The sequence below is a fragment of the Planctomycetota bacterium genome (assembly GCA_035384565.1).
Lineage (GTDB): Bacteria > Planctomycetota > PUPC01 > DSUN01 > DSUN01 > DAOOIT01.
Map to the genome: position 1 here is coordinate 1 of DAOOIT010000003.1, position 107,135 is coordinate 107,135.

Annotated in this window: 68 protein-coding genes and 1 tRNA gene; 51 read left to right on the forward strand and 18 right to left on the reverse strand. The window is 68.8% G+C overall.

Features of this window, described 5'->3' with window-relative positions; translation table 11 throughout:
* Nucleotides 1-61 precede the first annotated feature (61 nt).
* From PLE19_01690 to PLE19_01720, 7 genes are all read left to right on the forward strand, one after another.
* A complete protein-coding gene (locus PLE19_01690; GenBank protein HPD13632.1) occupies nt 62-1,015 on the forward strand; it encodes a toll/interleukin-1 receptor domain-containing protein in 954 nt (317 codons plus the stop codon).
* Nucleotides 1,016-1,065: 50 nt separating this feature from the next.
* A complete protein-coding gene (locus tag PLE19_01695; GenBank protein ID HPD13633.1) occupies nt 1,066-1,485 on the forward strand; it encodes an HNH endonuclease in 420 nt (139 codons plus the stop codon).
* Nucleotides 1,486-1,507: 22 nt separating this feature from the next.
* Nucleotides 1,508-3,310: a DUF262 domain-containing protein gene (locus tag PLE19_01700; GenBank protein HPD13634.1), complete on the forward strand. Its 1,803-nt coding sequence runs from the start codon at nt 1,508-1,510 to the stop codon at nt 3,308-3,310.
* Nucleotides 3,311-3,321: 11 nt separating this feature from the next.
* Nucleotides 3,322-3,564 carry a hypothetical protein gene (locus PLE19_01705; GenBank protein ID HPD13635.1) on the forward strand — a complete coding sequence of 81 codons (243 nt, stop codon included), beginning with the start codon at nt 3,322-3,324 and terminating at the stop codon, nt 3,562-3,564.
* 373 nt (nt 3,565-3,937) lie between these two features.
* Nucleotides 3,938-7,504: a FlgD immunoglobulin-like domain containing protein gene (locus PLE19_01710; GenBank protein HPD13636.1), complete on the forward strand. Its 3,567-nt coding sequence runs from the start codon at nt 3,938-3,940 to the stop codon at nt 7,502-7,504.
* The gene (locus PLE19_01715; protein HPD13637.1) at nt 7,501-9,270 is read left to right on the forward strand and encodes a hypothetical protein; all 1,770 of its coding nucleotides are present in this window, start codon (nt 7,501-7,503) and stop codon (nt 9,268-9,270) included. The genes PLE19_01710 and PLE19_01715 overlap by 4 nt, the downstream gene beginning before the upstream one ends.
* A gap of 22 nt (nt 9,271-9,292) precedes the next feature.
* The gene (locus tag PLE19_01720; GenBank protein ID HPD13638.1) at nt 9,293-14,029 is read left to right on the forward strand and encodes an SUMF1/EgtB/PvdO family nonheme iron enzyme; all 4,737 of its coding nucleotides are present in this window, start codon (nt 9,293-9,295) and stop codon (nt 14,027-14,029) included.
* 420 nt (nt 14,030-14,449) lie between these two features.
* Here PLE19_01720 and PLE19_01725 read toward each other — a convergent pair whose 3' ends face one another.
* From PLE19_01725 to PLE19_01740, 4 genes are all read right to left on the reverse strand, one after another.
* On the reverse strand, nt 14,450-16,603 hold the full coding sequence (locus PLE19_01725) for a hypothetical protein (GenBank protein ID HPD13639.1): 2,154 nt from the start codon (nt 16,601-16,603) through the stop codon (nt 14,450-14,452).
* A gap of 12 nt (nt 16,604-16,615) precedes the next feature.
* A complete protein-coding gene (locus PLE19_01730) occupies nt 16,616-22,972 on the reverse strand; it encodes a hypothetical protein (protein ID HPD13640.1) in 6,357 nt (2,118 codons plus the stop codon).
* Nucleotides 22,973-23,112: 140 nt separating this feature from the next.
* Nucleotides 23,113-24,240, reverse strand: coding sequence for a serine/threonine-protein kinase (locus PLE19_01735; GenBank protein HPD13641.1), 1,128 nt, complete (start codon nt 24,238-24,240; stop codon nt 23,113-23,115).
* 116 nt (nt 24,241-24,356) lie between these two features.
* On the reverse strand, nt 24,357-26,333 hold the full coding sequence (locus PLE19_01740; protein ID HPD13642.1) for a right-handed parallel beta-helix repeat-containing protein: 1,977 nt from the start codon (nt 26,331-26,333) through the stop codon (nt 24,357-24,359).
* A gap of 80 nt (nt 26,334-26,413) precedes the next feature.
* Here PLE19_01740 and PLE19_01745 point away from each other — a divergent pair, with 80 nt between their 5' ends.
* Together PLE19_01745 and trxA are read left to right on the forward strand one after the other, a co-directional pair.
* The gene (locus PLE19_01745) at nt 26,414-27,424 is read left to right on the forward strand and encodes a uroporphyrinogen decarboxylase family protein (protein HPD13643.1); all 1,011 of its coding nucleotides are present in this window, start codon (nt 26,414-26,416) and stop codon (nt 27,422-27,424) included.
* Between the two features lie 277 nt (nt 27,425-27,701).
* Entirely contained in the window at nt 27,702-28,028 is a 327-nt protein-coding gene (gene trxA, locus PLE19_01750; GenBank protein ID HPD13644.1) for a thioredoxin, read from the forward strand.
* Here the strand turns inward: trxA and trpC are convergent, their stop codons facing one another.
* Complete coding sequence (gene trpC / locus PLE19_01755) at nt 28,029-28,829, reverse strand: indole-3-glycerol phosphate synthase TrpC (GenBank protein ID HPD13645.1); 801 nt, start codon at nt 28,827-28,829, stop codon at nt 28,029-28,031. It abuts the gene before it with no gap.
* 159 nt (nt 28,830-28,988) lie between these two features.
* On the opposite strand from trpC, the gene PLE19_01760 reads away from it, so the two are divergent.
* Together PLE19_01760 and PLE19_01765 are read left to right on the forward strand one after the other, a co-directional pair.
* A complete protein-coding gene (locus PLE19_01760) occupies nt 28,989-30,758 on the forward strand; it encodes a DUF3352 domain-containing protein (protein ID HPD13646.1) in 1,770 nt (589 codons plus the stop codon).
* A gap of 68 nt (nt 30,759-30,826) precedes the next feature.
* Nucleotides 30,827-30,914, forward strand: a tRNA-Leu gene (locus tag PLE19_01765).
* A gap of 46 nt (nt 30,915-30,960) precedes the next feature.
* Here PLE19_01765 and PLE19_01770 read toward each other — a convergent pair.
* Nucleotides 30,961-31,446 (reverse strand): S24 family peptidase, encoded by a 486-nt coding sequence (locus PLE19_01770; GenBank protein HPD13647.1) that lies wholly within the window; start codon nt 31,444-31,446, stop codon nt 30,961-30,963.
* Nucleotides 31,447-32,010: 564 nt separating this feature from the next.
* Between PLE19_01770 and PLE19_01775 the strand changes: the two genes are divergently transcribed.
* The 13 genes from PLE19_01775 to PLE19_01835 all read left to right on the forward strand — a co-directional run bounded on the left by PLE19_01775 (nt 32,011) and on the right by PLE19_01835 (nt 57,145).
* Nucleotides 32,011-37,041: a C25 family cysteine peptidase gene (locus tag PLE19_01775; protein ID HPD13648.1), complete on the forward strand. Its 5,031-nt coding sequence runs from the start codon at nt 32,011-32,013 to the stop codon at nt 37,039-37,041.
* 20 nt (nt 37,042-37,061) lie between these two features.
* Nucleotides 37,062-37,391 (forward strand): PqqD family protein, encoded by a 330-nt coding sequence (locus tag PLE19_01780; GenBank protein ID HPD13649.1) that lies wholly within the window; start codon nt 37,062-37,064, stop codon nt 37,389-37,391.
* Complete coding sequence (locus PLE19_01785; GenBank protein ID HPD13650.1) at nt 37,364-38,545, forward strand: radical SAM protein; 1,182 nt, start codon at nt 37,364-37,366, stop codon at nt 38,543-38,545. The genes PLE19_01780 and PLE19_01785 overlap by 28 nt, the downstream gene beginning before the upstream one ends.
* Nucleotides 38,546-38,678: 133 nt before the next feature.
* A complete protein-coding gene (locus tag PLE19_01790; GenBank protein ID HPD13651.1) occupies nt 38,679-39,581 on the forward strand; it encodes a hypothetical protein in 903 nt (300 codons plus the stop codon).
* A gap of 233 nt (nt 39,582-39,814) precedes the next feature.
* Nucleotides 39,815-45,292 carry an Ig-like domain-containing protein gene (locus PLE19_01795; GenBank protein HPD13652.1) on the forward strand — a complete coding sequence of 1,826 codons (5,478 nt, stop codon included), beginning with the start codon at nt 39,815-39,817 and terminating at the stop codon, nt 45,290-45,292.
* 508 nt (nt 45,293-45,800) lie between these two features.
* Nucleotides 45,801-46,997 carry a PEP-CTERM sorting domain-containing protein gene (locus PLE19_01800; protein ID HPD13653.1) on the forward strand — a complete coding sequence of 399 codons (1,197 nt, stop codon included), beginning with the start codon at nt 45,801-45,803 and terminating at the stop codon, nt 46,995-46,997.
* A gap of 39 nt (nt 46,998-47,036) precedes the next feature.
* Complete coding sequence (locus tag PLE19_01805; GenBank protein HPD13654.1) at nt 47,037-47,498, forward strand: hypothetical protein; 462 nt, start codon at nt 47,037-47,039, stop codon at nt 47,496-47,498.
* Between the two features lie 223 nt (nt 47,499-47,721).
* Complete coding sequence (locus PLE19_01810) at nt 47,722-49,194, forward strand: polysaccharide biosynthesis/export family protein (GenBank protein ID HPD13655.1); 1,473 nt, start codon at nt 47,722-47,724, stop codon at nt 49,192-49,194.
* A gap of 68 nt (nt 49,195-49,262) precedes the next feature.
* Nucleotides 49,263-51,509, forward strand: coding sequence for a polysaccharide biosynthesis tyrosine autokinase (locus PLE19_01815; protein HPD13656.1), 2,247 nt, complete (start codon nt 49,263-49,265; stop codon nt 51,507-51,509).
* Nucleotides 51,510-51,518: 9 nt separating this feature from the next.
* Nucleotides 51,519-52,361 carry a hypothetical protein gene (locus tag PLE19_01820; protein ID HPD13657.1) on the forward strand — a complete coding sequence of 281 codons (843 nt, stop codon included), beginning with the start codon at nt 51,519-51,521 and terminating at the stop codon, nt 52,359-52,361.
* Entirely contained in the window at nt 52,346-54,868 is a 2,523-nt protein-coding gene (locus PLE19_01825) for an O-antigen ligase family protein (GenBank protein HPD13658.1), read from the forward strand. The genes PLE19_01820 and PLE19_01825 overlap by 16 nt, the downstream gene beginning before the upstream one ends.
* Nucleotides 54,869-55,425: 557 nt before the next feature.
* A complete protein-coding gene (locus PLE19_01830) occupies nt 55,426-55,926 on the forward strand; it encodes a zinc ribbon domain-containing protein (protein HPD13659.1) in 501 nt (166 codons plus the stop codon).
* 58 nt (nt 55,927-55,984) lie between these two features.
* Nucleotides 55,985-57,145, forward strand: coding sequence for a nucleotidyltransferase family protein (locus PLE19_01835; protein HPD13660.1), 1,161 nt, complete (start codon nt 55,985-55,987; stop codon nt 57,143-57,145).
* Nucleotides 57,146-57,223: 78 nt separating this feature from the next.
* Here the strand turns inward: PLE19_01835 and PLE19_01840 are convergent, their stop codons facing one another.
* Complete coding sequence (locus PLE19_01840; GenBank protein ID HPD13661.1) at nt 57,224-60,118, reverse strand: hypothetical protein; 2,895 nt, start codon at nt 60,116-60,118, stop codon at nt 57,224-57,226.
* A 160-nt stretch (nt 60,119-60,278) separates the two neighbouring features.
* Here PLE19_01840 and PLE19_01845 point away from each other — a divergent pair, with 160 nt between their 5' ends.
* Together PLE19_01845 and PLE19_01850 are read left to right on the forward strand one after the other, a co-directional pair.
* The gene (locus PLE19_01845; protein HPD13662.1) at nt 60,279-62,102 is read left to right on the forward strand and encodes a VCBS repeat-containing protein; all 1,824 of its coding nucleotides are present in this window, start codon (nt 60,279-60,281) and stop codon (nt 62,100-62,102) included.
* 78 nt (nt 62,103-62,180) lie between these two features.
* Nucleotides 62,181-62,834, forward strand: coding sequence for a TRIC cation channel family protein (locus PLE19_01850; protein ID HPD13663.1), 654 nt, complete (start codon nt 62,181-62,183; stop codon nt 62,832-62,834).
* Between the two features lie 42 nt (nt 62,835-62,876).
* Here the strand turns inward: PLE19_01850 and PLE19_01855 are convergent, their stop codons facing one another.
* The 4 genes from PLE19_01855 to PLE19_01870 all read right to left on the reverse strand — a co-directional run bounded on the left by PLE19_01855 (nt 62,877) and on the right by PLE19_01870 (nt 71,459).
* On the reverse strand, nt 62,877-65,276 hold the full coding sequence (locus tag PLE19_01855) for a PPC domain-containing protein (GenBank protein HPD13664.1): 2,400 nt from the start codon (nt 65,274-65,276) through the stop codon (nt 62,877-62,879).
* Between the two features lie 3 nt (nt 65,277-65,279).
* On the reverse strand, nt 65,280-66,656 hold the full coding sequence (locus PLE19_01860; protein HPD13665.1) for a DUF1501 domain-containing protein: 1,377 nt from the start codon (nt 66,654-66,656) through the stop codon (nt 65,280-65,282).
* Between the two features lie 60 nt (nt 66,657-66,716).
* The gene (locus PLE19_01865) at nt 66,717-68,291 is read right to left on the reverse strand and encodes a DUF1553 domain-containing protein (protein HPD13666.1); all 1,575 of its coding nucleotides are present in this window, start codon (nt 68,289-68,291) and stop codon (nt 66,717-66,719) included.
* 129 nt (nt 68,292-68,420) lie between these two features.
* On the reverse strand, nt 68,421-71,459 hold the full coding sequence (locus PLE19_01870; GenBank protein ID HPD13667.1) for a hypothetical protein: 3,039 nt from the start codon (nt 71,457-71,459) through the stop codon (nt 68,421-68,423).
* A 361-nt stretch (nt 71,460-71,820) separates the two neighbouring features.
* On the opposite strand from PLE19_01870, the gene PLE19_01875 reads away from it, so the two are divergent.
* From PLE19_01875 to PLE19_01970, 20 genes are all read left to right on the forward strand, one after another.
* The gene (locus PLE19_01875) at nt 71,821-73,293 is read left to right on the forward strand and encodes an ATP-binding protein (protein ID HPD13668.1); all 1,473 of its coding nucleotides are present in this window, start codon (nt 71,821-71,823) and stop codon (nt 73,291-73,293) included.
* Complete coding sequence (locus PLE19_01880) at nt 73,286-74,692, forward strand: sigma-54 dependent transcriptional regulator (GenBank protein HPD13669.1); 1,407 nt, start codon at nt 73,286-73,288, stop codon at nt 74,690-74,692. The genes PLE19_01875 and PLE19_01880 overlap by 8 nt, the downstream gene beginning before the upstream one ends.
* Before the next feature lie 297 nt (nt 74,693-74,989).
* Nucleotides 74,990-75,346, forward strand: coding sequence for a hypothetical protein (locus tag PLE19_01885; GenBank protein ID HPD13670.1), 357 nt, complete (start codon nt 74,990-74,992; stop codon nt 75,344-75,346).
* Between the two features lie 8 nt (nt 75,347-75,354).
* On the forward strand, nt 75,355-76,914 hold the full coding sequence (locus tag PLE19_01890; protein ID HPD13671.1) for a (Fe-S)-binding protein: 1,560 nt from the start codon (nt 75,355-75,357) through the stop codon (nt 76,912-76,914).
* Nucleotides 76,911-77,261, forward strand: a complete 351-nt coding sequence (locus PLE19_01895) for a serine kinase (protein ID HPD13672.1) — start codon at nt 76,911-76,913, stop codon at nt 77,259-77,261. Before PLE19_01890 ends, PLE19_01895 begins: the two co-directional genes overlap by 4 nt.
* On the forward strand, nt 77,258-77,965 hold the full coding sequence (locus tag PLE19_01900) for a PHP domain-containing protein (GenBank protein HPD13673.1): 708 nt from the start codon (nt 77,258-77,260) through the stop codon (nt 77,963-77,965). The genes PLE19_01895 and PLE19_01900 overlap by 4 nt, the downstream gene beginning before the upstream one ends.
* Nucleotides 77,958-78,521, forward strand: a complete 564-nt coding sequence (locus tag PLE19_01905; GenBank protein HPD13674.1) for an ATP-binding protein — start codon at nt 77,958-77,960, stop codon at nt 78,519-78,521. The genes PLE19_01900 and PLE19_01905 overlap by 8 nt, the downstream gene beginning before the upstream one ends.
* Nucleotides 78,522-78,562: 41 nt before the next feature.
* Nucleotides 78,563-79,096 (forward strand): NAD(P)H-dependent oxidoreductase subunit E, encoded by a 534-nt coding sequence (locus PLE19_01910; protein ID HPD13675.1) that lies wholly within the window; start codon nt 78,563-78,565, stop codon nt 79,094-79,096.
* A gap of 3 nt (nt 79,097-79,099) precedes the next feature.
* Nucleotides 79,100-79,471, forward strand: coding sequence for a (2Fe-2S) ferredoxin domain-containing protein (locus PLE19_01915; protein ID HPD13676.1), 372 nt, complete (start codon nt 79,100-79,102; stop codon nt 79,469-79,471).
* A gap of 22 nt (nt 79,472-79,493) precedes the next feature.
* Nucleotides 79,494-82,538, forward strand: coding sequence for an NADH-ubiquinone oxidoreductase-F iron-sulfur binding region domain-containing protein (locus PLE19_01920; protein ID HPD13677.1), 3,045 nt, complete (start codon nt 79,494-79,496; stop codon nt 82,536-82,538).
* Between the two features lie 70 nt (nt 82,539-82,608).
* Nucleotides 82,609-84,381, forward strand: a complete 1,773-nt coding sequence (locus PLE19_01925) for an NADH-dependent [FeFe] hydrogenase, group A6 (protein ID HPD13678.1) — start codon at nt 82,609-82,611, stop codon at nt 84,379-84,381.
* Nucleotides 84,382-84,470: 89 nt separating this feature from the next.
* The gene (locus PLE19_01930; GenBank protein HPD13679.1) at nt 84,471-86,519 is read left to right on the forward strand and encodes a [Fe-Fe] hydrogenase large subunit C-terminal domain-containing protein; all 2,049 of its coding nucleotides are present in this window, start codon (nt 84,471-84,473) and stop codon (nt 86,517-86,519) included.
* Nucleotides 86,516-86,938 carry a response regulator gene (locus PLE19_01935; protein ID HPD13680.1) on the forward strand — a complete coding sequence of 141 codons (423 nt, stop codon included), beginning with the start codon at nt 86,516-86,518 and terminating at the stop codon, nt 86,936-86,938. Before PLE19_01930 ends, PLE19_01935 begins: the two co-directional genes overlap by 4 nt.
* The gene (locus PLE19_01940) at nt 86,935-88,422 is read left to right on the forward strand and encodes an ATP-binding protein (protein ID HPD13681.1); all 1,488 of its coding nucleotides are present in this window, start codon (nt 86,935-86,937) and stop codon (nt 88,420-88,422) included. The genes PLE19_01935 and PLE19_01940 overlap by 4 nt, the downstream gene beginning before the upstream one ends.
* A 13-nt stretch (nt 88,423-88,435) precedes the next feature.
* Nucleotides 88,436-89,494, forward strand: a complete 1,059-nt coding sequence (hydE, locus tag PLE19_01945) for a [FeFe] hydrogenase H-cluster radical SAM maturase HydE (protein ID HPD13682.1) — start codon at nt 88,436-88,438, stop codon at nt 89,492-89,494.
* A gap of 14 nt (nt 89,495-89,508) precedes the next feature.
* Entirely contained in the window at nt 89,509-90,969 is a 1,461-nt protein-coding gene (gene hydG / locus PLE19_01950; GenBank protein ID HPD13683.1) for a [FeFe] hydrogenase H-cluster radical SAM maturase HydG, read from the forward strand.
* Between the two features lie 3 nt (nt 90,970-90,972).
* On the forward strand, nt 90,973-92,388 hold the full coding sequence (locus PLE19_01955) for an aspartate ammonia-lyase (protein HPD13684.1): 1,416 nt from the start codon (nt 90,973-90,975) through the stop codon (nt 92,386-92,388).
* Between the two features lie 117 nt (nt 92,389-92,505).
* Entirely contained in the window at nt 92,506-93,792 is a 1,287-nt protein-coding gene (gene hydF / locus PLE19_01960) for a [FeFe] hydrogenase H-cluster maturation GTPase HydF (protein HPD13685.1), read from the forward strand.
* Between the two features lie 174 nt (nt 93,793-93,966).
* Nucleotides 93,967-95,217 (forward strand): hypothetical protein, encoded by a 1,251-nt coding sequence (locus PLE19_01965; GenBank protein ID HPD13686.1) that lies wholly within the window; start codon nt 93,967-93,969, stop codon nt 95,215-95,217.
* A 127-nt stretch (nt 95,218-95,344) separates the two neighbouring features.
* Nucleotides 95,345-95,962 (forward strand): trimeric intracellular cation channel family protein, encoded by a 618-nt coding sequence (locus tag PLE19_01970; protein HPD13687.1) that lies wholly within the window; start codon nt 95,345-95,347, stop codon nt 95,960-95,962.
* A 147-nt stretch (nt 95,963-96,109) separates the two neighbouring features.
* On the opposite strand, the gene PLE19_01975 is transcribed toward PLE19_01970, so the two are convergent.
* The 4 genes from PLE19_01975 to PLE19_01990 form a co-directional block, all read right to left on the reverse strand.
* Nucleotides 96,110-96,544 carry a biopolymer transporter ExbD gene (locus PLE19_01975; GenBank protein HPD13688.1) on the reverse strand — a complete coding sequence of 145 codons (435 nt, stop codon included), beginning with the start codon at nt 96,542-96,544 and terminating at the stop codon, nt 96,110-96,112.
* Between the two features lie 423 nt (nt 96,545-96,967).
* Complete coding sequence (gene asnS / locus PLE19_01980; protein HPD13689.1) at nt 96,968-98,374, reverse strand: asparagine--tRNA ligase; 1,407 nt, start codon at nt 98,372-98,374, stop codon at nt 96,968-96,970.
* A 60-nt stretch (nt 98,375-98,434) separates the two neighbouring features.
* The gene (locus PLE19_01985) at nt 98,435-99,499 is read right to left on the reverse strand and encodes a uroporphyrinogen decarboxylase family protein (protein HPD13690.1); all 1,065 of its coding nucleotides are present in this window, start codon (nt 99,497-99,499) and stop codon (nt 98,435-98,437) included.
* Nucleotides 99,500-99,592: 93 nt separating this feature from the next.
* The gene (locus PLE19_01990; protein ID HPD13691.1) at nt 99,593-99,901 is read right to left on the reverse strand and encodes an antibiotic biosynthesis monooxygenase; all 309 of its coding nucleotides are present in this window, start codon (nt 99,899-99,901) and stop codon (nt 99,593-99,595) included.
* A gap of 333 nt (nt 99,902-100,234) precedes the next feature.
* Here PLE19_01990 and PLE19_01995 point away from each other — a divergent pair, with 333 nt between their 5' ends.
* Nucleotides 100,235-101,470, forward strand: coding sequence for an NAD(P)/FAD-dependent oxidoreductase (locus tag PLE19_01995; protein ID HPD13692.1), 1,236 nt, complete (start codon nt 100,235-100,237; stop codon nt 101,468-101,470).
* Nucleotides 101,467-102,090: a DUF2238 domain-containing protein gene (locus PLE19_02000; protein HPD13693.1), complete on the forward strand. Its 624-nt coding sequence runs from the start codon at nt 101,467-101,469 to the stop codon at nt 102,088-102,090. The genes PLE19_01995 and PLE19_02000 overlap by 4 nt, the downstream gene beginning before the upstream one ends.
* Here PLE19_02000 and PLE19_02005 read toward each other — a convergent pair.
* From PLE19_02005 to PLE19_02015, 3 genes are read right to left on the reverse strand one after another with little or no spacing between them, the layout of a single operon-like run.
* Complete coding sequence (locus PLE19_02005) at nt 102,077-102,409, reverse strand: DMT family protein (GenBank protein ID HPD13694.1); 333 nt, start codon at nt 102,407-102,409, stop codon at nt 102,077-102,079. The two genes, PLE19_02000 and PLE19_02005, sit on opposite strands and share 14 nt — an antisense overlap.
* A gap of 18 nt (nt 102,410-102,427) precedes the next feature.
* Nucleotides 102,428-102,904, reverse strand: a complete 477-nt coding sequence (locus PLE19_02010) for a YaiI/YqxD family protein (GenBank protein HPD13695.1) — start codon at nt 102,902-102,904, stop codon at nt 102,428-102,430.
* A 12-nt stretch (nt 102,905-102,916) separates the two neighbouring features.
* The gene (locus tag PLE19_02015; GenBank protein ID HPD13696.1) at nt 102,917-103,324 is read right to left on the reverse strand and encodes a hypothetical protein; all 408 of its coding nucleotides are present in this window, start codon (nt 103,322-103,324) and stop codon (nt 102,917-102,919) included.
* 180 nt (nt 103,325-103,504) lie between these two features.
* On the opposite strand from PLE19_02015, the gene PLE19_02020 reads away from it, so the two are divergent.
* The 3 genes from PLE19_02020 to PLE19_02030 form a co-directional block, all read left to right on the forward strand.
* Complete coding sequence (locus PLE19_02020; GenBank protein HPD13697.1) at nt 103,505-105,229, forward strand: serine/threonine-protein kinase; 1,725 nt, start codon at nt 103,505-103,507, stop codon at nt 105,227-105,229.
* A 322-nt stretch (nt 105,230-105,551) separates the two neighbouring features.
* Entirely contained in the window at nt 105,552-106,466 is a 915-nt protein-coding gene (locus PLE19_02025; protein HPD13698.1) for a DUF58 domain-containing protein, read from the forward strand.
* Nucleotides 106,466-107,135 (forward strand): BatA domain-containing protein (locus PLE19_02030; GenBank protein ID HPD13699.1); only part of this gene is annotated, 670 nt, incomplete at its 3' end. The genes PLE19_02025 and PLE19_02030, both read left to right, overlap by 1 nt.

Genomic DNA, 107,135 nt, shown 5'->3' on the forward strand with positions numbered 1-107,135 from the left:
ATATCATCGCATGCCCACGTCCACTTGGGAAGATGCACTTGACCGGACGCTTACAGAATAGATGCCAACAGCATTCATCTCATATTCTTGGGACAGCGACGCTCACAAGGATTGGGTGCGCAATCTCGGCATTCGGCTTCGGAAAGATGGCGTCGATGTGACCCTTGACCAGTGGCACCTCGTGCCCGGAGATCAATTGCCCCAATTTATGGAGAAAGCAGTCCGTGAGAGCGACTATGTCTTGATCGTGTGCACCCGGCAATATCGTGACCGGTCGGACAATCGCGTTGGAGGAGTGGGATACGAGGGCGACATCATGTCCGCCGAGGTGTTCAATGACCGAAATCAACGGAAATTCATCCCGATCCTGAGGGAAGCCCCGTGGGCTAGCGCCGCCCCGTCGTGGCTCAAAGGGAAGTACTATGTCGATCTTTCTACGGACCCTCTTCCGGAAGCGCAGTATCAAGACCTTCTCAACACGATGCTTGAGACACGGCCACAGGCCCCTCCGGTCGGCAAGATTCAAGGGCATCCCTCTGCTGTAAAAAACTCCGCAGGGAAGCCGAGTCATGTACCACCGGCCCCGGGTGCTACCGCCTTTGAGCCGATAAAGATCACCGGTGTCGTCGTCGACGAGATTGGAATCCCAAGAGGCGATGGTTCTAGGGGCAGTGCGTTATACCGCGTGCCTTTCCGTTTTTCACGACGACCTCCAGCAGAGTGGGCCGAACTGTTTGTCCAGTGTTGGGATCATCCGTCTCGATTCACCACCATGCATCGCCCTGGCATCGTGACCGTTGAAGGCGATAAGGTCGTCCTCGACGGCACTACGGTCGAGGAGGTAAAACAGTACCACCGGGACACGCTGATCTTGGCCGCCAACGAGGCCAACCGCTTGTATGCGGAGCACCTGCAGCGTATCAGACAGCAACAGGAGCGGGAGACAAAGCGCATTGACGACCACAAGCGTTCGGCTGGAGACATTGCTGGGCAGATCGATTTCGGAGATGATTGAAGGCCGGACTATCGAGGAATCCAACCGCAATCGGCAGAGGAGGTAGAGCGATGGCGTGGACGGATGAACAACTTCGCCGCATATATGACCGGACGCAGGGGAAATGTCACATCTGCGGGAAGAAGCTGGCCTTGAAGAACTATGGCGTCCACGGCTCGCGTGGTTGTTGGTCTGTCGAACACTCGCATGCACGGGCACTGGGTGGCTCCGACCACGGGAACAATCTCTACCCTGCCTGCATCAGTTGCAACTCCAGTAAAGGCAGCGGCACCACGCGTTCGGCTCGTGCCCAGCACGGGCGCACACGGGCTCCTCTATCGAGAAAGGCAGAGCGGAAAGTGCGGGTGAAGAACGCTGTCGCAGGGGCTGGCATTGGGGCTGTCATCGGTGGTGTTTTGGGCGGCCCTCCCGGAGCCGTTGTAGGCGGTCTTTTTGGCGGTGCCGTTGGCCATGAGGCGGACCCCGAGTAGCTCATCGCAAGGAGGACAAGCCGTGGCGTTTCAGACACCGATTACGATAAAAGAGGCAGTCGAAAGTATTCACGCCAAGAAATTCCTACTCCCGGCGATCCAACGGGAGGTGGTCTGGGAGACGGATCAGATCGCTCGACTGTTCGACTCTCTCATGCGTGACTACCCCATCGGGTCGTTTCTCTTTTGGCATGTAGACAAGAAGAACGTGGGTGGCTACCAATTCTATGAGTTCGTGCGAGACTATCACGAGCGAAACAGCCGCCATAATCAGAAGGCCAACGTCAGCGGGGATGACGACATCACGGCTATATTGGACGGGCAGCAACGGTTGACCTCGCTGTACCTCGGGCTTAAGGGATCCTACGCTTACAAGGAGCCGCGAAAGCGGTGGGACAACCCCCAGGCGTTTCCTGTGCGACGACTTTTCTTGAATCTTCTCGGTCCCAAGAAGAACGGGGACGAGACCGACATGGTCTATGACTTCGCGTTCTTGACCGCCGACGAGGCGCAAGGCGAGTCCAACGGCACGTTTTGGTTCCGTGTGGGCGACATCCTCGATCTCAAGAAACAGTTCGAGGTGAATAACTACCTGATCGAGCACGGATTGATGCAACGACCAGAAGCCCAAGCGAAGTTCGCCAACGAGACGCTTTTTAAGCTGTGGTCGGTCGTTCACGAGGCGAGAGTTATCAATTACTTCCTGGAGAAGGACGAGAGCCTCGACAAGGTATTGAACATCTTCATCCGCGTCAACAGTGGCGGGACTATCTTGAGCTACTCGGACCTCCTTCTCTCGATTGCCACGGCGCAGTGGCGTCAGCGCGACGCCCGGGAGGAAATCACTTCCTTCGTGGACGAGTTGAACAACATGGGGGATGGTTTCAACCTCAACAAGGACTTGGTGCTCAAGAGCGCGCTGGTCTTGGCGGACTTCAACGACATCGCATTCAAGGTGGACAATTTCAACAAAAGCAACATGCTGAAGATTGAGAGGCAATGGGATGAGATTGCTGGTGCCCTACGCGGAGCCGTCCGGCTGATAGCGAGCTTTGGCTATAGTCGCGATACATTGACGGCTAACTATCCCATCATCCCCATCGCCTACTACCCGAAGGTGCGCGGGCTCCCGAAGAATTTCGACATATCCGGCAAGTACGCGGATGATCGGGAAGCAATCCGGCGGTGGTTGATCCTGTCGCTTGTGAAGAGAGTGTTCGGTGGCGCTTCCGACACTGTCTTGCGGCCAGTCCGGGATATCTTGCGCGATGCAAAAGACGGATTTCCGTTGCAGGGCATTCTCGCCAAGTTCAAGGGTACGAACAAATCCCTCGCATGCACCGAGGATGATGTTGAGAACCTCCTCCATTACGAGTATGGGCAGGGATACACGTTCTCGGTCCTGGCGCTCCTCTATCCGACTCTCGACTTTAGAAACCGATTCCACATCGACCACATACATCCACGCAGCCTGTTCACGAAGGTGAAACTGCGGCAGCGCAAGGTTGAGGACGCCGACATCGACTTCTGTTTGGAGAACGTCGATCTCCTGCCGAATCTGCAACTGCTCGAGGGCGTACCGAACCAGGAGAAGAGCGACACCGAGTTCGCGGAGTGGTTCAAGGCGAATCACAAGACGCCGGAGGCCAAAGCCGACTACATGAAGCGGCACTACATCCCAGACGTCGATCTGGTGCTGTCGAACTTCCGCCAATTCTTCGAAAAGCGAAAGGCAAAGCTCCGTCAGGCGTTGAGGTCCCTGCTGGGCGTGACTGGCGACCAACAGCGGGATGCATCCTCCAAGGATAATGTCAAAACAAACTGAATGGGACTATTATGAGAGCGAAGAGGCCACAACCTCTGATCAAGAACCGCAGCAAGAAACCTACAGACAAAGTCACGCCACCCCAGTTGATCCGCCATTACGAAAAGCTCTCGCCGAAGGAGACGGACGAGCTGGTCGGCGACATGGCTGACTTGGTGGTCGAGTGCTTTCTCAAGAAGCGCGCCAAGCCATCGACGACGGCGGACGGGAAGCAGGCTCATAAGCCCAATGAGCCTCCGCATGAGCCCGCATGAGTCTGCCCATGAGCCCGATGAGCCTGGACATGAGCCTCGTGAGCCTGACAGGCCTTGGCCGCGAGCCCAAGGACGGCATAATCATGCGGAACGTCGCACAAGGCGCTCTACGGTGACGATGAATGGCTCGGTTGGGCCGTCAAAGAGCGCCGTAATTGGCGTGATGAGTTGGGGGGACGGTTCAAACGAGTGCCAGTCGCCCCGACCATTCCTCACGAAGGCCCGTTCGGCCACGAAGCCGAACGGGCCTCTCTCTTCAACGGAAGAACCCCGCTTTCCTGCCGGGCCTCCCCGCGATACAATGGACGCTCCGTGGGACGGCCCGTACGAGCAGTCATCAGGGCGAGGGAGGGATTCCGGAGACCTGTTTCGCATGACACGCTCCCTCCTCCTGGCACTCGGCCTGTTGCTGGCTGCGCCCCGGCCCTCCGCGATGGGCGCCGCGACGGCCGGCTTCCCCACCGAAGACGACTTCGTCGTAGTGTCCGACCCCGCGTCGCCGCGCGTGGCCTATGCCCTCCAGCGCGAGAGGGGGCGCCTGACGGTGGTGGTCGAGGCGGCCGCAGACGGCGAGCCGACGGTAGCGCTGGGGCTCCACGGCGCGGCCACCCTCGTCCTGTCGGACAAGGATGCCGTCGTCAGGCGAAGCGACGGAGCCGTCCGCTTCACGTTCTCGGCGCCGGGCGACTGGTCGGCGTTGCGCCTGGGCCTCGCCGTGGCCTGGGCGGGCGGGCCGTTCGGCCAGCCCCGCCAGCGCGAGCGCTTCCGCCACACCGGCGGCGCGCCCCATGCCCCGCTCTCGACGAATCCGGCCGACTGGCTTCCCCTCGACCTCGCCGAGCACGAGGCCCTGGTGGCCGACCGCCGCAAGCGCATCGCGTTCGACTTCGAGCAGCCGATGGAGGGCAAGGCCACGATCGTCCTCGAGGACGCCGCCGGGCAGCGCGTCCGCAACCTGCTCGCCGGCCGGCCCCTGGCCAGAGGCCGCCACCGCATCCCCTGGGACGGCCTGGACGAGCAGGGCAACGTGGCCTCGGCGGGGACCTATCGCTGGCGGGCCATCAGCCACCCCGGCGTGCGGCCCGAATACCTCTTCTCCTTCTGCAACGACGGCAATCCCCCCTGGCGCACCGGCTCGGGCACCGACATGTGGGGGCCCGACCACAGCACCCTCACCGCGGCCGCGGCGGGCGACGAGTGGACCTTTCTCGGCGGCTCCTGCGCCGAGTCGGGCTACGCCATGGTCGCCGTGGACGCCGCGGGCGTGAAGCGCATGCACTACAACCAGGTGCACGGCACCGGGCTGTGGAAGATCGCGCTCGCCGCCGGCGGCCGCTTCCTCTACGCCGCCCACGACGGCTTTGCCTGGGGCCAGCACGTGGATCGCAAGAAGCCCGACTGGAAGGCGCCGATGAGCCTCACCCTCATGCGCTTCGACGTCAAGAGCGGCCAGGTCGTGCCGTTCCCCGGGAACCAGCGCTTTGCCGTGGTGAGCACGCTGGAGGTCGGGCCAGGCTCCGCGAACCCCAAGTGGGAGGGGGCGGCCCTCGGCGGCCTGGCCTTCCTCGATGGCAAGCTCTACGTGAGCAACCGAGCCAGCAACGCCGTCGTCGTGCTGGATGCCGAGACGGCGAAGAAGGTGGACGACATTCCCCTCGACGGCCCTGGCGCCTTGGCGGCCCACGCTGGGCGACTCCTCGCGGTCTCGAAGAACGCCATCGTCCGCGTTGACCCCGTTTCGAAGAAGGCCGAGCGCGTGGTCGCCGGCCTCGGGTCCCCCGAGGGCGTCGCGGCCGACGCCGCCGGCCGCGTCTACGTGAGCGACGGCCAGAGTCACACCGTGCGCGTCTTCGACGCCGGCGGCAGGGCTCTCCGCGAGATCGGGAAGCCCGGCGGTCCCTACGCCGGCCCGTACGACCCTGAGCGGATGGTCCACCCCCGCGGCCTCGCCGTCGCGCCCAACGGCTGGCTGTGGGTCACCGAGGAGCGCTGGAACCCCAAGCGTGCCGTGGCCTGGGACCTCGCGGCCGCCAAGGTGGCGAAGGAGAAGTTCGGCCCCACCGCCTACGGGGCCAGCGAGGCCGGGTTCGACGAGGCCGACCCCACCCGCTGGATCGGCCAGGGCGCCGCCTGGAAGCTCGATTTCGCGCGCAAGGGCGCAGCGCCCACCAGCATCCTCTTCACGCGTCCGGGGCACGTGGGCGGCTTCTTCAAGCAGGCCCAATACGCCTTCCACCGGCAGGACGGGCGAACGTTCGTCGTCGGCCTCGGCGGCGTGACCAGCATCTCGGAGCTTCGCCCCGACGGCACCTTGCGCGACCTGGCCTTCGTGGGCTCCACCCACCGCCTCTGCTTCGCCTGCGACTGGAATCCGCCCGCGGCCTTCGTCGAGGCGTTCGACGCCGCCTACCCCACCCGCAAGGGCAAGCACGCCGACAAAGGCCCCGGCGTGCTGTGGGTGGACTCCAACGGCGACGGCCTCTGCCAGGCCGACGAGTTCGACTTCTCGACCGAGAGCGACCACTTCGCCGGCGCCTACTGGGGCCACCGCCTGCACGACCTGACGATCCGCGTGCCGGCCACCGTCCGGGGCCGCCGCGTGCTCGTGACGCTCGAGCCCCAGGGCTTCCTGCCGAGCGGCGCCCCGAAGTACCCGAAACTCAACGCCGCCTGCGCCGCCGCGAAGCCCGTGGACCTCGGCGGCAATGAGATCGAGACCGCCGTGGACCGCTTCGGCCGCGTGGTGGCCAACAGCGACCCCGAGATGAAGTGCTTCGCGCCCGACGGCCGCACGCTCTGGGCCTACCCCAACCGCTGGACCAACGTGCACGGCTCGCACAACGCGCCCCTGCCCGAGACCGGCGTGATGCAGGGCGCCCTCTACTTCCTCGGCATGGCACGCTTCGACGACCAGGCCGACGTCTTCGTGATGAACGGCAACCACGGGCGCTTTTTCGCCCTCACCTCCGACGGCTTCTACCTCGACGAGATGTTCAAGGACGTGCGGATGGGCGCCGCCATTGACGCCTATCTCATCGGCGGCGAGTGCTTCGGCGGCTTCTTCGGCCGGGCCGCCCCCGACGGCACGTTCTACCTCCAGAGCGGCCACACCGACTACCGCCTCTTCCGCCTCCACGGCCTCGCCGAGGCGCGACGCAGCCAAGGCACGGTCACCGTCGCGCCCGAGCAGGCCATCGCCGCCGCCAACAACCAGGTGCGCACCGCCGCCAGCGCCGCCGCCGGCGTACGCGAGGCCGCCGGCCCGTTCCGCTCCACGCCCCCAACCATTGACGGCAACGACGGCGACTGGCCCCGCAGCCCGGCCGTCCGCTGGGACAAGTCGGGCAAGTTCCCCGTCACCGCGCGCATCGCCTGGGACGCGCGATGCCTCTACCTCTTCTATCACGTCCAGGACCCCTCGCCGTGGGTGAACGAGGGCAAGGACTGGACGGCTCTGTTCAAGACCGGCGACTCCGTGGACCTCCAGCTCGGCGCCGACCCGAAGGCCGATCCCACCCGCCGCGGCCCCGTGCCGGGCGACCTGCGGCTCCTCCTCGCCCCGTTCCAGGGCAAGCCCGTAGCCGTGCTCTACCGCCACCGCGCGCCCGGCGCCGCCGACCCCGTCACCTTCACCTCCCCCTGGCGCAGCGAGAAGGTGGACTCGGTGGCCCTCGTGGACGGGGCGAAGATCGCCGTGACGAAGGGGGCGGACGACTACCGCGTCGAGGCCGCCATCCCTCTCGCTGCGCTGGGGCTGAAGCCGCCCGGCGTGTTCCGGGCCGACTTCGGCGCCCTCTACGGCGACCCCAGCGGCGCCATCACCATGCTCCGCTCGTACTGGGCGAACCAGGCCACGGGCCTCGTGAACGACGTGCCCGGCGAAATCATGCTCCACCCCAACCTCTGGGGCACCCTGAAGCTGGAAGGAGCTCAGGAATGACGACACGCTGCTCCTGGCTCCTCGTGGCGGCCCTTGCCTCATCGTGCGGCGCCGCACAGCTCGTGTGCGAAGGCATCCTCGGCAACTCGGGCGAGCAGGGCGAGACCCTCGTCCGCTTCGCCACCGCGCGCCCCGCCCGCGGCATGGGCGTGGCGGTGGACCGCTTCGGCTCGCTGTGGGACCGCGCGGGCGCAGGCCGCCTCAACCGCTACGCGCCCGACGGCCGCCTGCTCGCCCACTACCGCATCCCAGACCACACCGGCAGCAACGACCAGATCGCCCTCGTGGGCGACACCGTGGTGCTCCTCCTCGGCGATCAGCTCTACGCCCTGCCGATCACCGCCGCGCCTGGCAGCGAGGCCGCGAGCCTGGGCCTCCAGGCCCAGTGCATCTCCTTCGGCGCACACCAGGGCCGCATCGCCGCCGCCACGAAAGCCGACATCCTGCTCGTGGACCCCGCGACCCGCGACGCGAGGAAACTCGCGGCCTTCCCCGGCGTGCAGGCCCTCGACTTCGCCCCCGACGGCGCTCTGCTCGTCATGGCCGACTGGCGGGTCCACAAGCTGGCGGACGGCAAGCCCGTCTCCGACGGCTGGCCGAAGGGCTCGCCCGGCGAGCGCATGCAGTGCCTCGACGGCGGCGTCTTCGGCCACGCCTGGCACGGCACCATCCGGCGCTTCACCGCCGACCTCGAGCCCGCGCCGGGAGTCGTCCTGGGCGGGGCCTCGGGCAGCTTCATCGGCCACCTCGACCAGAACTCCGAGCTGAGCAACGGCCGCGGCATGGCTCTGGTGCGCCCGGGGCTCTTCGCCGTGTCCGGCCTCGGCGGCATCCTGCACCTGATGGCCTGGGACGCCGAGCGGCAGCAGATGACGCTCGTGCGCCGCATCGGCGCCGTGCCCGCCTGCCGCGGCATCGGGCTCGACCGCGAGGGCAACGTGTGGTGGCACGCCGGCTCGTGGAAGTGGGCCGACCGCCCCGACACCCCGCTGCGCTTCGGCGTGAACGCGCCCGAGCACCCAGGCGTGGCCCAGGTGGCCATGCTCGACAGCGACTCGATGGTCGCCCCCGGCAACCTGTGGGGCAAGCCCGCCTTCTACTACGGCCCCCTCACCCGCGAGGTGCAGGGCCAGCGGGTGGAGCAAGGGTGCGGGCTCAAGAACGACCGCGTCGGCTGCGCCGTCTACAAGAGCAAGGGCGCTCTCACCCTGCTCGCCACCAACGAGGCAGGGGAGGGGCAGGCATTCGCCATCGGCGCCGACGGCCGCTACGAGCGCGACCTCGGCGCCGTGGCGCTCAAGGCGGCGGCGCCTGTGAAGGCGTGGACGAGTCTGGCCATGAAAGGCCCCGACACGCTGCTCGGCGCGGCCGACGGCCACGTGGTCGAGATGGCCCGCGACGGCAACGATTGGAAGGAGACCCGCCGCTGGCGAGCCGATTTCGGCCCCGCGGTCTGGATCGCCGCCGATTCGGGAAAACTGTGGGTGGCTGACCGCGACCGCCATCGCGTTGTGGTGCTCGACCTCGCCACCGAGAAGGCCCTCGCCTCCTTCGGCACGCCCGACAAGGCGGGGGCCGACCTCGCGTCGCTTGCCGGCCCCACGGTGATCGCCGCGCGCGGCGAGCGCGCCGTGGTCTACGATGCGGGCAATCAGCGCCTGGTCAAGCTCGCCCTGCCCCGCGCACAGTTGACCGGAAAGGCGCCGCACGCCATAATGGCGGTCGCGAGCGGAGCGTCGGACCACTGGCTTTTCCGCCGACCGTGAGGATGGAGACAAGGGAATCACGATGGCAATCACCTTGAGACGGGCCGCATGGCTCTGGGTCGTCGCCGGCTGCGTGTCTGCACACGCAGGCGAGGTCGTGATGCACACCGAGGTGTGGGACAATACGCCCGAGGCGTTCGAGCGGTTCGACCAGCGGATCCGCGACTATCGGGGCCGCAACCTCCTCGGGCGCAAGGGCGTGGCCGTCGTGCCCGACCGGGGAAACACCATCGGCGGCGTCCCGTGCCTCCACGACGGCGACGCCGGCGAGCGGGGCGGGGAGGGCCGGGCCAACGTGAACGGCTCGCCCTCCGTCGTCGCCTTCTACCTCGGCCAGCCGAAGCCGATCACGCAGGTGGGCGTCTTCAGCTTCAACGGCGACCGCCGGGCGAACCAGGACTTCGAGGTGCGCTTCGCCGACAACAGCGCGAACCCGGGCAAGCTGCCCCAGTTTCCCGAAGGGCCGCACCTCACGTCGGGCGACAAGATTCTCGGCCGCAACGGCGGCGGCTTCCACACCTGGTTCGTCGAGAAGGGCGGCGGCACACTCGTGCCCGGCAAGGCCGACTGGGTGGAGTTCCGCCTCTGGCGCACCTACAGCGTCGAGGCGGGCCAGCCCGCGAAGACCGACAGGCCGAATGGCTGGTCGGCCATCGTCGAGCTCGAGGTCTTCGGCGACGAGGGCGATGTGGTGACGCCTTCGAAGGAGGAACTCGACCGCCGCGCCGCCCTCAAGAAGGCGCCCAGACAGCCCGCCTACGAGAAGAAGGCCACCTGGCAGGAAACGATGATCGCCGCCCGCGAGGGCATCGTGCGCTGGGAGACCGAGCTGGACCTCCTCGTGGCCCCCGACGCGGGGGTGACGTTCGGCCCGTGGCACCTCATCGGCCCCTTCGCGGCCGGCAGCAAGGAGGCGCGGGAGACCGAGGGCGCCCGCAGGATTGACCTCGCCAAGGGCTGGCGGCAACTCCCCGAACTCAAGGACGGCGCGATGGCCGAACTGGCCAGGCCGCTGAACGCGAAGCCCGGCGAGATGATCTTCCTGTGCCGCACGGCCAGGATCGAACGCGTGCTCGACCGCCAGAACCCCTTCGCCATCGGCCTCGGCCTGGGCGCCGGCCGCGTGAGCCTGCTGCCCCATCGCCGCACCGTCGCGGCCCGCCGGCCCGACGAGCCCGCCGCGCCCAACCAGGTCACCTGGGCCTTGCAGGACGGGCAGGGCGACTACCAGGTGCTCGCCGCGCTGCCCGTGGCCGCCGACGGCACCGCCGCCTTCTGGTTCACGCCCCAGCCGCCGGGCACCCGGCCCGGCGCGGGCAGCGACAACCACCGCATCGGCCGCCGCGAGGCGCTCTACGAACAGCTCAAGAAGGACTTCCCCGACCCCGTGAGCGTCAAGCAAATCGCCTGGGAACAGGAAGACAGCATCTGGATCGCCTTCGAGCGGCGCGCGATGTCCAACTACCAGAAGTTCCTGAGCGATTGGGTGCCGGGGAATCCCCTCTTCCTCGTGCGGCAGTATACCGAGGCCGCCGACCTCCGACGCGCGAAGCTCGAGAAAGCGCTGCTCGCCGAACCCGATGCACTGAGGGCGAGCGTGGGGCGCTGGCTGGAGGCCGCCAGAGGCGCCGCGACGCCCAGCGACGTCGCCGCCGCCCGCGCCCGCTACTACGCCCTCGCCACCGTGCAGGAGGCCGTGGCCGAGGCCCACCGAGTCGAGTCCATGCGCCTCGCTGTCGAGGACCAGCGCGAGACCTTCGGCGAGCGCTACCCCAAGGCGGCCGAGTACCTGGCCCGCATCGCCGCGCTCGCGGGGCAAGCGGACGCTGCGCTCGCCGCCGCGCTGGCCGGAAGGGCCGACGCCCTGGCCGCCGTCCTGGGCGTCCGCGCCGAGGCCGACCAGGCGAGCAGCGAGATTCTGCTGGCGAATCCGCTGCTCGTGGGCATGGACAAACTGCTCCTCGTGCGCGGCGGCCCCGGCTTCACCTCCAACTGGAGCGGCCCCAACAGCCTGGGCAGCGAACTCGTCGTGCTCTCGCCCGTGCGGCCCGACGGCGAGGTGAAGGTGATCCACACCGCCCAGGGCAGCCTGAGCAATTTCGACCTCCGCTTCGACGCGGCGAAGATCCTCTACTCCAACGGCCGCCACCTCTTCGAGGTCAACGCCGACGGCACCGGCCTCCGCCAGATCACGAACCAGGCCGACCCCCACGTGTTCCACTACGACCCCTGCTACCTGCCCGACGGCAACATCCTATTCGTCTCCACCGCCTGCGAGCAGGCCGTGCCCTGCACCGGCCAGTGGTACGTCGGCAACATCCATCTGACGGACGCCGAGGGCAGGAACGAGCGGCGCATCACGTTCGACCAGGACCATAGCTGGAACCCCACCGTTCTCAACAACGGCCGCGTCGTCTACACCCGCTGGGAGTACACCGACACGCCGCACTACTTCAGCCGCCTGCTCTTCCACATGAACCCCGACGGCACCGAGCAGATGGAGTACTACGGCAGCAACTCGTATTGGCCCAACGCCATGTACTGGCCGCGGCCCATCCCGGGCCACCCGACCGCGATCGCCTGCATCGTCTCCGGCCACCACGGCGTGGGGCGGATGGGCGAGTTCCTGCTGCTCGACCCGGCCAAGGGCCGCCAGGAGGCCGACGGCGTGGTGCAACGCATCCCCGGCCGCGGGCAGCGGGTCGAGCCGATCATCGAGGACGGCCTGGTCAGCGAATCGTGGCCCCGCTTCGCCATGCCCTGCCCGCTCGCCGAGCCCGAGACCAACCTCGGGGCGGGCAAGTACTTCCTCGTCACCTGCAAGCTCACCCCCTGGTCGCCCTGGGGGCTGTACCTCGTGGACGTGTTCGACAACATGACCCCGCTGCTGATGGGCGGCTACTCGATGGCCACGCCGCTCCGCCCGCGGCCGCGGCCCCCCGTGATCCCGCCCAAGGTGGACCTCGCCAGCCGCGAGGGTGCAGTGTACATGGTGGACATCTATTCCGAAGGCAACCTCAAGGGCTATCCGCGCGGCTCCATCAAAGCGCTCCGCGTCGGCACCCACCACTACCGCTACGGCGACAACGGCGACACCTATGCCTCGTCGCACGACGGCGGGTGGGACGTCAAGCGCATCCTCGGCACCGCGCCCGTCTACCCCGACGGCTCGGCCCACTTCCTCGTGCCCGCGAACACGCCCATCTTCATCCAGCCGCTCGATGCGGAGGGCAAGGCCGTACAGACCATGCGAAGCTGGTTCACGGCCATGCCCGGCGAGACCCTCTCGTGCACCGGCTGCCACGAGCGGCAGAACACCGTGCCGCGCAACATCCTCACCGAGGGCGTCAAGCGCCGCCCCGTCGCCCTCACGCCCTGGCACGGCCCCGCCCGCGGCTTCAGCTTCGACCGCGAGGTGCAGCCCGTGCTCGACCGCCGCTGCGCCGGCTGCCACGACGAGAAGCACCGCCTCGACCTCCGCGCCAAACGCCTCCACAAGAACCCCGGCGACCGCTACAGCCCGGCCTACATCAACCTCGCCCGCTACGTGCGTCGCGCCGGCTACGAGGCCGACTACCATCTCGCCGCCCCCGCCGAATGGGAGGCCACCACCAGCCACCTCGTCCAGATGCTCAAGAAGGGCCACAACAACGTCCAGCTCACGCCCGACGAGTGGGAGCGCCTCTACGCCTGGATTGACTTCAACGTGCCCTATCCCGCCAACTGGCGCGAGAGCCACCGCCCGCCCACCGACGAACAGGTCGAGCGCCGCGCGAAATACAAGAAGCTCCATGCCAACCTCGACGATCAGGACGAGGCCCCGCTCCCCCTGCCCGAGGTCGTCGCCTTCGAGCCGCCGGCCCCCGAGCCGCCGCGGCCCGCCCCCGTGCAGCTCGACGGCTGGCCCCTCAAGCCCGAGGACGCCGCGCGCCTCCAGCGCGAGACGAAGCTCGACACGCTGGCCCTCGACCTCGGCAGCGGCGTGACCATGACGCTCGTGCCCGTGCCCGCGGGCAGGTTCGTCATGGGCGACGTGGCCGGCTTCCCCGACGAGTTTCCTGAGACGGTCGCCGTCATCGCCCAGCCCTTCTACATCGGCCAGTTCGAGGTCACCAACGAGCAGTACGCGCAGTTCGACCCCGCCCACGACAGCGCGTACATGGACGGCCGCGGCAAGGACCGCTTCACCCGCGGCTACCCCGTGAACGAGCCGAGGCAGCCCGTCATCCGCGTCACATGGCACCAGGCGATGGCCTTCTGCGACTGGCTCTCGCGCAGGACCGGCCAGCGGGTCACGCTGCCCACCGAGGCCCAGTGGGAGTGGGCCTGCCGCGCCGGCACGGCCACGCCCTGGAGCTTCGGCGCGAAGGCCAACAGCGTGGCCAACTTCGCCGACGCCTCCATCGCGGGCTGGAACTGGGGCCGCTGCGAGCCCGACTACTCCGACGGAGCGCGCTTCAGCGTGCCCGGCGGCCAGTTCAAGCCCAACGCCTGGGGCCTCTACGACATGCACGGGAATGTGGCGGAGTGGACGCTCAGCAGCTACCGGCCCTACCCCTACCACCCGGGCGACGGGCGCGACGACCCGCGGTCGGGCGAGCCCAAGGTCGTGCGCGGCGGCTCGTGGAACGATCTGCTGGCCTTCGGGCGCTCGGCCTCGCGGTGGGGCTATCCGCCGCACCAGCCGGTCTACAACGTCGGCTTCCGCGTGGTGGTCACCCCCGAGCGCAAGGTGGCCCTTCAGCCAGCGGCGCGGTGAGTCGCCCGCCACGATTCCAGCTCATCAGGGCTCAGCGATCCTGACGCGGCGGCCGTTGGGTCAGCGTGCGGCCGGGCTGCGGCGCCAGCGAGGGCCACCCCATAACCCTCTATGCCGCAATGGCTTACACTCTCCGCTCACTCGCCCTCCCATACTTGCTCATCCCGCGGGTGAGCAAGTATGGCCGGAGCCGCGAGAATCGCCGATTCTCGCCCATCTGCCCATACCTGCTCACTCCCCCCTCTCAGGGTTGAGCAAGTATGGGCGGGCGCGCCCGCCAGACCCCGAAGAGCCACGATTCCGAGTCAGAGCCCGCGAATCTGCCATAGGCGAGGCATCCCTGCCCCGCGAGATGGGAGGCAAGAGCCACGCGGGGCACAGAGGCCCCGCCCACACGGATTCAGAACCGCGGCGGGTCATTCAGGGCCGGAGCACCAGCTCCTTGTCGCCGTCGAGCGTCACTTTCTCCTCCTTGCCGCCGGCCCGGACGGTGTAGGCGGCGCAGGGGAGCTTGTCCCTGCCGTTCACGCGGTACTCGGGCAGCATGGCCTTGGCGAGGCCGGCGTCGTCGGTCCTGAGCTTCGCGGCCTCGCGGCCGTCCGAGTCGGACGTGACGACGGCCTCTGCGCCCTTGAGCGGCTGGCCCGCGGCGTCGGTGAGCTTCACGGTGAGGGTCCAGCCCACGAGATAGGTGGGCGTGCCGGTGCCGTCGAGGGCGACGCCGAAGGCGCAGTTCTCGAAGCGGTTCGAGTAGAACTCGGTGTCGTTGGCCGTGTACTTCCACCAGCCCATCTTGACGGGCTGGAAGTCGGCCGGGGCGTTGGGGGCCTTGGCGATCGTGTTGTTGTAGAAGCGGTGGAAGCGCGAGGGGCCGTAGCGCCCGCCGAGCCAGATGGCCGGCACGTTCGACGTGATGCGGTTGCTGAACCAGTCGGCCCCGCTCTTCACGCCGCTGATGAAGATGGCCGCTGTGGCCACGTTGCTCTTCGGGTCCGGGCAGTCCACCGTGATCTCGTTGTCGTAGATGTGGTTCGTGCCGCCGCCGCAACTGTAGTGGAAGCCGTAGGCGGCGGGGATGTAGCGGTCGAACTGCGGATAGGCCCGCGCCGTGACGTGGAGGGTGTTGTGGTGCACGCGGTTGTTGTAGCAGCCGTCGGGGCTGCCGGGGTCGCGGTCGTAGTCGCTCATGCGGATGGCGTTCTGGCTCCAGTCGGAGTAGCGGTATTCGCAGTTGGGCGGCGCGGTGGCGATCTGGAAGGAGTTGTGGTGCACCTCGTGGTTCTGGCCGCTGATGTAGATGCCCGAGCCCTGGATCGGCTCGAAGCGGTTGTTGAAGATGCGGTTGCCGCTGCGCCCGCAGGCGATGCTGTAGTGGTTCGTGACCGTTTGGTTGTTGACGAACAGGTTGTCGCGGACGACCGAGCCGGTGCCGGGATTCAGGCAGCCCTGGCCGCCGAGGAACTCATTGCCGGCGACCTCGGTGCTCGCGAACAGGTTCACGGCCACGGCGGTCTGGTTGTGGCGGTCAATGATGAACGGGGTGTCAATCTCGAAACGGCAGTCCCGCACCTCCGCCTTCGCGATGTCAGCCGCGTTGGTGTTGATGCCCGAGGCCACGACCTTGAGGTTCTCGAGCCTGACGAGGACGTCTTTGGCCGTGGACTGGATGGCCCACGAGCGGATGCCGACGGTGCCGCTCTGGATGACGCCGTTCCTGATGGTGACCGTGCCCGCGCCGTTGACGATGGGGATGCCGAGGGCCTTCTCCTTGCCGAACAGGCTGAAGAAGGCGGTCGCATCGCCGTCGAGGACGCACTTGTAGTAGGCCCAGGGGCGAATCTCCTGCACGATGCCCACGCCCACGTCGAGCGCGGGGCGGATGTCCACCTCGTCAATCAGGCAGTCGCCCTTCTCGGCCTTCACGCGGATGCGGTACTTGCCGGCCGGCTGGCCGAAGAGGAGGGCGAACACCACGCCGCCGCCCAGCTTCGGCGAGCGGGCCACCTCGGGGCAGGCGGGCCGCACGTTGTTGCCGAAGCGGAACTTGCAGTCCACGGGCCGCCCCTGCGCGTCGTCCACGTTGATCGTCACGGCCATCTCGCGGGTGGCCACGGCGCACAGGGCGTAGTAGGGGCGGTCGGCGACGGGCAGGGTGATGTAGGGCGAGAGGAGTTCCTGGCCCTCGGGCAACTCGCAGATGCTCTTGCCGATCATCGGTCGAACGTCGGCCGAGACCACTTTGGCCCCCGGCGCGCGCGCGAGGTCCCAGCCCTTGAGGCCCTCCTCAAAGCCGTAGTTCGGCACGTGCTCGTAGTTGCCCGCCGCGTAGGTGAGCGTGTGGCCGTTGAGGTCGAGCGTCACATCCTTGCCCAGGTAGATCGGCGTGCCCTCGCTGGCCACGTCGGCCATGAGCACATAGGTCTTGCCCGCCTCGGCGTAGCAACCGGGCTTGGTCACGGGCACCTCGCCAGCGGCCAGTTGGGTTCGGGGCGTGGTCGGGCGATAGCCGGCCAGGGCCGTCGCCTGCCCGAGGGCCGCCAGCAGGGCGCACGCGAACGGGGCATTCCGCATCACGGACTGTCACTCCTACCTCTTCGGCGGCGCGGCCTCACGGACCACGGCGCCGTCGGTTTCGCTCAATACGAGCAGGGAGAAGCGCTCCACGTTATCAATCTCGTTGGTGCTGAGCGAGGCGTAGTCGAACCGCCCGCGGAGGTCGGTGTAGCCGTCCTTGTAGAACTTCACCTGGCCGTCCTGCATGCGGGCGTAGATCTTCACGTAGACTTTGGGCAGGGGCTTGGCGCCCTGCTCGGTGGTGACCTTGACCTGGCCGTACGGCTCGATGACCTGGAGGGCCAGGGCGTTGGAGTAGTAGGCCTGCGCCTTGGTCATGCCGCCCGCGGTGATCTCGATCATGACGTTGCTGTTGTGGAACTTGGCGGGCAGGTCGAAGGTGAGCGTGGGCTTCGCGGGGTCGAGCTTCACCGTGGCCACCTCGTTCGGGCGGATGTAGGCGAACTGGCCGGTCTGGGCCTGCACGAAGGGGTTGCGCGAGAACAGCAGCTCGATGTCCATCAGGTAGTAGCGCACGAGGGCCTCGGAGAGGTTCTGGTAGTTGAGGGTGATCTTCCTGGCCTCGACCTTGAAGTCGAAGCTGCCCTCGGTGGCGGCGAGCGCGCCCTGCTGCTGGGCGTGGTCGTCCTTGTCCACCACCTTGGCGCCCTTGCCCTCGATCTCGTCGAGCTGGGCGATGACGTTGGCGAACGCCTGGCGCCAGCGGTCCACCGGGTGGTCGGCGTACTTGGCGGCGATGGCCCGGGCGGCCTTGGGCGCATCGCTGTAGAAATCCAGGTAGGCCGCGAAGTAGTCGTGCTGGAGCCTCGTGGCGAGCTTCGCGGCGTCCACGCGGCCGAAGAAGCCCAGCGCGTCCTCCACGCGGTCCTGGAGGAGCAGGTAGTAGGTCACGCTCATCAGGTCGTTGTCGTCGAGCGTGGGCCGATAGGTGAGCACGCGGAGCAGGCGCAGGTACTGCTCGTAGAAGCGGTCGTTGAGAATCTTGCGCGTGCGGCCGAGGCGGTGGGCCCGGGCGTTGACGAGCGGCCAGTACTCCATGTGCTGGTAGCTCTTGCGCACCACAGGGTCGAGGGTCACGAGTTTGCAGTCAATGTAGGCGCCGCAGCGGGCCAGGAAGTCGTCGCAATGCTGGAGGAACTCGCGGGCGGCGGCGGGGTCGTCGTGCTTGAGGCTGTAGGACCAGAGGGTGTGGTTGTACACGTGCCGCTGGGCGAGCACGGGCAGCAGGCGGGCGAAGAAGGCCGCGTCCTGAGCCCGCCAGGCGATGCGGTCCAGGTTCGTGCGGTCCAGGTTGTTCGCCTTCAGGTAGGCGAACACCTCGTCCTCGGTGCCGTTCTGGGAGATGTAGTCCCACGACGCCGTGTCTACCTTGCTGGGCTTCTCGACGACGTGGAGCGTGACGGGCTGGGCGAAGGCGATGAGCTTCTCGAGCCTGGCCACGTGCACGGGGTAGTGGGTGAAGTCGCCCGGGCCGGGGAAGTAGAAGTAGAACTCGACGGTCTGGGTGTTGAAGGGCTGGAGGTCCATATGGAAGCTGCGGGTGTAGAGGCCGTTGTTGACGGGGATGGCGCCGCGGGGCACCTGGATGAGGACGTCGAGTTTCTGGGGCGAGGAGGTGGGGTTGGTGATGACCACGTTGCAGCCGTAGACCACGTGGGTGAGGAACTCGTCGGTGACGTACTTGTCGAAGCGCTCGTTGCCCTCCATGCGGTAGCGGTCGCCGTGGCGGAAGAAGTTCTGGCTCACGAGGATGGGGGTCTTCTCGTCGGCGAGGGCGGCGTCCTTGATCTCCTTGTGGAACACGACCATGGGGCTGGCGGCCCCGAGGGTGAAGCGGGCGCCCTCGGCGGCCGGCTTGTGCGGGCCGGCCTCGAACGGCAGGTCGAGCACGGCCAGGGCCAGCATCATCTCGGTGAAGCTGCGGCTGGCCTCGGCCAGGTGGCGCGAGAGGAACGGCCCCTTGCCGTCGTGGGCCGCGTAGTCGTTCCAGAAGGCGTTCACGGTGACGAGGCCCGCGTTCTGGTTCTCGATGGGCAGGTGGTAGTAGTTGTTCTCCACCCACTCCCTGGTCTGCTCGAGCTTGCGGAAGAGCTGGCGGACGGACTTGCGTCTGGCGTCGTCGCGCGCGTGGAAGGCCACTTCCTTGTCGGCCTCGCGCTCGACGGCGAGGTCTGCAAGCTCGACGGCATCGGCCTTCTTCAACTGGTCGCGGAACCGGGCGGCGTCCTTGCCATCGGCTGGGACCTCCCCGGCGGCCCGGTCGGCGCCGGCAATGCCGGGCGCGGGCTTGGCGGCGGGCGCGGGCGGCGGGGCGGCCGCGGGCTCGGCCGCGGCGCGCGTGGCGCCCGGCTGGGCCTGGCCCAGCTCGGCCAGCTTCTCGGCTCTCTCCTCCTTGAGGGCCTTGGCGCTCTCGCGCGCCTTGAGCACGCCCAACTCGTCGCTGGTCTCGAGCGCGCGGCCGCGGAGCGCCGTCCTGAACAGGTGGTTCAGGCGCTCGAGGTCGGGCGGGAGGAGGTCGAGCAGGTCCTTCACGTGGCGGGCGGTGTGGGGCGCCTCGCCGGCCAGGCGCTGGGCCAGCAGGATGCGTTCGACCACGTTGAGGCGGCCGAACGCCCACGGCTTGAGGTAGCCCGACAGGTCGCTGCCGAGCAGCCAGTGGTCGAGGAAGGTCTTGTCGCGCTTGTTGGCCAGGTAGGGCAGGATGACGGACTTGAAGAACTCGGGGTCCTTCTTCGAGAGGAAGAAGCTCAGCTCGTGGCAGGCGTACTTCGAGTAGAGTTCGCGCTTCTCTTCGGGCTTGAGCTTGGGCCAGCGGGTGACGAAGCCGAACTCGACGAGGTTCGGGTCGTTGCTGAGCGTGACGTAGAGGGCGTAGGCCTTGGCGAGGGTGTCGTAGGGCTGGAAGTCGCTCGTTGTGATGTCAGCCACGGCGAATTGGCCGCCCTGTGGCACTACGGTGATCTGCTTCTGCTCAGTGAAGTGCTTCTTGGGGTCGAGCGCGTCGGCGAGGCGCAGGTCGTTGAACTTCATCGGCGCCTCAGGCAGCGAGAGCTCGCGGTAGACCGTGTTGAGCGGGTCCACGGCCACGATGTGGACCTGGTGGTGGGGGCCGAGATCAGCGCGTTGGATCGTCACGATGCCCTTCTCGTCGGGGCGCAGGTTGGCCAGCACGGCTGCGGGCGCGCTCAGGAAGTCGAGCGTCGGGCTCACGCCGGCGGCCGCCTGGCGCTTCGCCAGGCCGCGACCGCCTGCGGACCTGGCGCCGCCGCCGAATGCGGCACGGCGCAGGTGTTCTTCGCCCTCCAGGGCCTCCTGCTGCTCGGTCTCGGTGGTGCGGATGGCCCAGGGGTTGAGCAGCAGACTGGGCCGGGCGAGCATGTTTCCCGGGTACTTTTTCGCGAGCTTGCGCTCGAGGATGTAGCGGTACTCGTCGCCGATGTCGCGGCCCGTGACGTAGAGCGACTCGGCCACGCCCTGGGTGGCGCGCGAGGGCTCGGCCAGCGGCACGCTCAGGAGGCCGAAGGCGTCGTACTCGGGCAGGTAGCGGGTGGCGAACACATGCACGCGAGCGAACTTCGTGGCGTTCTCGAGGGTGACCTTCACGCTCTCGGCATCGGCGGCCACGGCGGCGATCTGGAGCGGCTTGGGGTTCACCACCTCGAGGTGGCGGCGGTCGCCGAGCACGTGGCCTTCGGCCACCGCGCCGGGGGCGAGGCGAACGAGGATGCGTTCGTTCGCGCCTTTGAGCAACAGGTCGTAGTCGCCCGCGGGGAGGTCCTGAAGCTGAAGGAACCCGCCCTTGAGCGAGAGGGCGGCGAAGCGGTCCTCGACAAAGGTGTCGCCGCGGCGCTCCAGCAGCGACAGATCGGCGCGCTGCGGCTGCGCGGCCCCGGCCGTGTAGGGCACAAGCAGCGGCTCGCCGGCGCGGCCGTGCAGGCTGTCGGGGTAGCTGCGCCGCTCGCGCGTGAGGGGGAACGTGCGGGCCACGCCTTCCGGCCCCTGCGCGCGCACCCACTCGATGTCGGGCAGCGCGCCCAGCGTCACGCGGCCCTTCGCGTCGCTCTGGAGCGACACGTTCACCACGTCGCGGAAGTGCTTGTGCTTCAGCGTGAAGTGCACCGGGCGGTCGGGCTTGGGCTCGCCCGTCTTGCCCAGCACGTCGAGCACCCACTGCCCGCCCACGCGGCCGAGGAGCAGTTGCTCGATCTTGTCGCTGCGGTCAATCTCGTTCAGGCTGAACGCCTGATTCACCGCCAGGTCCATCTTCTTGTTCTGGCTGAGGTTCTGGACCTTGGCCTTGAGGGTGAACTGGATGGCGGCAAGGTTGTCGGGCACGGTGAACTCGTAAGTGGACTCGCGGTCCTCGAAGAGCTTGAAGTCGGGCACCTCCTTGGTGGTGTTCACGCCGTCGCGGTCGGTGGAGGTGATGACGAGGGCCGTGTCTTCAAGCACCGAGAGGGTGACGGGGATGCCGTTGAGCGTGAGGGCGGGGCGCACGATGACGCCGGCCGTCTTGCGCTTGAGCAGGCTCTCGCGGTCCACGTAAATCCCGGCCGCGAGCTGGTAGTTTTCGGCCTGGTGCTGGAAGTGATCCAGGGTTGCGAAGGCGCCGTGGGTCAGGATGATGGGCTGGCGGCCTGGGGCATTGCTGAAGGGCACCGTGATCGTGCCGTCCTTGTCGGGCGTGTATCTTTGGCCGGCGAGCCACAGGGCGGCGTCGGGCAGCTTCTTGTTCGCCTCGTCGAGCACCGTGAAGACGTGGCCGGCGACGCCCGAGCGGACCAGGAAGCGCAGGCGGCCCTTCTGGATGAGGGCGCGGCTGCTCATGCCGTTGCCGATGAACTCGACCACGTAGACGCCGCGCGGCTTGAGCGAGGGGAAGTCGAAGTGGCGCTTCACGCGCCGCAGGGCCGGGTCTTCGTACGTGTAAGTGTTTTCCTCGTTTGCGACTAGGCCGTCGAGGCTCACGGCTGTGTCTACCTCGCGCCCGTTGTCGCGGTAGTAGTTGAACGCGTTGATCTCGAAGACCTTCACGATGAGCGTCTTGACATTCTTCACCGCCAGGTCGAGGCCCACTGCCTCGTCGGGCGCGAAGAGGGTCTTGTTCGTGAACGCGAAATCAATATCCACCCGATCCTTGAGCGCCTGGTACTTCTCGGGCGGAAGCATGGCGTACCACTGCTCCATGTCGCCCAGGCCGTTGACGATCTTGGTCTCCGCGAACAGCTCCTTCAGGTAGATGTCGCTAATGTAAGGCTCGTAAGGCTTTATGGTGTCCTCAGTCAGGAAGTAGTGAGCCAGGTAGCTGCGAACGAGAGGCTCGTCATCACCGATCGGTGGCAGCAGGGTCACGTTCCGGTAGTCCGCCCCGCAGTTGACTGGGTACTGGCGGCTCTCCGCGAGGTCCATGAACTTCTGGTTGATGTAACCTACGGGGCGTGGGAGCTTTATGTAGGCCATGAAGCGGTCTTTGTCGTAGACGCCCTTGGCCCGGTCGTGGACGAGGCGACTGTAGAGCACGTGGGCGATGAGCGAGTTGTGCACGGGGGCGAGCCTGCTCACGAAGGCCCACAGGCGGTCGAGGTAGGCTTCGCGAGCCTTCTCATCGCGCTCCCAGTCTGCGTCTGGACCTGGCCAAAGCTTTGGTATGTAGGCATTTACGAAGTTCTGTTGGTTCAGCAGGTCGGGCTTGAGCTTCAGGCACTCTTCGAGCTGCGTGAGGAGCAGGTTGCGATGGATGGGGTGCGAGCCGAAGCCGCCGCTGTTCTGGTGGTTCAGGTCGTCCACGACCAGTTTGGGCAGGCTGGCGTGGTCGGGCCGCTGGAGGCGGGCGAGCAGTAAGCGTCGCTGGTCGGGGTTCAGGTCTGTGGCGATCAGCCAGTCCAGGGCAACGTCCTCAAAGCCGTCCAGGCTGTTGGGGTGGCGTGCGAACGCGGCCTGGATGAGCGCAGCACGGTCGAGGACCTTGGGGTCCAGCCCGGTGGGCAACTGGGGCTTCTGGCCGAGGATCTCACGCTGGTGGTTGAACTGGATGCCCAACCGCTGGCGGATGAACTCGAGGGATGCCTTCGGGTCCTTCTCGTACTTCAGAAGCGCTTGCCGGTTCTCGACTTCCATCACGCGATCGGTGCGGCCGTGGCGCTGGACCCACATGGGCAGCATGGCATCCACATCGGCCAGCTTCCCCGTGTTCTGGGCCTGGATGCAGTGGTAGTAGTAGTAGTCCTCGGTTCCCGGGATAAGCTGTTTGAGGGGCACCGTGCGGTCTTTCGCCAGGGCGAAATCCTCAGGGAACCCCACCTCGCCCGAGAGGCCCGCGGAACTCAGCCAGATCAGGCACGCAGACACCCCCACAGCCAGACGCCTCATGGTGGGCTCCTTCAACAGGGGACAGACCAGCGCGGGGCGGCCAGCGCCCGGAGTCCGAGCGCGGCCGGCGCAAGTGCTCATAGCTCTTGGACGCACGCCGCGACGGGAAGTTCCGCGAGGCGCGGTCCTGCCACAACCCATCAGCATCCCCGCAGCAGAAGGAACGCGGCGAGTGCGCCGCCGAGCAGCAACATGGCCGCCAGAATGGCGGCCGCCGGGACTCGCCGCCGTGGGCCGCCCGCCGCGGCTCGAACGACCTCAGGGGGGGGCGGCGGTGGCGGCGGACGCCTCGGGGGCCTCGGAGGCCGCGGCGCCTCGACGCCTCCGCCCAGAGCCTCGAGCACCTCGCGCGCCGATTGGAACCGCTCGGCCGGGTCTTTGCGGATGAGGCGGTCAATCGTCTGCCGCAGGGCGGCCGGCGCGTGCGGCGCCACCTCGTCGAGCGACGGGGCCTGCTCGTGCAGCAGCTTCGAGACCACCGCGCCCGAGGTCGGCGCGTCCACCGGCGATTGGCCGACGAGCGCGTGGTAGAACGTCGCCCCCAGCGAATAGAGGTCGCTGCGTGCATCGGCCGGCTCGCCCAGCGCCATCTCGGGCGGCATGTACAGCGGCGTGCCGAGACGCGCGCCCGGCATCGTCACGTCCACGTCCACCCCGCTGCGCTTGGCCAGGCCGAAGTCGGCCACCTTCACCTGGCCTTCGGTCGTCAGCAGGATGTTGACGGGCTTGATGTCCCGGTGCACGATGCCCAGGGCGTGGGCGGCGGCGAGGGCCGACGCCGTCTGGCGCATCAGGTCCATGGCCACCTCGGGCGGCAGGGTGGCCTCGCGCTTGAGACGGTCGCCGAGCGACTCGCCTTCGACGTACTCCATGGCGATGTAGTGGTGGCCTTCCTCCTCGCCGACCTCGAGCACCTGAATGACGTTGGGGTGGTTGATGGCGGCGGCGGCGCGGCCCTCGCGGCGGAAGCGCTCGACGAAGCTGGGGTCGCGCGTGAACTTGCTCGGCAGCACCTTCAGGGCGCACAGGAGGCTGCTCTTCGTGTGCCGAGCCTTGTAGACGGCCCCCATAGCCCCGCGGCCGATGAGTTCCAGAATCTCATAGGACCCCAGGCGGCCGCCCGGCCCCAGCACCGGCTTGGGGGCCAGAAGGTCGGCGCGCACGCGCAGCTTCACCCCGCACCCGGGGCACGACACGTAGCCGGCGCTCGGCGGCACGCACGCGAAGCGCTCGCCGCACCGGGCGCACTTGGCCTGCACGATGGCCATAGGGCCGTGGTCTCCGATTCCCTGGTCGGCGCGGCCCTTCGATGCCGCGACACTGATCATACGAAAGCCGCCGACTTCCGCAAGGCGGGAGGCCCCTTCACCTCTCCTCCCGCGGCTCACTCGAAGAACAGGCCGTCGAGCCAGAGGGTGAACGGCGCCGGATTGGCGGCTCGGAACTGAAGGCCCACCCGCTCGACGGCGCCGAGGGAGCCTTCGCCTGCCGCCGCCCGCTGCCAGTGTGCATCGCCCGCCAGCGGGATCGCGAGCAGCAGCCAGCCCTCACGGGCCTCATTGGGGTTCTCGGCGTGCTCGATGCGGTTGGCGTCGCCCACCGGCGCACAGGTCACATGGCCGCCGGGGCCGTAGAGCCGGAGCACGGGGTTGGCCCCCTTGAAGCCGAACACGCCCTCGATGCGGCGGCGGAGCCAGAAGGCGAGGCGGCTCTTGCTCCGCAGGTCGAGCGGCCTGTCGGGCGAGTAGAGCAGCTCGACCTCGCCGCCCGCGTACGGCTCGACGCGCGCCTCGAGCGAGAGACGGCCGACCAGGGCCTCGCAGGAGTCGCGGAACACGACCCGCGTGCCTTCGGGGGCGTGGAAGGACCAGCGGCCCGCCCTTGCCACGCCTGCGGCGGGCTGGCCCGCCGAGCCCTCGGTCGCGGCGTCTTCGGTCTCGCGGACCACGTACACATCCCGATAGGCCAGGCTGGCGCTGGCGCCGTTCGAGGCCGTGAGCGCCACGCGATAGAAGCCTGGCTTGGCGAACACATGCTCGGCCACCGGCGCCGCGGCCTCCACGCCCGCGAGGTCCCACGCGAACGCGAGCGCGCGGCCCTCGGGGTCCCGGCTGCGCGAGGCATCGAAGACAAGCCTCTCGCCCGCGAGCGCGCGCGACGGGCCTTCGAGGCGCACGATGGGCGAGGCGGCGCGGCCCTCCGACCGGGTCAGGCGCGTGACGTTCTCGAAAAAGTCGGGATGCTCGTTCCCCTCCGACGCATTGCCCGCGAGGTGCACGAGGTCGGCGTGCTGGGCGTGGATGCCCCAGCGGTTGTGCTCCAGGCGGTTTCCGTCGAGGAGCCAGTGGAAGGTCCGCCAGGTGCGGCCCTGCGAGGCCACGTCCCCGCGGAGCGCGATGCCCGCGCCGTTGTTGTGGTGGCAGTGGTTGCCGCGGGCCACGCAATGGCTGGCGGGCGCGCCCACGAACACGATGCCGCCGTGGCCGAAGAGCTTCTCGGGCGCGTTGTGCGGGCCGTCGGGGCAGCCGTTGTAGGCGGCCTCGTTGCCTTCGAGCAACGTGTCGTCGGAGCCCGCGAGCCAGAAGCCGTGCGAGCAGTGGTTGGCCTTGTTGCGCAGGTAGGCGTTGCCGGGATTCCAGGCCTCGAAGCCGTTGTTGTTGGCCCACGAGCAGTCGTTCTCGATGAACACGTTGCCCGTGCAGGTCCAGCCGTTGAGGCAGCGCAGGAAGATGCCGTCGCCGCCGTGGGTCACGTCGTTGCCCACGAAGTGGTTGTGGTCGGACCCGCTCTCGAGGAGCACGCCGGCCGAGTCGCGGGCGTGGACCTCGCCCGGGTCAATGCGCAGGCCCCACGAGAGATCGTTGTCGGTCACCACGTTGCGGCAGCTCGTCCAGAGCTTGAGGCAGACGTTCGAGCAGTGCGAGAAGGCGTTGCCGGCGATCCGGTTGCCGTCGCAGCCTTCGAGGTCGAGGCCGTTCCACACCCGCTGGGCGGTGTTGCGGCGCAGCACGCTGTGCGTCAGGCGGGTGAGCACGAGGCCGCCGAGGCGGCGCTCGACGTTCCAGCCCGCGGCCGGGTCGGTGAAGTTGTCCGAGAAATCGCAGTCCTCGATGAGCCAGCCCGAGCCGTCGCTCGCGGCGAGGCCGATGCGGAAGCCGCGCACCTTCAGGCGGCGCAGCGTCACGCCCGAACAGCCCTTGGCCACGACGCCCGTGCCTTGGAACGACTCGGGCTCGCCCGCGCGGCCCGGCCCGGCGAGCGTCGCCCCGTTGCCGTCAATGGTCACGCCGCTTGCGGCGATGACGAGCGGCTCGCCGAGCACGGCCCCCCGCGGCAGAACCGTGTCCTGGGTGATTCGCACGCATTCTCTCCTCAAATGCCTCCCGTGTGAGCCCACCCTTGCGTATAATACACGAGAACGCCGTCGCCTGCGAGAGCGCCATGAGCCATCGCGAGTGGATTCAACGCGTCCTTCGGCACGAGGCCGGCCTGCCGGTGCCCTGGAACCTTTCGCTCTCGCCGCCCGCGCGGCAGAAGCTGGCCGGCCGCTACGGGCCGGGGGAGATCGAGGACATTCTGGACCTGCCGCTGCGCCTGCGGGGCCCGAACTCGATCAAGCCGCTTTACGCGTCGCCGCGGGAGTTCGGGCCCACGGCCCGCGACGAGTGGGGCGTGGTGTGGACGACGAGCGACGTGGACCGCGGCTCGCCCGTCGGCCCGCCCGTCACGCGGCCCGACCTTCACGGCTTCGTCTTCCCCGACCCCGCTGCGCCTCATCGCTTCGAGGGCCTCGCCGCCTGGTGCGAGCGGCACCGCGGCTGCTACACGATCCTCTGGATCGGCGACCTGTGGGAGCGGGCCACCTTCCTGTGCGGCATGGAGAACCTGCTCCTCTGGGCCGCCCTCGAGCCGAGCTTCGTCCACGCCCTGCTCGAACGCATCGCCGCCTACGTGATGCACACGCTGGAAACCCTCCTCGAGCGCCTCATCTTCGACGGCGTGGCGCTCAGCGACGACTATGGCACGCAGCGGGGCCTGCTCCTCAGCCCCGGCGCATGGCGGGCCTTCGTGAAGCCCCACCTCGCCCGCCTCTTCGGCCGCGCGAAGGCGGCCGGCAAGAGCGTCTTCCTGCACTCCTGCGGCCACGTGCGCCCCATCGTGCCCGACCTCGTGGACCTCGGCCTCGACATCCTTCACCCCGTTCAGCCCGAGGCGATGGACATCGGGGAGCTGAAACGCGAGTTCGGCCGCCACCTGAGCTTCTGCGGCGGCCTGGGCACGCAGCACCTGATGGCGCGCGCCTCGCCCGCCGAGGTGCAGGCCGAGGTGCGGCGGCTCCAGCGCACGATGGGCGCCGGCGGCGGCTACATCCTCGAGACCGGCATCACCCTCCAGGCCGACGTGCCCCTGGCCAACCTGCTCGCGATGATTGACGCGGCGCGCCAGACCTGAAAATGGTGCGGGCCGTTCCTTAGGCGGCTTCTGTTGCCGATTCTCGTAGCGACAAGCGTCCCGCTTGTCGAACGGATGAAGAGAGCCGCAAGCGGGATGCTCGCGGCTACCATGGCGGTGGGCCGTCCCCCCATCCGGGGACGCCGCAACCGAACCTGCCTACGATTCCGGCCCGCACCCGACCTGCAAAGGAAGCGTTGCGGGCGATCCTGCCCAGTGGTATAATGCGCCCGACGACACAGTTCCCAGGCGGCCGAGCATGATAAAGGAGCGCATAATGGCCGAAGGCGTCACCGTGGTAACGGATGCGGATTTCGATGCCCAGGTGCTCAAGGCTCAGGTGCCGGTGGTGGTGGACTTCTGGGCCGAGTGGTGCGGCCCGTGCCGCAAGGTGGCCCCGGTCGTCGCCGATCTCGCCGCCGAATATGCGGGCAAGGTCAAGTTCGCCAAGGTGAACGTAGACGACAACTCCGCTACGCCGGTCAAGTTCGGCATCATGTCCATCCCCACGATGATCCTGTTCAAGGACGGCGTGATCGTGGACAAGGTGGTCGGCGCGCGCAGCAAGGCCGACTACAAGGCGTGGATCGACTCCAAGCTCTGATCAGTCCCCTCTGCCCAACAGCCTGTCCACGGCCCGGCCGATCCGCCGCTGGCCCATCAGCGCCTCGCCCACCAGCACGGCGTGCGCGCCCCAGGCGGCCACGCGCTCCACGTCCTCCCGCGTGCGGATGGCGCTCTCGCTCACCACGAGCGCCCCGCGCGGCACCGCGCGCGCCAGGCGGCGAGTCGTCTCCAGATCCGTTCGGAACGTGTGCAGGTCCCGGTTGTTGATGCCCACGAGGCGGGCGCCGGCGTCCAGCGCCTTCCTCAGGCTCGACGCGCAGTGGCACTCGACGAGGCACGCGAGGCCCAGCCCCTCCGCCTCCCCGATCATCGCCGCCAGGGCCTTCGCCGGCAGAATCTCCGCGATGAGCAGCACGGCGTCGGCCCCCGCCGCGCGGGCCTCGTAGAGCTGGTACGGCTCCAGGAGGAAATCCTTGCGCAGCACCGGGACGCCCACCGCGCGCCGCACGCGCCGCAGGTCGGCCAGCGAGCCGCCGAAGAACCGCTCGTCGGTGAGCACCGAGATGGCCGCCGCCCCGTGCGCCTCATAGGTGCGCGCGATGCGGGAGGGGTGGAAGCTCGGGCGGATGAGGCCGGCCGAGGGCGACCGCCGCTTGACCTCGGCGATCAGCGCCACGCCGTAGCGCGCGTGGGCCTGGCGCAGGGCCGCCGCGAACTCGCGCACGGGCGGGCCCTCCCTCGCCCGCGCCGCCAGCGCCTCGAGGGGGCGCTCGCGCTTCGCCCGCGCCACCTCCAGGCGCTTGTGCGCCACAATCTCCTCCAGGACCCGGTGCAGCATGCGGCGAGTGCCTCCTTTGCAGGCCCGCCGAATTGTAGCCGCCGCGGCGGCCCGGATCAAGGCCGCCTCGCCCGCGGCCCGCCGAAACCCCAGCCCGCCCGGCGCTGTAATGTCATGCGGCACACCATTGCGCAACCGCTGCTACGGAAGGAGACGCCCATGCGCAGGTTCACCTGGATAGCCCACCTCCTCGCGCTGGCCTGGGCCGCCTCAGGACCCGCCGCCGACCTCGCCAGCGTGGTGCCCGAGGACGCGCTCATCTATGCCGAGGTGAACGACCCGAAGGGCCTCTGGGCCGACTTCGAGCGGTCGGGCCTCCGCGACATCCTGCGCGCCGCGCCCCAGGCCGAGATGCAGTTCGGCGTGGCCACGGCCCTCGTGCGCGGGGCGGTCCAGCAACGGCTGGGCCTGGCGTGGGACGACTTTGTGGGGAAGCTCGGCTCGCGCTTCGCCGTCGTGCTGGCCGAGGGGGGAGGGGAGGGGCGCCCGCCCGTCTTCCTCCTCGACGCCGCCGACACGAAGGCCGAACTGACGAAGCTGCTCAAGGAAACCGTCGAGCCCGCCCTCACCAAGGCCCAGGGCAACCCGCCAGCGGCGGCGATCGCCGACGAGGTCCACGGCGACGTGCCCCTGCGCATCCTCCGCGGCCCCGGCGGCGGCCTCGCCTACGGCTTCCTGGGCGATGCCCTCCTCCTCGGCGAGCCGCCCGCCGTCAAGAAGCTCATTGACGCCCGCGCCCGCCGCCCCCTGGCCGCCAACCAGGCGTTCCTCAGGGCCCGCAAGGCCCTCGACACGCCCAAGGGCATCGTCGCCTACCTCAACCTGGCGCAGGTGATCGCCGACCACCGGCCCGTGCTGGACGGCAACCCGGAGCTCCAGCGCCTCTTCGACGCCGTGGGCCTCACCACGGTCCAATGGATCGCCCTCTCGTCCCGCTTCGACGGGCGCGGCATCCGCGACCGCGTACACCTCCACACCGGCGAGCGCCAGCTCGGCCTCATCGGCCTCCTGGGCGGCCTCTCCGCCGGCACCTCCACGGCCGCCCAGGTGCTGCCCAAGGACTGCCCGATCCTCCTCTCCCTCAACTTCAAGGACGGCCCGGAGCTCTGGCAAGGCATCGTGCGCTTCCTCCAGGCGGGCGGCCACGCCGACGGCCTGGCGCGCCTCGACGAGGGCAAGCAATCCGTGAAGCTCCAATTCGGCATCAACTTCGACGACGACTTCGTCGGCGCGCTCGGCGGCGAGGTGTTCCTGGCCGCCAACCCCGACTTCGTGGCCGAGTTCGCCGCCAAACGGCGCGCCCCGACGGCCGACGACTTCGCGTTCATCCTCGGCGCCCGCGTGGCCAAGCCCGAGGCCCTCAAGACCACCATCCACCGCCTGATGGCCGGCCAGCCCGGTGTGGGCCAAGGCATCGAGCGCAGGGTCGAGACCCACCAGGGCATCGAGGTCAACACCCTGCTCCTGCCCGACCCCGAGCGGCGGCCCGCCTATGCGTTCGTGGGCGACTTCTTCCTGGCTGCGAAAAGCGCCGCCATCATCCGCCAGTGCATAGACGCCAGGGCGGCAGGGCAGAGCCTCGCCCTCGCGCCCCGCTTCCGCAACGTGGCCGACGCCATGCCCCTGAAGCATCACGCCGTGGCCTACGCCGACATCGAGGCCCTCGCCGTCGCCCTCCTCGCCGCCGACAAGGAGCCGGCCCCCGGCGAGCCCGCGCGCCCGATCCTTGCGACGCTGGGCCTGCTCGCCGGCCAGCTCCGCGGCGCCTGCGCCGCCCTCACGGCAGGCGAGGACGGCGTGACCTTCGAGGCCTACAGCCGGCCCGGGCTCCTCCCGCTCGCCGGGGCCGTGCTCGGCTTCGCCGAGCGCCGCGCCGCCGCGCCCACGCCCGGCCCGCAGCCCAAGGGTCCCAGACCCGCCGACTTCTGAGCCGCCGGCCCGCTCCTGCAAGTGAGCTTGCAAAATCGGCGAAGGCTGGTATAATCTTCCATGCCGACGCCGGGATGGCGGAATTGGCAGACGCGCTAGGTTGAGGGCCTAGTGGCCGTTTAGGCCATGGGGGTTCGAGTCCCCCTCCCGGCACCACCTGTTCCCCCCTTTCTTACTATTGGCGTCCCGCCCGAGCGGCCAGCTACGCCCGGCGCGCCAGCCGGCCAGCCAGCCGTCTGCCGGCTCCCGCGAGCCGCCGGGCCAGGACCCGGCACGCCAGCACCGTCACCCACAGGCGCCCCCCCACCCGCCGCACGCCGCGCCCCAGGCGCACCGCCCTCCCATCCCGCTCGCGCGCGACCACGCGGCCCAGCACGTCCCGCTCTCCCACGCGGTCGGCGGCGCCGAAGGCGGCGTCGCCGCGGGTGGCCAGGAGCGCCCGGCCGCCCGCCGCGCAGCGTGCCACCACGCGGTGCGCGACCAGTTGGCCATTGCCCACGCGGTGGAGGGCGATGTCGCCCACCCGCAACTCCGCCAGGCGCGCCGGCTCCACCGTCAACACGTCGCCGTCGCGGACCATCGGCTCCATGCTGCGGCCGTGCGCGCGGAAGCGGACCGCCATCCCCCGGCGGAGAAGGTCCTCCGCCAGCTCCGCGAAGCCCGCCTGGTCCATCCGTACCTCTGTCATGCGTTCTGCCCCGGAGACCTGTGTGCCCCCATGTAACACGCGGGCCGATGGACCGTCAAGTGGCGTGGGGCGGCGGCCAGCCGAGCGAGTCCGAACAATCAGACAAGCCGGGCGGGTCCGACAAGCCGGGCAGACAGGCCTGCCCCCCGCCCCCATGCCGTATCACCCCGCCGCTCGCACGGGGGCTGCACGAGGGGCGCCTTGGCGATCCGGGGGCTTCCACGAGGGCGCTTGCCATGCTGTATCACTCTCCGGAAGATACAACTCGCGCGCTTTGGCGATCCGGGGCCTTCCCTGGCGGTCCCTCCTTGGTGTATCACCTCCCCCCCTCAAGGATGATACAGCATGAACTCGGGGGGGCGTCTCTGGATGGCGGATGCCCTTGTCCGAGCACGGCATGTCATGGCCGCCTTCCATTCGTGCAGCGGAACGAAAGCTGTTGACACCAAACCAGCGGCATGGTACAATAATTGCACAAGTGCCGACACGCGGAGCGAACCCAGGTGAGGGCCTGGATGCGTGTGTGTTCCGAGCACTCCGATTCCTGCGCGGGGGAACCCCAGAATGGCGTCGAACCTGTCCGCTACGCGCAAGCGTGGGCGAGGGCGCTACCGCCGCATCGTCACCGCCTGTGTCTCCCTCCTCGTCCTGGGGCTCGTCGCCGTGTGCGCCGTGCGGGCCGTTGCCGGCCTCACCGACACGCGCCTGCCGTGGTCCACCTTCTTCAACAACCCCTACGTCACCTACTACACGATGGACGGCAAGAAGGTCACCGACTTCGAGACCTCCTCGGACCCGACCAATGGAGGGTCCGCCGTCCAGCCCAGCGATATTGACATCGCCTCGGGTTCCCCCAACCCGGGGTCGCCGGGCACCGCGCCGTCTGTCTGGTACGGCTACTACAATGGCGGAACCCCGTGGGACCCCAACGACCCCGCCACCATGAACGACGACCGCCTGTTCTTCCGCCTGCGGGTGGGCTCGAACCCCAAGAACCAGGGCGGGAGCGGCGACAACTTTGTCGCCTATCACTGGAACATCCTCATTGATTCAGACGGCGATGGGTACAAAGAATACTGGCTCGATCTCGACGGCTCCGAACAGCCCGCGCCCCGCCTCAAGCTGATGTACAACAACGACAACACGCAGTTGATGCTGGACCCCACCGGCAGCGAGATCAACCGCTGGATCGCCCTGAGCATTGACACCGACAATCCGCCATACTCCCACACCCGGGCGCTGGCAGTGGGGGACGGTACGACCCAGTGGTTCATTGATTTCCAGATCCCCATGAGCGCCCTGAAGGACAAGTTCGGCAACCAGGTGGTCTACCCCCACACCCCCATCCGTCTCGCCTACTCGACCAGCGCGTCCAACACCGACCCCCTCCAGAAGGACTGGATGGGCTACACCCCCTTCGGCGACATCATCACCTACGGCACGCCATCCATCCGTTTCACCGACAAGACGCTGCTGCCCGACACCCAGTACTATCGCATCGGCGACCAGATCTACGTGGTCACCACGGCGCGAAGCGCCAACCAGAACATGAACGCCGTCGAGACCATCACCGTCTCCGTCACCAACCCCTCGACGGGCGACGTCGAGTGGCTCACCCTGGTCGAGACGGGGGTGAACACCGGCATCTTCTCCAACCGAGGCTCTGCCAGCGACCCCGTCTCGTCGCCCTCCACGGGCAACTTCGGCTGGATACCGTCCGTGAGCCCCAACAACACCGTGGCGGAGACATGGACCGCCACCTACGACAGCGCGAACAGCCGATGGGTCATCTCGGGCACCGTCTCGGGCTTCCAAGGCTATGCCACCGCGGGCACGGCGTTCACCTCGAATAACGGCCAGGTCTCGTTCACCATCTACAAAACCAAGTCCAAGCCTGCCAACGGCGCCACCATCACGTTCCAGACCTATGCCTCGGACCCCCTCTACACCTCCACCGCGCCCGGCACCAACGACGACGGCACCCTCCAGGTGAATGCCGGCGACTGGATCACCACCCGCTACGTGGACAACATCAACAACACCGGCAACTACGACGACTGGGCCCAGATCTACGGGCCCAACGTGCCCATCATCCGCTTCACCCGGGCCGACGGCACCGACGCCACCACCTACCAACTCACCACCGGCACCCCCGCCAGCGACCTCATCTACGTCACCGTAGACCACGCCGCCGCCAACACCAACCCCAACACCGTCCAGACCATCCAGGTCACCATCACCGGCACGAGCGGCGACCTCCAGACCATCACCCTCACCGAAACCGGCCCCAACACCGGCGTGTTCCGCAACACCACCGGGCTGGCCTCCTACGCCAGCAACACCCCTACCCTCAACAACAACCGGTTCGAGGAATACGTCGGCGGCATCGCTGCCGCCACCTACACCTACGGCGCCAACCAGCAGGTGGTGGACTACGCGAACATCATCGTCCCCAACGCCGGCACCGTCGCCTTCGTCAACGGCACCGGGATTCTCGACGTCGAGTTCTACGGAAACAACGACTACATGTGGATCAAGGTGACCGACACCAACTACGACACGAACACGAACCAGCGGGGCGTCATGACCGTGACCGTCACCAACCCCACCACAGGCGACTCCGAGCTGGTCACCCTCTACGAGACCGGCAACGGCACCCACACGTACATGAACACCCTCAACGACCTCCAGACGACGGCCGGCTCGGCGGTCGTGACCTCCTCCTACTACAACTTCCAGGCCAACGGCGTGGTCGCGGGCGACACGTTCCTTATCCTCTCCGGCCCCGACATGGGCACCTACACGGTCCAGAGCGTGAGCGGGAACTCCGTGACCCTCACCACCACCCTCACCACCACCCGCACCGCCGCCAACCCCGTCATCTTCGCCGTCGGCGACGGCACGGAGGACTCGATGCTCCTCCAGGCGAAGCTCAGCGACGGCAGCGTCGCCGCCAATGACGACTACCTGGAGTCCTACAACACCAACATCCTCGAAGTGCGTTACGTGGACACCAACCCCGCCGGCACCCTCCTCGACACGGCGGTGTTCGGCGCCAGCCCCACCGCGGCCACGATCGCCGGCCTCTCCGCCGCCAGCGAGGGCGGCCGCGTGGTGGTCCAGTGGGAAACCACCTCGGAATACGGCACCGCGGGCTTCCACCTGCTGCGCCTCCACGAGGCCAGCGGCAAGTTCCAGAGGGTCAACAGCCACCTCCTCCCCGGACTCCTCACCGCACCGCAGGGCGGCACCTACCGCCTCGTGGACCCCTCGGCGCAGGCCGGCAAGACCTACACCTATCAGCTCCTCGAGGTCGAAACGCGCGGAACCGAACGAATGCATGGGCCGTACCGCGTCACGGTGCAGGAGGCCCTCGCCGGCGGGGTGGCCTCTGCTGACGACCTCGGGCCGGCCGGCTTCAGCCGGCGCGCGCGGCCGGGCCCGCTGCCCCCCAGCGCCGCGGCGCGCGCGGCGGAGAAGCTCCTGGAGGCCGCGAACAAAGAGGCCAAGAAGGCCGCCAAAGCAGCCGCAGCCGCCGAGGCGCTGCCGAACGTGCCCGACTCGCAGCGCGCCCTCAAGATCGGCCTGAAGGAAGCCGGCCTGTACTACGTCAGCGCCGCCGAAATCGGCCCCGCGCTCGGCATGCAGCCCAGCGCCGTCGCACAAGCCATCCGCAAAGGCAAGCTGGCCCTCACCTGCCGGAGCAGACTCGTGCCCTACCTGCCCGGCCCAGGCAATGCCGGCATCCTCTTCTACGGCCTCCCCGTCCAGAGCATCTACACCGCCGAAAATGTCTACTGGCTGCGCGACGACCGCGGCCTGCTCATGGCCCGCGGCGCCGGCTGCGGCGCTGCCGCAGGCCCCACGCCAGGCACCTTCGCCCACACCGAGCACGCCGAGGTCAACCAGTTCGCACTCACCGCACTCTTCACCGACCCCGAGGCCGACTTCTGGCTGTGGGACTTCGTGTTTGCCACCCCCGGATACACCGCATTCGCCAAGAAGTCGTTCACCATCCTGGCCCCCGACGCCGCGGCCTCGGGCACGGCCACCCTCGTCGTGCGCCTGAAGGGCGCCACATCCACCGACGCCAACCCCGACCACCACGCCCGGATCGCGATCAACGGCACCCTCATCGGCGAAGGCACCTGGGACGGCACGCAGGGGCTCACCCTCACCCTGCCCTTCGGCCAGCAGCTCCTCCAGCCGGGCGCCAACACGGTCACCGTCGAGGCCCTCGCCGACACGGGAGCGGCCTACAGCACCTTCTACGTGGACTCGTTCGACCTCACCTACCAGCGGTTCTACCTGGCTGTGAACGGCAGCCTGCTGTGCGCGGCAGGCGACCGCGACGTGGTGACCGTGGGGCGGTTCGCCAAGCCGGCCATCTCGGTCTTCGACGTGACCGACCCCTGGCAGCCGGTGCTGCTCGAGGGCGCCACCGTGGAAGAGGAGAACGGCAGCTACCTGGTCAGCGTGCCGGCGGCGCCCGGCGGCGTCTACTTCGCGCTCACCCCGGGCGCGATCAAGACCCCCCTGTGGATGGAGGCCGACGTGCCGTCGCGCCTGGCCTGGAAGGGCAACAAGGCCGATTACGTGGTGATCGCGCCCGCCGCCCTGATGGACGGCGCCAAGGCCCTGGCCGCCTACCGCGAGGGCAAGAAGTTCGCCACGATGGTGGTGGACCTCGAGGACATCTACGACGAGTTCAGCTACGGCATCGTGGACCCCCACGCCGTGCAGGCCTTCCTGGCCCAGGCCAAGGGCGGCTGGAAGACGCCGCCCCGCTACGTCGCCCTGGCCGGCAACGGCACCTACGACTACAAGAACTACCAGGGCTTCGGCGACAACCTCCTGCCGCCCCTGATGATGGCCACCGACTACGGGCTCTTCGCCTCCGACGGGCTCTTCGCGCCCGGCGGCATGGCCATCGGCCGCCTGCCCGCCGCCAACGCCGCCGAGATGTCGGCCATGGTCAACAAGATCGGCGCCTACGAGGCCGCCAGCGGCAACTGGACCCGGCAGGTGGTGCTCGCGGCCGACAAGCCCGACCCCGACGCAGGCTTCTTCCCGCAGGACAGCGACGACCTCTCGGGACTCGTGCCCGCGCCCTACGCGGTAGACAAGGTCTACGCCTCGCAACTGCCCCTCGCCATCGCCCGGGCGAAGCTGATCGCCGACCTGAACAGCGGCGCCTACCTGTTCAACTACATCGGCCACGGCAGCGCCACCCAGTTCGGCACCAACACGCTGCTCAGCACGAGCGACGTGGGCGCACTGGCCAACGGCAACCGCCTGCCCGTGGTCACCGCCTTCACCTGCCTGGCCGGCCGCTTCGAGGTGCCGGGCATGCAATGCCTGGGCAAGGCCTTTGTCGTCAAGAGCGCGGGCGGCGGCATCGCCTTCTGGGGCCCCTCCGCGCTGTCCGAGAACAACCCGGCCAAGGCACTGGCCGTGGAGTTCTTCCGCCAGGTGTTCGGACGCCAGGAGGCGGTCCTCGGCGACGCCGTGCTCAAGGCCTCGGCCGCAGGGCCGCAGACGGCCCTCATCTATCAGCTCCTCGGCGATCCCGCGCTGCGCCTGCGCCGGCCGTGAGCAAGACCAGGGAGGGCGCGATGCCCGAACGCGACTGGGCTGCGGTGTTCCGAAAGCGCGACGACGTGGTCACGCGCCAGATCGTCGGCGAGACCATCCTCGTGCCCGTCCGCGGCCAGCTCATCAACATGCAGAAGCTCTTCTGCCTCAACCCCGTGGCCGCCTTCGTGTGGGACCACGTGAACGGCCAGCAAACCCTCGCCGAAATCCGCGACGCCGTGGCCGCGGCGTTCGAGGTCCAGCCTGCCCAGGCGGCGGCCGACCTCCAGGAGTTCGTGGCGGAGCTGCTCGGCGCCGAGTTGATCGAGGAGGGCCCCCGGCCATGTCCTGCCCCCAGCCGGAGCCGCTGAGCGACAGCGAGTTCCTGCGGCGCCTGAACCAGAGGGCCACCGCGCAACGGGTGCCGCTGGCCGGCAGCCTCGCACTCACCGCCCGCTGCAACCTGCGCTGCGCGCACTGCTATCTGCCGCCCCATCGGGACAACGGCGCCCGGCCGACGCGCGAGCTCGACACAGCGGCCTGGCTCTCGATTCTCGACCAGGCGGCGGACGCCGGCTGCCTGGAACTCCTCCTCACCGGCGGCGAGCCGCTGCGGCGCCCCGACTTCCCCGCCCTCTACCGGCACGCAAGGCGCCGCGGGATGCTGGTGACCGTGTTCACGAACGGCACCCTGGTGTCGGACGACACCGTCGCCCTGTTCACGGACCTCCCGCCGCGGCAGATCGAGATCAGCCTCTACGGCGCCACCGCGGAAACGTACGAGCGGGTCACCGGCGTCCGCGGCTCCTTCGAACGCTGCCTGGCCGGCCTCCGCCGGCTGCTCGAGGCGCACCTGCCCGTGAGCCTCAAGACCGTGCTGATGACCCTCAACGTCCACGAACTGCCCGCCCTCCGCCGCCTCGCCCAGGCGCACGGGGTGAAGTTCCGCCTCGACCCGGCCGTCTTCCCGCGTCTCGACGGCGACCCGACGCCGCTCCAGTGGCGCGTGCCGCCCCGCGAGGCCGTGGCCCTCGAAATGGCCGACGAGTTCACCCTGCGCGCCTCGCGCGAGCTCTTCCGCCAGCAGCGCGCGCTCCCGCCTGTGGCCACCCTCTACCAGTGCTCGGCAGGGGTCACCGCCTTCCACGTGGACGCCGACGGCGCCCTGAGGCCGTGCGTGATGGTCGCCCAGCCGTCGGCCGACCTGCGCGCGCAGAGCTTCCGCCGCGCCTGGGAGAGCGTGATCCCGGCCCTCCGCGAGAGGACGCCGCCGCCGGCATTCGCGTGCAGCGCCTGCGACAAGCGCTCCCTGTGCGGCTACTGCCCCGCCTTCTTCGCGCTGGAAACCGGCGCCGAAGGCACCCCTTCGGCCTACCTGTGCGCCCTCGGACAACTCCGCCACGCGGCCATCCTGACCACGACGGGGGAGAGGAACCCTGTGCAACGAGAGGAAGTCCACAATGGACTCTGCAACCCGACGAACGAAGAAACTGGCCTACGAGAAGCCCCGGCTGCGAGCCATTGACCTGGCCGCCGACGAGGTGCTGGCGGTGGGCTGCAAGACCGCCACCCGGTTCGCGACAGGCGCTGTTTCCTGCTGGGCCAACAACTGTAGCCGCGCGGGGTCGTGAGCCCCGCTTCCTGACGAGGCCAGACACATGGCGCCCCGCGCCAGCCTGAACGTTGCCGGCCTCACCCTGGCCCTCGACTCCCCGCGCCGGCTCGACCTCCGGAGCTTCCCCGAGTATTACCGCCCATTCCTCGGCCCCCCTGGAGTGCCCCCTCCTGGGGAGGTCCACATTTCCGTCCGCATGGAAGTGGGCGACCCAGCTCGGCCCTCGGGCGATGTCACCGTCTTCGACACGGGGGACTCGTGGGCGCTCTCGCGCGACAGCGACAGCTACTACCTCAGGCTCCACCCGAACCGCCCCAGCGGGCCGGTGCTGTGGACGGCTGTGATTTCCTGCGACTGGAGGCAGGCCACGGTTCATTGCGGCGCAGCCGCGCTCGACCGCCACGCCGATGTTGCCGCCCTCGCGCCGCCCTTGAGCTACCCCCTCGACCAGCTCCTGTGGATGTACCTGCTCTCCTTCCACCAGGGGGCGCTGGTCCACGCCGCGGGGGTCTCCCTGCGAGGCCAGGGGCTGCTCTTCCCCGGCAAGTCGGGCGCCGGCAAGAGCACGCTCGCCGGCCAGTTGGCGGCCCGCGACGGCTTCCGCGTGCTCAGCGACGACCGCATCGCCGTGCGGGAGGTTGGCGGGCGGTTCCTCGCCTACGGCACCCCGTGGCCGGGCGACCAGGGGGCGGCGCTCAACGAGAGCGCGCCCCTGTGCGCCATCTACTTCCTGCGGCACGCCGAGGCCGATGCGATCGTGCCCTTGTCGCCGCGCCAGGCCGCCGAGCGGCTTCTCCCGGCCACATCCGTCCCCTGGTACGATCCCGAGCCGATGACCCGGGTGGTTCGCGTTCTGGACGCCCTGGTGGCTCGGGTGCCGGCGTTTGAACTCCGCTTCCGGCCCGGCCCCGACGTGGTGGCTCTGCTGGAGGGCCGGACCGCTTGACTGCCGAGGGGGCCGCCGGTGCGCCTCCGGCGGCACTCGGGGGCATTTGACTTTGGCCGGCGATGCCGGTAGGCTCGATGGGAGCAGCCAAGGCCCCGAGAGGTTGCGGGTGGCCCTGCTGCGGTTCCCGACCGCTTCACCCTCACGCGACTCCGAGGCGCCTGGCGCCGGCCAGGAGTTCCCCGCATCCTTCCGCAAGCGAAGGCCGGAGAGCTCCGCAGAAAGGACGCAAGATGGGTCGCCTCCGCATCTCGCCGCGCCGCCACGGGCGTTGCCGCCTGCGCCGTCCCGCCCTCCGCCTGGAGGCTCTGGAGCCGCGGGTGGTGTTGTCGGGCGATCCTTCGGCGCTCGAGGTCCTCAACGCCGCCCCCGCGCTCTTCGCCGCCAATCTGGGCCAGTGGCAGGACCCCTCGGTGCGCTACCTGTTCCAGGGAGCCGGCACCGCGGTGGCCCACACCGAGGGCGGCCCGGTTTTCCTCCTGTCGCGGCCCGAGCAAGGGGCGGATGGCGCGTCCTTCGTCCATTCCACTTCTTTCGCCGTGACCTTCGTGGGTGCCGAAAACGTCGCGCCGGTGGGGCTGGACCCATCGGAGGCAGTCTACAACTACTACGTCGGCGACCCGTCCACCTGGCGCAGCGAGGTGCCCACCTTCGAGACCGTGGGCTACCTGGACCTCTGGGCGGGGGTTGACCTGCTGACCTGGGGGCGGCGCGACGGGCTGAAGTACGAGTTCCGCATTGCGCCCGGCGCCGACCCCGGGCAGATTCGCCTCCGCTACGAGGGCATCGAGGGCCTGTGGCTGGACGACAGCGGCGCGCTCCACGTCGTCACCCCGCTCGGCGAGGTGGTGGATGACGCCCCGTTCATCTACCAGGAGATCGGCGGCGAGCGCGTGCAGGTGGCGGGCGCCTTCCTGCTCGCAGACGCCTGCACGCTCTCTTTCGCGATCACGGGGTCCTACGATCCAGGGTTCACGCTGGTGATTGACCCCACGATCGCCTGGTCGAGCTACCTGGGCGGCGACGGCGACGACTTCGGCATCGGCGTCGCGGTGGACACTTTGGGCAACGCGTTCCTCACGGGCACCACGGCCACGCCCCCGCCGCAGTTCCCGACCACCGGCGGCTTCGACACCACGCTCGGCGGCACCTCCGATGCGTTCATCACGAAGGTGAGCGGCGCCGGCAGCCTGCTCTGGTCCACCTATCTGGGCGGGTCCGGCACCGAGGCGGGCTACGGCATTGCCGTGGACGGGTTGGGGAACGTGTTCGTGGTGGGCAGGACCACCTCGTCGGACTTCCCGACCACCGGCGGCTTCGACACCACGCTCGGCGGCACCGAGGACGCCTTCATCACCAAGGTGAGCGGGGCGGGCGCGCTGCTCTGGTCCAGCTACCTCGGCGGCTCAGGCAAGGATAGCGCCTCCAGCGTCGCCACCGACGGCTTCGGCGACGCATTCGTCGTCGGGTACACGGAGTCGTCGAACTTCCCCGCGACGGGCGGCTTCGACACGGTGCTGAGCGGCACCTCGGATGCGTTCATCACGAAAGTGAGCGGCACAGGCTCCCTGCTCTGGTCGAGCTATCTCGGGGGCACGGCCAGCGAGGGCGCCAACCGCGTCGCCGTTCAGTCCGGGAACGCCTACATCATCGGCAGCACCACCTCGTCGGACTTCCCCACGACGGGCGGCTTCGACACCAGTCTGGGCGGCCTCAAGGACGCCTTTGTGGCGAAGGTGACCGGCGGCGGGAGCCTGGCCTGGTCGAGCTACCTCGGGGGCTCGGGCCTGGACGATGGCTACGGCATCGCCGTGGACGGCTTGGGCGACGTATTCGTCACGGGCGAAACCGCCTCGTCCGACTTCCCGGCGGCCGGCGGCTTCCAGACCATCTATGGCGGCGGCACAGCCGACGGCTTCGTCGCCAGGATCAACAGCGCCGGCAGCCTGCTCTGGTCGAGCTACCTCGGCGGCTCCGGCTACGACTACGGCGACAGCATCGCCGTGGACGGCTCGGGCGACGCCTATGTCACGGGCGAGACGGGTTCCACGAACTTCCCCACGTCGGGCGGCTTCGACACCAGCCTGGGCGGCACCCAGGACGCCTTTGTGGCCAAGGTGAGCGCCGCGGGGGCGCTGGTCTGGTCGAGCTATCTGGGCGGCTCGGCCGGCGACGTGGGCTGGGGCATCGCCGTGGACGGTTCGGGCGACCTCTTGGTCACCGGCTACACCACCTCCACCAACTTCCCCGTATCCGGCGGCTTCGATACCACGCACGGCGGCTATGCCGACGTGTTCATCACCAAGGTGAGCACGGCGGCCGCGAACCACGCCCCCACATTGACCACCGTGAACGTGCTCACAGGGGCCGCCGAGGACCAAGACTACACGATCACCTATGCAGCGCTCGCGGCAGCCGCGGATGAGGCCGACGTGGACGGCGACCCGCTGAGCTTCCGTGTGGAGGCCGTGACCAGCGGCACGCTGACCAAGGGCGGCGTGCCGGTGACGCCGGGAGCCACGCTGCTCTCGGCCGGCGAAAGTCTCGTGTGGCATCCGGCTGCCAACGCCAACGGCACGCTCCAGGCGTTCACCGTGCGGGCCTGGGACGGCCAGGCGGCCTCGGCCACGGCGGTGCCGGTGAGCGTGCAGGTGGCGGCTGTGAACGACGCACCGAGCTTCACCAAAGGAGCCGACCAGACCACGAACGAAGATGCGGGCCTCCGCACCATCGCCGCGTGGGCCACCAACATCAGTCCCGGACCCGCGGATGAGGCGGGCCAAACCGTGGACTTCCTGGTCACGAACGACAACAACGGCCTCTTCTCATCCCAGCCCGCAATCGCCGCCAACGGCACCCTCACCTACACGCCGGCGCCGAACGCGCACGGCATCGCCACCGTCACCGTGCGGCTCCACGACGACGGCGGCACGGCCAACGGCGGCTCCGACACCTCGGCGCCTCAGACCTTCACCATCACGGTGAACCCCGTGGCCGACACCCCGTCGGTCACCGACGCCACGACGGACGAAGATACGCAGACCTCCAGCGGGCTGGTCATCTCGCGCAACGCCGTAGACGGGCCAGAGGTGACACACTTCAAGATCACGGGGATCACGGGGGGAACGCTCTACCAGAACAACGGGACAACCGCCATCCCCGACGGCTCGTTCATCACCTTCGCCCAGGCAAACGCGGGGCTGAAGTTCACGCCTGCGCCCAACTCGACCGCGCCCGGCAGTTTCACGGTACAAGCTTCCACGGCCAACGACGACAGCGGCCTCGGCGGAGGCACCGTCACGGCCACCATCACGGTTAACCCCGTGAACGACCCCCCCACGGCGGACGCCCAGAACCTGAGCACGGCCGAGGACACCCCTCTCGCGATCACCCTCACGGGCAGCGACGGCGACCCCGAGGCGGTGCAGACCCTGACCTTCGCCACCGCAACAGGCCCCAGCCACGGCACCCTGAGCGGCTTCAACCCCGCGACCGGCGCGGTGACGTACACGCCGCACGCAGACTACCACGGCCCCGACAGCTTCACCTTCACAGTGACGGACGACGCTCTGGCGGGCGCCCCAGCGGGCCTCGCGAGCGCCCCGGCCACCGTGAGCCTCACGATCACCCCTGTGAACGACCCCCCCACGGCGGACGCCCAGAACCTGAGCACGGCCGAGGATACCCCTCTCGCGATCACCCTCACGGGCAGCGACGGCGACCCCGAGGCGGTGCAGACCCTGACCTTCGCCACCGCAACAGGCCCCAGCCACGGCACCCTGAGCGGCTTCAACCCCGCGACCGGCGCGGTGACGTACACGCCGCACGCAGACTACCACGGCCCCGACAGCTTCACCTTCACAGTGACGGACGACGCTCTGGCGGGCGCCCCAGCGGGCCTCGCGAGCGCCCCGGCCACCGTGAGCCTCACGATCACGCCTGTGAACGACCCCCCCGTGGCGCAGCACGCGGTCTTCAGCGTCGCCGAGGGCGGGAGCCATTCCGGCAATCTCGTCGCCACCGACGTGGATGGCGACCCCCTGACCTACGCAATCGTCGCCGGGCCGAGCCACGGGACTCTGACGGCCTTCGACACGGCCACCGGCGCGTTCACCTACGCGCCCACCGGCACCTACAACGGCCCCGACAGTTTCACATTCAAGGCCGACGATGGCACCGTGGACTCCAACGAGGCGACCATCACGATCACCGTCACGCCTGTGAACAATGCCCCCGTGGCGCAGAACGGCGCATTCGATGTGGCCGAGGATGGCCGCCACACAGGCAGCCTCGTGGCCACCGACGTGGACGGCAACCCTCTTCACTACGCGATCGTCACCGGCCCAGCCCACGGCACGCTCACGGCCTTCGACCCGGCCACCGGCGCCTTCACCTATGAACCCGCCCCCGACTATCACGGCCCCGACGCCTTCACCTTCAAGGCCAACGATGGGGCCGCGGACTCCAACCCGGCCACCGTGTCCATCACGGTCACGCCTGTCAACGATGCGCCCGTATTCCAGGGCCTGCTCCCCACGGACCCGACCGTGATGTTCGCAGGCCAGATATTCGCCTTCACCTTCTCCTCCAGCGACGTGGACGGGGATTCGCTGACCTACAGCCTCGTCTCCGGCCCATCCTGGTTGAGCATGGACCCTGAGACGGGTGCCCTGAGCGGCATGCCCACCCTGCGGGCGCACCTCGGCACCCGTTCCGTCACGGTCCGCGTGAGCGATGGCCAGGGAGGCTCCGACGAGCACATCTTCCAGATCACCATCCAGGGACAAGTCATCGCGCTGGGCAGCGCCATCCCCGCTCCACTCACGAAGGTGACGTTCACCGATGCCAGCGGCGACCTCGTGAGCGTCGGCGCGAAGGCCAAGGTCGGGGCCTTCTACCTCGTTCGCGGCGTGGCCCAGGGGGCTCCCCTCACCACGCCGGCCGACCTGGTCGCCATCGAAGGCGAGGGCACGGATGCCAAGGCGGGCCTCAGCCTCAAAGTCTCCTCCCCCGTGAAGGCGCCGCTGCCCGACACCTCTGTGCGCGATATCGTGGTCACCGGCTCGTTCAGCCTGTCGGCGGCCACGCTGAACCTGCTGGGCAACATGACCGTCACGGGCGGCCTTGGCAAGTTCACCCTGGGGAACGTCGCCGGCCAACACCTCATCACCATTGGCACCGACCCGCTGGCGAAGCCGGCCAGCCTGGTGCTCGGCCGGGTGCAGGACACCACCCTGAACCTGCGGTCGCCGCTCAAGGCGCTCTCGGTGATCGAATGGCTCGACACGGATGCGACGCCCGACCAGGTGATCGCGCCCTGGATTGGCAGCCTGATCACCCGCGGCTCCAAGACCGTGGGGGGGCCGGCAGGGCATTTCGAGGCGGACCTGGTGCTCAGCGGGGCTGGCGCCACCAAGGGCACTCTGGGCAAGGCGACAATCGCCGGTTCCGTGACACGCAGCGCGTGGACGATCGTGGGCAGCGTCGCGTCGGTCTCGGTCCGCGGCCACTTCACCAACAGCACCCTCGTGGCCGACCTGCTCGGCTCCGTTGCCATTGGCGGGGCCATCACTGAGAACGGAGCCGATGGGGACACCGATGTGATTCGAGCCACGTCGGGCGGCTTCGCGCTCCGGGACGCTACGGGGAGCTGGTGGATTGATGCGGCCCAGGACCATTGGTTCGGCACCCTGCGCGCATTTGTCGGCTGAGCCGCCCCGGGCGCGCGAGACGCGGGCGAAGTGCCGACACGAAGAAGGCGCCCTAATCAGTTCCCGTGCCTGCTCCGTAAGCGCAGGCCGGGCAAGTGGATGCAGCATTGCCAAGTCCCCAGTTGGCGAGATCAGGCCGCACCCTGAGAATTCGCTCGGGCTTACTTGACATTTGTCAGCGCGCCTGCTACGATCAAGTGTGAGCCAGGCGGTGATTCGCTTGAGATCAAGGTCCACCGTCTGGCCGAGCGGGGGTGGGCACGGGATGAGCACAAGGGGCGACAGGGGGAATAGCTGCGAGTCGGTTCATCCGCTTTCTGATGAGTCACGCCCTCTGTGCGAGAGTGCTCTCGAGAAGCCGCCAGGCCTGAACTCTCCCCCGTATCCTGCGTATTCGATGCGCCCTGCGAGGGCACCGCTTGCACCGCGCCTTCCCTGGGCGTTGCGCCGATGGTCTCTGAGCGCCCTGGCCGCGCGCCGGCGCGGGAATTCGATAGGGGTGAAGGTCGTGCGACACCACTGGTCTGTGGCCGCGGCGCTGGTGCTTACGCTTGCCACAGGGGCCCTCGGTGGGCTATTCCCCCCGGCCGACCTCCTCGTGCAGAACCAACTGCCCACCGGCAACTGGTACACCGACGAACGCCAGTGGGAGACCGGCTACATGATCCCCGGCCTCGTGCGCGTGCACGAGCTGAGCCAGGGCTGGGGCGGCTATGCGAATGAGTACAAGAACAGCGCCGAACTCGCCGGCATGTGGGTGCTGAACAACCGGCCTCTGGTCCCGGGCGGCAGCGTCAACCCCTACAACCTTCTGCCATTCCCCAATGGCTCCAACCCCCCCAGCAATGTCACGCACCAGCTCCTGGGCGAAGAGGCCTACGCCTTCCGCCGCCTCAGCGAGATCAACGCGAATCCGTCGGGGAACCTCTGGCGCTCGGAGATCACCAACTTCTACGGCGATGTCTCCAGCCTCTATCCCGGCAGCACAGCGGGCTATGCCTCGGCGATTCGAGCCTACAACGAGATCACCATTGCGACCGACATGATCGCCCACCACGTCATGGCCGCCGACTACGTGGGGGCGACCGACCTGGCCACCTGGCGCACCGAGCTCATCGCCAGCCTCGCCATGGTGGACAACTCCGCGTACTTCCCCGTCCTCGCGCTCGGCAGCGCCCTGTGGGCGCTCGCCTCGACCGCCGGCGGACTGGATAACACGCCAGTCAAGCCGACCGCCGTCTTCGGCGATGTGTGGTGGGACTACGTGGAAGGCGAGCCGATGGAACTGATTGACCTCCCCTGGTTCCTCGCCTCGCACCAGGAACCCGCGACCGGCACCTTCTACTGGAGGTTCGACCACGCCGTTGACGCCGATACGGGGTGGGCGTACGGATTCACCGAGGACACCGTTTTCGGCGCCCTCGGGCTTCAGGCGGCCACCGTCTACGGCAACGGCCTGTGGGGGACCTGGGACGTCGAGGTCAACGCCGCCATCTACTCGGTGCTCCGCGGCTTCAACTACTGGGAAGAGGGCATGCGCGAGCACCTGTGGACGACCGCCTACTCGGGCTATAACTACATGTACGCCGCCGAGGGCCTGCGCCTGGCCATCCCCGAGCCTGCGTCCCTGCTCCTGGTCGCAGGCGGCCTCTCGGCCCTTGTCGCCAGAAGGCGCCGCCAGCGTGCGGGGAGGGCGAGCTGTTGAGTTCCCGCAGCCGGGTCTACGGCGCAGCGAGGTGGTAGAATGAGCCGAGTGACTGGGCTATCCAGGCCGCTGGTGCGGGGTCGTCTGCTGGCGGCCGCGTGCTGGATGCTTCTGGTTCTGGCGGGCTGGGGCCAGGCCGGGGAGACGGCGGGGCAGCCGCCCTGGTGGATGGGCAACCCCGAGGCGTTCGCCTTCGACCCCTTCAGCCTGGCGACCGACCCTGCGTTGCTTTCGCTCTATGACTCGCTCTTTGGGACCACGTTCTCCGGCACTCGAACGGCCTCGAAGCCGAAGGATGCCGCAACGCCGACGGCGCCGGCCTCCACACAGACGAGGACTTCCGCCTTGGTTCCGGCCGCTTCGGACCCTGCGCCGCCTGCCGCGGCCCCGAGTGGCAGCGCTGCACCCACGGGCGACTCTGGTGACCTTACGGTGGTTCGCCACGCATTGCTGATTGATGCGCGGCCGCCCAAGCGCACGCCAGTTCTGCCGCCGTGGTGATACCCGCTGGAGCGCCCGGTAGCCGCCCGGGCGGCTGGGTGGTGTAACAGCACAGGGGTAGCCCGGCGCGGCGGCTCCTCTCTGAACGAGCGGGTAGCCTATGTGGTGGTTGGAGCCCTCGCGTCGAGAGCCGATGCGTTCCGATGGGGGCATCGCTGGAGAGTTGTGCATCCGCCGTGGCGTTTCTCCATGCGATGGCCGGCCGCCCACGGAGGATTGCCGGGTGCCAAGCAACTGGCGCGCAAACGCCTGGGCAAGTCTGCTGGCCATGGCCCTGCTCCTTCTTTCGGCGGGCCTTGCCGGGTGTGCGCGACCACTCGTGGCGACGGGCGAGCAACTGGCCCGCTTCAACGCGGCGGGCCCCACAGTTCCTGCCATCAGCCCCGGCGAGCTTCCCGAAGCCAAGCCTCTCGCCTCGCCCTATCGCGTCGTGGCCGGCGACGTGCTCGAGTTCCGGCTCAAGATCACCCAGGATGCCCCCGAGTCGGCGGCCCAGCCGCCGCCCAGGCAGGAAAGCGACGCCGGCCGCAACGACAGCCAGGCAGCCGCGAGGCGTCCGGACCTGTACCGCGTCTGCCCCGGGGATGTGCTCGATCTCGCGATGCCCTCGGTCTTGCGTGGCATTGGCGAGGCCGGCGACAGGGCGGCTTCCTATGCCTGCCGCGTGAGCCAGGAGGGGAGCATCTGGCTCCCCGTCGTCGGCGAGATGCCCGTCGCAGGCAAGACCCTCCTCGAGATCGAGACAGCTGTGACCGCCGCGTACTTCCCAAAGTACGTGAAGAACCGCCCGGCGGTGATCGCCCGCGTCTCCGAGCGAGGGACCTCCGTCCTCTCAGTGGTCAGCACCGCGGCGGGCCCCGCCGCGGCGCGCGACCCGTTTGCCGACAGCATCCTGTGCCGGGTCACAGACGAGGGGATGGTTCGTCTGCCTCTCGCCGGCAGTGTTCCCGTGGCGGGCAAGTCGGTGGCCGAGATCGAGGCCGCCGTGGCTGCCGCCTACTATCCGAAACACCTCAGTTCACCCCCGAGCGTTCTCGCCCGCGTCGCCGACTACCGCGTGGCCACGGTCTATGCAATAGGGGCCATCGGGTCGCCCGGCCGCTACGAGCTCCGCAGCAATGAGCTCGAGCTGGCCGTGCTCCTGGCGAAGGCGGGTGGCATCGGGGTCGGCCGGACGGCATCGGGCGTCGGGGCCGGGGGGGCCAAGGTCATCCGCATCCGCCACGCCGGCCAACCGCGCGAGGCGAAGCCGCTGGAGGTGCCGGTCAGGGACCGGAACATCCCCATCGCCAATGTGGCCCTTCAAGACGGCGACACCGTGGAGGTCGAGCACTTCGACGACCCGCTCTTCACGGTCACGGGGCTGGTCATGAGCCCTGGAGTGCACCCGTATCCGCCGGGCGCGAAGTACACCCTGCAACAGGTGCTGGCGATGTCGGGCGGCATTGATACGCAGGCCGGCCCGCGCTACGCCACCATCTATCGCCAGGATGGCAACGGGAAGACAATCGCCGCCGAGTTCCGAATCGGGGGCAGGACCATGGTGGATGCCTCCGAAGTGATTGTCAAGCCAGGCGACGTGATCTGCCTGGAGCACTCGTTCCGGACCCGGTGGAACAAGTTCTGGGCCACCGTGCTGCACTTCGGCGCCGGCGCCTATGCCACGGTGCCGATCACGACGACCTCCTCGCGCTGAGCCGTTGTGCGAGCGGGGCGGCGGTGGGCGCGGCTTACGGCGGATGCTGCCGCCGGAGGACGTTCAGGATGGGCGAGCCCGCGAATGCAGGCAACGCGATCGGCAGGCTCGAAGGGCCGCTGCCCGTGCAGGGGGCTCCCGCGGAACACGGCCGGCCCTCCTTGCTCCACACCCTCTGGCGGCGCCGCCTCATCGTCGCAGCGGCGATGGTAATCTCCCTCGTCCTCGGGTGGGTGCAGCTCAACAACACCACCCCGCTCTACACGAGCACGTCACGCCTCTACGTCGAGCGGAGCACCCCGAAGATCATCCCCGGCACCGAGGAGTTGACGTTCGGGCCGTGGAACTACCTCAACACCCAGTGCGCACTGTTCAAGTCCACCCCGATTGCGGCCAGCGCGCTGGAGCGTCCCGGAATCCGCGATCTCCGCACCTTCGCCGGCATGAGCAACCCCGTGGGGTACCTGAAGGCCATCCTCCGAGTGGGGTTGGGCAAGGACGATGACATCATCAGCGTATCGCTGGAGTCGCCCTACCCGGAGGAGGCGGCCCAGATCGTGAATGCCGTGGTGGACGCCTATGTGACCTACCAGAGCGCCAGCCGGCGGAGCACGGCGGCCGAGGTCCTGAAGATCCTCCAGCGGGAGAAGGCCCGCCGCGAGGCAGAACTGGCCGCCGCCCTCAAGGCGATGACGGATTACCAGAAGTCGAACGACCTCCTCGCCTTCCAGGGCAGCGACGGGAGCTTCATGTCCAGGCGAATGGAGAGCTACTCATCGGCCCTGATCGCGGTCCAGAGCGAACTCCTCGATGCCCTCGCCGCTGTCCAGGCGGCCAAGGAAACCCTGGAGGACCCGACCCGGTTCCTGCGCTTCGTGGAGTTGCGCCGCCTGGGCGGGCGGGACGGCCTCGGGGCGCCCGAGGAGGCATTGCTGCGCGCGGACGTGGCCCGGCTGGAACTCCAGTTGCGCGAGATGAAGCTGGAGTGCACCGACACCCACCCTGGTGTGGTGGCCCTCGAGAAGAAGCTTGCCGAACAGAGGCAACGGCTGATGGACCTCGAGAAGCGTCTCGCGGAAGCCGAGCTGCTGGCGGCTACGCGCCGATTGGAGGCGCTGAGGGATAGAGAGGCCCAGATTCGCAAGTCATTCGAAAGCCAGCGCCAGGAGATGGTGGACCTCAACGCCCAGGTGGCCCAATTCACGAGGCTCCGGTCTGAGTGGGAACAAGCCAAACGGGTGTGTGAGGCGATTGATGACCGTATCCGGCAGATCAACGTCAATGAGGATACGGGGCTGCTGAGTATCACCATCCTGGAGGTCGCCACCCCTGCGGGAGCGCCGAGCAGCCCTAACCGGCAACGCACGATGGCCATGGCACTGCTCGTGGGGGTGATGGTTGGCGTCGGCCTGGCGGTGGCCCTCGACTGGCTGGACCAGAGAATCCACTCCGCCGACGATGTCACGAACACCTTGGGTCTGCCGATCCTGGGCATGATCCCCCAGATGCCGGCGAGGCAGGACCTGTCGGCCCGCGGCCAGGTCGTGGAGCTCGAGCCGACCTCGCATGCCGCGGAAACCTACCGCACGATCCGGACGGCCATCTACTTCGGCGTTCCCGACGGGCAGGCCAAGAGGATCGTGGTCACCTCCCCCGAGCCGGGCGACGGCAAGACCACGCTGGTCAGCAACCTCGGCATCGCCATGGCCCAGGCAGGGCAGCGCACGCTCATCATTGACGGCGACTTCCGCAAGCCGATGCAGCACCGAATCTTCAAGGTCGAACGCGAACAAGGCATCTCCAGCGTGCTGGCGGGAAGGGAGCCCCTGGATGCCGCCATCCACCACACCGAGGTGAAGTGCCTCGACATCCTGCCGACGGGGCCCACACCGCCCAACCCATCGGAGATGCTCAACAGCCAGGCGTTCGCGGATGTGCTCGAGCAACTGTCCACGCAGTACGATCACATTCTGATCGACTCGCCCCCCGTCATGCCCGTGACGGACGCCCGCATCCTGGGCGCCATCTGCGACCAGACCATCCTCACCGTCCGGGCCGAGAAGTCGCACCGAAAGGTCGCCGAGCGCGCGTGCCAGGGCCTCAACGACGTGGGGGCGCACATCCTCGGAGTCGTGATCAACGCCGTGCCGCGCAAGGAGGACCGCTACTACCACTACAGCGGCTACGGCTACTACTACAAGTACGGCTACGGCTATGGCTATGGGCACGAGCGGCGGCGGAGGAAGAAGGCAAAGGGAGGCGAGGAACACGTCGGCAAGCCTGAGGCTCAACTGCCGACGGCCTCCCCGCGCTGAGGGTAGCCCATGCCCCACGTCACCTCAACCGCCCCGGCACCTGCGCAGCAGCGTCGTCTCGAATCCTACGCAGCGACCGAGAGCGTGGACGTGCATTGCCATTGCCTGCCCGGCCTGGACGACGGCCCCACCACCCTGGATGAGGCGCTGGGGCTGTGCCGCGCTCTTGTGGCCGACGGCGTGACCACGGCGATCGCCACCCCGCACCAGCTCGGGCGCTTCGACGGCCATGTCGCCGCGAGCGCCATTCGTCAGGCCGTGGCGGCTCTCGCCCTGACGCTCGACGAGCAGGGAATCCCGCTCCGCGTGGTGCCCGGCGCCGACGTTCGCGTGGACGAGCGCATCCCCGCTCTGCTCGATGCGGGTTCCGTGCTGACTCTGGCCGACTCGGGGAAGTACCTTCTCCTGGAACTGCCGCACGAGACCTTGCTGAACATCGCGCCCCTCCTCGCCCAGCTCACGGCCCGCGGCGTCACTCCCATCCTGTCGCACCCCGAGCGCAACCCCCTCCTGGCCCGGGAGCCGAACACGGTATTCCCGTGGCTGGAGCAGGGCGCCCTGCTTCAGATCACCGCGGCGAGCCTGCTCGGGCGGTTCGGCCCGGTCGCCGAGCGAGCCGCCTGGCGTTGGCTGGCCTCGGGCGCGGCCTCGATAGTGGCCAGCGACGCCCACGGCGCCGCCGAACGACGGCCCTGCCTGACCGAGGCCATCGGGGCCATCGCCCAGCGACTCGGCCGCCCCGCGGCGCAACGCGTCTGCCTTCTCAACCCGATGCACGTTCTGGCGGGAGAGCCGATCCTCCCCGTTCGGCCCGCTCTCCGCCGTGGGAATCAGCGATGGGCAGCCGACTGATCCCCATTGACGAGGTCGATCCCCCCCAGAGTCGGCTCGATGCGGCCATCCACTGGACGCTCGTCGCCTTGCTCCTCTTCCTGCCGCTGGCCTTTGGCACGGTGCAGGCGTGGAGCGAGTTCGTCTATGTCGCCGGCGCCGGCGTCCTCGGCCTCTGCTTCGCGCTGAAGCTGCTCGTCCAGCGCGACGTGGCGGTCGTCCGCACGTGGGCCTACGCTCCCATCCTCCTGACCCTGCTTCTGGCCGTTGTCCAGCTCATTCCGTTGCCCACGGGTCTCGTGCGCGTGCTCTCGCCGAACACGGCCGCCATGAAGGCTCAGCTTCTGGCCGACCTCTCCGGCGAGGGGCCGCGCGCGATGGCCCTCAGCTTCTACGCCCAGGCCACGAGGCACGACCTGCGCCTTCTCCTCGCGGCGGCGGTCGTGTTCGCGGTCGTGCTGAACGTGTATCGGCATCCCGACCAGATCAAGCGGCTCCTGGCCTCGGCGGCGGCCATCGGCGGGGGCATCGCCCTCCTGGCGCTCGCCCAGAACGTGTTCGGCAACGGCCGAATCTATTGGACGTACCCCACCTATGGAAACGTGGCCGCCTCGGGTCCGTTCGTCTGCCATAGCCACTATGGACAGTTCATGAACCTCTCGATCGGCGCCGCCCTCGCCCTCCTGTTCGTCCGACTCCACGAGAGTTTCGGCCACGGCCCGGTCCGCTTCCCCGAGGTCGTCGAGCGCCTGAGCAGCCCCGAGCTACGCGTCGTCTGGTACCTGGCCGCAATGGTGGTGCTGGGCGCGGCCACCCTCTTCCTGTCGCTGACGCGCGGCGGCATGGTCTCCCTGCTCATCGCGGGCGGGTTCACCGGGCTGGTGACGGCCTCGCGGCGGACCCTGAGAGGGCGAGGCCTGATCCTCACGGGGCTCGCCCTCAGTGCCTTCGCCGTGGTGCTCTACATCGGCTTCGACGCCGTCTACGACCGCCTGGCCACCCTGCGTGGGCTGCATGGCTACGGCGGCCGCTGGGAGGTCGTGAAGAACCTCGCGGTCTCCTTCACCCGATTCCCCCTGGCCGGCACGGGGCTGGGAACTCACCAGGTCGTCTACCCCATGTTCGACCGGTCCATGGCCCCCGACGTCGCCTCCCACGCCGAGAACGAGTACGCCCAGGCCGCCGAGGAGATGGGAGTGCTCGGCCTCGGGCTCTTGCTGGCGTTCCTGGCCATCGTGGGGGCGGCCTACATCCGCAGCGTGCGCCGCCTGCGGTTCCCGATCCGCTCGGCGGCCCTGGGCCTCGGCTTCGGGCTGATGGCGATCCTGGTCCACAGCTTCAGCGATTTCGGCCAGCATCTGCCGGCCAACCACTGCCTCGCGGCGATCTCGTGTGCACTCCTGCTCAACATCGCGCGCGTGGGGCACACCAGCCGCTCCGACGAGGGCGCCCGCACGGGTCTGACGGCATCGCCGATCCTTCGCGCCGTGCCTCTCCTCGCGATCGCGGGCATCTGGACGTGGTCCCTCGCGGGTTCGATCGCGGCCTGGCGGGCGGAGGAGCGCTGGGCCAGGGTCACCAGGCTCGAGGCCGCGTTGCGCAAGAAGAACTGGCAGGGAACCAACGAGGACTACGTGGCCCTCCTCAAGGAGGCCGAGGCCGCCGTCGCGGCGGAGCCCGACAACATCGAGTACCAGTACTGGCTCGGCGTCTACCGCTGGCGGTCCATCAGCCGCATCACGAACCCGAAGACGGGCGAGATGCTGGTCAGCAAGAGGCACGCGCGCAGGATTGTGGCGGAACTCAACCAGGCTCGCGCGCTCTGCCCGACCTACGGGCCCGCCTACAGCACGATCGGCCAGATCGAAAAGTTCGTGCTCGGCGACCCTTCGGGCGCCGACCGCATCCGCCTGGGCCACAAGCTTGCCCCCTACAACCCCACCGCGTGTTACCTTGCCGGCCTGGTGGATGCACTCGAGGGCGACCACGAGGCGTCGCTGGAGAAATTCCAGCGCTGCCTCCAGGCCGAGGGCGGATCGTTTCGCGCCATGGCCGACGTCTATCTGCACCAGGTGAGCCGGCCCGACCTCGCCGTGATCCTCGCGGGGGACGACGTGGGGCGCCTGCTCTACGTTGCCGACGCGCTTCACGAGATGCCCGACCAGCAGGAACTGGCCACCGCCGTCCGCGAACAGGTCTCGAAGGCGCGAGCGGCCGCCGTGCAGGCCCTCAAGACGCAGTGCGACAAGCCGGGCGTTTCGCCCGCCACCCTGGCCGCCGTCGCCGCCATCTGGCGGCAGGAGAAGAACCCCCGCGCCGCCATCGAATGCTATCGGCGAGCGCTGGCGCTGGACTACGGCCAGGTGGGCTGGCGCATGGAGCTCGCCCAGCTCCTTGCGGAGGCAGGCCATGTTTCGGAAGCCAGGCACGAGGCCCGCGTGTGCCTGCGGCTCAGGCCGCAACTGGCCAGCGCCCAGAAGCTGCTCGAAAGCCTGAGCGTCCTTCCCGACGCGCCGGACAGCAAGTAGCTCTCGGAGCCGCCGTCGGACAGGGGGCGGGCGGGTGTGGCCGAGCATGGCCTTCAGCCCCGACGCCTGCGCCCCCGATCGTCGCCAGTGTCCTGGAAACCAGACACGGCGCCACCATGCCGGCTCGGCCCTGCCGCCGCCGGGAGCTGAGCCAGTATGGCGCCTGGGCGATTCAGCCAGCTCTGCGAGCTTCCCGCCCATACTTGCTCACTTTCCTCCCCCTCTGGGTTGAGCAAGTACGGCGCTTTGGCGATCCGGGCGGCTCTACGGCCTTCCCGCCCATACTTGCTCAAATCCCTCCCCCCTCAGTTGAGCAAGTATGGCGCGCAGGTGTGCCGAGACCTTCCGCGGCCGTTCTCGCCTATCCGTATCCCTTTCGCTCTCACAGGGTGATACAGGAGAGGAACTGCCAGCACTCCGACGCCTCCCTGGCGCGCGTGGCCAGGGCCGGAGGCCACGGTGTGGGCCGCGCGATTGACTCAGCCAAGCCAAGGCGCTAGCATCAAGAGGGGCGCCCTCCCATCCCCGACTCGGTCGCCCCCAGAGCTTAGGAGGCGATGGCGATGCCGATGTATGAGTTCCTGTGTGAGGACTGCAATCGGGTCTTCGACTTCCTCGCGCGCACGCCCGAAGCATCGAAGCGCAAACCGGCGTGCCCCAAGTGCGGCGGCAAGAGGATGACCCGGCTCGTCTCCCTGTTCGCGGCCGGGCGCAAACACGCCGAGCGTCCCAGGGCAGCAGAATCCCCCGCGCCCGATGCGGCCGACGACCTGAGCCCGGCGCAGGAAGCGCGCATGGAACGCACGATGGCCGAACTGGAGCGCGACATGGAGTCCATTGACGAAAACGACCCGCGGCAGTTGGCCGCCGTCATGCGGCGGCTGTCCGACGCCAGCGGCGAGAGCCTGGAGCCGGAGATGGACGAGATGATCCGCCGCCTCGAGGCGGGCGAGGACCCCGAGAAGGTCGAGGAGGAGATGCAGGACGCCTTTGGCGAGGAAGGCCCCGGCGGCGCAGGCGGCGCGCCGAGCCACGACGACGGCCTCTACGACCTGTAGACCGCCTCCGACCCGCATCGGCTGCCCCAAGGGAGTCGCCTCGCGAGGCCAGGCCGCAATGCCCGAAACCCCACCCTACAGCCGCGAGGCGGAGCTCCTGCTCTGTTGCGCACGCACCCGCCTTGAGCCTGGCGTGGCGGGCAGGCTCACGGCCCTGGTCGCAGAGGGAATCCACTGGCCGCGGCTGGTGGCCCTGGCCCACTCGAACGGGGTGGCCCTGCTCCTGCACCGCAGCCTGGCGGCCGCCTGCATCCACGCCGTGCCCGAAGCCATCCTCGGGGAGCTCGCTGCCCATTGCCGGGCCAACATGCTTCGCAGCCTGCTCATGACAGCCGAACTGCTGAGACTCCTGGAACTGTTCGCCGCGCACGCGATACGCGCGGTGCCCTTCAAAGGCCCCGTGCTGGCCGCCGTGGCCTACGGGGACGTCGGCCTGCGCGAGTTCTACGATCTGGACCTCCTGGTCCGCAGGCGCGATCTGAAGCCCGCCCGACGGCTGCTGGTGGAACAGGGCTTCCACGCCTACCGATGGAACCTCGAGCAACCCGGCACCGGGCTGACCGTGGAGTTGCACCGATGGGACCCTCCGCCCCTCGACCCGTCTGGCGAGGGCACGGGCCGCCTCGAACCGGGCCCACCGGCCATGGTGCGTCTGCTGGACGCGGCTGTGCCCTCCCTCGGCCCCGAGGAGACGCTTCTCGCCCTCTGCCTGCACGGCTCGAAGCACTGCTGGGACCGCCTCCTCTGGGTGTGCGATGTCGCGCAGTTCGTGTCCGCGCAACCCCGAGTCCATTGGCCGGCCGTCGTCGCGGCGGCCGCGCGGACAGGAAGCAGGCGAAGGCTTCTCTGGGGTCTCCTCCTGGCCAGGGATCTGCTGGGCCTGGCCGTGCCGGAGCCCGTCCTGGCGCCCGCGGCGCACGACCCTCAGCTCCACGCCCTGGTCGCCGAAGCCAAGCGCCGCATCCTGTGGGCAGGGGAGGAACCCTTCGGCCATGTCGAGCAATGGGCCACTCAGCGGCGCATGCTGGAGCGGCGGCGCGACCGGCTGCGCTTCTACCTCGGCCTCCTGTGCGAGGGTCTCAGGCCGAACAGGACCGATCGCCTTGTCGTGCCGCTGCCCGGGTGCCTGCACCCGCTCTACTACGTGATCCATCCCATCCGTGTGATCGTGACCTACGGCCCGCGGGCCGTGAGGCGCCTCCTCAAGCGCACCCCATGAAACCGCAACCGCCGCCTCGACGGCCGCGCCGGAGCCTCTGGCATGCGGGCAAGCTTCCCGGCACCATCGCGGCTGGGTTCATTGTGGGGATGCCTTCCCGGCGCGGCCCGCGACCGCCGCCACCTCGGCCGCCAACTGGTACATCGCTCTCGAACGAGCTTGCCAATCCTGGCCAACTGCGAAAGTGCCCTTGTAGTGGCGGGCCAACTGCTCGTCGAATCGCTTCGTCTGCCCCGGATCCAGGGTGCCGCGGTCGAGCGTCTGCTCGACGAATATGCGAGCCTCCAGTTCCTGCAAGCCTTCGAGCATCGCCTCGAAGCGGGCGCTCGATTCAGCGCCACCCGGGCCGGGCCACAGACTCTTCATGATGGAGAACCCGGGCGCGCCGCCGGAGTACCGGCAGCCGTCCCCGTAGGACTGTGCCCAGTAGTCGCCCCCCATGCGCCCTGTGCCGCGGTAGCCGGTGAAGACCGCCCGTTCAGGGAAGATGCGGAATGCCCATGGGGTGCCGGTCCCGTTCACCACGATGGCGCCGCAGTCGGTGCGCGGGGTGCAGAGCAGCATTTGCTCGCGCACTTTCCAGCCTCTTCGGGACTCGCCCCCGATGAGGAAGCTCTGGATGTTCTCGACGACCTTATACCATGCCGCCGCCCCGGTGTCTGCCTTGCCTTCCCAGGCTTTGGCCGCGAAGGGCGAACCCACGTAGAAGGGGGACTTCAGCTCCCCCATATCCAGGGAGATCGCCACATTGGCGTCGTGGGAGCCGCAGATCCAGAACACCTCGGGCACTGCCTTCCGCAGAAGGGGCTTGAGGGCTGGGTCGCCGTCCCCATCCCACGGGAAGCCCCAGTACATTGCCTCGCCCAATCCCTTGGCCACCATGTGACTGTAAAGGGACTTGGCGAATGGCTCCCAGAGGGTCTCCCTGCCCGGCACCTTCGGGCCAAGGTCCAGGCGCTGCGCATTCCCGGTCGCTTCGTCCAGGACCTTGACCTCCACGACGCCCGGGAACCCGTGCATGACGACGAAGCTCACGACAAGCGGCTTGCCGCAGTGCTTGACGATCAGGTCGAGGTAGCGGTCCAGCACGGCGTAGTCGAATGAGAGAGAGCCGTCCTTCTTCCGCGTCCACTGGATCATCGAGACATCTCGGTTGCCGAACTCCGTGTCGCAGAGCACGGGCACAAACCACAGGTCGTTTCCGACCCGCGCAAGCTGGCGCAGGCTGGCCTCGATCAGGGTCCAGTGCTTGTCGGACCAGAGCGGGGTCTTGTACTCTTTGGCCACGCCGAACGGCGATTGCTCGATGGCGGTGATTGTCTGAAAGCTCTGCGGGTCCGGCACCTTCCAGCCCAACACCTCCAGTTCCAGAGGCAACGAAGTAGCCGCGAAGCCCGGCCCCTCAACGCTTACCGTGCCACGATACAACCCCGGCGCGGCATCGGCTGGCACCCTGACGGACAGCCAGTAGGGCTGGCAGGAGTTCGCCGGGATCCGCTCCGGCAGCGTGGAGGTGATCCAGTCGAAGTACTGGAGCCGCCTCAGCGCCGCTTCCTCGGCGCCTCGGTTCCCCAGCGTTTCCGGCGCGAAGCGGACCAGTTCGCGCGTCTTGGGTGCGCTCCAGCCGCCGTACCGGGTGTTGCCGCCCCCGATCTCGATCATCCTACCGATGCCGATTCGTCCCTCCCCCAGCGAACTGATGTCGCTCATCGGCTGGGGCTTCATCCCGAAGACGGTGACGGACTTGGCCGGGATCGTGCCGCCGGCAGGCCCCTTGAGGTCGGAGACCGTAACCTCTACATCAGCCAACTCCTTGTCCGTTCCGATGACCACCTGCGCGGCGTAGGTTCCGTTCCGCGCGCCGACCAGGCGGATCATCCCCGGCGCCGCACCGGATTCGAGGAACTCGGGCGAGAACACCCGGCGGATCGCATCCTCGGTCCAAACCTGCACGCCCTGGGGCCGCCTCAGCGACGACGGGATGTCCTTCGATGCGCAGCGGACCTCCAGGCGCGACAGGCGAGCGTGTTCCCACTGCCGATCCACCACGTCCCGGTACCCGAACCAGTGCTTCATCACGAAGGGGTGAAGCGGAGCCGCGTGCAACTCGATGGCCAGGACGTTCGCCCCCTTGCGGAGCAGCTTCTGAGGAATGGCCAGGGAATTGATCACGCGGTTACGCAGCTTGTAGAGCGTCGAGCCCACCGGGGTCATTTCGTCGGCACTGGTGGTGTACCCTCCCCAGCTCTTGTAGTGCTCCTTCTCCTTGACCGACAGTTCCGCAAGCGGCACCACATAGGCCTCCTGGGGATACTCGTCCGCCATCGTCTCGGGCCCGGTCTCGCCGGCCGGCAGATGGCCGCGCGCGACCTCCTCGCCGTTCACTAGCACCCGGATTCCGCCGATGTAGTCGGCGCTGAGCGTCACGGTCCCTGCCGCGGCGGGATCGGGGATCGCAAAGTGGAACCGCAGGTAGATCCCGCGCAGCCAACCATTCCGCTCCGGGGTGCCCACGGTGTACTCCGCCGGCGAGCCAACGCCGTCCGGCTTGCGCAGGCGAAGCCAGGTCGAATCATCGAACTCGGGCTTGCACCATCCGTCCGAGGGCGGGTCCGTGACGCCTCCCACGTTGAGGAACACCCTGTTCGTCCTGGCGAAGCTGTTGAACTGCACGTCCACCTCGGCGTGGTCGCGCCAGTCTTCCTTCGTCCAGTCATAGTTCCTCGAGGCCAGACGCTTCTGCGTACTTGCCTGGAGCCTGCCCATCAGGACATTGCCGAGGACCTTCTCCCCCTCGGTCTTGAGCGCCTTGGGAGCCACCCTCTGCACGTCGAATCGGTAGTAGGCACGGCAGTAGGCCGTCTCGTCGAGAATCAGCGTCCCACCGTCCTGCCCTGCGCCGGTCCCCTGCGCCACGGCACAGCAGACCCACAACCCAAGCACATCTACGACTGCCCGCGGAATCCAGGTCATCGAGGATCATCTCCAGCCCCGGCAGGATCAAGGCGAGCCGGCGCCACGGTCTCCGTTCTCGCGTTGCCTCTTCAGCCGCCTTTGCGGTCCTGCACGAGTTCCACTATCTTATCGGTTGGCGACTGGACTTCAAACCGATTGCCTCGTCTCGGAGATCCCGATGCCCCGATTCCCTGTCTGCACGGCGATGCTTCTGGTCTTTCCCGCGGTTGGCCTGGGGATCGTCAATCCCAGGTTCACCCCGCGGCACCTTGTGGATCAGGCCGGATTGGTGCTGGCCGGGCCGGTTCAGCCAACCGCCAACCCTCTCGAATGGCAGTTCGCCGCTGCCACGCAGATCAAGGGCAAGGCCGCGGCGCGCCACGTCCTCAGCCTGACAGAGTGCTCGAAGGATCACGTGGGCGACATTCAACAGGTGCTCAAGGCCAACGCCAATGGCCCCGCGATCCTGTTCTCCGGCGCCTTGGACGGGGCGGAACGGGCGTATCTCCACGTCGCCGGCATCTGGCTCGAGGTAAGAGCTGCGGGCGATGCCCGCTGGAGCGTCGCGGGCTACGCCGCCCACATGACCGGCACCTATGTCGGCGGCACCGACATGCTCATCCACATGGCCCGGCACCTCCTCGAACACCCAGACGCCGACGTGCCTGTCACCGCCGGAGTTCGCTGGCTGGCCTACGCCAGGGCAGGAAACGTGCCAGGCGACATCGCCGGCCTGGCCGCCATCGAGTTCCCCGCGCTCGGCAAGGTCTGCCTCTTCGTGGGCTCCTCGGCCGGCGACAAGCTCTTCCGCGCGAAGGGCGACGACGCCATCGAGGAGATCACCTCGGCCGCTAGACTCGACACGAAGTCCCGCCGCTTCGCCTGGCTGGACGTGGGTGGCGATGGCCTGGCCGACCTGGTATCGTGGGACGGTTCGACGACCTCGGTGCGCCTGGTGGGCGCCGATGGCGCGTTCAGGCCCGCGGCCGCCGCGCCGAAGCTGGGCACCGATTGCCTGGCCCTCGCCCCCTGCTCGACCGATGGCCGTCCCGGCCTCCTGGTGAGCACCTCCGCCGTTCCCTTCCTCGTGGTGGCCGACGCCAAGGGCGAATGGCACCAGGCTGACCTCACCGCTATGGCGGCCCAGGAGGGCTTCGGACGGCCCTCCCCGTGCGTCGTCGCCGACCTCGACAATGACGGCTTCGCGGACGTTCTCCAGCCTCGCGAAACCGGAGGCGTCCTCTGGCGCGGCAAGGCCGGCGGCTTCCAGCCTCCTGCCAAGTGCCCTGTCGCCACAGGCGGGGGAGCCGCCGCAGCGGCATTGGGCGACTTCAACCAGGACGGCCTCCTCGACCTCTTCCTCGCCGGCACGGAGAAGAACACCCTTTGGGAGAACGACGGCAAAGGCGGCTTCCGCGACGTCTATGCCCACAGCGGTTCAGTGAGCGCCAAGTGCCCAACCGGGGCCGCCACCGTGGCAACGATGGACCTGAACCACGATGGGCGGCAGGACATCTGCCTGGGCTATGCAGAGGGGGAGCCACTCTACCACTGGAACCGCGGCTTCCGCTCCTTCGCCCAGGAGGCCGACGTGCGGCTGCCGAACGCTGAAGGCGGCGCCCTCCAGGCACGCGCCGGGCAACGTGCCCTGCTCGCCGCTGATCTCAACGGCGACGGCTCCTCCGACCTCGCCGTCCTCTTCACCAACGGCGACCTTATGGTCTGCTTCACTGACCAGATAGGCGTCCCCGGCATTCGCCTGCGGCTGCCTCAGGGCGTGACCGGCCCCGTCACGGCAAGCGTATGGGGCGGCGACAAGCCGCGCGGCGAATGCTTCGGCGCCCTGCCCGTGCCCGGCCACTCTCCCGCCACATTCCTGTGTACCCGTGACCCCGGCAAGTGCATGGTCAGGTTCCGTCGCCGCGGCGGGCTCGAGGAGGCGGCCGCGGTGGCCGTCGAAGACGCGTGGAAGGACTTCATCCTGCCCGAGGCATCCCACTGACGCGGGTTCGGGCTTCGACTTGTCGCGGCCCCGCCTCTGAGCTTGATGGCCTCGCGAGTTCCAGGGATAGGAGACAGTATGCTGACCAGCCAGTTCACACCTCCTGCGTGGCTCGACCTCGGCGCGACGTTTGTCTTCGCCGTCAGTGGGGCGGTGCGCGGGATGCGCAGAGGCTATGATGTCGTGGGCACGTTCGCGCTGGCGTTCGCGGCAGCGCTTGGCGGTGTGCTGATGCGAGACGGGCTATTCCTCCAGCAGGGGCCGCCAGTCATCGCCACCGACAACCGCTACCTGCTGATGGTGGCGCTGGCCGTGGGTACGAGTGTCGTGGCGGGGCGGCTCGTGAGCCGGCTGCCCAGAGTGGTGGCTATCACCGATGCGCTGGGGCTCGGCATCTATGCGGTGGTGGGCATGCAGAAGTCCCTCGCGGCGGGGCTGGCGTTGCTGCCCGTGGTCCTGGTCGGCGTGGTGAATGCCGTTGGCGGGGGCCTGCTGCGCGATGTCTTGAGTCGCGAGGAGCCGTTCCTGTTCAAGCCCGGGCAGTTCTACGCTGCCACGGTGGTGGTCGGCTGCGCAGCCTTCTTGCTGCTTGCCGTGGAACTGGGGGTGGACGCCCGCATCGCTGCCGCGGCCAGCGTCGCGGTGACGTTCTCCTTGCGCCTGCTTGCGATCCGTCTTGACTGGCGAACGCGCCCGTTGGGGCCGCGCGAAGACGCGCCGGGCGACGCATGAGCCTCTGTGTTCGAGTTGGTGGCCCACTCGGGGCCGGCTGCGTCAGTTGGCCTTCGGCTTCTCCGGCGTGGCAGCGGGAGCGGGAGGGGGCGCGGGGCCGATCTCGAAGGGCAGGGCAGGCAGCAGGCCGAGCGAGGTCCGCTGCCGCGTGGGGGCAGGCGCACCCTCTCTTGCCTCGGGGGTGAACTCCCGGGCCGCGTTGAGGATGAGGTTGCCCTTCTGGCCGGGCTTGGCATCCTTGGCGTCGGCGCTGAACACCACGATCACGGCCTGATCCTCGGCCGAAATCTTCTGGATGGCGATCCCTTTCGGGGGATCATCCAGCTCCACCTGCATCTCCGGCGCCCGCGCGCCCTTGGCCACGGCAAAGCGGACCTCTGCTGTGCCGCCCAGCGCGAGCTTCAGGGGCTCGTCGCCAAGCCGCGTCAGCGGCGGGGCGGATGCCGGCGACCCCGCGACCACAAGGAGGCCGTCCCTGCTGGGCACGAGGTGATGGTAGGCGAACGCCTGCATCATGTCCTCGGCGGGAACGGCCACGCGGGAGACTTCCGTCCCCTGGATCGTGGCGCGCCCCTCGAGGCTGAAACGGACCGGCCCGCTCTGTGGGACGGGCGGGGCGAGGAGCGTCAGCCGCACGTCGTCCTCGCCGGCCGGGATTCGCGCGCCGGCCAACGCGAGCCCCTGGGGCGCCTGCTGGGCCTTCAGCGCGATCTCCCCCGTGAAGCCATCCCGTCGCAGGGCATACACGGCAATGGCCACCGTGGCGCCGGGGCGGGCGTTGATACAGGACGGCACGATCCGCAGCGCGAAGTCCGGCCGTGGGGGGCTGATCCTCAGGCGGTAGGCATAGGCGGCGCCGCCCTTGTTCTGCGTGTCGGCGAGATGCACGAAATACACGCCAGCCGCGGGCAGCTTGGCGCGCAGAAACGAGTCCGCATGGTGCGTGTTGAGCCCGGTGCCCCGGTCTTCGAAGTCGTCGTTGAAGGCGATGATCTTCCCCGTGGTGTCGGTGAGCTTGAGCTGCGAGTCCAGAGGGGAACCCAGCCGTCGGGCCTCGACCTCGGCGACGACCTCGTCGCCCTCCTTGCCCTCGAAGCGGAAGACGTCGCGGTCGCCGGGGCTCGCGACGCGCCCGTTCACGATGACGGGCAGGGTGAGCGGCTGGGCCTTCTGTGGGTCGTCGTTCGGCTCGGCCTCGGCGCATTCCGGCAGGGTGCCGATTGCGAAGGGCACTGGGTTCGAGACATGCTTGCCGGCGGCGACCGAGACGGGGAGCACGCCGGGCGCCTTGCCCTCGGGCTGGAGCGTGAGCGTGCTGACCGGGAGGTTCCAGCCCTCGACGCTGGCCGCGGTCTTGGCTCCGGCCTGCCCGCCCAGGGGGAAGATGCCGGTGACGAAGGGCAACTGGCCCACGGAGATGCGGTAGACGAAGTCCTCGCGGCCGCGGTAGATGGCGTCGTGGATCTCCAGAATGTAGAGCCCTGTCTGGGGAATCTCGTAGTAGATGAGCGGGTCCGGCTGGAACCGGAAGTCGTCGGAGAACGCCAGCTCGTTGCCCTTGGCGTCGCAGAGCCTCAGGGTGGCCTGGAACCAGCCCGGCACGGCGTCGGCCAGGTAGGGGATGAGGCTGCGGGCGCTCACGGCGGCCACCAGGCGCGTGCCCTTCTTGATCTCGAAGCGGAAGCGGTCCACGTCGCCCGGCAGGATCTGGCCGTTCAGCACCACCGGCAGCTCGCCCAGGTTCGGGAAGTCTATGTCGTCCACCTTGACAGTCAAGGCGTCGCCGTCGGGCGTCCGGTCGTTGGGCTCCTTCTCGAGGTACTCGCGGCACTGGCTCACGTGGAAGAAGAGCGGGTTGGAGGCGCCCGCGGGCCCGCACAGGCGCAACTCGCGCTCGCCGGGCTCGGCGGAGGGCGCCAGGGTGATGCGGACGACCACGGACTCGGCCAGTTGGGGGTTGAGCTGTCTCTTGGGGTCGGAGAGCTTGCGCCGCAGCTCGGCGAAGCCTCGGGGGCTCGGGTCTTCGACCCCGGCCTTGGTGGCCATCAGCTCGAACTCGTCAATCGTCTTGGCGATGAGCAGGCCGAGCTTGCTCACCAGTTCCGTGTCTCCCTCATCCGTGGCGGCCTGGCGGCGCCGCTGGAGGTCCGCGGCCTCGGCGAGCTTGTCCTGGAGGTCGTTGATCACCCCCTGCGACATGGCGCGCACGTACCGCACGAAGGTGGCCTGGGCGCCGCCGCCCGTGAGGCGCACCTCTCGCGCGCCGGCGAGGTTCTGCCCGCCGATCGTGATCTCGGCGGTGGTGCCCTGCTGGGCGCCCGCCGGATAGATGTAACCGAGGTGGGGCCCCTGCTCGCCCGCGATGCCCGAGGGCGCGGCTCCGAGGGCGGCCAGCCACAGGGCCAGCGGCGGGCCGAGCAGGCGGGTCGCGACGCGCTTCATCCGCTACACGAGCTCCTTGAGGCGGCCGCCGCTCTTGTAGTCCTCGCCCGGCCGCGGCGTGATGTGCACCGTCTCGCCGGTCGGGTGCGGCAGCGTGGCGTCGGGGTCAATGCCGAGCAGTTCGTAGACCGTGCCCAGCAGGTCCCAGGGGTAGACGGGCCGGTCCTTGACCTGTTCGCCCTTGGCATCGGAGGCGCCGACGACGCGCCCGCCCTTGAAGCCGCCGCCGGCGACGACAGCGCAGAAGACCGGGCCGAAGTGATGGCGGCCGCCATTCCAGGGCGAACCCCAGTCCACCTTGGGCGTGCGGCCGAATTCGCCGCTCCACCACACGATCGTGCTGTCGAGCAGGCCGCGGTCGCTCAGGTCCTGAAGCAGTGTGGCCATGCCCCGGTCCATCTCGGGCAACTTGCGGCGCATGGCCTGGAAGTGCTCCTTGTGGGTGTCCCAGCCGCCGTAGTTGATGGTGATGTAGGGGATGCCGCGCTCGACGAGACGCCGCGCCACCAGGCACGACTGGCCGAAGGTGGTGCGGCCGTAGCGGGTTCGCAGCTCGGCGTCCTCCTCCGACAGGTCGAACACCTTGCCGGCCTCGCCCAGGATGAGGTCGTAGGCCTGTTCCTCGGACTTTCGGAGCGATTCGAGGCGCGGGTCGTCCTTGAGGGCCTGGCCCAGGCCGTCGAGGTCGTGGAGCAGGTCGCGGCGCGCCTTCTGGCGCTCCTTGGTGATGCCGGGGGCGGCCACGCCCTCCACGAGGAACACCGGGCGGGCCGGGTCGCCGCCCGTGGCGAACGGCTTGTAGCGCGAGCCGAGGAACCCGGCCTCGGAGAAGCGGCCCTGCGGCTGGGTGAGCACGATGTAGGGCGGGATGAGGCCCTTGTAGCCCGCGTTGTAGCCCTTGAAGTAGGAGACGACGGCCCCGATGCTCGGATACACCACTTTGCCGCCCGGGTTGCGGCCGGTCTGGACCATGTAGGCCGCGGTCTCGTGGCCGTTGTTGCCGTGGGTCATGCTGCGGATGACGGAGTACTTGTCGGCCTGGTCGGCGAGCAGTGGCAGGAGCTCGTTGATCTGAAGCCCGTCCACCTTGGTCGGGATCGGCTTGGTGAAAGGCCCGCAGTAATCGTGGCCGGCATCGGGCTTGGGGTCGAAGGTGTCGGTGTGGGGGGGGCCGCCCCACATCCAGATCTGGATCACGGCCTTCGCCTTGGCCTGCGGGGCGGCGGCCCTGGCGGACTGCCCCATGCCTCCGGCGAGAGCGAGGCCGGCGGCGCCGCACAGGCCGCGGCGCAACGCCTCGCGGCGTGAGACCGGTGTGCCGCTCGAGGCTCGAAGTCCCGAGGTCAGACGCCCAGTGCCCGCGTCCCTTGGCTCATTCATGGCAACACCTCGCCTTCCGTGCGACACGGCCTCGGCCCGCTCGGGCCGACGGCCAGAGACCTAGTGTCTGTACAGGAACTCCGTGCTGTTGAAGAGCGCCCAGGCCAGGTCCACCAGGGCGGCGGTTCCTTTGCCCTCTTCGGTTTCCGAGTAGGCCCTCACGATCTCCAGCTCCCGGGGCGTGGGGAAACGCGAGAGGATGGTGAGGTAGAGCTCGGTGGCGGCGGCTTGCTGGCTCTTGGCGCCGGAGAGCAGGGGTTGCAGGGGGCCGCCCTCGGTGATCTTGCGCCGGACGTGGCTGGAGTTCAACATGTGCAGCCGCTGCGCGGGGGTGAACTTGTTGCTGCGTTCGGCCTCGAGGCCGGTGTCGCGCGGCGGGCGGCCGAACATTTCGAGGAACGCGCTGGTGATGCTGCCGTCGGGCAGGGCGATGGAGCGCCGGTTCTCGGGGATCCACGTGAACGGCTCCGGGATGGCGCTGGAGTACTCTTCGGTCGTGCCCGTGATCTGGTTCAGGGCGTCAATGAGCACCTCGGCATCCAGGCGCCGGATGGCGTAGGAGGCGAAGTTCGCTTCGGCCTCGGGGTGTGTGCTCCTGGGCACGGCGGAGAGCTGGTAGGCCTTCGAGTTGAGGATGAGGCGGAAGAGGTGCTTGAGGTCGTAGTTGGCCGCCCGCAGCTCGTCTTCGAGGAGGGCGAGCAGCTCGGGGTTGCTGGGCGGGTTGTCGGGGCGGATGTCGTCGGGCTCGTGGATGATGCCGCGCCCCACCAGCCAGTACCATGCGCGGTTGGCGATGTTGCGGGTGAACCAGGGGTTCTTGGGCGTGATCAGCCAGTCGGCGAAGAGCTCGCGTGGGTCGCGGTCGGGCGAGAGGGGCACGCTCGTGCCGTCGGGGAAGGTGGCGGTCTTCGGCGCCTCGGGGCTGGCGGCCTTGGCGACGTCGAAGAAGACGATCTCCTCCTTCCACTCGCGGGTGCTCTTGTAGCCCACGCACGCGAAGAAGGCGGCCATTCCGGCCAGGCGTTCCTTGGGCCACTTCTCGGCGCGCTCGCCCATCAGCGTGAGCGCCACCGTGCGGGCCAGGGCCTCGGGGTCCTTGCTTTGAAGGGCGCGGTAGAAGTTCACCTGCGGTACGCGGAAGTTGCTGCCGCTGGCCGTGAGCAGCTCGCGGGCGAAGCGATCGTAGGGCAGGTTCTCCTTGAGGCTCGTGCGGATCCACGTGAAGTAGGCGTTCGCGGCGTTGGGCCACAGGTTGATGGGGAACTCGGCCTTCACCCGCAGCAGGTCGCTCCACTTCATCGCCCAGTAGTCGGCGAACTCCGGCCGCTGGAGCAAGCGGTCAATCAGCGCGGTGCGCTTGCCGGGAGAGACGTCGAGCAGGAAGCTCTTCGCCTCCTCGCGCGTGGGCACGGTGCCGATGATGTCGAGGTACACGCGGCGGAGGAAGACCTCGTCGGTGCAGGGGACGGCCGGTTCGATGCCGAGCGCCTTGAGGCGGTTGAACACGGCGTCGTCAATCGTGGCGTGCGGCGCGGCGCTGCGGGGCCGCTCGGCCGGAGACGCGGGAGCCTCGCCCGCGCACAGCCGCATCGCACCGACCGCGAGAGCTGCTGCGAGTAGGGTGGGGGTCTTCACGTTTGCCTCGGCGCCAGGTACCCACGCACCATCCGAAGACGCGCCGGCCCGCGGCTGTCGGGACGCATCGCCCGTGTCTTACACTACATATACTGCCCGGTTATCGAGGTCTTGTCAAGAGCCGCTGCGTCAGTGGAACAGCCAGAGCGGGATCGGCCTGAACTCGGGGTCCTCGCCGGGCCGGCTCGGGACACGATAGGTGTGGGTCTTGACGGCGTTCACCGCGTCGGTGTCCTCCCGCTGCCCGTCGCCCCGGGCCTTGCCGAGGCCCCAGGTGACGGCGTAGCCCTGCTGATGGACGGCGGCCCCGAAGCCCACGCCTGCGGCGATGGCGACCCAGCCGCGGATGCTATCGAGGGGTGCCGGCTTGATGCAGTCCTCCGGCTTCTGGCGCTTCGGGTTGCCGAGCTGGCCGTGCTCGTTCGTTCGCGCCCAGGTCCATATCTGGCTGTCCTCGGCCAGGGCCACGCGCGGCGAGCCCCTGCCGGCGATGGCGATGATCTTGGGCAGGCCCGGCACGCGGCCCGGCTCCGGGCTGTGCTTGGCCCCCGTGAAGTAGTCGGTGGACCCGATCTCCCACACGGCGCCCTGCTTGTCGAGGGCGAGCGAGGGGGTGCCGGCGCACACGTCCACGATGTCGCGCAGGCAGGGCACCTTTTCGGGCTTCTTCAGCGACAATTCCCGCGGTCCCGTCCTGGGATTCAGCACGTGGAGGGGCGGGTCGCCCCAGACCCAGACTTCGCCGTCCTCATCCACGGCCAGGGTGAAGCCGCCGGTAGCGGTGGAGATGGCCTTGATCTTCTTTTCCAGGCCCTGCACCTGCACGGGGCTCTTGCGCCGCTCACGCGTGCCATCGCCCAGGTTGTAGCTGCCGTTGAAGCCCCAGGCCCACACCGTGCCATCGGCCTTCAGGGCGAAGCTGTTGCCGATGCCGGCATCCACGGCCACCACGTCGCTCAGGCCGGGCACCAGGTTGGGGGCGCGGTCGGGGGCCGGCTTCGCATCGCCGATGCCGAGCGCTCCGCCCCCGCTGTCCGCCGTGCCCCAGGTCCACACCGTGCCGTCCGACTTGAGGGCGACATAGTGGCCGACCTGGATGCATGCCAAGGCGACTACGCCGCTCAGGCCCGGGGTCTGGTTGGCCCGCGAGCGCCATTCGTTGGACTGCTTGAAGTCCCTGGCGATGAGGGTGGGGCAGCCGACCTGGCTGTTGCCCCAGGTCCACACGGTGCCTCCTGGCCCGATGGCGGCGATGCGGGGGTCGGGGTACTCGCCGCCGTTGGCGTCAATCAGGCGCAGCCGTGGCCCGCTGCCGGCCGAGTCGTCTTGCCACGTGGCATCGCCCGATTGTGCGAAGGCGCAGGTCATGCTGTCGTGCACCTTCACGATCAGGCGGTCCCAGTCGCCGCGTGGCGGCAGGCGGAGGCGGCCCACGAGCTGGTCGCCCGCCCATTCGCCCTCGAGCGGCCGGTCGCCTTGATGCAGGAGCTTGAGCGGGTCCGTGCCCTTGCCATAGGCGACGTTGTAGTAGAGGAACGGGCGATCCTCCTCGTCGCTTTCCTTCACGGTCACGTCGGCGAAGAGCACGGTCGAGCAGCCGGGCAGAACCCGCACGCTGACAATCTGGGGCGCGTTCTGCGGCCGCAGCTTGTGGGGCATCTCGCGGTTGTGCAGGATGGCCTTGAGGCCGTGAACCAGCTCCCGGTCGCCGCCGTACTTTGCGAGCCAGAAGGTCCAGAAGCTGTCGCGGTTGACCTCCATCTCGTCCTCATCGTTGAGGCATTCGGGCTCCTCGCGCAGAATGGCCCAGATGCGTTCGAGCTTGAAGTCGCACACGCGGTCGAACCACATCAGGTCGGCGGGCCAGGCCGCGGGCTTGGCATCCTGCTGCGACTGGGGCATGTACTCCCAGCCGGTGGTGTCGTGAACGTCCCAGAGGACGGCGGCGACCTCGGTCTCGTTCCACTCGCGGCGGCCCTTGACGTCGCCGCGCCACGCCACGTTTCCCCCGGCGTCCAGATAGCCCTCCTGGGCCGAATTCCTGGGCATGCCGGGGTACCAGGCGTGTTCGATGTTGTAGCCGTCGTGGGTCAATCCCGCGGGGTGGTAGACGAAGACGCGTTCGCCCTTGAGGGTGGGCGAGCGCTGGAGGACCGCGGGGAGGAAGTCGGCCCAGCCCTCGCAGAGGCCCATCTCTTCTGTCTTGCAGGCCAGGGGGTCATGGTCGTTGGCCTCGTCGGAGAAGGGGTTGCCCCCGTGGCCCCAGGGGTAGGGTTTGGGGAGCGTCCAATAGATATCGTGCATCAGCTTGTGGCCGTACTCGTGCAGCATGGTGCAGCGCAGGGCCTGCCAATTCCACCAGCGCTCTTCGTCGCGTGCTTCCTCGTCCCTGAAGAGATCCGCCTTGCCGATGTCAATCCAGGCGCCCTTCTGGGGCTTGAAGATGTAGGCGCTCTTGTTGGCGGGGTAGAAGAGGCTGGTGGAGCGGCGGAGCTCCTTCTTGTCCGCGCAGTTCCGGACGAGGAAGCGGTAGGCCTCGTCGCAGCACTGGGTCATGAAGAGGGCCGCTGTGGTGCGACGACCGTCGTCATCATAGTCCCACGATGTCACCCGCAGGTTCTGCCAGCCCGGGATCGTGGGCGCCGGCGGGTCGGGGCACTCCTTCGGACCCACGTAGACGTTCAGCGTCCGAGTCTCTCCATCCCTGATGTACACACTGTCCGTCTGCCCGTTGTAAGGGAAGATTCGCGCGAGACCGCCGAGGTCGAGCCCGAGGATGTAGTTGGTCTTATAGCAGGCTACCGTAATGTCTTGCCGCCGTCCCTGCCTGTCCATCACATCCTTTTCGAGGAGGACCTGGGCACGGACTTCGATGTTCACGCGCAGGTGGTTGAAGTCGGGGCGGAAGAAGCGCTGCTGGAACGTGACTTTGTACTGGCCGGTCCAGTCGGTGTAAGTCGTGACGTCGCCGACGGCAAGACAGTCGTTCTCAACCTGCACCTGGGTGTTGGCCGCGGCTTTCCAGGCGCCGAGGGTGTCGTCCACCTTGTACGCGCGCTCGTGGCCGTTCCAGTAGTACACGGTGCCCTGCACCGTGATGTCGGCTGACCCGGCGCGGGCGAGCACGAGCGCGGCGGCGAGAAGCACGTGGCGACCCGGCGTGGCCATGACTCTCTCCCTGGGTCGTGCTGGATTGTAGGCCGACGGGCCGCCTCTGTCAAACCCCGAGACGCGGGGGCGTGGGCCATTTCCGTAGGTAGCTCTTGTTGCGGATTCTCGTAGCGACAAGCGTCCCGCTTATCAAACGGATGAAAAGAGCCGCAAGCGGGACGCTCGCGGCTACCATTGCGGCGTGTCCTCCACTTCTGCCGGCCTGGACACTTGCCTCCTGGTGTCAGAAACTACCTACGATTCCTGCCCGCACCCGAGACGCGGTTTCGGGTTGACGCCGCGCAAGCCTGGAAGATAGAATAGGATGCGGAGGCGGAAGAACCCGAGCGAGGCCGGGATGACGCGAGAGCGGCGGAGCATGGTTCGCCTGCTGATCGTGGGTGCGTTGGTGGGCCTGTACGGCGCCGCCAGCGTGTATGCGAACGTCGTGCAGAAGGCGGAACTCGTCTACACCCACTTCGCCTACATCCCCGCGGTGCTGGCCGCGCTCTGGTGGGGGTGGCGGGGCGTGGCCGTGTCGGTGCTGCTGGCCGGCGTCAGCCTGTCGCTGCACGCGGCGGGGCTGGCTGTGTGCGTGTTGTGGCATGACCTGGCTCGGGCGGGGTTCCTCGTGGCGGCTGGGGCGTGCGCCGCGGCGCTCAGCGAGCGCGTGGCGGCCGGCCATGAAGCCTTGCGCCTCTCGGAGCGGCACCATAAGCTCCTCGTGGAGAAATCGCTCACGGGCATCCTCCTCTACTGCTACCCCGATTTCCGCATCACTTTCGCCAATCAGCACCTGGGGGAGCTGTTGCACTGCCGCCCGGCCGAGCTGGTGGGCCGCAGCGTGTGGGAGCTGTTCCTGTCGGAGGATCTGCCCCGTGTGCGCGGGCTGGTGGCCGAACGCGAGGCCAAAGGCTTCGCCGACCTGCACTACGAGGCCCGCCTCGTGCGGGCCGATGGCTCGTGGCTCTGGGCCGATGTGCTCAGCTCCGTGGCCCAAGAGGACTCGGGACGCACGGTGCTGATGAACGTGTATGACATCACGGACCGCAAGGAGGCTGAGGCCAAGCGCCGCGAGCTGGCCGACCTCGCCCGGCGCCAGGAGGACCAGCTCGTGCACTCGACCCGGCTCGCCGAGCTGGGCGAGATGGCGGCCGCGGTGGCCCACGACCTCAACCAGCCGCTCACCGGCATCCGCAACTTCGCCAAGAACGCCCTCTACATGCTGGAGGAGGGGGGCGGCGCCTCCGACGAGGTCAAGGACAACCTGCGCCTGATCACCGAACAGGTGGATCGGGCGGCCCGCATCATCAACCAGATGCGCGGCATGACGCGCAAGGCCGACCGCCAACTCGCCCTGGTGGACCTCAATGCCATCATCCGCGAGAGCGTGGAGTTCCTGATGCCCCAACTGCGGCTGACCGGGGTCGAGACCCGCCTCGAACTGGACCCCGAGCTTCCGCGGATTCTGGGCGACCGGACCCGCCTCGAGCAGGTCTTCCTGAACCTCCTGACTAACGCCCGGCAGGCGATGGAGGAGACGGCGACGCGGCGTCTGACCGTGCGCACGGCGTGCGCCGCCGGCGGCAACCGCCCCGTGGTGCTCGAGGTGAGCGACACGGGGAAGGGCTTCTCGCCCGAGGAGGCGGCGAAGCTCTTCACCCCCTTCTACAGCACCAAGAAGCACGGCCACGGCACGGGCCTGGGCCTCACGATCTCCGAGCGGATCGTCAAGGACCACGGCGGCGTGATCGCCGCCGAGGGCGAACGCGGCCGCGGCGCGCGGTTCACCATCCGGCTGCCCCTGCCCAAGCCGGAGGAAATCCGGGAGGCCCTGGGAAGCGATGTCTAGCCCCGCCCAACAGCCATCGGGCATGATCGTGGTGATTGACGACGACGAGGCCGCGCGCCTGTCCATCACCCAGATGCTGCGCCTGCGGCGGTACCGCGTGCAGGCCTTCTCGTCGGCCGAGGCGGCGCTGGCCTGGCCCGGGCTGCCCGAGGCCGATGTGGTGGTCACCGACGTGAAGATGCCGGGCCTCGACGGCGAGGAGTTCCTGGCCGAGGTGATGCGGCGCGGCTTCGCGCCGCCGGTGATCATGGTCACCGGCCACGGCGACGTGTCCATGGCCGTCCGCTGCCTGAAGGGCGGGGCCTACGACTTCGTCGAGAAGCCGTTCGAGGCCGATGTGTTGCTGGCCTGCGTGGCGCGCGCGATGGAGAAGATGGCCCTCCGGCGCGAGGCCGCGGAACTGCGCCGGCGCCTGAAGATGCTCTCCGCGGAGGAGGACGGCCGGTTCGGCATGGTCGGCCGCAGCCGCCCGATGCTCGACCTCTACGAGCAGATCGAGGTCGTCGCCCGCTCGAGCGCCCCTGTGCTCATTGCCGGCGAAACGGGGGCCGGCAAGGAACTGGTCGCGCGGGCCATCCACGCCGAGGGCCCCCGAGCCAGGGGGCCGTTCGTGCCCGTCAACGCGGGGGCATTGCCCGAGACCACGCTCGAGAGCGAGCTCTTCGGGCACGCCAAGGGCGCCTTCACGGGCGCTGAGACGGAGCGCGCGGGCAAGCTGGTCTCCGCCTCGGGGGGCACCCTGCTGCTCGACGAGATCGAAAGCATCTCGGTGCGGGCCCAGGTGCAGCTCCTGCGCGTGCTCGAGGATGGGCTGGTGCAACCCCTCGGCGACGACAGGCCGCGCAAGGTGGACGTGCGCCTCCTCGCCACCACCAAGGCCGACCTCCAGCAGGAGGTGCGGAACGGCCGCATGCGCGAGGATTTCTACCATCGCATCGCCGTTCTCACCATCGTTGTGCCGCCCGTGCGCGAGCGGCGCGAGGATATCCCGCTCCTCGCCTCCTTTTTCCTCAAGCAGGCGGCCGACCGCAACGGCGTGGCCGTGCCCAAGCTCACCGAGGCGGCCCTGGGCGCCATGCTGCGCCACAACTGGCCGGGCAACGTGCGAGAGCTCAAGAACGCCATTGAGCGGATGGTCATCACCGCACAGGCGGGCGTAGCGGGCGAATTCACCCTCGATGAGGCTTTCTCCTCGGGGCGCCTGCTTTCGCTGCCGGCCACCGGCGGGCTGCTGCGCGAGGAGATGGAGCGGACCGAGCGCTCCGTCATCGAGGCCACACTCCGCGAGCAGAAGGGGGAGGTCGGCGCCACCGCGGCGGCACTCGGCATCTCGCGCCGCGCCCTCTACGAGCGCATGCGCAAGTACGAACTGAACAAGGAAGGTTTTCGCGAGAGCTGATCGCCCGCGCGGCGGCCTATGAGCATCTGTGGGCATAAGTCTCCCATGTGAGCCGGATGCCCAGAACGCATATGACCATCCAGGTCAAGAACTTACAGTCGAAGCGGGCCTTCTGGCCACCGCTCGCCGTCCTCCCGCCTCACCGCTCGCCCATAGCCCAATCCCGCCTCTGCCAGCCGATGGTGCACCTGTAACTTCTTGCTGAAAAACTACTTAGGGCATCTGGCGCGCTTCCTTGTGCAATCCGGCACGAGGGTTGCTTTAACCCTCAACAACCGGAGGGTGGAGGCTGTGTGCGTGACGCTGGACTGTCTTGCAAAGGCGCTCGGCGCCCGGATCCTCACGGCGGATGGCAGTGGCCCACGCGCCATCGAGCGGGTCTACGCCGGCGACCGCATGAGCGATCTCCTGAATCACACCTCGCCCACTGCGCTCATTGTCACAAACCTGGCGACCGCCCAGCTCGTTCGCGCGGTTGCGCTCCTCGATGGCTCGGCAGTGTGTCTCCTCAACGCGATTGTCCCAGGGCCGGAGCTGCTGCGCGCCGCGGCCAACAGCGGCACCGTGTTGATGGTCTCGCCGTTCGACATGTTCGAGACGTGCGGACGGCTCTACGATTGCCTGCGCCGCGAGCGCTCGGCCTCCCCCTCATGAGCACCGCCATGTACCGCATCATTGCCGGTGACTACGAACGCGTTGGGGCCGCCTCGAGCGAGCTCAAGGGCATGCTCAAGAGGGCGGGCGCGGAGCCGACCGCCGTGCGCCGCGCGATGATCGCCGCCTACGAGGCCGAGGCGAACGTGGCCATCCACTCCCACGGCGGCGAGATGCGCGTCACGCTCGACGAGGGGGTGCTGGATGTGGAGGTCGTGGACGCCGGCCCGGGCATCCCCGACATCGAGGCGGCGATGAGGGAAGGCTACTCGACCGCTCCCGCGGCCGCGCGGGAACTGGGCTTCGGCGCCGGCATGGGCCTGCCCAATATCAAACGCAACAGCGACCGCTTCGAGCTCGAGTCGGCGCCGGGCAGCGGCACGCGCCTGAGCTTCCGCATCTACCTGGCGCCCCAGGCGGCGGGGTGCCGCGCGCCCGTGTGGCTGCGCGTGGCGGCCTCGCGGTGCACCGGCTGCTTGCGTTGCCTGCGCGCCTGCCCCACGGAGGCGCTCCGCGTGCGCGGCGGCCGTCCTCAGGTTCTCGAGCACCTCTGTTTCGGGTGCGGCGCGTGCCTTGCGGCCTGCCCGGCCGGCGCGCTGACGCTGGAGGGGGTGGAGGAGACCCTGGACCGAGTCGCCGGCACAACGCTCATCGTGCCCGCGGCATTGCTTTCGCAGTTCGGCGCGCGCTTCGGCCCGGGCCGGGTCCTGGCTACGCTGGCCGCGCTGGGTGTGGCCGAGGTCTGGGTGCAGGAGCACTGGGAGCAGGCTCTGCGCGAGGCTGTGGCGGCAGTTGCGCGCGAAGAGGGCCGGCCCTGGCCCGTGCTGTCGCCTGTGTGTCCGGCAGTCGTGAGCCTGGTGGAGATGCGGTTTCCGTCGTTGATCCGTCACCTTGCCCCCTTCGCCTCCCCCGTGGAGGCCGCCGTAAGCGAGGCGGCGGGCCGGGACGCTGCTGTTGCGGTGGGCTGCCCCGCGCAATGCAGCGTGCTTGCCGCCTCGCGCGGGCGGCTCCGCGGAATCGTGGCATCCAGCTTGCTGGTGCAGGCGGTTCGGCGGCAGGCCGCCGAAGGGGGCAGGGGTGACGCCTCGCCGCGCGTCCCGCGGCCCGAGGCGGTGGGCGAGCGCGGGGAGGACGTTCTTCGCGTCACGGGCGCCCGGCGCGTGATCGCGGCCCTGGAGGAAGCGGAGAACGGCCTGTTGGCCGACGTGCCGGTGCTGGAGCTCCTCGCCTGCGAGGAGGGGTGTTTCGGCTCGCCGCTGTTGCGGGGCGAGCCCGCCGTGGCCCGCTGGCGCTGGGCCGGCGCCAGCGGCGCGGCGCGCCCGGCCGCGCGAGCCATCCGCCGCGAGAGGGCCTTCGCGGCGCGGCGGGGCCTGCGCCTCGATGAGGACATGGCCCGCGCGATCGCCAAGCTGGCCGAGATGGACCGGCTGCTCCGCGAACTGCCGGGCAGGGATTGCGGGCTGTGCGGCGCCCCCACCTGCCGGGCGCTGGCCGAGGATATCGTGCTGGGGCGCGCCGACGCGGCCGCGTGCCTGCAACGCCGCCTGGACAAGGAGGACAAGCGGTGAAGCTGACCGAGATCATCGAGCGCCTGGGCCTTCAGAACCTGACGCCCGAGATCCCGCTCGACGGGCGCGAGGCCAAGGGCGGCCACGTGTCGGACCTCCTGAGCGACGTGCTGGCCAATGCCCCTCGCCAAGGGGTGCTGGTGACGATCCAGGTGCACATGAACGTGCTCGCGGTGGCCGTCCACGCGGGGCTGTCGGCGGTGGTGTTCGCCGCCGGCCGCCTGCCCGAGGCGCCGGTGCTGGCCAAGGCCGTGGAGGAGCAGATGCCGCTGTTCGCCTCGCGGGCGTCCGCCTTCGACCTCGTGGGGGAATTGCACGCCCTCGGGCTCCGGGGACGCCATGCGTGAGGCGCTTTGCGGCCGACTTGCACGTGCACACGGCGCACTCGCCCTGTGCCGCCGACGAGATGACCCCGCCCGCCATTGTGGCTCGGGCGCTTGAGTTGGGGCTGGCGATGATCGCCATCTGCGACCACAACAGCGCGGAGAATGCGGCAGCCGTGCAGGAGGCCGCGGGCGGCCGCCTGGCCGTGCTGGCCGGCATCGAGATCACCACCCGCGAGGAGATCCACGTGCTCGGCCTTTTCGCCGATGCGGCGGCCGCCGGCGTGGTGGGCGCGAAAGTCCGCGCCGCGCTCCCCCCGCGCGCACGGGCCGATCGCCAGCTGCTCTCGACGGGCTGCGGGCTCGATCTCGCCCAGACCGTCGCGCTCGTGCACGGGCACGGGGGGCTGGCCGTGGCATCGCACGTGGACCGGCCCTCCTACGGCGTCATCGCCCAGTTGGGCTTCTTCCCGCCCGACGCCGCGTTCGACGCGGTAGAAATCTCGGCCGCCGGCGCCAGGAGAATCGCTGACTCCGGGCGGCCCATTACGGATTGGCGGACTAAGGCCGCCATCCCCGTGGAACTGCCCGTGGTGTGCGGCTCCGACGCCCACTCGCTCGACGAGTTGGGCGCGGGACGTACGTGGGTGGAGGCCGAGGACGCTACGTTCGAGGAACTGAGGCTGGCCCTGTGCGCGCGGGAGGGCCGGAGGTGTGGCTGTGCGTGACCTTTCGCTGCACCTGCTGGACCTGATGGAGAACTCGATCCGCGCCGAGGCCACGGTGATCTCGGTGACGATCGAGCAGGACCTCGCGCGGGACAAGCTGCGGATCGTGGTGGAGGACAATGGCCCCGGCCTGTCGGTGCCGCCGGAGCAGGCGACCGACCCCTTCTACACGACCAAGGCCGGGAAGCGCACGGGCCTGGGGCTGAGCCTGTTCCAGGGCGCGGTGGAGCGTGCCGGCGGGCGCATGACCCTGAGCCGTTCGCCCCTGGGCGGCCTGGCCGTGGCGGCCTGCATGCAGCTCGGGCACGTGGACCGCAGCCCGATGGGCGACCTGGCCGCCACCCTGTCGTCGGTCGTGTGCACGAATCCGGACGTGGATGTCTGGTGCCGGCTCATCGTCCGGGGGCCCGGGCAGGACGATGGCCGCGAGTGCGTGGTGCGCTCCTCGGAGGTGGAGAAGGAGCTTCCTTTCGGCGAGCGGTGCGGGCTGGCCGTGGCCCGGCGGCTCGCCGAGAAGGTGCGCGAGGGGCTGGCCGCCGTGGAGATCCTGGCGTGATGGGACGCCGCGTGAGGCGTGAGAAGAAAGGAGAAAGTGGCATGTCAGACGGAAAGGCGAGCGGCGCCGTCGAGGAGCAGGTGACAGAGCAGTCGCTCTACACCCAACTCGACGAGGTGCTGGAGAAGTACCGCGAGACGAGCGGCGCGCTGATCCCCGTGCTGCAATCGGCTCAGGACCTCTTCGGCTACCTGCCCGAGCAGGCGCTCAAGCGGATCAGCCTGCGCATGGGCAAGTCGTACAGCGAGGTGGCAGGGGTCGTGGGGTTCTACTCGTTCTTCTCCACCGCGCCGCGCGGGCGGCACCTGGTGCGCGTGTGCCTGGGCACCGCCTGCTACGTGCGCGGCGCCAAGCAGGTGCTGGAGGCGATCAAGGACCACCTGCGCATTGACGTGGGCGAGACGACCGGCGACCGCACGTTCTCACTGAGTGTGGCGCGGTGCTTCGGTGCCTGCGGCCTGGCCCCGGCCATGATGATTGACAGCGAGGTGCACCAGCGCGTGAAGGCCAACAAGGTCAAGGACATCCTCGACCAGGTGCGTCTCCAGGACGTGACCGCGAAGAAGGGAGACTGAGCCGTGGAGAAGAAGATCACGAGCCCGGCCGACCTGAAGGCCATCCGCGACAAGGCGCGGGCGGCCGTGGAACTGCGTACGAGCCAAGGCGACACCCACGTGGTGGTGCACATGGGCACCTGCGGCATCGCCGCGGGCGCGCGCGACGTGCTCGGGCAGGTCGTGAGCGAACTGAGCGAGGCCAAGGCGGCCCACGTGACGGTGAAGCAGACCGGCTGCCTGGGCCTCTGCGACCAGGAGCCCATGATGACCATCACCGACAAGGCGGGCAAGGAGTTCCGCTACGGCAAGCTCGACCGGCACAAGGTCCACGAGATCATCCAGGAACACGTCCTCGGCGGCCGGCCGGTCATCGAGCACATCATCACCTACTGAGGTGAAAGGGGCACAGAAACGCATGGATACCACACGATGTCACGTGCTGGTCTGCACGGGCGCCGGGTGCGTCGCCTCGGGAGCCAACGAGGTGCGCGACGCCTTCTGCGCCGAAGTCGAACGGCGGGGCCTCGACAAGGAGGTCAAGATCGTCGAGACCGGCTGCCTCGGCCCCTGCGCCGTGGGCCCGGTCGCCGTCATCTACCCCGACGGCGTCTTCTACCAGGGCCTCGAGGCGGGCGACGCGCCCGAGATCGTCGAGGAACACCTGCTCAAGGGGCGCGTGGTGGACCGCCTGGTCCACAAGGAGCCGGCCAAGGAGGAGCCGATCCGCGCGATCGGCGACATCCCCTTCTTCGGCAAGCAGGTCAAGATCGTGCTGCGCAATTGCGGCGTGATTGACCCGCTGAACATCGAAGAGTACATCGCCCGCGACGGCTACCAGGCCCTGGCCAAGGTGCTCACCAGCATGACGCCCGACGAGGTGATCGTGCAGATGAAGCAGTCGGGCCTCCGCGGCCGCGGCGGCGCCGGCTTCCCCACCTGGCTCAAGTGGAGCCTCTGCCGCAAAGCCGAGGGCGACGTCAAGTACATCCTCTGCAACGGCGACGAGGGCGACCCGGGCGCGTTCATGGACCGCAGCGTGCTCGAGGGCGACCCGCACAGCGTGATCGAGGGCATGGCCATTGCGGCCTACGCCATCGGCGCCTCGCAGGGCTACGCCTACATCCGCGCCGAGTACCCGCTCGCCGTCGAGCGCTTCGAGCACGCGCTCCGGCAGGCGCGCGAGTACGGCCTGCTGGGCGAGAACATCCTGGGCACGAAGTTCTGCTTCGACCTCGAGGTGCGCAAGGGCTCGGGCGCCTTCGTGTGCGGCGAGGAAACCGCGCTGATGACCTCCATCGAGGGCAAGCGCGGCGAGCCGCGGCCCCGCCCGCCTTTCCCCGCCAACAAGGGCCTCTGGGGCAAGCCCAGCGTGCTCAACAACGTCGAGACCTTCGCCAACGTGCCCGCCATCCTCCTCAAGGGCCCCGAGTGGTACGCCTCGTTCGGCACCAAGCTCTCCAAGGGCACCAAGGTGTTCGCCCTGGCCGGCGCCGTGAACAACACGGGCCTCGTCGAGGTGCCGATCGGCACGCCCCTGGGCGAGATCATCTACGACATCGGCGGCGGCATCCCGGGCGGCAAGGCCTTCAAGGCCGCGCAGATCGGCGGCCCCTCGGGCGGCTGCATCCCGCGCCAGCACCTCAACGTGCCGGTGGACTACGAGAGCCTGACCGAGCTGGGCGCCATCATGGGCTCGGGCGGCCTGATCGTGATGGACGAGGATAGCTGCATGGTGGACGTGGCGCGGTTCTTCCTGGACTTCGTGCAGGAGGAGTCGTGCGGCAAGTGCGCGCCCTGCCGCGTGGGAACCAAGCGCATGCTCGAGATCCTCGAGCGCATCTGCAACGGCAAGGGCGTCGAGGGCGATGTCGAGCGGCTGATGGACCTGGGCAAGAAGATCAAGGACACGGCGCTGTGCGGCCTGGGCCAGACGGCGCCCAACCCCGTGCTCTCCACCATCCGCTACTTCCGCGACGAGTACGACGCGCACATCCGCGAGAAGCACTGCCCGGCGGGCGTGTGCCCCGGCCTCGTGCGCGCCCCCTGCCAGAACGCCTGCCCGGCGCGGGTGGACGTGCCCGGCTTCGTGTCGCTGATCGGCGAAAAGCGCTACGCCGAGGCCCTGCGGCTGCACCGCGAGCGCAACCCGTTCGCCAGCGTGTGTGCGCGCGTGTGCTTCCACACGTGCGAGGACAAGTGCCGCCGCGCCACCCTCGACGAGCCGCTCTCGATCCGCTTCCTCAAGCGCTTCATGGTCGAGCAGGAAATCACCGTCCAGCTCCCCGAGATGCGCGAGAACGAGGCCAACGCCAAGCGCAAAATCGCGATCATCGGGGCCGGCCCCGCCGGCCTGTCGTGCGCCTACTTCCTGGCCCGCCTGGGCTACCGCCCGCGCATCTTCGAGGCCGAGCCTCGCCCGGGCGGCATGCTCGTGCAGGCCATTCCCGCTTACCGCCTGCCCCGCGAAGAGCTGGCCCGCGAGGTGCGCATGATCGAGCGCATGGGCGTGGAGATCGAGACCGGCGTACGCCTGGGCAAGGACATCACGCTGGCCGGCCTCCGCAGCGAGGGCTACGAGGCCGTGTTCCTCGGCATCGGCGCCCCGAACGGCGTGCGCCTGGGCATCCCGGGCGAAGAGGCGAACGGGGTGGTGGACGCGATCCGCTGGCTGCGCGAGTACAACATCCGCGGCTCGGCGCCCGTGGGGCGCAACGTGGCGATCATCGGCGGCGGCAACGCCGCCGTGGATGCGGCCCGCACGGCCATCCGCCTGGGCGCCCGCACCGTCACCATTCTCTACCGCCGCACGCGGGCCGAAATGCCGGCCTACATGGAGGAGGTTGAGGGCGCCGAGCAGGAGGGCGTGCGCCTCGAGTGCCTCACCGCCCCCGTGGAGATCGTGAGCGAGGGCGGCCAGGTGGTCGGCGTCAGGTGCCGCTCGATGACCCTGGGCGCGTTCGACCGCTCCGGGCGCCGCTCGCCCACCGCCAGGGGCGACGGGACCTACCTCGTGAAGGCCGACCAGGTGATCGCCGCCATCGGCCAGTCGCTCGACCCCAGCGAGATCATCAACGGCACGCCGCTGAAGCTCAACGAGCTGGGCTTCATCGAGGCCAACGCCGTGAGCGGCCGGACGTCGGTGGAATGGCTCTTCGCCGGCGGCGACGCCGTCACAGGCCCCAGCTCCGTGGTGAACGCCATCGCGGCCGGCGAGAAGGCGGCCGTGGCGATGGATGCCTTCCTCAGCGGCGAGGCGCATCCCTTCTGGCGCAAGGACAAGCAGGTGGACACGTACTTCGACCCCGACGCCGACCCCGTGGAGTACCCGCGGGCCCGCATCCGCCGCATCCCGGTGGACAAGCGCCGCAGCAACTTCCGCGAGGTCGAGCGCCCCTGGCCCGAGAACATCGCCGTCCGCGAGGCACGTCGCTGCCTGCGGTGCGACTTCCGCCGCGAATGACCCCCGGTGAGAACCTCCCGCAGGTCCCAGACCTGCGGGAGGTCACGACAGCGAAAGGAGCCAAGTCCCTATGCCAACGCTGACAGTGGACAACATCCCCGTCGAGGTCAGCAACGGGGCGACGATTCTGGACGCGGCCCAGAAGGCCGGCATCCGAATCCCCACCCTGTGCTACCTCGAGGGTGTGCAGGCCATCGGCGCGTGCCGCGTGTGCGTGGTCGAGGTCGAGGGCGCTAAGACCCTCGTCGCCTCGTGCGTCATGCCCGCCGCCGACGGCATGAAGGTGCTCACCAACTCCAAGCGCGTGCGCGACGCGCGCCGCACCATCGTCGAGCTCCTGCTCTCCGACCACGAGGGCGACTGCCAGACCTGCGACCGCAACGACGACTGCGAACTCCAGAGCGTCGCCCGCGAGCTCGGCATCCGCCAGGTCACCTACGCCGGCGAGAAAGGCAAGCGGCCCAAGGACACCAGCACCCCGGCCCTCGTGCGCGACATGGCCAAGTGCATCGCCTGCCGCCGCTGCGTCACCGTGTGCGGCGAAACCCAGGGCGTCGGCGGGCTCTTCCCGCAGAAGCGCGGCTTCAACACCCTCATCGGCCCGGCCTTCGGCGCCAACCTCAACGACATCGTGTGCGTGCAGTGTGGGCAGTGCGGCGCCGTGTGCCCCGTGGGCGCCATCAGCGAGCGCGACCAGATTGACGAGGCGTGGGCCGCGCTCGACGACCCGACCAAGCACGTCGTGGTGCAGACCGCGCCCGCCATCCGCGCCGCGCTCGGCGAGTGCTTCGGCTACAAGCCGGGCACCCTCGTCACCGGCAAGATGGTCACCGCCCTCCGACGCCTCGGCTTCGACGCCGTCTTCGACACCAACTTCACGGCCGACCTCACGATCATCGAGGAAGGCACCGAACTCCTCGTGCGCCTCAAGAAGGCCCTGGTGGACAAAGAGGCCGTGGCCCTGCCCCAGTTCACGAGCTGCTCGCCCGGCTGGATCAAGTACTGCGAACACTTCTACCCCGAGCTGCTGCCGAACCTCTCCACCGCCAAGTCGCCCCAGCAGATGTTCGGCGCCGTGGCCAAGACCTACTACGCCCAGAAGCTTGGCAAGCGGCCCGAGGACATCGTCGTCGTCTCCATCATGCCCTGCACCGCCAAGAAGTTCGAAGCCCAGCGGCCAGAGATGAACGACAGCGGGGTGCGCGACGTGGACATCGTGTTGACGACGCGCGAGCTGGGCCGTATGATCAAGCAGGCAGGTATTGACTTCACGACGCTGCCGGACGACAAGATGGACGCCCCGCTCGGCCTCTCGAGTGGCGCGGCCGATATCTTCGCCAACACGGGCGGTGTCATGGAGGCGGCCCTCCGCACCGTCTATGAAATCGTCACCGGCGAGCCGCTGCCCTTCAAGAACCTCCACGTCAAGCCCATCGTGGGCCTCGAGGGGGTGAAGGAGGCGGAGTTGACGATTCCCAAGGCCGTGCCCGAATGGAAATTCCTCGAGGGCGTCACGGTGCGGGTGGCGGTGGCCCACGGCCTGAGCAACGCCCGCAAGGTGATCGAGCGGATCAAGAGCGGCGAAGGCCAGTACCACTTCGTCGAGGTGATGACCTGCCCCGGCGGCTGCATCGGCGGCGGCGGCCAGCCGCGCCTGACCACCGACGCGGTGCGCAAGGCGCGCATCGCCGCCATCTACAAGGAAGACGAGGGGAAGAAACTCCGCAAGAGCCACGAGAACCCCGAGATCAAGCAGATCTACGAGGAGTTCCTCGTCAAGCCCCTCGGCGAGAAGTCGCACCACCTGCTGCATACGCACTACGAGCCGCGGCAGAAGGTGTAGAGGGATTGCGGACCGGCGGTTTCGGATTGCGGATCGGGGGCCCCATGCCTCCGAGCCGCAATCCGGAATCCGCGGCCAGAAAGCGGACCATGGGCATCGTCTCGACGATCCGCGAGAAGTGCAAGCGCTGCTACACCTGCGTGCGCGAGTGCCCGGCCAAGGCCATCAAGGTCGAGGGCGGGCAGGCCATGGTCATCGAGGAACGCTGCATCGCCTGCGGCAACTGCGTGAAGGTGTGCGCGCAGAAGGCCAAGCTGATCGAGGATAGCATCGCCAGCGTGCGGCGCATGCTGCGGAACGGCTCCCGCGTGTTCGCCTGCCTGGCGCCCTCGTTTCCCGCCGCCTTCCATCCCACCCGCCCGGGCAAAGTCGTCGCCGCCCTGCGGCGGCTGGGCTTTGCCGAGGTGTGGGAGGTGGCCTTCGGGGCCGAGCTGTGCAGCCAGGCCTACGGGCGGCTGTTCCGGGAGGCCCAGCGCGCGGGCCGGCGCGTCATCGCCTCCCCCTGCCCCGCCGTGGTGGCCTTTGTCGAGAAGTACATGCCGGCGCTCCACGACGCGCTGGCGCCGATCGTGTCGCCGATGATCGCCGCGGCCCGCGCCATCCGCAAACGCCACGGCGACACGGTGCGCATTGTCTTCATCGGGCCCTGCATCGCCAAGAAGAACGAGATCCGCGACCCGAAAGTGGCCGGCGAGGTGGATGGCGTGTTGACCTTCCGCGAGCTGGCCGACATGATCCGCGAGGCGGGCCTTGCGCCCGACGAACTGCCCGAGAGCGGGTTCGACAGCCCCCGCTGCCACATCGGCCGCTCGTTCCCCATCTCGGGCGGCCTCCTGAAGACGGCCGGGCTCTCCACCGACATCCTCGAGAACGCCGTCGTCATCACCGAGGGCAAGGACCGCGTGCTCGACGCCCTCGACGCCGTGGCCGAAGGGCGCAGCCAGGCCCGCTTCTTCGACGTTCTGTTCTGCGAGGGTTGCATCAACGGCCCGAAGATCCTCAACGATCTCAGCGTGTTCGCCCGCAAGGAGATCATCGCCGACTACGTCAACGAGCAGAGCCGGTTCACCACGCAGCGCGACCTGGCCGATGCCCTGGCGGAGTTCGAGGGCCTGGACCTCCGCCGCGGCTACACGCCCCAGGACCTCAAGCTGCGCCATCCCACCGAGGACGAGATCACCCAGGCGCTGCGCTCGCTGCGCAAGTTCGCCCCCGAGGACCAGCTCAACTGCGGCGCCTGCGGCTACCGGACCTGCCGTGAGAAGGCCATCGCCGTCTGCCAGGGCCTGGCCGAGCCCGAAATGTGCCTGCCCTACCTGGTCGAGGAGCTCGAGGAAACGTGCAAGGAGCTCCAGGCCTCGCACGCCGAACTCAAGTCGGCCCACCAGCGCCTGATCGAGAGCGAGCGGCTGGCCTCGATGGGCCAGCTCTCGGCCGGCGTGGCCCACGAGATCAACAACCCGTTGGGCACCGTGCTGCTCTACTCGCACATGCTGCTCAAGCAACTGCGCGACGGCGACCCGCGCCGGGCCGACCTCCAGATGATCGCCAACGAGGCCACCCGCTGCAAGGCCATCGTGCGTGGGCTGCTGGACTTCGCCCGCCAGTCGCGCGTCTCGAAGGCCCCGACCGACCTGGCGGCCCTGGTGGCCGAGGTCTTCGCCATCCTGGCGCCCAAGGCCAAGGAGGCCGGGGTGGCGCTCGCCTGCGACGTGCCGGCCGACCTGCCTCCCATGATGCTCGACGCCGCCCAGATCAAGCAAATGCTCGTGAACCTGGTGCACAACGGCGTGGACGCCACTCCCGAGGGGGGCAGGGTGGAGGTGGGCGCCCGGCTGTGCGACGCCGCACACCGCGTGGAAATCCGCGTGACCGACACCGGCTGCGGCATTCCCGAGGAGAACCTCTCGCGCCTCTTCACCCCCTTCTTCACCACCAAGGAGATGGGGCGCGGCACCGGCCTCGGCCTGGCCATCTGCTACGGCGTCGTCAAGATGCACTCGGGCGATATCGCCGTCGAGAGCCAAGTGGGCAAGGGCACCACCTTCACCGTCACCCTGCCCGTCGGCGATGGCCTGGCGGCGCCGGACGCCGCTCTCCCGCTCCCCGGCACCGTGGCCAAAGGGGGAGCACGATGACCCGCGAGGCCCCTCTGATCCTGCTCGTGGACGACGACCCGGACTTCCTGGACATGACGAGCCACGTTCTCGAAGCAGCCGGCTACCGTGTGGCCACCGCGCCGGACCCTCCCACGGCGCTGGACCTTCTGGGCCGTGAGACGCCTTGCCTCGTGGTGACCGATCTGATGATGACCGGCCTGGACTCCGGCTTCTCGCTGGCGCGGCAGATCAAGACCGACCCCCGCTTCCGAGGCCTGCCCGTGATCGTCGCCACGGCCATCGCCTCGCGGCTCGGCCTCGATTTCGCCCCGCGCACCGGCGACGACCTGTCGGCCATGCACGCCGACGCCTTTCTCGAGAAGCCCGTGCTGCCGGCGGACCTGCTCGCGGCGGTCCACAGGCTCCTGGCCCGCCGCCCAGAAGGGGAAAAGCCATGAGCGACCCCGTGCGCATCCTGGTGGTGGACGACGAACTCGGCATGCGCGAGGGCTGCCGCCGCATCCTGGCCGACGAGGGCTACGAGGTGGAGACGGCCGCCGACGGCCTGGCCGGGCTCGAGCTCTTCCGCGAGCGCGGCAACTTCACGGCGGCGCTGGTGGACCTCAAGATGCCGCGCATGGGCGGCCTGGAACTCGTCGAGAGAATCCATGAGCTGGACCCCGACGCCCTGATCCTCGTCGTCACCGCCTACGCCACGATTGACACGGCGGTGGAGGCCACCAAGCGCGGCGCCTACGGCTACATCCCCAAGCCGTTCACCCCCGACGAACTGCTGCTGCCCGTGCGCAACGGCCTCGAGCGCCGCGCACTCTCCCTCGAGGCCCGCCGCCTGCGCGAAGAACGCCAGAACCGCCTCCTCGAAGTCGCCTTCGAGCGCTCCAAGTGCAATACGGTGATCCACTGCATGACCGACGGCGTCATCGTGGTGAACCGCGACGGCCAGGTCGTGCTGCGCAACAACGCGGCGGCCCGCATGCTGCCCGAGTGCGCGGCCCTGCCGTTGCCCGCGCCGCTCGAGCAGTTGGCCTGCGCCCCGCTAACGGGCCTCGTCACCGAGGCACTGCACGCCACCTCGCTGCCGCTCATCGTCTCGCGCGAGATCGCGCTCGACCAGTGCACGTACATGGCCAACGCGAGCCCGGTCTTCGAGCCGGGCGGCGACATTCTCGGCGCCGTGGCCGTGCTCCGCGACATCACGGCGCTCAAGAAGCTCGAGATCGCGAAGTCCATGTTCGTCTCCATGGTGGCCCACGAGATCAAGAGCCCGCTGGCCGCCATCGAGGGCTATCTCAACGTCATCCTCAGCGGCGTGGGCGGCAACGACCCGCAGCGCGACCGCAAGATGCTCGAGCGGTCGTTGCTGCGCGCCCGAGCCTTGCGGGGCATGGTTGCCGACCTGCTGAACCTCACGGCGATGGAGACCGGCGACTTCGTTATCAAGCGCGCCCCGCTCGACCTGGGCGAGGCGGTGACGGCGGCGGCCGAAGCCTGCCGCGAACGGGCCGAGGCCAAGCACATCGAGCTGAAGCTCCAGGGTGCCGATCGCGCCGGCGCGCCCGTGCTGGCCGATCGTGCGGCCCTCGTGAGCATCTTCACGAACCTCATTGACAACGCGATCAAGTACACCCCGGAGAACGGACACGTGGCCGTGGAGGTCGAGCCCAACGGCATGTACGCCAAGGTGGCCGTGAAGGACGACGGAATCGGAATGGCGCCGGAGGAGAAGGAGCGCGCCTTCGACGAGTTCTACCGGGCGAAGAACGCGCAGACCGCCCACGTGCCCGGCACGGGCCTGGGCCTCACGATCGTCAAGCGCCTCGTCGAGATCCACCAGGGCCGCGTCACCCTCGACACCGCACCGGGCAAGGGCAGCACGTTCACCGTGCGGCTGCCCGTCGTCAAGCCCGACGAAGCGCACTAAGGCCGCGACGCCGATGAAGCGAAACGAGATCCTCGAATGGCTGCGGGAGAACGACGAGGAGCGCCTCGATGAGCTGTGGCGCGCCGCCGACGCCGTCCGCAGCGAGCACGTCGGCGACGCCGTCCACCTGCGCGGCCTGGTCGAGGTCTCCAACCACTGCGTGCGCTCGTGCGCCTACTGCGGCCTGCGCGCGCCCAACCGCGCGCTCCGGCGCTACCGCCTCACAGCCGACGAAGTGCTCGCCTGCGCCCGGGAGGCCGCCGCGCTGGGCTTCGGCACAGTTGTGCTTCAGGCCGGCGAGGACTACGGCCTGACGCGCGAGGGGGTGGCCGACCTCGTGCGGCGCATCCAGGCGGAGACGCCGCTGGCCGTGACCCTGAGCCTGGGCGAGCGGCCCGACGCCGATCTCGCTGCCTGGCGCGCGGCGGGGGCCGACCGTTACCTGCTCCGCTTCGAGACCTCCAACCGCGCCCTCTACGACCGAATCCACCCGCCGCTGGCGGGCCGCCCGTCCGACCGCATCGCGATCCTGCGCCGCCTGACCGCCCTCGGCTACGAGGCCGGCAGCGGCGTGATGATCGGCATTCCGGGCCAGACCTATGACGACCTGGCCGCCGACATCGCGCTGTTCCGCGAACTGGACCTCGACATGATCGGCGTTGGGCCCTACCTTCCTCACCCTGCGACCCCGCTCGGCGGCGGCACAGGCGGCGCGCCCGCCGCCGACCAGGTGCCCAACTCCGAGCTCATGACCTACAAGGTCCTCGCTCTCACCCGGCTCATCTGCCCGTGGGCCAACATCCCCAGCACCACGGCCCTGGCCACCCTCAACCGCGAGCGCGGCCGCGAGCTGGGCCTGGCGCGCGGCGCCAACGTGGTGATGCCCAACCTCACGCCGCCCCAGTACCGGGCGCTGTACGAGATCTACCCGGCCAAAGCCTGCCTGTTCGAGGCCTCGCGCGAGACCCACGAGGCCCTGAAGCAACGCATCCTCGCCCTGGGCCGCACCCTCGGCACAGGGCCGGGCCGTTCCGCGCGACGTGACCGCGCGACCCCTCCGGCGCGCGCGTGATATCGAGGTGTGCCATGCGACCGACGAGTCTGACGAGTCTGACAAGTCCGACGTGCCCGACGGGTCCGGCCGGCTCCGCGGCGGGCGCCGTGGATTTCATTGACGACGCGCTGCTCACGAGCCTGGCCGAGGCCGGGCCGGCCGACCCCGGCCAGGTGCGGGAGATCATTGCCAAGAGCCTCGCCAAGCAGGCGCTGAGCGTGGAGGAGACGGCGGTGCTCGTGCGCGCCACCGAGCCGGCGCTCGTCGAGGAAGTGTTCGAGGCGGCCCGCGAGCTCAAGCGCACCGTCTACGGCAACCGCATCGTGCTCTTCGCGCCCCTCTACATCGGCAACTACTGCGTCAACGACTGCGCCTACTGCGGCTTCCACCGGTCGAATGTGGACGCCGTCCGCCGCACCCTGGGCGAGGCCGAGATCCGCCAGCAGGTCGAGGCCCTGGAGGACCACGGCCACAAGCGCCTCATCCTCGTCTTCGGCGAGCACCCGCGCTACACGCCCCAATTCATGGCCGACACCGTGCGGCTCGTCTACAGCATCCGCAAGGGCCGCGGCTCGATCCGCCGCGTGAACATCAACGCCGCGCCCCTCGACCACGAGGGCTACCGGCTCCTGAAGGCCGCCGGCATCGGCACCTACCAGATTTTCCAGGAAACCTACCACCACCCCACCTACGCCCGCATGCACAAGCAGGGCACGCCCAAGGGCGACTACCTCTGGCGCCTCCACGGCCTCTCGCGCGCCTTCGAGGCCGGCTGCGACGACATGGGCATCGGCGCCCTCTTCGGCCTCTACGACTGGCGCTTCGAGGTCCTCGGCCTCGTCGCCCACGCCGTGCATCTTCAGAAGACCTACAACGTCGGCCCGCACACCATCAGCTTTCCGCGCCTGCGGCCCGCCTCGGGCGTGCACCTCCGGACGGGCTACGAGGTGAGCGACGCCGACTTCAAGCGCGTGATCGCCATCCTGCGCCTCGCCGTGCCCTACACGGGCCTCATCCTCACCGCCCGCGAGCCCGCCGCGCTCCGCCGCGAGGCCATGGGCTTCGGCGTCTCGCAGATTGACGCCGGCAGCCGCATCGAGCTGGGCGGCTACACCGAGGCCGGCGACGCCCAGGTGCGCGAGCGCGAGCAGTTCGAACTCGGCGACATCCGCCCGCTGGACGCCGTGATACGCGAGCTGCTCGAGGACGGCTACGTGCCCAGCTTCTGCACCGCCTGCTACCGCCTCGGCCGCACGGGCGAGCACTTCATGGAGTTCGCCATCCCCGGCTTCATCAAACGCTTCTGCACCCCCAACGCGCTTTCCACGCTGACGGAATATCTGGTAGACTATGCTTCGCCGCAGACCCGCGCCGCCGGCGAGCGGCGCTTGGCCGAGGAACTGGCCCAGATGCCCGACAGCCCGCTCAAACGCCAGCTCCTCGAACGACTCGAACGCATCAGGACTACCGACGAGCGCGACCTCTACTTCTGAAGCATGGCGCACTACCGCAAAGAACACGACCTCCTCGGCGAGCGCGAAGTGCCCGCGGAAGCGCTCTGGGGCATCCACACCCTGCGCGCCGTCGAGAACTTCCCCCTCGCCGGCCGCCCCGTCCACCCCGCCCTCATCCACGCCTACGGCACGGTGAAACTGGCCTGCGTGAAGACCAACCGCGCGCTCGGGGCCTGGGGCGACGACGCGGCGAAGGCGGATGCCCTCGAGGCCGCGTGCCAGGAGATGGCCGAGGGCAAGCTCGACCGCCACATCGTGGTGGACTCCCTTCAGGGCGGCGCCGGCACCTCGACGAACCTGAACGTCAACGAGGTGCTCGCCAACCGCGCGCTCGAGCTGCTCGGCGAGCCGCTGGGCCGCTACCAACGCGTCTCGCCCCTGGACGACGTCAACCGCCACCAGTCCACCAACGACACCTACCCCACGGCCCTCAAGCTCGCCGCCATCCGCCTCGTGCGCGCGCTCGAAGACAAGATCGTGCCCCTCCAAGAGGCCTTTCAGGCCAAGGAGAAGGAGTTCGCGCACGTCGTGAAGGTCGGGCGCACCGAGCTTCAGGACGCCGTGCTGATGACGCTGGGCCGCGAGATGAGCGCCTGCGCCGAGGCATTCAACCGCGACCGCTGGCGCATCTACAAGTGCGAGGAGCGCCTGCGGGTCGTCAACCTCGGCGGCACCGCTATCGGCACCGGCATCGGCGCGCCCCGGCAGTACATCTTCCGCGTGGTGGACACGCTTCGCGAGCTGACCGGCATCGGCTTCGCCCGCGCCGAGAACCTCGTCGAGGCCACACAGAACGCCGACGTGTTCGTCGAAGTCTCCGGCATCCTCAAGGCCTGCGCCGCCTCGCTCCTGAAGGTTTCGGGCGACCTGCGGCTCCTCTCCTCCGGCCCCGAGGCAGGCCTGGGCGAAATCCGCCTCCCCCAGCGCCAGGCCGGCTCCTCCATCATGCCCGGCAAGGTCAACCCCGTCATCCCCGAGGCCGTCTCCCAGGCCGCCATGCTCGTGATGGCCCACGACCAGGCCATCGCCTTCGCCGCCGCTTCGGGCAACCTCGAACTGAACGCGTTCCTCCCCCTCATCGCCCACTGCCTGCTGGAGAGCCTGGAGCTCTTAGCCCGCTCGTGCGACATCCTGCGGCGCCTGTGCGTCGAGGGCCTCGCGGCCGACGAGGCGCGCTGTCGCGCACACCTCGATGCCTCCACCGCCACGGCCACGGCGCTGCTCGGCTGCCTGAGCTACGAGGCCGTCTGCCGCCTCGTCCAGATCGCCGCCCGCGAGGGCAAGAGCGTCAAGCAGTGCGCCATCGAGCTCGGCCTCCTCACCGAGGAACAGTTCAACGAAATGGTCAGCCCCGAGGCCGTCTGCCGCCTGGGTACCCCGCCGGTGAGGAACGGATGAATGGATGGTTGGATGGATGGATGCCAGAGAAGACACCGACCCGTTGATCCTCTCCTGGATTCATCCATTCATCCACCCGCGCATTCATCCCCCGTATGTTAACGGGAGACCTGACTGATGGAGCGAACTCCCAAGGGCTTGCGGCTGCATATCGGCCTCTTCGGCCGGCGGAATGTCGGGAAATCGAGCCTGCTCAACGCCATCACCCGCCAACAGGTCTCCATCGTGTCGGACGTGGCGGGCACCACGACCGACCCGGTCGAGAAGCCGATGGAGCTGCTGCCCCTCGGCCCCGTGCTCTTCATTGACACGGCGGGGATTGACGACGAGGGGGCGCTCGGCGAGATGCGCGTGGCCCGCACCCGCAAGGTCTTCGACCGCACCGACCTCGGCGTCATCATCGCCGAGCCCGGCCACTGGGGCGCCTTCGAACAGCAGATCTACGACGAGTTGCGCGCGCGGAAGTGTCCCGTCATCGTCGTCTTCAACAAGTGCGACCTCGGCGAGCCCGACGCCGCCCTCGTCGAACGCCTCCAGAAGGAGAAAGTCCGAACCGTCCGCACCGTTTGTAATGCGGCCTTCAGGCCGTCTCCTGAAGAGCGACGGGCTGAAGCCCGCACTGCGAACACGGGGATTCTGGACTTCCGACAGGCGCTCCTCGACACCGCGCCCGCCGACTTCCTCAACAATCCCGCGATCCTCGCCGACCTCGTGGGGCCGGGCGAGATGGCTGTCCTCGTGGTACCCGTGGACAAGGAGGCCCCGAAAGGCCGCCTCATCGTGCCCCAGGTGCAGGCCATCCGCGACCTGATTGACGGCGACGCCTTCGCGCTCGTCGTCAAGGAGCGCGAGCTGCGCGAGGCCCTCGACCGCCTCAAGAAGCCGCCCAAGCTCGTCGTCACCGACTCGCAGGCCTTCCTCAAGGTCGTAGCCGACACGCCGCGCGACATCCCCCTCACCAGCTTCTCGATCCTCTTCGCCCGCTACAAGGGCGACCTGGCCGAGATGGTGCGCGGCGCCCTCGCCTGCGAGACCCTGCGGCCCGGCGACCGCATCCTCGTGGCCGAATCGTGCTCGCACCACCCGATCGCCGAGGACATCGGCCGCGTGAAGATCCCCCGCTGGCTCACCCAGCTCGTCGGCGGCAAGCTGCACTTCGACACGATCCAGGGCCACGACTTCCCCGACGACCTCGCCTCGTACAAGCTCGTCATCCACTGCGGCGGGTGCATGATGAACCGCCGCGAGATGCTCACCCGCATTCTCCGCTGCAAGCAGGCGGGCGTGCCGATCTCCAACTACGGCCTCATCGTCGCCTACTCGCTCGGCATCTTCGAGCGCGCCCTCGAGCCCTTCCCCGCGGCGCTCGAGGTCTACCGTGAAGCCCTGGCCGCCAGGGCTTAGCCTTCGCGCGCCCCCTCGCGTTTGCTATACTATCCCTCGGCCCGCGGAGCGAACAACATGCCAGCAGCGAAGAGCGTTGGTGCAGCGGTTCTCCTGGCCTTCGCCCCGGTAGCTAGAACAGGGGAGGGGACCGGGCCTCAGGCAACGGTCAGCCAATATGGGATCACATGGACCTTGGCCCAGCCAGCCCGCGTCGGGCGCTTCGTGACGGGCGACTGGTGGGTGGTGGGGCCGGTGGTGGTCAACGCCGTCAGCCCTGCGCCTGCCGACGGGCGGAACGGCTCGGTGGTGAATCCCCCAGCGGGCAAACGCCAGGGCTATGACGACAGAATCACCGGCTACGATGCCTCGCTCCGCGCCGCTTTCCCCCTCACGCTCAAGCCCGGCCAGTCGCTCGTCACGACGGCCAGCGTCGGAAAGGTCGGCGACAAGACGCCCGACACGGTGCCCGGCCAATACTGCCGCGGGCCGCTGCGGACGGCCACCGTGCTGACCTGTGTGGCCGAGCCGCCGCCCGCCGACGCCTTCCGCCCCGCCTATGTGGGCGACAAGAAGCCGGCCTTTGCCGCCAGCCAGCTCCGCCGCGACCTCTTGCCGCGCCTCCAGCCCGTCGGGCCGCTGCCCGACGTCAAGCTCCACGAGCGCTACCTCGAGCGTATCTGGCTCGACCACCTCCACGAGTGGCCCAACCGCCTGATGCACCCGCTGGAGAACATGCCCGATTACGGCCGCGAGATCACCAACATCGTCTCCACCGTCTCGCTCCTGCTCCTCCTCGACGACCCGGCGCCTGTGGGCGTGGCGTCCCCGCCCCGCGAAACGCTCCTCCTCCGTTTCGTGCAATTGGGCATTGACTACTACGGCGCCACGCAGTCGGATGCCGACTTGTGGCGCGCCAATGGCGGGCACAACTCGGGCCGCAAGATGCCCATCCTCTTCGCCGGCGTGCTCCTCGGCCACGACGGGATGAAGGGCGTGAAGGCCTCATTCGCGGAAGACCAACAGACCTACTACGGCACGGGCTACCGCGGCCAGAAGGCGCTCTGGACCATTGACACCACGGAGGCCCGCCGCCACGAGCACCTGCCGCCCGAGCGGTGGGCGGGGCCGCCCTTCAAGGGCGATAACGACGGCTGGAAATCCGAGGGCTACCGCCTCCTCAACGGACCCACCTGGGTCGGCCAGGCCCTCGCCGCCCGGCTCCTCGGCGCCAAGGGCTTCTGGGGCCACGAGCCCTTCTTCGACTACGTGGACCGCTGGGTGGCCGAGGCCGCCGACGGCACGGTGGACAAGAGCACGATGAAGCCGACCGGCTACCAGCCCTTCCCCGGCGGAGCGGGCGGCTTTGTCGGGGCCATGTGGAAGGCCTATCGCTCCAGGGCCGACGAGATCGGCGCCCAAGTGCTTGCCCGGGCGAGAAGATGAGGAAGACCCCGAAGGCACACGGACCGGCTCGGACGCACACGGACGCATGCGGGGCACGGGTGCGCGCACACGTTCGTGCGCGTCCGTGGAAGCCCGTGGCGCTGCCTCACAAGCTCAAGGGGTATTCATGACCACGATCCAATTCCTCGACTACCTCGGCACCCTTGCCTTCGCGGTGTCCGGCGCGCTCAAGGGCGTGCGGAAGGAGATGGACATCTTCGGCGTGGCCGTGCTGGCGACGGTGACGGCCATCGGCGGCGGCACGATTCGCGACACGCTGCTCAAAGCCGATGTCTTCTGGCTCCGCGACCCGGTCTACGTGCCACTGGCTGTGGCGGCGGCGATCGGGGTGTTCGTGCTCTACCATTGGGTGCAACGGGGCCGATGGGAGCTGCTGATCGCCGACGCCGTGGGCCTCGGCGTGTTCGCGGCCATCGGCGCGGTGAAGGCGTGGGACGCCGGCACCGGCCTCGTGGGTGTGGTGACGATGGCCTGCCTCACGGGCGTGGGCGGGGGCATCATCCGCGACGTGCTCGCGCGCGACGTGCCGGCCGTGCTCCGCGAAGAGGTCTATGCCTCGGCCACGATGGCGGGCGCATTTCTCTTCTACGTGCTCATGCGCGCCGGGGCGGGGCAGGGCGTAGCCGTGTGGGCCGCGGCGTGCCTCACCCTCGCCGTCCGCCTCGCCAGCATCGCCCTCCGCTGGCACCTGCCACGCCGGATTGTGGATGAAAACGAGCCGTGAGGCGCTCCCCCTCTCGAAGGTTCCAGTGCCTTTGGGAGGGGGGCGAAGGATAGACACCCGCCGGCCAGCACCCTCCCGAAGGTATCGGAACCTTCGGGAGGGCTCGCTGGCGCTCGCGGCTCCGCGACCGGCCCGGCCCCGTCCCCATCATCGTTTGAAGCTGACTCTGCGATAGCCGAACTCGCGCAGGCAGTCGAGCACGTTCATCACCCAGCCGTGCTGCGCGTCGTCGGCGGGCTCCATGAGCACCGGGAAATCGCGCCCGCCGGGCACGGCGGCGAGGTCGCGCAGGCGGACGCGCACGGCGCGCCAGTCGGGCATCACCTGATGGTCAATGGCGACCTGGGGCCGCGGCGCCTCGGCCGTGCCGATGTTCCGCACCGCGATGGCAAGCTCGTCAAACCGCCCGGCGATGCGGGGGCCGGTCGGCGGCAGGCGAGTCTCCAGTTCGCGATCAATCTCGCGGAACCGTGTGCCGACCATGAAGAACAGCAGCAGCAGGAACACGCAGTCAATCAGTGGGGTGAACGACATCTCGGTGAGTTTCACGCGACGCTCGGGCTGGCGGAGCAATGTACTCATCGCGTGTCCTCCAGGGGACGTCTGCCCCCTGACCCGAGTATACCTCGAAACTGCCGCGTGTCAATTGAGCGGCGGAGCAAATGTCGAATACCAAACGCCGGCTTTCGAATGACGAGAGGAGGCGAAAGAGAGCGAGCCCCCGCCTACCCCGTGATCGAAGGCCAAACGCGGCACGCATTACTTAAGTGTATATATAGCAGTAAGTTAGGCGGCCATCTGTAAAACCGCCGTAAATGGTCTAGGACGCGAGATCAGCGGCCCCTTTGACCCCTGATACCTTCGGCGGCCGGGCTCTGGGAGCGGAAGGCAGAAGTGTAGTATACGAGACGACTTGAGAAGTGTGGCGATTCGGCATGTCCGTCAACTCCGGATGCGTCCTGGGGCCTCTGAGTGCGTTCTCGGGTTATCGGACGTTATTGCGGCTCAGAACTCGGCGGACTTGGGGGTGCGGGGGAAGGGGATGGCGTCGCGGATGTTGGCCATGCCCGTGGCGAACTGCACGGTGCGCTCGAAGCCCAATCCGAATCCCGCGTGTGGGACAGTGCCGTAGCGCCGCAGGTCGAGATACCACCAGTAGTTCCTGGGGTCGAGGCCGCCTTCGGCCATGCGACGCTCCAGCACGTCGCGGCGCTCCTCGCGCTGGCTGCCGCCGATGATCTCGCCGATCTTGGGCACCAGCACGTCCATCGCCGCAACCGTCCGCTCGTCGTCGTTGACCCGCATGTAAAAGGCTTTGATGGCCTTGGGGTAGTTGCGGACGATGACGGGCTTCCTGATGTGTTTCTCGGTGAGGTAACGCTCGTGCTCGGTCTGGAGGTCGCGGCCCCATTCGACGGGGAACTCGAAGCTCTCGCCCGATTTCTGAAGGATCTCGATGGCCTCGGTGTAGGTGATGCGCTCGAAGGCGCTGGCGACGATGTGCTGAAGGGTTTCCATGACCGTCTTGTCCACCCACTGGTTGAAGAAGGCCATGTCGTCGGGGCAGCGCTCGAGGGCGGCGGAGAGCAGGTGCTTGATGTAGGCCTCGGCGAGGTCCATGTCGCCCTCGAGGTCGCAGAAGGCCATCTCGGGCTCGATCATCCAGAACTCGGCGAGGTGGCGGGGCGTGTTCGAGTTCTCGGCCCGGAACGTGGGGCCGAAGGTGTAGACGTTGGTGAGAGCGCAACAATGGGTCTCGACCGAGAGCTGGCCGCTGACTGTGAGGAAGGCCCGGCGGCCGAAGAAGTCCTGTGAGAAGTCCACCGAGCCGTCGGGCAGGCGGGGCGGTTCCTTGGGGTCGAGGGTGGTGACGGTGAACATCTCGCCCGCGCCCTCGCAGTCGCTGGCGGTGATGATGGGGGTGTGGACGTAGAGGAAGCCCCGGCCCTGGAAGAACTCGTGGGTGGCATGGGCCAGGCAGTTACGCACGCGGGCGATGGCGCCGAAGGTGTTCGAGCGGGGGCGCAGGTGGGCGACCTCGCGGAGGTATTCGAACGTGTGGCGCTTCTTCTGCATCGGATAGGCGTCGGGGTCCTGCACCCAGCCGAGCACGTCGAGCTTCTTCGCCAGCACCTCGACGGCCTGGCCCTTGCCGGGGGAGGCGCGCAGCTCGCCCTCCACGCGCACGGAGCAGCCGGTGACAAGGCGTTTCACTTCGCCCTCGTAGTTCGGCAGCGAGGCGTCGGCGATGACCTGGATTCCGGCCATGCACGAGCCGTCGTTCACGTCGAGGAACGACAGCTCCTTGGAGTCGCGGCGCGAGCGGAGCCAGCCGTAGACGACCACGGCGGCGCCGAAGTCGCGGCGGGCGAGGATATGCTTCACGCGGTGTTCTGGCTCAAGTGCTCGCATGTGAGCATCTCCGTCCGAGTTCGCATAGGGCCTACGGGTCCTATCGGGAGAAGAATGGCGCTATCGCCTCCCATATTTCCATGCCTCGTCGTACATGGCCAGGATGTTGGCGACGGGGCTGACGGCCTGGAGGTTGTGGCAGGGGGCGAGGATGTAGCCCGTGCCGTCGGAGGCCAGGGCGTCTATGCAGTGGCGCACCTCGGCGCGCACCTCGGCGGGGGTGCCGAAGGGGAGGATGCGCTGGTTCTCCACGCCGCCGTGGAAGCAGAGCCTGTGGCCATACTCGCGCTTGAGTTCGGCCAGGTCCATGCCGGGGCAGGTCCATTGAACGGGGTTGAGGATATCAATGCCCAGCTCGACGAGGTCGGGGAGGAAGGCGCGGCAACTGCCGTCGTCGTGGTGGAAGACCTTGATGCCGAACTCGCGGCACAGGGCGATGAAGCGGGCGTGATGGGGCTTGTAGAACTCGCGGTAGACGGCCAGGCTGATCATCGGGCCATGCTGGGAGCCGAGGTCGTCGGTCACCTGCGCCACGTCAATGAGGCCGTCGCAGGCCTCGAACATGCGGCGGTGGTGCTGGAGGATGAACTCGCACATGCGATCGAGCAGGTGGTGGGTGAAATCGGGCTTCAGCAACGGGTCGGTCAGCGAGAGCTGGAGGCCGCGGAGCAGGTTGTGCTGATAGAAGGGGGCCATGTAGCCGCACTGGAGCGCGTGGGTCTTGCGGCGTTCGAGGGCGGCCGCGCGCATCTCGGAATAGTCGAACCAGTCGGCGGAGGGCCAGCGGTAGGCTTCGAGGTCGTCCATCGTCTCGGCCGCGGCGAGGGGGTTGAACGACTGCTCGGCATAGACGCCGCCGTCGTAGGCCACGGGCTTGCTGCGCAGGCCCCACAGGTCCACCGATTCGCCCTCGGGCGCGGGGGGCAGGGGGGGGCCGACGTACTTCGGGCCGATGCCCGCGAAGCCGTCAATGTGCAGGAGCTTGTGGAGGTCGGCCCCCTCGCCGAAGTGGGCGCGCAGCTTGGCCCACACCTCGCCCGTCGCCCAGATGTCGGTCGGCACGCGGTCCACGGGCAAGCGATTGATTGCGGCCAGCACGCGCTCGCGGGAGTTCATCGCGTCCATCGCGGCTTCGTCCTCTCGGTCCGATCGGTCTGACCCGTCCTACAGGACCGACAGGACGGATAGGACCGATAGGACGCAGGCAGACCCGCTCGCTCACACGGGTTCGAGAATCTGAAGCGTCACCCTCACGACCAGGTCCTTCACCGCCGCGCGGTAGTCGGCCATGTGGGGCGCGGCGAGGTGGGCCTTGAGCGCGGCGAGGCTCTCCCACTTCTCGACGATGGTCACCACGTCCTCGCGGAAGGGCAGTTGCGCGCGGATGTCGGTCCGCGCGTCGAGTGCAGGGCCGTACTCCAGACAGCCGCCCTCGGCCTGCACCTTGGGCACGAGGGCGCGGAAGACGCGCAGAAATGCGTCCCGAACGCCGGGCTTCAACTCGATGTTGGCGATGACGTGGATCATGGCCTCTCCTTGCTCGCGGTGGTTTGCGTCGCCGCACCATTATACGCCGCGCCGCGATTTCGGCAACCCGCTTGACAAGGCGTGGACCGCCGGCGAAGATGAAGGCGAAGAGGCTGGGGGGAGACTTCTTGCAAGAAGTTTCCCCCCAGACCCCTCTTCAAGAACTCCTGCCTTGGCTGCGGCACTCGACCCGTGCCCCAGCCAAAGCAGGCTCTGGCGCGAATAGACGCACCTTGGGCGCGGGACGGGTCGAGTGCCGCAGCCAATCTGGAAGTTCTTGGGAAGAGGGGGTTCGGGGAGGGAACCCCTCTTCCAAGAAGGGCTCCCTACCCGATGCCTGGTTTCGATGTCGCGATCATTGGGGCTGGTCCGGCGGGGCTGATGGCGGCGATTGCCGCGGCCGAGGCGGGCGCGCGCGTGGCGGTGTGCGAGCAGATGGCCCGGCCCGGCGCCAAACTGCTGGCGACCGGCGGCGGGCGCTGCAACCTGACGAACACGGCCTCCGCCGACGAGGTGATGGCCCGCTTCGGACGGCAGGGGCGGTTCATGGCGCCGGCGCTCGCCGGGCTGGATGGGCCGAGGCTGAGGGCCTTCTTCGCGAGCCTCGGCGTGCCGACCCACGCGCCCGACGGCTTCCACGTGTTCCCGGAATCGAACTCGGCGCGGAGCGTGCTCGCGGCGCTCGTGGGCCGCGCCGAGGCGCTCGGCGTGCGGCTCCTGACAGGCGTTGAGGCGACCGCGTTGGGCCACGAGGGCATCGAGACGAGCCGCGGCGCGGTCCCGTGCTCGAGCGTCGTGCTGGCGACCGGCGGCAAGGGCTATCCCGCGCTGGGCGCGACGGGCGCGGGCTACCGGCTCGCCGCGCACGCGGGCCACCGCATTGTGCCGCCCGTGCCGGGCCTGGTGCCGCTGGTCGCGGCCGAGCGCTGGGTGGCGCGGGTGAGCGGCGTCACCGTGCCCGAGGCCGCGGTGTGGATTGACCTGCCGAGGCGACGGCATGCGAGGTCCGTGGGGCCCCTCTTGTTCACCCATCGCGGGCTGTCCGGTCCGGCGGTGCTGGACCTGTCGGCCGACGTTGCGGAGCTTCTGGCCGGGGGCTCGCCCGTGCCCTTGCGGGTGGACCTCGCGCCCGGAACGGCGGCCTCGGCGTGGGCTGCCCGCTTCGACGCCTGGCGCCGCGAGCACGGCAGGCGCCTCGTGCGCACCCTCCTCGCGGACCACCTGCCCGCGTCGCTCGCGGCGGAACTATGTCGGGTGGGCGGTTGCGGCGACGAGGTGCGGGCCGCCGAAATCACAGCAGCGCAGCGGCGCGGCCTGGCCTCGTGTCTCGCGGGCCTGCCGCTCACCGTCACGGCGACGGAGGGTTTCGGCCAGGCCATGATCACCCGCGGCGGCGTGGCGCTGGACGCGGTGAACCCCCGAACGCTCGAGAGCAGGCTCCGGCCCGGCCTGTTCTTCGCCGGCGAGGTGCTCGACCTCGACGGCCCGTGCGGCGGCTACAACCTCCAGTGGGCCTTCGTCAGCGGCGCCTTGGCCGGGCGCGCGGCGGCCGCAGGAGGCCCGAGATGAAGGCCGCAAACCCCCTGGTGCCCCTGGTGGTGTTCTGCTCCGCCGTTCTCGTCTGGTCCGCGATCCGGCCGCACTCCTACGATGTCTGGGCGTTCGAGATCGCCGCGGGGGTGATCGGGGTGGCGGTGCTCGCCGCCCTTTACCCTCGCTTCCGCTTCTCGAACCTGGCGTACGTGCTCGTAGCCGTCCACTTCGCGATCCTGGCCGTGGCCGCGAAGTACACGTATGCCGAGATGCCGCTCTTCAACTGGCTGCGCGACGCGCTGGGCCTGTCGCGGAACCACTACGACCGCGTGGGCCACTTCGCCCAGGGCTTCGTGCCGGCCATCCTGGCGCGCGAGGTGCTGCGACGCACGGCCGGCCTGCGGCCGGGCGGCATGCTCTCGCTGCTGTGCGCCTGCGTGTGCCTGGCCATCAGCGCGGCGTGGGAGATCATCGAGTGGTGGATCGTGGTCTTCTTCTACCCCACGAGCGGCCCGGAGTGGCTGGGGCTTCAGGGCGACGTGTGGGATGCCCAGTGGGATATGTTCCTGGCCCTCGCGGGCGCGGTGGCGGCGCTGGTGCTGCTCTCGCGGCGGCACGATCGGTCCATGGCCGCCGCGGGGCTCACCACTTCTTGAACACGAAGAACACGGCCGCCGCGATGAGGCCGAAGCCCACCAGGTAGTTCCACTTGAGCGGTTCCTTGAGGTAGAGCACCGAGAAGACGCAGAAGACGACGAGCGTGATGACCTCCTGCATCGTCTTGAGCTCGGCCCCGCAGAAGCCCTGCTGGTGGCCGATGCGGTTGGCCGGCACCTGGAAGCAGTACTCGATGAACGCGATGCCCCACGACACGAGGATGACCAGGAGGAGCGGCTTGTCCTTGTGCTTCAGGTGGCCGTACCAGGCGATGGTCATGAAGATGTTGGAGAGCGTGAGCAACACCACGGTGGGCATTGCGGGGGTCCTCGTTTCTCAGGGGGAAGGGGGCGGCGCCGCCTTGAGGGCCCGGGTGAGCGCGCGGTCGAGCGCGGCGGCGAACCGGGCTTTGTCGGCGGGCCGGATGGGCGCGGGGCCGCCCTGGATGGCGCCGGCCGCGCGCAGGTCCTGCATCAGGTCGCGGGTGGCCAGGTGTCGGCCCACGTTGGCCGTGTCGTAGGTTTCGCCGCGGGGGTTGATGGCCACGGCGCCCTTCTCGACCACGCGCGCGGCCAGCGGAATGTCGGCCGTGATCACCACGTCGCCCGCCGCCGCGTGCGCGGCGATGTGGTCGTCGGCCGCGTTGAAGTCATGGGAGACGAGCGCCAGCGTCACGAGCGGCCACCGCGGCGTGGCCAGCGGCACGTTGGCGACGAGCTGGACCGCCAGGCGCAGACGGTCCGAGGCGCGGAACACCACCTGCTTCACCTCGTTGGGGCAGCCGTCGGCGTCAATCCAGATCGTGGGGGGCATGCGCGTGCCGCGTCATCCGAGATGAATCTTGCCGCCGGGCCCCCCGCCGGGCACGCCCGGCAGGTTGCCGGGCATGGCGCTGGGCACCACGATGCGCGAGGCGGCCTGGCGCTGGTACTCGCGCACCTGCTCCATCACCTCGGCCACGGCGTCGCGCACCGCGTCGGGGAACTTCTCGATCGCCTCCGCGAGCGTGCGGGCCTCGAGCGGGGCCTCGATGGGCAGAGGCCCGCCGGTCGTCATGATCTGCGCCTGGCCGAAGAACAGCGTCTCGCGGCTCGGGTCCGGCGAGCCGTCGGCCTTGATCGGCAGAAGCTGGCGGATGGTGGCCACCCGCAGGTCGGTGATCGTCTCTTCGCGGTAGAGGCTCGACGCGTCCACCTTCAGTTCCCGCATCCCGTTCGGTTCGGGGCTGCCCATTCGTGCGTCCTTTGTACGAATACTTCCGGTTCCAGCCACGTCCCATAGGATACCCGATTCCGCGCCAAACCGCAACGTTCGGCGCCTCCCGCTTGAGTGCCGGCGGGGCGCGCGGATATAATGCCTGGGTGTCCCTGCGGTGCGGCCATGCGCGGGAGCCGGGTTCAGAGAGGCCACGCGATGAACGCCAACGATCCCACCGAAGGGCTGCCCAACGATTGGGCGAGCCGCGAGACCGAGCCGGGCGAAGACACCCACGAAACCCAGCCCATGCCCTCGCGCGCCGGCCGGGCCGGCGGCAGCGGGGCGCCGCCCCAGGCCACCGGCCCCTACCGCCTGGGCAACGTGCTGGGCGAGGGCGGCATGGCCCTGGTGTTCGAGGCCCACGACTCCACGCTCGACCGCCAGGTGGCCGTGAAGGTCATGCGGCCGGCGCTCGTCGGCGACGCCGAACTCCAGTCGCGCTTCCTGCACGAGGCCCGCATCCTGGGGCAGCTCGAGCACCCGGGCGTGGTGCCCATCTTCACGGCGGGCCGGCTGGCCGGCCACGGCCCCTACTACGCCATGAAGCGCGTGCGCGGCCGCACTCTGCGCGAAATCTTCAAGGCCATGCACCCGCGCGACTTCCAGGACCGCTCGCACACGGCCCGCCTCGTGGGCATCTTCGAGAAGGTGTGCCAGACCGTGGCCTACGCCCACTCCGCAGGCATCCTGCACCGCGACCTCAAGCCCGAGAACGTCATGGTGGACGAGTTCGGCGTGGTGGTGGTGCTCGACTGGGGCCTCTCGAAGAAGATCACCGCCAGCCCCGAGGAGCAGGGCATCGTGGCCACCCAGGTGGGCGTGGTCAAGGGCACGCCCGCCTACATGTCGCCCGAGCAGGCCAGCGGCAGCCCCGAGGCGCTCGACTTCCGCACCGACGTTTTCTCCCTCGGCATCGTGCTTTACGAGATCCTCACCGGCTCGCTGCCCTTCTCCGGCCACTCGCGCACCGACGTGATGGAGAAGGTCCTCCACCACGAGCCGCCGCACCCGCGCGCCCTCAACCGCCAGGCCAGCCGCACCCTCGCCGCCATCTGCATGAAGGCCCTCAACAAGGACCCCAACCGCCGCTACCCCACGGCCCAGGAGCTGGCCGAAGACATCCGCCTCTACCGCGACCTGCTGCCCACCAGCGCCTACCGCCCCGGCCCCCTGGAGGCCCTGGGCAACTGGATCGGCCGCCACCGCCCCGCCGCGGCCGCCATCGGCACGGCCCTCCTGCTCCTGCTCAGCTTCGCCGGCTTCGCCCTCCATCGCCGCGAGGCCGCCCGCATCCGCCGCCAGGAGCAGACCGACCGCGAGCACCTCGTGGCCCAGCTCGACGAGCAGCGCGAGAAGGAGAAGACCCAGGCCACCCTCCTCAGCATCCGCACCGGCATCGGCCAGCTCCGCGAACTCGACGAGCGCATCCTCGCCCTCCAGGCCGACCTGCCCAAGGCCGCCGACGCCCCCGCGCGCGCGGCCATCCAGCGCCAGATTGACGAGCTCGACACCATCCGCTACATCGCCTCGAACAACCTGCGCTCCGTCGCCATCGGCCTCATCACCCAGCTCTCGTGCAAGGCGGGCGGCGACCTCGCCCAGGTGGACCCCGACATCCTGAAGTTCTTCCGCGGCATCGCCGTCGAATCGGTGCGCGCCCTCGTCAAGCGCCACGACTACTACAAGGCCCACTACTACCTGTGGGACTTCCTGCGCACCGACCGCGACGTGCCCGCCAACTGGAGCGAGGAGCAGCTTGCCGAGCTCAAGGCCCTGCGTCGGCAGGTCGAGGAGAAGCTCCGCGAGGGCCAGCCGCCCGACGCCCCGCTGCCCGACTGGTCCAGGCACGCCGCCTACCTGCTCTCGCCCAAGCCCAAGTGAGCAGCCGCCGCTTCAGACGTCCCGCGTGCGGCGGCAAGGGGCAATGGTGTCAGATCTCCAAACACCAACTATCGCTGCCTGCCCCAACTCGCCGTAGCCTGCAATCGGTGAGAGTCTCCATTGGTTGGAGACGGACAGGATGGGCACGATGGACTGGGTGGCCAGCAGCCCACCACGCCCCCGCGGGCACTGTCCACCTCGTCCATCCTGTGCACCCTGCCCACCTTGTCCACTCCGCCCACGGGTTGCCGCGGCGCCGAGCCGTTTGACTCCCCGGGCAGAGGGCTGCTAGAATGGCCTCGACGGGAGGGCGGGGAAGCCCATGGCCGCTCCACGCAAAGGCTACCGCTACATCCAGCCCGAGGCCCTGGCGAAGGTGGCGAAGATGAACCTCGTCGCCCGCGCGGTGGTCGAGGGCTTCATCTCGGGCCTCCACCGCAGCCCGTTCCGGGGCTTCAGCGTGGAGTTCGCCGAGCACCGCGAGTACATGCCCGGCGACAATATCAAGGATGTGGACTGGCAGGTGTTCGGGCGCACGGACCGCTTCTATGTGAAGCAGTACGAGGAGGAGACGAACCTCAAGGCGCACATCCTGATTGACACGTCCAGCTCGATGACCTACAAGAGCGACGAGCACGGGTTGACGAAGCTGGAGTACGCCTGCTACCTGGCGGCGTGCCTGAGCTACCTGATGATCCGCCAGCAGGATTCGGTGGGGCTGGTGTGCTTCGACCGCGAGATCAGGCACTACATTCCCGCCCGCGCGACGAGCACGCACCTGAGCCTGATGCTGCGCCACCTCGAGACGCTGAAGATGGACGCCGGGGTGACGACGAACGTGTCGAAGACGTTCCACGATCTGGCCGAGTTCATCCGCCGCCGCGGGCTGCTGATCATCCTGTCGGACCTCTACGACGACCCGAAAGAGGTGGTGCGCGGCCTGCGGCACTTCCGGTACAAGAAGCACGAGGTCATCCTGTTCCATATCTTCGACAAGTGGGAGCTGGACTTCCCGTTCCGCAAGCTGTCGGACTTCGTGGACATGGAGACGAACGAGGAGCTTCAGGTGGACCCGCGCTACGTGCGCGAGGAGTACCGCAAGCAGGTGCAGGCGTTCATTGACACCTACCGGCGCGACTGCTCGACGAGCCGGATCGAGTACGTGCAGACCGACACGTCGGTGCCCTACGACTTCATGCTCTTTGCGTACCTGGCCAAGCGGAAGAGGCTGTTCTGATGGGTTTCCTCGCGTGGTTCTACCTTCTGGGCGCGGCGTCGGGCGGCATCCCAATCATCATCCACATGATCCACCGCCGGCGCGCCCCCAAGGTGCTCTTCCCCACGCTGCGCTTTCTCAAGGCCTCGAACGAGCGCACCTCGCGGCGGCAGAGAATTCAGGACCTCTTCCTCCTCCTCCTGCGCGTGCTGCTCTTCGTGCTGCTGGCCTTTGCGCTGGCCCAGCCATTCCTCGGCTCGCGCCTGTGGGGCGCGGGCAAGGACATCCACGCGGTGCTCCTCCTCGACAACTCGTACTCGATGGGCACGGAGCACGAGCGCAAAGCCCGCTTCGCCGTGGCCAAGGAACTGGCCGCCGGCATCCTCGAGAAATGCCTGCCCACCCAGGGCAGCCAGGCCGCCGTGCTCCTCTCGTTCCCGCCCCACGGCCACCCCAAGCCGTTCCTCACGCCCGACCGAGCGGCGCTCCAGCGCGACATCCTCAAAGCCCCGCTCTCACAGGGCCGGGCCGACCTGACCGCCGCCGTCCAGCGCGCCTACGACCTCCTGGCCGAGGAGGGCAACAAGGCGCCGACGATGGAGATCTACGTCCTCACCGACCTCCAGCGCAACGCCTGGCCCCAGCCCCGCCCCCTCGAAGAGAAGCACAAGAACCCCCCCCCCCCCCCCC

Coding starts and splice junctions, on each gene's coding strand:
- PLE19_01690 (HPD13632.1), top strand. CDS start 62: ATGCCAACAGCATTCATCTCATATTCTTGGGACAGCGACGCTCACAAG.
- PLE19_01695 (HPD13633.1), top strand. CDS start 1,066: ATGGCGTGGACGGATGAACAACTTCGCCGCATATATGACCGGACGCAG.
- PLE19_01705 (HPD13635.1), top strand. CDS start 3,322: ATGAGAGCGAAGAGGCCACAACCTCTGATCAAGAACCGCAGCAAGAAA.
- PLE19_01710 (HPD13636.1), top strand. CDS start 3,938: ATGACACGCTCCCTCCTCCTGGCACTCGGCCTGTTGCTGGCTGCGCCC.
- PLE19_01715 (HPD13637.1), top strand. CDS start 7,501: ATGACGACACGCTGCTCCTGGCTCCTCGTGGCGGCCCTTGCCTCATCG.
- PLE19_01720 (HPD13638.1), top strand. CDS start 9,293: ATGGCAATCACCTTGAGACGGGCCGCATGGCTCTGGGTCGTCGCCGGC.
- PLE19_01730 (HPD13640.1), bottom strand. CDS start 22,972: ATGAGGCGTCTGGCTGTGGGGGTGTCTGCGTGCCTGATCTGGCTGAGT.
- PLE19_01735 (HPD13641.1), bottom strand. CDS start 24,240: ATGGCCATCGTGCAGGCCAAGTGCGCCCGGTGCGGCGAGCGCTTCGCG.
- PLE19_01745 (HPD13643.1), top strand. CDS start 26,414: ATGAGCCATCGCGAGTGGATTCAACGCGTCCTTCGGCACGAGGCCGGC.
- trxA (HPD13644.1), top strand. CDS start 27,702: ATGGCCGAAGGCGTCACCGTGGTAACGGATGCGGATTTCGATGCCCAG.
- trpC (HPD13645.1), bottom strand. CDS start 28,829: ATGCTGCACCGGGTCCTGGAGGAGATTGTGGCGCACAAGCGCCTGGAG.
- PLE19_01760 (HPD13646.1), top strand. CDS start 28,989: ATGCGCAGGTTCACCTGGATAGCCCACCTCCTCGCGCTGGCCTGGGCC.
- PLE19_01770 (HPD13647.1), bottom strand. CDS start 31,446: ATGACAGAGGTACGGATGGACCAGGCGGGCTTCGCGGAGCTGGCGGAG.
- PLE19_01775 (HPD13648.1), top strand. CDS start 32,011: ATGGCGTCGAACCTGTCCGCTACGCGCAAGCGTGGGCGAGGGCGCTAC.
- PLE19_01780 (HPD13649.1), top strand. CDS start 37,062: ATGCCCGAACGCGACTGGGCTGCGGTGTTCCGAAAGCGCGACGACGTG.
- PLE19_01785 (HPD13650.1), top strand. CDS start 37,364: ATGTCCTGCCCCCAGCCGGAGCCGCTGAGCGACAGCGAGTTCCTGCGG.
- PLE19_01790 (HPD13651.1), top strand. CDS start 38,679: ATGGCGCCCCGCGCCAGCCTGAACGTTGCCGGCCTCACCCTGGCCCTC.
- PLE19_01795 (HPD13652.1), top strand. CDS start 39,815: ATGGGTCGCCTCCGCATCTCGCCGCGCCGCCACGGGCGTTGCCGCCTG.
- PLE19_01805 (HPD13654.1), top strand. CDS start 47,037: ATGAGCCGAGTGACTGGGCTATCCAGGCCGCTGGTGCGGGGTCGTCTG.
- PLE19_01815 (HPD13656.1), top strand. CDS start 49,263: ATGGGCGAGCCCGCGAATGCAGGCAACGCGATCGGCAGGCTCGAAGGG.
- PLE19_01820 (HPD13657.1), top strand. CDS start 51,519: ATGCCCCACGTCACCTCAACCGCCCCGGCACCTGCGCAGCAGCGTCGT.
- PLE19_01825 (HPD13658.1), top strand. CDS start 52,346: ATGGGCAGCCGACTGATCCCCATTGACGAGGTCGATCCCCCCCAGAGT.
- PLE19_01830 (HPD13659.1), top strand. CDS start 55,426: ATGGCGATGCCGATGTATGAGTTCCTGTGTGAGGACTGCAATCGGGTC.
- PLE19_01835 (HPD13660.1), top strand. CDS start 55,985: ATGCCCGAAACCCCACCCTACAGCCGCGAGGCGGAGCTCCTGCTCTGT.
- PLE19_01840 (HPD13661.1), bottom strand. CDS start 60,118: ATGACCTGGATTCCGCGGGCAGTCGTAGATGTGCTTGGGTTGTGGGTC.
- PLE19_01845 (HPD13662.1), top strand. CDS start 60,279: ATGCCCCGATTCCCTGTCTGCACGGCGATGCTTCTGGTCTTTCCCGCG.
- PLE19_01850 (HPD13663.1), top strand. CDS start 62,181: ATGCTGACCAGCCAGTTCACACCTCCTGCGTGGCTCGACCTCGGCGCG.
- PLE19_01855 (HPD13664.1), bottom strand. CDS start 65,276: ATGAAGCGCGTCGCGACCCGCCTGCTCGGCCCGCCGCTGGCCCTGTGG.
- PLE19_01860 (HPD13665.1), bottom strand. CDS start 66,656: ATGAATGAGCCAAGGGACGCGGGCACTGGGCGTCTGACCTCGGGACTT.
- PLE19_01870 (HPD13667.1), bottom strand. CDS start 71,459: ATGGCCACGCCGGGTCGCCACGTGCTTCTCGCCGCCGCGCTCGTGCTC.
- PLE19_01875 (HPD13668.1), top strand. CDS start 71,821: ATGGTTCGCCTGCTGATCGTGGGTGCGTTGGTGGGCCTGTACGGCGCC.
- PLE19_01880 (HPD13669.1), top strand. CDS start 73,286: ATGTCTAGCCCCGCCCAACAGCCATCGGGCATGATCGTGGTGATTGAC.
- PLE19_01890 (HPD13671.1), top strand. CDS start 75,355: ATGTACCGCATCATTGCCGGTGACTACGAACGCGTTGGGGCCGCCTCG.
- PLE19_01910 (HPD13675.1), top strand. CDS start 78,563: ATGTCAGACGGAAAGGCGAGCGGCGCCGTCGAGGAGCAGGTGACAGAG.
- PLE19_01920 (HPD13677.1), top strand. CDS start 79,494: ATGGATACCACACGATGTCACGTGCTGGTCTGCACGGGCGCCGGGTGC.
- PLE19_01925 (HPD13678.1), top strand. CDS start 82,609: ATGCCAACGCTGACAGTGGACAACATCCCCGTCGAGGTCAGCAACGGG.
- PLE19_01930 (HPD13679.1), top strand. CDS start 84,471: ATGGGCATCGTCTCGACGATCCGCGAGAAGTGCAAGCGCTGCTACACC.
- PLE19_01935 (HPD13680.1), top strand. CDS start 86,516: ATGACCCGCGAGGCCCCTCTGATCCTGCTCGTGGACGACGACCCGGAC.
- PLE19_01940 (HPD13681.1), top strand. CDS start 86,935: ATGAGCGACCCCGTGCGCATCCTGGTGGTGGACGACGAACTCGGCATG.
- hydE (HPD13682.1), top strand. CDS start 88,436: ATGAAGCGAAACGAGATCCTCGAATGGCTGCGGGAGAACGACGAGGAG.
- hydG (HPD13683.1), top strand. CDS start 89,509: ATGCGACCGACGAGTCTGACGAGTCTGACAAGTCCGACGTGCCCGACG.
- PLE19_01955 (HPD13684.1), top strand. CDS start 90,973: ATGGCGCACTACCGCAAAGAACACGACCTCCTCGGCGAGCGCGAAGTG.
- hydF (HPD13685.1), top strand. CDS start 92,506: ATGGAGCGAACTCCCAAGGGCTTGCGGCTGCATATCGGCCTCTTCGGC.
- PLE19_01970 (HPD13687.1), top strand. CDS start 95,345: ATGACCACGATCCAATTCCTCGACTACCTCGGCACCCTTGCCTTCGCG.
- PLE19_01975 (HPD13688.1), bottom strand. CDS start 96,544: ATGAGTACATTGCTCCGCCAGCCCGAGCGTCGCGTGAAACTCACCGAG.
- asnS (HPD13689.1), bottom strand. CDS start 98,374: ATGCGAGCACTTGAGCCAGAACACCGCGTGAAGCATATCCTCGCCCGC.
- PLE19_01985 (HPD13690.1), bottom strand. CDS start 99,499: ATGGACGCGATGAACTCCCGCGAGCGCGTGCTGGCCGCAATCAATCGC.
- PLE19_01990 (HPD13691.1), bottom strand. CDS start 99,901: ATGATCCACGTCATCGCCAACATCGAGTTGAAGCCCGGCGTTCGGGAC.
- PLE19_01995 (HPD13692.1), top strand. CDS start 100,235: ATGCCTGGTTTCGATGTCGCGATCATTGGGGCTGGTCCGGCGGGGCTG.
- PLE19_02000 (HPD13693.1), top strand. CDS start 101,467: ATGAAGGCCGCAAACCCCCTGGTGCCCCTGGTGGTGTTCTGCTCCGCC.
- PLE19_02005 (HPD13694.1), bottom strand. CDS start 102,409: ATGCCCACCGTGGTGTTGCTCACGCTCTCCAACATCTTCATGACCATC.
- PLE19_02010 (HPD13695.1), bottom strand. CDS start 102,904: ATGCCCCCCACGATCTGGATTGACGCCGACGGCTGCCCCAACGAGGTG.
- PLE19_02015 (HPD13696.1), bottom strand. CDS start 103,324: ATGGGCAGCCCCGAACCGAACGGGATGCGGGAACTGAAGGTGGACGCG.
- PLE19_02020 (HPD13697.1), top strand. CDS start 103,505: ATGAACGCCAACGATCCCACCGAAGGGCTGCCCAACGATTGGGCGAGC.
- PLE19_02025 (HPD13698.1), top strand. CDS start 105,552: ATGGCCGCTCCACGCAAAGGCTACCGCTACATCCAGCCCGAGGCCCTG.